Annotated in this window: 104 protein-coding genes and 1 pseudogene (1 of these 105 cut by a window edge); 58 read left to right on the forward strand and 47 right to left on the reverse strand. The window is 71.4% G+C overall.

Annotated features, from left to right (window positions below):
* Positions 1–1221: DUF222 domain-containing protein (locus GJR97_RS00060; RefSeq protein ID WP_195760559.1), on the reverse strand; the 1221-nt coding region annotated here is incomplete at its 3' end.
* 323 nt (positions 1222–1544) lie between these two features.
* The gene (locus GJR97_RS00065) at positions 1545–1916 is read right to left on the reverse strand and encodes a hypothetical protein (RefSeq protein WP_154344534.1); all 372 of its coding nucleotides are present in this window, start codon (positions 1914–1916) and stop codon (positions 1545–1547) included.
* 188 nt (positions 1917–2104) lie between these two features.
* Here GJR97_RS00065 and GJR97_RS17950 point away from each other — a divergent pair, with 188 nt between their 5' ends.
* Together GJR97_RS17950 and GJR97_RS17800 are read left to right on the forward strand one after the other, a co-directional pair.
* Positions 2105–2683, forward strand: a complete 579-nt coding sequence (locus GJR97_RS17950; RefSeq protein ID WP_229275867.1) for a helix-turn-helix domain-containing protein — start codon at positions 2105–2107, stop codon at positions 2681–2683.
* On the forward strand, positions 2680–3255 hold the full coding sequence (locus GJR97_RS17800; protein ID WP_195760560.1) for a hypothetical protein: 576 nt from the start codon (positions 2680–2682) through the stop codon (positions 3253–3255). Before GJR97_RS17950 ends, GJR97_RS17800 begins: the two co-directional genes overlap by 4 nt.
* A gap of 211 nt (positions 3256–3466) precedes the next feature.
* Here the strand turns inward: GJR97_RS17800 and GJR97_RS00080 are convergent, their stop codons facing one another.
* Together GJR97_RS00080 and GJR97_RS00085 are read right to left on the reverse strand one after the other, a co-directional pair.
* Complete coding sequence (locus GJR97_RS00080) at positions 3467–4228, reverse strand: hypothetical protein (RefSeq protein ID WP_154344535.1); 762 nt, start codon at positions 4226–4228, stop codon at positions 3467–3469.
* 159 nt (positions 4229–4387) lie between these two features.
* Entirely contained in the window at positions 4388–6196 is a 1809-nt protein-coding gene (locus GJR97_RS00085) for a hypothetical protein (RefSeq protein ID WP_154344536.1), read from the reverse strand.
* A 300-nt stretch (positions 6197–6496) separates the two neighbouring features.
* Between GJR97_RS00085 and GJR97_RS17955 the strand changes: the two genes are divergently transcribed.
* The 3 genes from GJR97_RS17955 (at position 6497) to GJR97_RS00100 (ending at position 9304) form a co-directional block, all read left to right on the forward strand.
* Positions 6497–7198: a hypothetical protein gene (locus tag GJR97_RS17955; RefSeq protein ID WP_229275868.1), complete on the forward strand. Its 702-nt coding sequence runs from the start codon at positions 6497–6499 to the stop codon at positions 7196–7198.
* 10 nt (positions 7199–7208) lie between these two features.
* Positions 7209–8204, forward strand: a complete 996-nt coding sequence (locus tag GJR97_RS00090; protein ID WP_324612920.1) for a LacI family DNA-binding transcriptional regulator — start codon at positions 7209–7211, stop codon at positions 8202–8204.
* A 311-nt stretch (positions 8205–8515) separates the two neighbouring features.
* The gene (locus GJR97_RS00100; RefSeq protein ID WP_195760561.1) at positions 8516–9304 is read left to right on the forward strand and encodes a DUF4145 domain-containing protein; all 789 of its coding nucleotides are present in this window, start codon (positions 8516–8518) and stop codon (positions 9302–9304) included.
* 99 nt (positions 9305–9403) lie between these two features.
* Here the strand turns inward: GJR97_RS00100 and GJR97_RS00105 are convergent.
* Positions 9404–9514, reverse strand: a pseudogene (locus tag GJR97_RS00105) (PadR family transcriptional regulator); the annotation flags it as partial.
* A 647-nt stretch (positions 9515–10161) separates the two neighbouring features.
* On the opposite strand from GJR97_RS00105, the gene GJR97_RS00110 reads away from it, so the two are divergent.
* From GJR97_RS00110 to GJR97_RS00125, 4 genes are all read left to right on the forward strand, one after another.
* On the forward strand, positions 10162–10506 hold the full coding sequence (locus GJR97_RS00110) for a hypothetical protein (protein WP_154344539.1): 345 nt from the start codon (positions 10162–10164) through the stop codon (positions 10504–10506).
* A 74-nt stretch (positions 10507–10580) separates the two neighbouring features.
* Complete coding sequence (locus GJR97_RS00115) at positions 10581–11819, forward strand: DNA sulfur modification protein DndB (RefSeq protein WP_195760562.1); 1239 nt, start codon at positions 10581–10583, stop codon at positions 11817–11819.
* Positions 11816–12301, forward strand: coding sequence for a hypothetical protein (locus GJR97_RS00120; protein ID WP_154344541.1), 486 nt, complete (start codon positions 11816–11818; stop codon positions 12299–12301). The genes GJR97_RS00115 and GJR97_RS00120 overlap by 4 nt, the downstream gene beginning before the upstream one ends.
* Positions 12302–12594: 293 nt before the next feature.
* On the forward strand, positions 12595–13455 hold the full coding sequence (locus GJR97_RS00125; RefSeq protein WP_154344542.1) for a DUF4062 domain-containing protein: 861 nt from the start codon (positions 12595–12597) through the stop codon (positions 13453–13455).
* Positions 13456–13610: 155 nt separating this feature from the next.
* Here the strand turns inward: GJR97_RS00125 and GJR97_RS00130 are convergent, their stop codons facing one another.
* Positions 13611–14309 (reverse strand): hypothetical protein, encoded by a 699-nt coding sequence (locus tag GJR97_RS00130; RefSeq protein WP_154344543.1) that lies wholly within the window; start codon positions 14307–14309, stop codon positions 13611–13613.
* A 159-nt stretch (positions 14310–14468) separates the two neighbouring features.
* Entirely contained in the window at positions 14469–17123 is a 2655-nt protein-coding gene (locus tag GJR97_RS00135; RefSeq protein WP_154344544.1) for an NB-ARC domain-containing protein, read from the reverse strand.
* Between the two features lie 312 nt (positions 17124–17435).
* On the opposite strand from GJR97_RS00135, the gene GJR97_RS00140 reads away from it, so the two are divergent.
* Together GJR97_RS00140 and GJR97_RS00145 are read left to right on the forward strand one after the other, a co-directional pair.
* Positions 17436–20063 (forward strand): ATP-dependent Clp protease ATP-binding subunit, encoded by a 2628-nt coding sequence (locus GJR97_RS00140; protein WP_324612921.1) that lies wholly within the window; start codon positions 17436–17438, stop codon positions 20061–20063.
* A gap of 262 nt (positions 20064–20325) precedes the next feature.
* Entirely contained in the window at positions 20326–22416 is a 2091-nt protein-coding gene (locus GJR97_RS00145) for a bifunctional lysylphosphatidylglycerol flippase/synthetase MprF (RefSeq protein ID WP_154344545.1), read from the forward strand.
* A gap of 60 nt (positions 22417–22476) precedes the next feature.
* On the opposite strand, the gene GJR97_RS00150 is transcribed toward GJR97_RS00145, so the two are convergent.
* Both GJR97_RS00150 and GJR97_RS00155 read right to left on the reverse strand, forming a co-directional pair.
* A complete protein-coding gene (locus GJR97_RS00150; RefSeq protein WP_154344546.1) occupies positions 22477–23094 on the reverse strand; it encodes a TetR/AcrR family transcriptional regulator in 618 nt (205 codons plus the stop codon).
* A 9-nt stretch (positions 23095–23103) separates the two neighbouring features.
* A complete protein-coding gene (locus GJR97_RS00155; RefSeq protein ID WP_154344547.1) occupies positions 23104–24669 on the reverse strand; it encodes an FAD-dependent monooxygenase in 1566 nt (521 codons plus the stop codon).
* Between the two features lie 274 nt (positions 24670–24943).
* On the opposite strand from GJR97_RS00155, the gene GJR97_RS00160 reads away from it, so the two are divergent.
* The gene (locus tag GJR97_RS00160) at positions 24944–25420 is read left to right on the forward strand and encodes a cupin domain-containing protein (RefSeq protein ID WP_154344548.1); all 477 of its coding nucleotides are present in this window, start codon (positions 24944–24946) and stop codon (positions 25418–25420) included.
* Between the two features lie 22 nt (positions 25421–25442).
* Here the strand turns inward: GJR97_RS00160 and GJR97_RS00165 are convergent, their stop codons facing one another.
* Positions 25443–26117: a class I SAM-dependent methyltransferase gene (locus GJR97_RS00165; protein ID WP_154344549.1), complete on the reverse strand. Its 675-nt coding sequence runs from the start codon at positions 26115–26117 to the stop codon at positions 25443–25445.
* A 312-nt stretch (positions 26118–26429) separates the two neighbouring features.
* On the opposite strand from GJR97_RS00165, the gene GJR97_RS00170 reads away from it, so the two are divergent.
* Positions 26430–28796: an arylsulfatase gene (locus GJR97_RS00170; RefSeq protein ID WP_154344550.1), complete on the forward strand. Its 2367-nt coding sequence runs from the start codon at positions 26430–26432 to the stop codon at positions 28794–28796.
* Between the two features lie 24 nt (positions 28797–28820).
* On the opposite strand, the gene GJR97_RS00175 is transcribed toward GJR97_RS00170, so the two are convergent.
* From GJR97_RS00175 to GJR97_RS00185, 3 genes are all read right to left on the reverse strand, one after another.
* Positions 28821–33434 carry a hypothetical protein gene (locus GJR97_RS00175; protein ID WP_154344551.1) on the reverse strand — a complete coding sequence of 1538 codons (4614 nt, stop codon included), beginning with the start codon at positions 33432–33434 and terminating at the stop codon, positions 28821–28823.
* A 9-nt stretch (positions 33435–33443) separates the two neighbouring features.
* Positions 33444–37397: a hypothetical protein gene (locus GJR97_RS00180; protein ID WP_154344552.1), complete on the reverse strand. Its 3954-nt coding sequence runs from the start codon at positions 37395–37397 to the stop codon at positions 33444–33446.
* 263 nt (positions 37398–37660) lie between these two features.
* Positions 37661–38818: an ROK family transcriptional regulator gene (locus GJR97_RS00185; RefSeq protein ID WP_195760563.1), complete on the reverse strand. Its 1158-nt coding sequence runs from the start codon at positions 38816–38818 to the stop codon at positions 37661–37663.
* Between the two features lie 213 nt (positions 38819–39031).
* Between GJR97_RS00185 and GJR97_RS00190 the strand changes: the two genes are divergently transcribed.
* The 7 genes from GJR97_RS00190 to GJR97_RS00220 all read left to right on the forward strand — a co-directional run bounded on the left by GJR97_RS00190 (position 39032) and on the right by GJR97_RS00220 (position 46200).
* Positions 39032–40165, forward strand: coding sequence for a substrate-binding domain-containing protein (locus GJR97_RS00190; RefSeq protein WP_154344554.1), 1134 nt, complete (start codon positions 39032–39034; stop codon positions 40163–40165).
* 78 nt (positions 40166–40243) lie between these two features.
* Positions 40244–41251 carry a phosphotriesterase family protein gene (locus GJR97_RS00195; protein ID WP_154344555.1) on the forward strand — a complete coding sequence of 336 codons (1008 nt, stop codon included), beginning with the start codon at positions 40244–40246 and terminating at the stop codon, positions 41249–41251.
* Positions 41248–42207 carry an ROK family protein gene (locus tag GJR97_RS00200; RefSeq protein ID WP_154344556.1) on the forward strand — a complete coding sequence of 320 codons (960 nt, stop codon included), beginning with the start codon at positions 41248–41250 and terminating at the stop codon, positions 42205–42207. The genes GJR97_RS00195 and GJR97_RS00200 overlap by 4 nt, the downstream gene beginning before the upstream one ends.
* The gene (locus GJR97_RS00205) at positions 42204–43184 is read left to right on the forward strand and encodes an ABC transporter permease (RefSeq protein WP_154344557.1); all 981 of its coding nucleotides are present in this window, start codon (positions 42204–42206) and stop codon (positions 43182–43184) included. The genes GJR97_RS00200 and GJR97_RS00205 overlap by 4 nt, the downstream gene beginning before the upstream one ends.
* 3 nt (positions 43185–43187) lie before the next feature.
* On the forward strand, positions 43188–44414 hold the full coding sequence (locus GJR97_RS00210) for an alanine racemase (protein ID WP_324612923.1): 1227 nt from the start codon (positions 43188–43190) through the stop codon (positions 44412–44414).
* Positions 44411–45142, forward strand: coding sequence for an ATP-binding cassette domain-containing protein (locus tag GJR97_RS00215; RefSeq protein WP_154344558.1), 732 nt, complete (start codon positions 44411–44413; stop codon positions 45140–45142). Before GJR97_RS00210 ends, GJR97_RS00215 begins: the two co-directional genes overlap by 4 nt.
* Positions 45139–46200: an SIS domain-containing protein gene (locus GJR97_RS00220; protein WP_154344559.1), complete on the forward strand. Its 1062-nt coding sequence runs from the start codon at positions 45139–45141 to the stop codon at positions 46198–46200. Before GJR97_RS00215 ends, GJR97_RS00220 begins: the two co-directional genes overlap by 4 nt.
* Positions 46201–46232: 32 nt before the next feature.
* On the opposite strand, the gene GJR97_RS00225 is transcribed toward GJR97_RS00220, so the two are convergent.
* From GJR97_RS00225 to GJR97_RS00235, 3 genes are all read right to left on the reverse strand, one after another.
* Positions 46233–46628, reverse strand: coding sequence for a YybH family protein (locus tag GJR97_RS00225; RefSeq protein ID WP_154344560.1), 396 nt, complete (start codon positions 46626–46628; stop codon positions 46233–46235).
* A gap of 69 nt (positions 46629–46697) precedes the next feature.
* Positions 46698–47966: a glycosyltransferase gene (locus GJR97_RS00230; protein ID WP_195760564.1), complete on the reverse strand. Its 1269-nt coding sequence runs from the start codon at positions 47964–47966 to the stop codon at positions 46698–46700.
* Positions 47963–48571, reverse strand: coding sequence for a TetR family transcriptional regulator (locus GJR97_RS00235; protein WP_195760565.1), 609 nt, complete (start codon positions 48569–48571; stop codon positions 47963–47965). Before GJR97_RS00235 ends, GJR97_RS00230 begins: the two co-directional genes overlap by 4 nt.
* A 177-nt stretch (positions 48572–48748) precedes the next feature.
* Between GJR97_RS00235 and GJR97_RS00240 the strand changes: the two genes are divergently transcribed.
* The 4 genes from GJR97_RS00240 (at position 48749) to GJR97_RS00255 (ending at position 51513) form a co-directional block, all read left to right on the forward strand.
* The gene (locus tag GJR97_RS00240; RefSeq protein ID WP_154344563.1) at positions 48749–49480 is read left to right on the forward strand and encodes a hypothetical protein; all 732 of its coding nucleotides are present in this window, start codon (positions 48749–48751) and stop codon (positions 49478–49480) included.
* 83 nt (positions 49481–49563) lie between these two features.
* Positions 49564–50451 carry a DNA-formamidopyrimidine glycosylase family protein gene (locus GJR97_RS00245; RefSeq protein ID WP_154344564.1) on the forward strand — a complete coding sequence of 296 codons (888 nt, stop codon included), beginning with the start codon at positions 49564–49566 and terminating at the stop codon, positions 50449–50451.
* Positions 50448–50891, forward strand: a complete 444-nt coding sequence (locus GJR97_RS00250; protein ID WP_229275869.1) for a hypothetical protein — start codon at positions 50448–50450, stop codon at positions 50889–50891. The genes GJR97_RS00245 and GJR97_RS00250 overlap by 4 nt, the downstream gene beginning before the upstream one ends.
* Before the next feature lie 127 nt (positions 50892–51018).
* Positions 51019–51513: a GNAT family N-acetyltransferase gene (locus tag GJR97_RS00255; RefSeq protein WP_324612924.1), complete on the forward strand. Its 495-nt coding sequence runs from the start codon at positions 51019–51021 to the stop codon at positions 51511–51513.
* 9 nt (positions 51514–51522) lie between these two features.
* On the opposite strand, the gene GJR97_RS00260 is transcribed toward GJR97_RS00255, so the two are convergent.
* A complete protein-coding gene (locus tag GJR97_RS00260; protein WP_154344565.1) occupies positions 51523–52407 on the reverse strand; it encodes a LysR family transcriptional regulator in 885 nt (294 codons plus the stop codon).
* Positions 52408–52509: 102 nt separating this feature from the next.
* On the opposite strand from GJR97_RS00260, the gene GJR97_RS00265 reads away from it, so the two are divergent.
* On the forward strand, positions 52510–53445 hold the full coding sequence (locus GJR97_RS00265) for an aldo/keto reductase (protein WP_154344566.1): 936 nt from the start codon (positions 52510–52512) through the stop codon (positions 53443–53445).
* Here the strand turns inward: GJR97_RS00265 and GJR97_RS00270 are convergent.
* From GJR97_RS00270 to GJR97_RS18630, 10 genes are all read right to left on the reverse strand, one after another.
* The gene (locus tag GJR97_RS00270; protein ID WP_154344567.1) at positions 53430–54200 is read right to left on the reverse strand and encodes a DUF2306 domain-containing protein; all 771 of its coding nucleotides are present in this window, start codon (positions 54198–54200) and stop codon (positions 53430–53432) included. The two genes, GJR97_RS00265 and GJR97_RS00270, sit on opposite strands and share 16 nt — an antisense overlap.
* A gap of 146 nt (positions 54201–54346) precedes the next feature.
* Positions 54347–55300 carry an NAD(P)/FAD-dependent oxidoreductase gene (locus GJR97_RS00275; protein ID WP_324612925.1) on the reverse strand — a complete coding sequence of 318 codons (954 nt, stop codon included), beginning with the start codon at positions 55298–55300 and terminating at the stop codon, positions 54347–54349.
* Between the two features lie 4 nt (positions 55301–55304).
* A complete protein-coding gene (locus GJR97_RS00280; RefSeq protein WP_195760566.1) occupies positions 55305–56144 on the reverse strand; it encodes a VOC family protein in 840 nt (279 codons plus the stop codon).
* A 97-nt stretch (positions 56145–56241) separates the two neighbouring features.
* On the reverse strand, positions 56242–57138 hold the full coding sequence (locus GJR97_RS00285) for a 3-methyladenine DNA glycosylase (RefSeq protein WP_324612926.1): 897 nt from the start codon (positions 57136–57138) through the stop codon (positions 56242–56244).
* A 67-nt stretch (positions 57139–57205) separates the two neighbouring features.
* Positions 57206–57523 carry a hypothetical protein gene (locus GJR97_RS00290; RefSeq protein ID WP_154344570.1) on the reverse strand — a complete coding sequence of 106 codons (318 nt, stop codon included), beginning with the start codon at positions 57521–57523 and terminating at the stop codon, positions 57206–57208.
* 52 nt (positions 57524–57575) lie between these two features.
* Positions 57576–57716, reverse strand: a complete 141-nt coding sequence (locus GJR97_RS00295) for a hypothetical protein (protein WP_154344571.1) — start codon at positions 57714–57716, stop codon at positions 57576–57578.
* A complete protein-coding gene (locus GJR97_RS00300; RefSeq protein ID WP_324612927.1) occupies positions 57713–58150 on the reverse strand; it encodes a GNAT family N-acetyltransferase in 438 nt (145 codons plus the stop codon). Before GJR97_RS00300 ends, GJR97_RS00295 begins: the two co-directional genes overlap by 4 nt.
* Positions 58151–58266: 116 nt before the next feature.
* A complete protein-coding gene (locus tag GJR97_RS00305; protein WP_154344573.1) occupies positions 58267–59289 on the reverse strand; it encodes a 1-aminocyclopropane-1-carboxylate deaminase in 1023 nt (340 codons plus the stop codon).
* Positions 59256–60023: a GntR family transcriptional regulator gene (locus tag GJR97_RS00310; RefSeq protein ID WP_229275870.1), complete on the reverse strand. Its 768-nt coding sequence runs from the start codon at positions 60021–60023 to the stop codon at positions 59256–59258. Before GJR97_RS00310 ends, GJR97_RS00305 begins: the two co-directional genes overlap by 34 nt.
* 91 nt (positions 60024–60114) lie before the next feature.
* Positions 60115–60603 (reverse strand): DUF3806 domain-containing protein, encoded by a 489-nt coding sequence (locus tag GJR97_RS18630; RefSeq protein WP_154344574.1) that lies wholly within the window; start codon positions 60601–60603, stop codon positions 60115–60117.
* Positions 60604–60726: 123 nt separating this feature from the next.
* Here GJR97_RS18630 and GJR97_RS00320 point away from each other — a divergent pair, with 123 nt between their 5' ends.
* The 4 genes from GJR97_RS00320 (at position 60727) to GJR97_RS00335 (ending at position 64209) form a co-directional block, all read left to right on the forward strand.
* On the forward strand, positions 60727–61161 hold the full coding sequence (locus tag GJR97_RS00320) for a VOC family protein (RefSeq protein ID WP_154344575.1): 435 nt from the start codon (positions 60727–60729) through the stop codon (positions 61159–61161).
* 98 nt (positions 61162–61259) lie between these two features.
* Positions 61260–62183 carry an intradiol ring-cleavage dioxygenase gene (locus GJR97_RS00325; protein WP_154344576.1) on the forward strand — a complete coding sequence of 308 codons (924 nt, stop codon included), beginning with the start codon at positions 61260–61262 and terminating at the stop codon, positions 62181–62183.
* 44 nt (positions 62184–62227) lie between these two features.
* Positions 62228–63772, forward strand: coding sequence for an ATP-dependent DNA ligase (locus GJR97_RS00330; RefSeq protein WP_324612928.1), 1545 nt, complete (start codon positions 62228–62230; stop codon positions 63770–63772).
* Complete coding sequence (locus GJR97_RS00335) at positions 63769–64209, forward strand: VOC family protein (RefSeq protein ID WP_154344577.1); 441 nt, start codon at positions 63769–63771, stop codon at positions 64207–64209. Before GJR97_RS00330 ends, GJR97_RS00335 begins: the two co-directional genes overlap by 4 nt.
* 16 nt (positions 64210–64225) lie before the next feature.
* Here GJR97_RS00335 and GJR97_RS00340 read toward each other — a convergent pair whose 3' ends face one another.
* On the reverse strand, positions 64226–64843 hold the full coding sequence (locus GJR97_RS00340) for a dihydrofolate reductase family protein (RefSeq protein ID WP_154344578.1): 618 nt from the start codon (positions 64841–64843) through the stop codon (positions 64226–64228).
* 160 nt (positions 64844–65003) lie between these two features.
* Between GJR97_RS00340 and GJR97_RS00345 the strand changes: the two genes are divergently transcribed.
* A complete protein-coding gene (locus tag GJR97_RS00345; protein ID WP_154344579.1) occupies positions 65004–65627 on the forward strand; it encodes a histidine phosphatase family protein in 624 nt (207 codons plus the stop codon).
* A 101-nt stretch (positions 65628–65728) separates the two neighbouring features.
* Entirely contained in the window at positions 65729–66280 is a 552-nt protein-coding gene (locus GJR97_RS00350) for a hypothetical protein (RefSeq protein WP_154344580.1), read from the forward strand.
* Between the two features lie 15 nt (positions 66281–66295).
* Here the strand turns inward: GJR97_RS00350 and GJR97_RS00355 are convergent, their stop codons facing one another.
* Complete coding sequence (locus tag GJR97_RS00355) at positions 66296–67408, reverse strand: phage tail sheath family protein (RefSeq protein WP_154344581.1); 1113 nt, start codon at positions 67406–67408, stop codon at positions 66296–66298.
* 157 nt (positions 67409–67565) lie between these two features.
* Entirely contained in the window at positions 67566–68411 is an 846-nt protein-coding gene (locus GJR97_RS00360) for an alpha/beta hydrolase (protein WP_154344582.1), read from the reverse strand.
* Between the two features lie 141 nt (positions 68412–68552).
* Between GJR97_RS00360 and GJR97_RS00365 the strand changes: the two genes are divergently transcribed.
* Positions 68553–69173, forward strand: a complete 621-nt coding sequence (locus GJR97_RS00365; RefSeq protein WP_154344583.1) for a TetR/AcrR family transcriptional regulator — start codon at positions 68553–68555, stop codon at positions 69171–69173.
* Positions 69174–69231: 58 nt separating this feature from the next.
* Here the strand turns inward: GJR97_RS00365 and GJR97_RS00370 are convergent, their stop codons facing one another.
* The 3 genes from GJR97_RS00370 to GJR97_RS00380 form a co-directional block, all read right to left on the reverse strand.
* The gene (locus GJR97_RS00370) at positions 69232–70503 is read right to left on the reverse strand and encodes an endonuclease/exonuclease/phosphatase family protein (protein ID WP_229275871.1); all 1272 of its coding nucleotides are present in this window, start codon (positions 70501–70503) and stop codon (positions 69232–69234) included.
* Between the two features lie 101 nt (positions 70504–70604).
* On the reverse strand, positions 70605–71345 hold the full coding sequence (locus GJR97_RS00375; RefSeq protein WP_154344584.1) for a maleylpyruvate isomerase N-terminal domain-containing protein: 741 nt from the start codon (positions 71343–71345) through the stop codon (positions 70605–70607).
* 75 nt (positions 71346–71420) lie between these two features.
* Complete coding sequence (locus GJR97_RS00380; RefSeq protein WP_195760567.1) at positions 71421–72665, reverse strand: ROK family protein; 1245 nt, start codon at positions 72663–72665, stop codon at positions 71421–71423.
* 277 nt (positions 72666–72942) lie between these two features.
* Between GJR97_RS00380 and GJR97_RS00385 the strand changes: the two genes are divergently transcribed.
* From GJR97_RS00385 to GJR97_RS00410, 6 genes are all read left to right on the forward strand, one after another.
* Entirely contained in the window at positions 72943–74085 is a 1143-nt protein-coding gene (locus GJR97_RS00385) for an ABC transporter substrate-binding protein (RefSeq protein ID WP_154344586.1), read from the forward strand.
* Between the two features lie 25 nt (positions 74086–74110).
* A complete protein-coding gene (locus tag GJR97_RS00390; RefSeq protein ID WP_154344587.1) occupies positions 74111–75076 on the forward strand; it encodes a carbohydrate ABC transporter permease in 966 nt (321 codons plus the stop codon).
* Positions 75076–75996 carry a carbohydrate ABC transporter permease gene (locus GJR97_RS00395; RefSeq protein ID WP_154344588.1) on the forward strand — a complete coding sequence of 307 codons (921 nt, stop codon included), beginning with the start codon at positions 75076–75078 and terminating at the stop codon, positions 75994–75996. The genes GJR97_RS00390 and GJR97_RS00395 overlap by 1 nt, the downstream gene beginning before the upstream one ends.
* A 143-nt stretch (positions 75997–76139) precedes the next feature.
* Positions 76140–77804, forward strand: a complete 1665-nt coding sequence (locus tag GJR97_RS00400; RefSeq protein ID WP_154344589.1) for a glycoside hydrolase family 13 protein — start codon at positions 76140–76142, stop codon at positions 77802–77804.
* Between the two features lie 53 nt (positions 77805–77857).
* A complete protein-coding gene (locus GJR97_RS00405) occupies positions 77858–78463 on the forward strand; it encodes a class I SAM-dependent methyltransferase (protein ID WP_154344590.1) in 606 nt (201 codons plus the stop codon).
* Positions 78460–79179, forward strand: coding sequence for an NAD-dependent deacylase (locus tag GJR97_RS00410; RefSeq protein ID WP_154344591.1), 720 nt, complete (start codon positions 78460–78462; stop codon positions 79177–79179). Before GJR97_RS00405 ends, GJR97_RS00410 begins: the two co-directional genes overlap by 4 nt.
* A 258-nt stretch (positions 79180–79437) precedes the next feature.
* Here the strand turns inward: GJR97_RS00410 and GJR97_RS00415 are convergent, their stop codons facing one another.
* Positions 79438–80175, reverse strand: coding sequence for an EI24 domain-containing protein (locus GJR97_RS00415; protein WP_229275872.1), 738 nt, complete (start codon positions 80173–80175; stop codon positions 79438–79440).
* A 169-nt stretch (positions 80176–80344) separates the two neighbouring features.
* Between GJR97_RS00415 and GJR97_RS00420 the strand changes: the two genes are divergently transcribed.
* The 4 genes from GJR97_RS00420 to GJR97_RS00435 all read left to right on the forward strand — a co-directional run bounded on the left by GJR97_RS00420 (position 80345) and on the right by GJR97_RS00435 (position 82856).
* Positions 80345–81286: a cytochrome b/b6 domain-containing protein gene (locus tag GJR97_RS00420; protein ID WP_154344592.1), complete on the forward strand. Its 942-nt coding sequence runs from the start codon at positions 80345–80347 to the stop codon at positions 81284–81286.
* A 31-nt stretch (positions 81287–81317) separates the two neighbouring features.
* A complete protein-coding gene (locus tag GJR97_RS00425) occupies positions 81318–81728 on the forward strand; it encodes a DoxX family protein (RefSeq protein WP_154344593.1) in 411 nt (136 codons plus the stop codon).
* A gap of 13 nt (positions 81729–81741) precedes the next feature.
* Positions 81742–81936, forward strand: coding sequence for a hypothetical protein (locus GJR97_RS00430; RefSeq protein WP_129234113.1), 195 nt, complete (start codon positions 81742–81744; stop codon positions 81934–81936).
* Between the two features lie 104 nt (positions 81937–82040).
* Complete coding sequence (locus GJR97_RS00435) at positions 82041–82856, forward strand: alpha/beta fold hydrolase (protein ID WP_324612929.1); 816 nt, start codon at positions 82041–82043, stop codon at positions 82854–82856.
* On the opposite strand, the gene GJR97_RS00440 is transcribed toward GJR97_RS00435, so the two are convergent.
* The 6 genes from GJR97_RS00440 to speB all read right to left on the reverse strand — a co-directional run bounded on the left by GJR97_RS00440 (position 82853) and on the right by speB (position 88085).
* Positions 82853–83923, reverse strand: a complete 1071-nt coding sequence (locus tag GJR97_RS00440) for a PHP domain-containing protein (RefSeq protein WP_154344594.1) — start codon at positions 83921–83923, stop codon at positions 82853–82855. The genes GJR97_RS00435 and GJR97_RS00440 overlap by 4 nt on opposite strands.
* A gap of 242 nt (positions 83924–84165) precedes the next feature.
* Entirely contained in the window at positions 84166–84537 is a 372-nt protein-coding gene (locus GJR97_RS00445) for a VOC family protein (RefSeq protein ID WP_154344595.1), read from the reverse strand.
* Positions 84538–84578: 41 nt separating this feature from the next.
* Positions 84579–85226, reverse strand: a complete 648-nt coding sequence (locus tag GJR97_RS00450; protein ID WP_324612930.1) for a cyclase family protein — start codon at positions 85224–85226, stop codon at positions 84579–84581.
* 5 nt (positions 85227–85231) lie between these two features.
* Complete coding sequence (locus GJR97_RS00455) at positions 85232–86614, reverse strand: purine-cytosine permease family protein (RefSeq protein ID WP_154344596.1); 1383 nt, start codon at positions 86612–86614, stop codon at positions 85232–85234.
* Between the two features lie 26 nt (positions 86615–86640).
* On the reverse strand, positions 86641–87060 hold the full coding sequence (locus GJR97_RS00460) for a YybH family protein (protein ID WP_154344597.1): 420 nt from the start codon (positions 87058–87060) through the stop codon (positions 86641–86643).
* Positions 87061–87128: 68 nt separating this feature from the next.
* Entirely contained in the window at positions 87129–88085 is a 957-nt protein-coding gene (gene speB, locus GJR97_RS00465; RefSeq protein ID WP_154344598.1) for an agmatinase, read from the reverse strand.
* A gap of 115 nt (positions 88086–88200) precedes the next feature.
* On the opposite strand from speB, the gene GJR97_RS00470 reads away from it, so the two are divergent.
* Positions 88201–88785 (forward strand): helix-turn-helix domain-containing protein, encoded by a 585-nt coding sequence (locus tag GJR97_RS00470; RefSeq protein ID WP_324612931.1) that lies wholly within the window; start codon positions 88201–88203, stop codon positions 88783–88785.
* A gap of 89 nt (positions 88786–88874) precedes the next feature.
* Positions 88875–90065 carry an AI-2E family transporter gene (locus GJR97_RS00475; protein ID WP_154344600.1) on the forward strand — a complete coding sequence of 397 codons (1191 nt, stop codon included), beginning with the start codon at positions 88875–88877 and terminating at the stop codon, positions 90063–90065.
* Between the two features lie 39 nt (positions 90066–90104).
* Here GJR97_RS00475 and GJR97_RS00480 read toward each other — a convergent pair whose 3' ends face one another.
* Entirely contained in the window at positions 90105–90566 is a 462-nt protein-coding gene (locus GJR97_RS00480) for an NUDIX domain-containing protein (RefSeq protein ID WP_154344601.1), read from the reverse strand.
* Between the two features lie 285 nt (positions 90567–90851).
* Between GJR97_RS00480 and GJR97_RS00485 the strand changes: the two genes are divergently transcribed.
* A complete protein-coding gene (locus GJR97_RS00485; RefSeq protein WP_154344602.1) occupies positions 90852–91493 on the forward strand; it encodes an SDR family oxidoreductase in 642 nt (213 codons plus the stop codon).
* 73 nt (positions 91494–91566) lie between these two features.
* Here GJR97_RS00485 and GJR97_RS00490 read toward each other — a convergent pair whose 3' ends face one another.
* Positions 91567–92589: a LacI family DNA-binding transcriptional regulator gene (locus tag GJR97_RS00490; RefSeq protein ID WP_154344603.1), complete on the reverse strand. Its 1023-nt coding sequence runs from the start codon at positions 92587–92589 to the stop codon at positions 91567–91569.
* A 180-nt stretch (positions 92590–92769) separates the two neighbouring features.
* Here GJR97_RS00490 and GJR97_RS00495 point away from each other — a divergent pair, with 180 nt between their 5' ends.
* The 8 genes from GJR97_RS00495 (at position 92770) to GJR97_RS00530 (ending at position 102008) form a co-directional block, all read left to right on the forward strand.
* Positions 92770–94800 (forward strand): beta-galactosidase, encoded by a 2031-nt coding sequence (locus GJR97_RS00495; RefSeq protein WP_154344659.1) that lies wholly within the window; start codon positions 92770–92772, stop codon positions 94798–94800.
* The gene (locus GJR97_RS00500; RefSeq protein ID WP_229275873.1) at positions 94797–95747 is read left to right on the forward strand and encodes a carbohydrate ABC transporter permease; all 951 of its coding nucleotides are present in this window, start codon (positions 94797–94799) and stop codon (positions 95745–95747) included. Before GJR97_RS00495 ends, GJR97_RS00500 begins: the two co-directional genes overlap by 4 nt.
* The gene (locus GJR97_RS00505) at positions 95744–96691 is read left to right on the forward strand and encodes a carbohydrate ABC transporter permease (protein WP_407643560.1); all 948 of its coding nucleotides are present in this window, start codon (positions 95744–95746) and stop codon (positions 96689–96691) included. The genes GJR97_RS00500 and GJR97_RS00505 overlap by 4 nt, the downstream gene beginning before the upstream one ends.
* Positions 96692–96743: 52 nt before the next feature.
* Positions 96744–98072 carry an ABC transporter substrate-binding protein gene (locus GJR97_RS00510; protein WP_154344604.1) on the forward strand — a complete coding sequence of 443 codons (1329 nt, stop codon included), beginning with the start codon at positions 96744–96746 and terminating at the stop codon, positions 98070–98072.
* A 9-nt stretch (positions 98073–98081) separates the two neighbouring features.
* Entirely contained in the window at positions 98082–100274 is a 2193-nt protein-coding gene (locus GJR97_RS00515) for an alpha-galactosidase (protein ID WP_324612933.1), read from the forward strand.
* A 7-nt stretch (positions 100275–100281) separates the two neighbouring features.
* Positions 100282–101043 (forward strand): hypothetical protein, encoded by a 762-nt coding sequence (locus tag GJR97_RS00520; protein ID WP_154344605.1) that lies wholly within the window; start codon positions 100282–100284, stop codon positions 101041–101043.
* Between the two features lie 117 nt (positions 101044–101160).
* Entirely contained in the window at positions 101161–101457 is a 297-nt protein-coding gene (locus GJR97_RS00525; RefSeq protein ID WP_154344662.1) for a DUF1540 domain-containing protein, read from the forward strand.
* Positions 101458–101552: 95 nt separating this feature from the next.
* Complete coding sequence (locus GJR97_RS00530) at positions 101553–102008, forward strand: helix-turn-helix domain-containing protein (protein ID WP_154344606.1); 456 nt, start codon at positions 101553–101555, stop codon at positions 102006–102008.
* A gap of 96 nt (positions 102009–102104) precedes the next feature.
* Here the strand turns inward: GJR97_RS00530 and GJR97_RS00535 are convergent, their stop codons facing one another.
* Positions 102105–102713, reverse strand: a complete 609-nt coding sequence (locus GJR97_RS00535; protein WP_154344607.1) for a ClpP family protease — start codon at positions 102711–102713, stop codon at positions 102105–102107.
* Positions 102710–103333 carry a ClpP family protease gene (locus tag GJR97_RS00540; protein WP_154344608.1) on the reverse strand — a complete coding sequence of 208 codons (624 nt, stop codon included), beginning with the start codon at positions 103331–103333 and terminating at the stop codon, positions 102710–102712. The genes GJR97_RS00535 and GJR97_RS00540 overlap by 4 nt, the downstream gene beginning before the upstream one ends.
* 211 nt (positions 103334–103544) lie before the next feature.
* Between GJR97_RS00540 and GJR97_RS00545 the strand changes: the two genes are divergently transcribed.
* Positions 103545–107369: an adenylate/guanylate cyclase domain-containing protein gene (locus tag GJR97_RS00545; RefSeq protein WP_195760568.1), complete on the forward strand. Its 3825-nt coding sequence runs from the start codon at positions 103545–103547 to the stop codon at positions 107367–107369.
* An 18-nt stretch (positions 107370–107387) separates the two neighbouring features.
* On the opposite strand, the gene GJR97_RS00550 is transcribed toward GJR97_RS00545, so the two are convergent.
* Together GJR97_RS00550 and GJR97_RS00555 are read right to left on the reverse strand one after the other, a co-directional pair.
* The gene (locus GJR97_RS00550; RefSeq protein ID WP_154344610.1) at positions 107388–108530 is read right to left on the reverse strand and encodes a hypothetical protein; all 1143 of its coding nucleotides are present in this window, start codon (positions 108528–108530) and stop codon (positions 107388–107390) included.
* A 212-nt stretch (positions 108531–108742) separates the two neighbouring features.
* Positions 108743–109264 carry a MarR family winged helix-turn-helix transcriptional regulator gene (locus GJR97_RS00555; RefSeq protein WP_154344611.1) on the reverse strand — a complete coding sequence of 174 codons (522 nt, stop codon included), beginning with the start codon at positions 109262–109264 and terminating at the stop codon, positions 108743–108745.
* Between the two features lie 99 nt (positions 109265–109363).
* On the opposite strand from GJR97_RS00555, the gene GJR97_RS00560 reads away from it, so the two are divergent.
* The 4 genes from GJR97_RS00560 (at position 109364) to GJR97_RS00575 (ending at position 112871) form a co-directional block, all read left to right on the forward strand.
* Positions 109364–109939, forward strand: coding sequence for an NADPH-dependent F420 reductase (locus GJR97_RS00560; protein ID WP_154344612.1), 576 nt, complete (start codon positions 109364–109366; stop codon positions 109937–109939).
* A 172-nt stretch (positions 109940–110111) separates the two neighbouring features.
* Positions 110112–110405 carry a hypothetical protein gene (locus tag GJR97_RS00565; RefSeq protein WP_154344613.1) on the forward strand — a complete coding sequence of 98 codons (294 nt, stop codon included), beginning with the start codon at positions 110112–110114 and terminating at the stop codon, positions 110403–110405.
* A gap of 49 nt (positions 110406–110454) precedes the next feature.
* Entirely contained in the window at positions 110455–112011 is a 1557-nt protein-coding gene (locus GJR97_RS00570; RefSeq protein ID WP_324612934.1) for a lipase maturation factor family protein, read from the forward strand.
* Between the two features lie 53 nt (positions 112012–112064).
* A complete protein-coding gene (locus GJR97_RS00575; RefSeq protein ID WP_154344614.1) occupies positions 112065–112871 on the forward strand; it encodes a TerC family protein in 807 nt (268 codons plus the stop codon).
* 10 nt (positions 112872–112881) lie between these two features.
* Here the strand turns inward: GJR97_RS00575 and GJR97_RS00580 are convergent, their stop codons facing one another.
* Positions 112882–113218 carry the final stretch of an MBL fold metallo-hydrolase gene (locus GJR97_RS00580; RefSeq protein WP_154344615.1) on the reverse strand. 467 nt of this gene lie beyond the right edge of the window, so only the last 337 of its 804 coding nucleotides appear in the window; its start codon lies off the right edge, out of view — the gene reads right to left on this strand; the stop codon is at positions 112882–112884.

Consider the following 113218-nt stretch of genomic DNA (forward strand, 5'->3'; position numbering starts at 1 on the left):
GTCGATGTGGTGCGCTTCGACGTAGCCGATGTTCTGGCCGCAGGAGGCGCAGCCGCCGTCGCGTTCGCCGAGCGCGAGCCGCTGCGCCTTGGTGAAGAGTCGGGCGGCCCGGCCGAGGTCGAGTGGCAGGCTATCGCCGCCGAGCACGGCTGGGATGAGTTCCGCGTCGGCCGCCATGCGGCGCGCGGTGGCGGGGGAGATGGGCTGTTCGATGCCGTCGATGCGTGCGTGCCCGAGCCCGTCGATGAGGGTGTCGAGGTCGACGCGAACGACGACCGTGGTCTTCGCGAGCGCCGCCGCCGTTTGGCTGCAGCCGAGGGTATGGCGGGCGAGTGCAGCGAGCGCGTCGGCTTGGATCTGCGGAATCGACCGCCGGTCATCGACCACGGGTGCGAGGGCTCCTGGCTCACGCCGGCGCAGCGCTTCGCTGACGAGCGCCTCGATGGCCGCCTTCACCGGTGCGGCGCTCTCGGGGTCGAGGCGGGCATGCAGGTGCACCACACCACGGTTGTCTTCACGCATCGTCAGTGCGCGCTCCGTGCGCACCTCGTCTTCGCGGGGTTCGACGCCGTCGGGATCGAGCCGCGCCTCGGCCTCGCGCACCCCGCGCATCAGCGTCTCGAGCGGCACCCGCGCTGCCAGATCGACCAGTGCCGCCTCGACCACGTCGATCCGGCTCGCCCCAGCCCGAGCCGCCGACCGGTCGAGCATCGACGTGATCACGGACGCCGCCTCGATGCTGATGATCGCCGTCTCGACCGCCGCTGCGACATGCGGATGCCGCGCCGGCATCCGCTCACCACTGAACGCCTGCCGCTCGGCGGTCGCGGCACCGACGGCGATCAGCCGGTGTGCGTCCGACCGCGACGCTCCCGTCGCGGCCGCGATCAGGCGCACCGGATTGTGGAATCCCTGTGCCTTCGCGAGACCGTCGACGCCGAACTCGGGCCCGGACCGTTTCGCCACCTCGGCGGCGACCCTGGCGAAGACCGCATCGACTTCACGACGTGCCTCGGCGATTGCATCGACGACCCGCACCAGCCCGGCATCGCCCATCCGTTCCACATCGACCTGAACCGCCCCACTCGCCGGACCCCACGCCGGCATCGCACCCGCCCACGTCTCCCGCAGCGCTGCCACACCGCGCTCGAGCGCAGCCAGCGCGGGCACCGCCGCGTGCGCCGGGTGCGTCGGCTGCGCGGGGGTCGGGGGCTCTTCCATGCTTCGATCCTGCACCCACCCACCGACATCCATTCGCGCCGGAAATCATCGATGACCAGCCATTCTCCTTGTGGATGAATCGTCGCGAACGTGCCCTGTGGAGGAGGAGTCAGCAGGCCACGCCGAGCTCCGCGATCAGCATGGACGTCACTGGATCGACGACGCCTGCGCTTGGATCGGGTCGACGAGCAGGGATGCTGCCGCCCGCGCCGGCCGCCCGCGCACGCCACCCGCCCCGGACGCCCACGCCGGCCGCCCGCCGGCTCTCGCGCGGGCGACGCGTCACGCCACCCCGAACGCGGCCAGCCGCGTCATCCGCCGTGTCAGCTCAGCGCGACCAGCAGGCTCAGCACCGCCAGCACGGCGACGACCGGCGTCATCGTGACCCGCTCGGGCTTGCTTCGCGAGATGGCATTCGTCACGATGCCGAGCACGAAGTAGCCGAACACGACCCACATGCCCACCGCGGCGACGGCGTCGGGTACGACGTCGATCAGGTCGACGCGGTCGAGGGCGAGCACGGCGATGACGGCGTAGATGACGATCGACACCAGGCTGCCGACGCGCAGCCGTGCCGGAAGCACGCGGTGCGCACCGCCCCACGCGAACCGGCCGAGCGGCGCGCCGAGCGCGAGCGCGAGCTGGAACACCGCCAGCAGGGCGAGGATGACGGTCAGGGTGATCGCGGCGGCCATGGGCCGAGGGTAGCGGTGGCATCCGCTCCCATCCACGCCGGCTTCGGAACGACCCGACGGATCTCCTCCACGAGCCGTGCCGCGTGGAGCCCGGCCGAGGCATGGTGCACCGAATCTCTCGACTGTTCCCATGGAGACGACGAACGCGTAGAATGTTTGCGTATCCGCAAACAGAACGGAGGCCCGGAATGGCTCCCGCCGCCACCCTCCTCCGCGCTGCGCGCAAGACCGCGGGTCTGTCGCAGGCCGAGCTGGTGCGCCGTTCGGGCATCGACAAGTCGACGGTCTCGCTCATCGAGTCGGGCCTGCGCAACCCGTCGATCGAGAAGCTCGACCACCTGCTGCGAGCAACGGGCCGCCGGGTCGGCGTCTATCCCACCTCTCGCAGCGGCTCGATCGAGGCGGGTGACGCCATCGCCGACTGGCTCGCCGACGGTGACCCCGAGGCCGCTCTCCGCGCCTTCCTGCGCTACAGCGACAACCTCGCCGCGACCGAAGGCGTCGATCGCGTCGTCCTGGCCGCGACCGAACCGCCGCCGACAGGTTCGCCGGTCTGGGATGCCGCGCTCGCCGCCGTCACCGAGTACTGGCTCGATCGCGACGCGCTGCCGCAGCCGGCATGGATCGACGACCCCGCGCGCACGCTCCCGGAGGAGACGCCGCTCACCGTGAACCGCTGGACCTCGACGCGCGCCATCCGTGACGTGCCTCCGGCGTTCCGCCGCCGCCGGATCCTCGTCGACGAGTCGACCCTGCAGAGCGCATGACCGACCTCACGCGCGACGACATGATCGACGGGCTCCGCGAGCTCGTGCGCGAGCTGCACGCCAGGGGCGAGCGCGGCGGCGTGAGCATCATCGGCGGCGCGGCCATGCTGCTCCGCTACTACGGCGAGCGCCGCGTCACGCCCGACATCGACGCCAAGCTCCATCCGACGGGTCCGGCCCTCGAGATCGCGGCGGAGATCGCGCGACGACGCGGATGGGACGACGACTGGTTGAACGCCAAGGCGGCCACCTTCATCCCGATCGCGATCGACGTCGGCTGGGAGCCGCTCTACGACGACGATGACGTGTCGGTCTGGGTGATCTCGCCCGAGGCGCTGCTGGCGATGAAGATCCGCGCCAGCAGGCCGACCCGCGACGACGCCGACATCGCCGTGCTGCTCGCGCTCACCGGCATCCGCTCGGTCGACGAGGCAGAGGCGCTGTACGAGCGCTACTACCCGGGTGAACTGCCGAAGGATGCCGCGTACCTCATGATCGAGGACATCCTCGCGGCCGGGCTCCCGGAGCCGCCGCCGGCTCCGCCTCGGCCGGATCTCAGCCCGGGCGCCTAGAGGCCGCGCTGCGGCCGAGCCGATGACGGATGCTGCGATGAGCCGAGCCCCTGGCCGCACGAGCGCGAGGGCGAACTCGCGCTGAGCTGCCCGGTACCTGTCGCGCGCGTTGCTCGGGCTCATCGCGGAACGTCTGTCGGACGACGTCATCGAGCGCCTGACCGGTCAGGACACCCGTCGAACGCCTCCCGTTCGACCGAGTGCGGGCGCCTCACGCTCCGCGCAGTACGAATCCGAGCGAGCCGACCGGCTGCTCATCGTGACGCAACAGGACAGCCTCAGCGACGATCGCCGCGTCGGGAGAGAGCTCGCCCTCGGGTTCGATCGCCAACTCGACCCTCACGCGCTCGTGCGCCGCGAGCGACAGGCCATGGCTCAACTCGCGCATGGGATCCGTGAGCGCACGACCGTCGGGCCCGTGCAGCGTCACGATGGGCGGAATCTCCGACAGCTCTGCGCCGAGTTCGGCAACGACCGGCATGACGGCCGAGAGCTCGGTTCTCCTGACGAGCAGCACGAACTCGCCGTCATCCGCCGTGGGGTTCGCCAGGTCGAACGGGATCATCGCCGGCGCACCCGGTTGCGCGGTCACCGCCGTCAGGTTGCGTTGCGCCCAGTGGCGGTCGCCGACCGGATCGCAGACCGTTCCCGCCCGATCCTGCGGATGGTGCACGGCGGCGAGGAGGCAGATGTGGTCCGGCGCCGACGCCGGGATCGTCCGACGCATCGTCGGCGTCGTCACCGTGAGCGGCGACGTCCTGGCGGGCGGGACGGCGACGGTCGTCGCACCGAAGAACTCCGGCTGGGCGAAGCCCACGGTCGGGTCGGCCCAGTACACGACGACGGTCGCGATGGAGGCGGAGTTGCCGTCGCCGGAGTTGCGGACCTGCACCGCCACCTCGAGCGTCTCACCCGGCTGGTACGGGCCCGCGACGATGGCGGGACTCAACCACGACACCACCTGGGACGGCAAGGGCCGCTGCTCGCCCGTATCCCACTTCCCCCCTGGTTGCAGCGCGGAGGTCCAGTAGGGAAGGCAGAAGAACGGGCGCAGGTCGGGCCTGGCCTGATCGTGATCGTGATCGTGATCGTGATCGTGATCGTGTTCGTCGTGCTGAGACATCCGTTCGCCTCACTGATCGGTGTAGTCGAGTATCCGGACCGGTACGGGGGCGTCGTGCACCGATCCGGCCGCCTCCCACGCCGGGTGACCGTGGCCACGGTCGGCGTCGAGGTCCAGGTTGACATCGCCGTCGGCGCCGTGCGCGATGTCGCTCCAGAGCGACAGCGCGATCGTGCCGGCGTCCAGGGCGGCGCTTCCGTCGGAGACGGCGCGGGGCAGGGCGCCGTGCGGGTACGGCGATGGCGTCGCGGTGGGTTCCTCGGCCTCCGTGGTCGGGTAGCGATGGTAGGTCGACTCGGGGTCCGGCTCCTCGAGATGCGGCCCGAACGGTTCCACGGTGATCCTGACGAACTGTTCGTAGAGCGGCAGCGACTCGGTCGACTCGGGGGCGATGAGGCCGGTGATCACGAGGAAGGTTCGGGCACGCGCCAGGGTATCGAACGTCTGGGTGTGCAGGTCGAACAGCAGCATCACGAGCTGCAGTGCCTGCGGCGAGGTTCCGACGGCGGTCAGGCCCTGCTCGGTCGATTGCGGATCCCAGACCTCGCGCTGCTCGCGTGGGTCGGGCGGGTCCTGCTCGAACAGCTTGCTGAGGAACATGTTCTCCCAGAACGTGCACGTCTCGCCATCCGCCCACTGGACGACGCACCGGATGAACGCCTGCACCACGTCGGCCACGAGGAGGATCAGGGCGATCACGCCGCAGACCTCGCTGGCGGATTTCACGTCGGACTTGCCGGGTGTGCCGGGTCCGGGCTCGCCCGGGCCGACCTGGACGGCGGGGCCGTTGTCGGTGCCGACGACGTCCAGGTCCTGCGGCACGAGGTGCGCCGGCGGGTTTCCGGGATCGCTCCAGGCGAGCTGCATCCATCCTCCGGACGGCGGGGCGGGCACCGCCGGCATCGTGAACGAGTCGAGCAGCCGAAGATGGCGGATGACGCGCTCGACGCCCGTGCGCATCGACGGCGCGTCCACGTCGGCAGGCAGGTCGTACGCCTCTCGCAGGGATGCGGTGAGGAGTGCGTCGAGGTCGGGATCGAGCTCCCCGTTCGGGGCGACGGTGTCGAGCAGGTCTGCGAAGCGGCTCGGAGTGTCGGCCGTCGTCGACAGGTTCGACGACACCCAGCTGCCGATCGAGTACGAACCGAGACGGTCGCGGAAGTGGTGCAGTCGCCGGGGCCCGCCGACGACGTGATTCAGGAATGCCGATCCGGTGGCGTGCGCCGCGTATGCGCTCGTGACGCCAACCGCGGCCGCGAGGCATCTGGGCGTCGACTGCGCGGCGTTCCGGTACACCGCACGAACGAACGCGTCGCCGCGGCGTGCGATGACCCGATCGCCCCAGCCCCATCGGGAGACCTCGAGGTCGTCCTGACGCGGATGCGGCGGCAGGTGCTGCATGGTCGTCGCCTCGGCGCGGATGGCGTCGACATCCGCCCGCAGGGCGATGGCCTCGTTGGCGAGTTCTTGGAGCTGCACCGTCGCCGTGTCGAACGCACCGGTCGCGTTCGGAGCGGCGGGGTTCTCGAGCGCGGATTCCAGCGCGGCCCGGATGGATCCGAGGCGTTCTGCGAGTTCGCGTCCGCGGCTCCACGTCGCCGATGCCCGCTCCAGCAGGTCGAGTTCGCCGCTGCCGTCGTCCGATCGGGCGACGACGTGATGGATGAACGCCCCGAGCAGCCCGACGGCCGGCGCATCGCGCACCGCGTCGACCGCGGCCCGCCGACGCGCTTCGAGCTCGGGTTCGAGGAACGCGGCCTGTTCGAGTGCGTCGAGGAACGACCCGTGGATGGCCCGGAGCCAGCGGTACTCGATCATCGGAACGCCTTCCGCGAAGAATTCGAGACGGGCTCATCTTCGCGGCTGGGGGTGGGGCTCGGCAACAGGGTCAGCACGGAGTCGAGGCGCGGGGCCGGGCGGTCGCGGCTGATCACCCTGGTGGACGGACGTCGCGTGCTGCCCATGCCCGCGATAGGTTTACGCGATGATCGTCGTCGCCCGCTCGGCCACATCCGGGGTCGGCCTCCGGGACCGGGGTTCCCTCGCGACATTCCACTCGTCTGCTCACGCGCCGTTGCCGCACCGCGGGATCACGCTGAAGGCCGGCGGTGCGGCACGATGACGACGGATGCTGCCGCCAAGGGCGGCGACGTCCGTGCGCGCGCGGCGGCGCGGCATCCGTCGTGGGTCTGGCTGGTGTGCTGGGTGGTTGCGCTCGGCGCGACCGCACTGACCATCTGGATGCTCGACCAGTCCATCGCCGCAGTCGACGATTCGGAACTCGACCTCGTCGGCCACCTCGGCGTCGTGTTCGGCGTGACCGTGTTCATGATCGCCGCTTTCGCCTGGATATGGCTCGTGATGGCGATCCAGAACGGTGCGCGCGTCGATGCGGCGCTCGGGCGATCACGTCGCGCCTTCCATCTGCCGGTTGGTTTCGACACGACGGCGGTGCAGCAGGTCGCGCTTCTGTCGAAGGTGCTGACGGGTCGGCCGCGTCATCTGTCCCCACGTGCGCTCGCCACGCTCTCGGCGGATGCCTCGGGGCTCGCGCTCTTCACGCGCGCCGGCCTGGGTGAGCCGTTCGTCATCCCGGCGAGCTCAGTGCAGTCGGTGACGACGGGAGTCCGACACGTGCTGTTCGGCACCCGTCCGACTCTCGAGCTCGGGGTTGAGACGCATGGCGACCGGTTGGTCGTGGCGCTGTACCCGTTCACTTGGGAGCATCCGTTTCGATCGGTGCCGCTGGAATACGTCGAGGCGTGCGCTTCGGAGATCCGGCGCGAACTCGACCTCGCGGCGGATCCGGCCACCCGTTGATACCGCGCCCGTGGCGGTCACGCTGAAGGATGTCGCGCAGGCATCCGGCGTGAGCATCTCGACGGTCAGCCGCATCCTCGACGACCGCACGCCGGCCTCCCGCAGCGAGACGGCGCAGCGCGTGCGCCGCGTCGCGGAGGAGCTCGGATACCGCCGCAACATGTTCGCCGCGAACCTCCGGCGCGGTGCCACGGGCACGATCGGCGTGCTCGTGCCGCGCCTGACCGACACCGTGATGGCGCTCATGTTCCAGGCGATCGAGGAGGCCGCCGGCCGACGCGGCTACTTCGCCGTGGTGGCGACCTGCGGCGACGAACCCGACCACGAGCGCCGCGCCACCGAGACCCTCCTGGACCGCAACGTCGACGGCGTGATCCTCGCGACCGCCCGCCTCGACGACGAGCTCCCGGCGTCACTGCGCGCCCGCGACATCCCGCACGTCCTCGTGCTCCGCACCGACCGCATCAGCCCCTCATCGCTCGGCGACGACGAGACCGGCGGATACCTCGCGACCCGCCACCTGATCGACCTCGGGCACCGCGACATCGGGATGGTGACCGGGCCCTGGTTCACCTCGAGCGCCCGCGACCGCCGTGCCGGCGCGGAGCGCGCCCTCCGCGAGGCCGGGCTCCCGATCGACGACGCCCGCATGCTCTCGGTCGGCTACGGCGTCGACGACGGCATCGAGGCGGGCATGCGCCTGCTCGACCGCCCCGACCGCCCGACGGCGGTGTTCGCCGCGAACGACAACCTCGCGATGGGCGTGCTCACCGCGGCGAGCGGCCTCGGCCTCCGCATCGGATCCGACCTCTCGATCGTCGGCTACAACGACATCCCCCTGGTGTCGCGGCTGCCGGTGGCGCTCTCCTCGGTGCGCACGCCGTTCGAGCAGATCGCGTCGACGGCGCTGCAGCTGCTGCTGTCGCCGGAGGAGGGGGAGCGTGGGATCCGGATGGCGCTGCCGACCCTCATCCCGCGGGCGTCGACGGCACTGCCGCGGCGCTGACGGCGAGGCCGTGGTCGAGGAGTACCGCGCGGCGGGGGATGCACCTGCACGCCGAGCGACACAAGAGTGCGTCCGACGCGTTCGACGTTCCAGCCGATGGTGGAGACTGGCAAGCAGATGGCGGGTGCCGCCGTCGATCTGCAGCGGGAACGCTGTGAAGCTCGTGCACGGCACGCTCGAGACGTCGACCACGCGGGGCGGCAGTTCGCCCTGTGGGAACAGGGTGTCAGCGGATGCCGCCTCGGCGAGCAACGCCACAACAACCGACGCGTAGGATTGAGACTCGCCCGACAGCGAGGAGTGTGGATTCGGTGAGGGTCTCCAGCCAGTACCGCGCTCTACGTCAACTCGGGAAGCCGATCGAGGATGGCGTGGCATGGCCGCGCCCGATGTGCCCGTTCTGTTGGGAAGGGCATGTCGCGTTCTCTGAGCCGTCAACTGATGAGGACAGCGCTTCCAAGCGCGCGCGTGCGAACGAGTATTGGGAACCCGAGTGGATTTCTGGCAGGTTCATTTCGGCGGGCCGTTGCGATAATCCTGAATGCGAGCAGACTGTCAAGTCCTTCGGCGTGTACTCGGTGGGGGAGACAACAAGACACGAAATCCCGCAATATAGCGCGTTCTACCGTGTTGAGTACCTCAGCCCAGCCCTTAAGTTGCTTGCATTACCGGAGGATGTCCCGGGGGACGTGGATGACGCGATTGAGCGCGCCGAACGGGTGCTCTTCTTGGATCCAGGACTGGCCGCAACCGCACTTCGGGCCTCAGTCGAGCGCTTCTTGACGCATGTCGGCATTCCGTCCGAGCGTGATAATGGCGGGTTCATGACCTTGGACGCGCGATTGAAGGAGTGGAAGAGGCAAACCGGTCATGACCGCGCAGCGGCTCTGTTTCTCGCCGTGAAATGGATCGGGAACAGAGGAACGCACGAGGTCAGTGATCTCAGCGTGGATGACGTCATTGACGGAGCCGAGTTCATCGGCGAAGCGTTTCACGCGCTGTTTACGTCGCCCGGCCTGGACGCTCGCGCGCAGTCGGTAAACGAACGCAAGGGCCACCCGCACAAGGTCCTCCCGCATAGGAGAACACGCTCGAGGTGACCGTGGGCACACCCGGGGCCGCCGCAGCGGGCGAACTTCGCGTGGCAAGTATGCAACTTCGATCCGGGTGCCGATGCGTGCGAGGGCGCTCGGTCACTCCTAGGCGAGGATCGAGTAGAGACGGCGGCGCGACTCGTCGAGCACCTCGACCGCCGTCTCGACCTGTTCGGGAGTGCCCGTGCGGCCGACCTGCGCGGCCGTCTGGGCGAGCAGGTCGACGCTGCTCGACGTGCTGACCGGCAAGACCGAGCCGAATGACGGGGCCGTCCGTTGGGCGAAGCGCGTCAGGTTCGTTCCGGACAACCGGGATTAGGCCGAGTTCAGTCTTGATTCCGCACGCCAGCCCTATCGGACAGCACTACTCATCGCGACCCTCAAACCATCGGATCGGGATCGTCGAGAAGCTTGTCACGCGTTGCTCCAACAAGACAGCACGCATGCGGAGGAACTCCGACGGGTCTGCGAGCGCGTTGAGCAACGGCTCGTCGGGCAGCAACTGCGTGCCGAGGGCGGATGGTCGAGCGGCGCGCAAGAATGCCGCGCGGTCGCGCCGCATCTGTCGCGCGGACTGCTCAATTTCGAAGATGGCCAGGCAGCTCGGTGATAGGCAGACTGGTGCGGAAAGAGATGCCCTCATTCATGCCGCCCAGTCGGTCGACGGTGCTGCGCGGCTTTGCTTGGAGGATTCTGATTATGCCCTTGGCGGCATCCGGTTGCTCTTAGAACAGACAGCTCGGCTACGAACCCATCGTCTCAAGCCCAACCGAGCGCAGAAGCTGGAACGGTGGGGCCGAGCTTCGACGAGTCGGTGGCTGACGGAAGCAGGATGGGGGAGGCTCGCTGCACTGTTGAGAGCGGTGAACGAGTTCGCCCATCTCGGACTACGAACTCGACGAAAGGGCGCGCATGAGCTGCTGGTCGAACTGCAAGAGGGGGAGGGCGGGCCAAGAACGGGACGCGGCGCCCCGGTAGACGCAGTCATCTACATGTTTGCCTTCGAGCTTCATGATCGGCTGAGCAACGAGGACGAGATGGCGGCGCTCTTCACCGAAACAGTGACGCTCGTCGACCGGGAGGAGCATCAGGCGAGCCTTGAACGCTACTTAGACCGGGCGCAGACATGGGCGAGCCATAGCTTTGGCGAACCTGATCTGCGAGGCCCAGCGACTGATCCAGGCAACTGGAAGCCGCGATCTCACTGAGCTGCCCGCCATTGTGCGACCGTGAACCGTCCCGGGCTGTCGCCGATGGCGCCGGTCAGACTACCGTGGAGCTCGTGATTAGGGACATCGCAGGCTTCATTGACGAGCCAAAATTCACGCCGACTGGCGCACAATATCGAGGCAGACTTACCTTGCCTGGTGTGCAGTGGACGGGTCGAGGCCGCGAGGCGTTCGCCACCGCCACCGTCACGTTGGAGCAAATCGCGGATGCTGCCGAGAGTCGGATTCTGTGGACTGATCAATCAGTTCAACGTGGTATTAAGCCGACTGCACCGAGTGGATTACCGCGGGAACTGTCACTTTCGGATGGCTATCCAGACGATCGGTACTACGTTTTTGATTCTAGCAATGCGGACGAGCTGACCGATAAACTACTTCGAGGTGAGCGTCTTTTTCTGAACTCGCTCGTTTGGAACCTCAGGCCGGGCCACTTTGAGGCCTACTGGGACGACAATGAGAAAGAAGTGACGCTATATTCGGGCAAGGTTTATCTTCCCGATTCTCACCACAGGCATCAGGCTATTCTCAAGGCTGTTCGTGCATTTCGCGATCGGCCCGCCGCTTACCCGAAGTTCGACCCGAGCAAGGAGTTCAAAGTGGAACTCTATTTCTTGAGTCGGGAGGATGAAGGTAACTACTTCTTCGACAAGAATCAGCGCCCAAAGCCAACGGCGCTTTCGAAAGCATACGACCTGACGACAGAGGACGACTTGTCGACGCTTGCTAAGCGGGTCCTCGACAAGGCTCCTTCGTTCGAGGCAGGGGTAAATCGTGCCACGGATCGACTAAGCAAGAAGGCGCCCCATTTTGTAACCTTATCGACCCTACGCGAAGTGATGCGCACATTCGCTGGCTCCAATGAGGTGGAAGAGGCCGAATTGGACGGTTTGGCCGCTACCGCCGCTGAGTTCCTGGAGATGCTGGCCGAAGTGCGTCCGGAGCTTCGCCCTGGAACGTCTCATCTCGAAAGGGAGCAGAGTCTCGCGTCTGCCGCTGTAATGATGCACGGCTATGCGGCGCTGATGCAGGACTACGGTACTGACCTCGCGAAGCTCGGTTCCGAGCGCGCGAGGTTGACGTGGGGGGAGCGACTAAGCCTGCTTGCGCCGACCAATGAGTACGATCACGACGGTTGGCGTGGGGACTTCTTGAGCAAGGAGAACCCGTTGTGGCAGGAGCTTGGCGTCACGCGCGTCGATCGTGAGTCCGGCAAGATTTTGGTATCGAACAACGGGGGGACCCGCGCGAGAGCAGGCACTGCCCTGAGGCGGCGAGTCGGAAGCGGAACATGAGCGATCGGTCGACAGCTTCCCTGCTCGCGGGACGGTCGTCCGAGGCTTTGGACGACCGGGAGGTGCGTAGGGTCGCTACAACGTTCTTGGGACTCGATGGCACTGTTGTTTTCGAGTACGACGAGTCTGGGTATACACGCTTCGTAGTTGAGCAGGACGAAGATGGTGCGGATTATGGCAAGGTCTATTTTGGCCGGGACATCTATCCGGGCCGGAGCGTAATTGACCCGAACAGCGCTCTTTCGATGCCAGCTGCTGTGGCACACGAGATCAGCCACGTTCACCGTTGGCGCGACCGTACGGAGCTTCCGCTCGGTAGCCATCGACACGTCGATGAAGCGCTCACGAGCATGGACGCTGCCCTAAGGTTCGCCAATCAGCTGTCGCCCCACGACATCCAGCAGCTCATTCGTGACGCAACTCAGCGCCTGCAGATGCATGTTCGAGACCTCGACGACGAATCTTCGGCGGAAGGCGAGTGAAGGAGCGAAACTCGCTCCTTGGGGAGTCCGAAGAGACGCATCCGCCAGGTGGGATTACCCGCTGATGTCCCTCTCGAACTTGAGCGAACCCAACTCAATTTCCATCGGGGGGAACCCTAGGTGCCAGACGGCTTCAACGAGGCCGGCTCGAACTCGTTCTACGAGTTCCTGAGTCGCTACCTCGCGCTGGCTCATCTCATCGCTAGTCCTTCTGCGCGCGACCGATTCCGTGACGAGGAATCTGGGTTGTGGATTCCGTCTCGCCGTCACTGCTGCGTTCTACGCTTGAACGCATGTCGTACTCCGCCAAAGTGCTCCGCGTGATGATCGCTTCGCCATCAGACGTCCCCGAGGCGCGCGACGCTGTGGAGAAAGCAATCTTGGGTTGGAATGATGCGAACGCGCGAGCTAAGGGCGTGATCCTGCAGCCGTGGCGCTGGGAGTCGTCGGCGGTGCCGGTCATGGGTGCTCACCCGCAGAAGTTAATCAATGCCCAAGGTGTCGACGATTCGGACATCGTCTTCGCATTGTTCGGCGGCAGGTTGGGTTCGCCCACCCCGGATGCGGTTTCCGGAACAGTTGAGGAGGTCGATCGTGCACTAGAGCTTGGCCGGCAGGTCCATCTCTATTTCTCGACAGCACCTTTGCCCTACAACGTCGATACCGCGCAGCTCGACGCTCTCCGTGCATTCAAGGAAGACATGCAGGACCGCGGACTGCTGGGAGAGTTCAATAACATCGAGCAGCTCGGTCACGAAGTCTGGAAAGCGATCGAACATGACATCGCGTCTCTGAGCATCGACCCAACACCCGAGTTGAACGCAGGATTGGGCGAGGTGGATTTTGTGGTCCAGCCGCACCAAGAACGTGAGGTGTCCGGCGTTAATTCGAGGGGCGCGCCACGTTATTCGACCAACCACTGGCTCGAGATCACCAACACCGGCGACCTGGATGCTGAGGACGTCACATTCGAGGGAATACTCGAGGACGGGTATATGCGCCTAATTGCCCCTGGGAATCCGACGACGATTCACAAGGGGCAGAGCAGGCGCCTGCCGGTCCTGTACGCGGCTGGCGGCTCAGATGGCGCCCGCCTTCGCATCCGCTGGCGCGAGCACAGCGAACAGAAGGAACGCGAGTTCGACGTCGGTTAGTGTCGTGCCCTCATCGCAGAGCTCGGATTTGCCCCGATGCTGGTGGGGCGTTGACTCGGAAAACTGACGTCGGCTGCTGTTCCTGGGACGGATCAGCCCGGGCGCGAGAGGTCGGGGAACTGCGGCAGCAGGCGCGATGGCTCGGTCCGCCTGGCTCACTGGTCGTGCGACTCTCTTGTGGCCCTAGGACCTCGCTCTCGCGAGGGCCGTTCAGTCTCGGCCTGGACGAGCTGTTCCGGCTCATACGCAACGCGAAGTCGGTCCTCGTCGGCCCACCGCTCGTGAACCTCTTTCCGATGCTGACGAAGAACATCGAGCTCACGTGCGAGGTCTTCGGCCAGTACACGCTCGCCTCGGAGCCAAGCCGACACCACTTCGAGACCGGTCCGCCCGGCGCGCCGGACAGCCTCGCTCTGGCTACGTTCGTACCCCGCCTGCTGCAGAGCGAAGGCCATCCCGATGCACTCGCGCACGACCGTCAGATGACTCCGGAATTGCGCTGAAGGAATCAGTGCAATGTCGCGTTCGAGGAGCGGATCGACGTCCTCCCATGACTCGGGAAACCAATCCTCGAAATCCGGCCGATTCGGATCGGGCGGCTCGTAGGGATTCGGAGGTGAGGCGCTTCGAACTATCGCGATGAAGCGCTCCCGCACGGCATCGGCTGCGGGCCGCGAGATCTCCCAGAGCTCTCTCTCCCGATCCTCCTCGCGATGAGCGCGCGCCTCCGCTCGGGCTATTCGCTCACGTCGAGAGCGCAGGAGCTCGACGGTGACAACGCCGGCGAGGGTCAGCATCGCGCCCAGGAACGCGCCAATGAGCTGCGTATCGATCGCCACTGCCGCCAAGTCCATGCTTCACGGTACCCGAAGGGATCATGAAATCATGGTGCGCTCGCATGTGCGACCCTCGGCCGCCCGAACCACCAACCGATGCCTCAGACAGCCGCGCTATCGCTGCAGCATCTACGACCGGGCCAACTCGCGATCTACTCCGAATCGCGCTCATTACAACTACGCCTCGATATGCACCGTCTCAGCGCGATCACGGCCATCCTGATCTCGCGCGTGCGTGAACGACACCAGTGTGCCAGGAATGAGAAGCGCGGGATCGGGATTGTTTCGGAGAGTCCCGAAATGGAAGAAGACATTGTTGGGGAACTCCGGATGCGCGATGAACCCGTACGTCTCTTTCACTGTGATGATGGAGCCACTGTATTGGATGCCGGGCGAAACTGGCAGTTGCTCACTGCCTGCTTGTCGTATCGCCGGTGAGGGCCAGCCGTTCGGAAGGAGTTGCTTCTGGATCGAGTCCGGGAGTGACGCGACGGCGGCAGTCAGACGCTTCCAGCTCTCGACAACTCGGAATCGCCCCACGTTGTCGAGAATGTAGTCCAATGCCGACTTGAGGCGCCGAATTTGTTGCGGCGTTGCTTCCGCGACGTATCGAAGCGCCTTTGCTGCATCAGTGACGGAACGCCCGACAGCTTCGATTAGCTTGAAGTCATGGCTTCCCGCGTCCAGGAGAGACCTCCCCGCAGTGAAACCAGCCAGGCACTTGTCGACGGCAGCGTCTGGCATCCGGTCCTGAAGCTCGTCCTCGGCCCAGCGTCGCCAACTGTCGACCAGCGCAGTAGTAACGATGCGCTGGAGCTTCTTGCTGTCGCTGTCTAGCGCCTGCTCTAGGAGTTCCTGACCCTCCGCGAATCTCCTAATCCAGACATAGTAGTTTCCAAGAGCCATTGCCGTATCTGCGTTTGCCAGGATCTTATGAGCAAACTCCGCATGAGGGATCGCTGCGTCCATGTCGTGGCCATTTCGAGCGAGGTGGCCCGCTAGGAAATGGCTGACGCGTGCTCGCTCAACATCACTCTCGCAAGCGGATAGGGCGGCGCGATATCGACTTGTAGCACCGGGCACGTTGCCGCGTCGACTCGCGATGAAGGCATCGACGCGATCGATTTCGTAGTATTCCGGATTCAAGCTGCGAGCCCGAGAGATGTGCAGGGTTGCTGCATCGAAATCCTCGCGGGTGCTCAGTCGAAGGGCGAGCCGCAAGAGGTGCGCGGTAGGTTCGTCCTCTGGCGAACGCGCGTGCACCACATTGGGGTCAAGTTCGCGACGGACCTGGGCGAGTCGTGCTTCCTCGCGGTCTTGAAGATACGCCGCTTCCCGGTCAATCACCGCTTGAAGCACGGCGTTCGAGAGATCCACACGTGGAAGATACGCTCTCGCGGTAGGCGACAGTTCCAGCAGGTCTGGCGCACCGAGCTCGGAACTTGGCGTTCGAACAAGAAGGGAGCCCTGCGCCAAGTCCTGCGCGGTCCTGCGTAGCGTGTCAACTTCGAGGGCGGTTACGACTGCCAGTTCGTCGAATGAAATGGGACGATCGAGCGTTCTTAGTACGGCGAGCACAAGCTTTGAGTCCGGCGTCAGTGCCTCATAAACGTTGTCGACGCAGAACTTCAGAAGTTCATCCTGATTGCGAAGCGTGTCCGTGGGGACCTTCCCGCTCTCGACACTGAGGATGAACCAACGTATCGCTAGTGGCGAATGGCGGAGCCGCCGCACAGTGCGTTCAGCGGCTTCCTGTGAAAGCCCAGCTAACCCAGCCTGCCCACGACGTCTGGAGAACTTTCGGAAGAGGAGCACGGCGTCGCTCTCCTTAAGGCCTCCGAGTGGCATCCTTCGCTCGATCTGTCCAATACCTACGCGACTCGTGAATAGGAAAGTGACGCTCTCCGGAAGTTCGTCATAAAGACGAAGAACCTCCGTCCCCTGCACTGATTCAAGATTGTCGATAACAACGAGGGCACTCAATCCACTCAGGTAGTCCGCGAGTTCGTCGACACTGCCACCAAACGACGGCTCAAGTGCTCTGCCGAGTTGATTCGTGGCGCCGGACACGTCTCGCACAGCATCGGCGATGGATCGCACACCGTCGGCGGTGAGCCTCTCATGCTTGAGAGATACCCATAGCACCGCTTCGAAAGGCGGATCCAGCGCATCGACAAGTGAGTACGAGGCCTCGAGGGCCAGTGCGGTTTTCCCGATACCACCCTCTCCTGTGACAGTAATCATCCGGTCTCGACCCTTAACCAGCAAGTCGACCAACTGGCTGACTTCGCTAGTTCTACCTACGAGACCGGTCTCGTCAAAGTCGGCAGCAGGCAAATTGTGGAGGACTCGGTCGTGTGGCGCTGGCGTGGTCGTGTAGGCGGGCTCCCAATCAGCATCGGTGTCCAGTCGCGCTAGGACATCGCGTGTCAAAGCGAAATGCCGCGTCGAGAACCGATTGACGAAGGCGGTTGCGTTATCAAGATCATCTACGCGGAGCGGGCGGCCGTGCATGACGCGGTTGCGCACTCCGACGAACGCGTCAAGAGCTCCGACGTTGCGGGCGAGCTCATCGCCCAGATCCCGCGGCAGAGAGTGTGAGTGCCTGAGCAAAACATCGTAGGCCTGGCGAAGGTACAGGTAATTCGTGATCGAAAGCGTCGGTCCCGCGTCATCTCGAGAGCGCCGCTCTTGCGCGTCCGGGAGATCCGGCCCCAGTACTTCCTCTTCATTAAGGTGATCCAACAGGTAGTTATCGATTGAGTACCGGAGATCCTGTTCGAGACTGTCGATAACGATGAACGCCCGAGCTTTCGAGGTGATTTCGGCCACTACGCCCCCATTCCTGTCGGTCGCCGTAGCTTATCGGGATCCACTGTCTTCGATCGCTCGTGTACTCGATGATGCATACCGGCGGCACGGGTGGCCACGAAGCATCCGCATGTCGGACCTGCTACATGCCCGTGTGCATACGCCGAGCGACGAGGCCACATGACACTACGTGTAGCGCTGTCGCCGTACCTGGAGGCGCATCCCGACCGATCAGTGGCATTCCCTTCACGGCCTTAGGAAGCGGCGGGAATAGCGTCGCGGCCTCCGCGTTGAACTTGAGCGTACCCAACTCAAGTTCCCAGGAGGACCTAGGTGCCAGACGACTTCAACGAGGCCGGCTCGAGCTCGTTCGACGAGTTCCTGAGCCGCTACCTCGCGGGTGAGCAGGCCAGGCAGGCGCGGTCGATCGACCTCAGCCGGTTCCTGACCTCGCGCACCCAGAGCATCCTGCAGCGTGCCGGACGCTTCGCGCTCGAGCGCGGGCAGACCGAGCTCGACGCGCTGCACATCCTGCGCGTCATCGTCGAGGACGAGTCCGTCGCGCAGGCGATCACCCGCGTCGGCGCGTCGCCCGAGCGCATCATCACGGCGACCGAGGCGCGGCTGCCCGCGGCATCCGACACCGCCGACGCGAACGCGGCGACCATCACTCCGTCGGCCAGCCGCGCGCTGTTCCACGCGTACCAGGTCGCACGCTCGAGCGGGTCGACGTACATCGACCCCGAGCACCTCTTCTTCGCGCTCGTGCTCGGGCAGGACGCCCCCGCCGGGCAGGTGCTCGCGCGCGGCGGCGTCACCGCCGAGGCGCTCGCGGCCGGCTTGGGGGAGCACGTGGCATCCGACCCGTCCGCCGGCCCCGACATGGGCGGCATGGGCGAGCAGACGGATGCCGCGGCATCCGCCACGCCCATGCTCGACAAGTTCGGCCTCGACCTCACCGAGCGCGCCATGAACGGTGAGCTCGACCCCGTGATCGGCCGTGCCGACGAGATCGAGCAGACCATCGAGATCCTCAGCCGCCGCACGAAGAACAACCCCGTGCTGATCGGCGAGGCCGGCGTCGGCAAGACCGCGATCGTCGAGGGCCTCGCCCGCGCGATCGTCGAGGAGAACGTGCCCGAGGCGCTGCTCGGCAAGCGCGTCGTCGCCCTCGACCTGCCCGCCATGCTCGCCGGCACCCGCTACCGCGGCGACTTCGAGGAGCGCCTCACCAAGACGATGGAGGAGATCGCCGAGCACAAGGGCGAGCTGATCGTCTTCGTCGACGAGGTGCACTCCGTCGTCGGCGCCGGCGGCGGCGCTGGAGATGCAGGCATGGGCGCTGGTGACATCCTGAAGCCCCGCCTCGCCCGCGGCGAGCTGCACCTCGTGGGCGCGACCACGCTCAAGGAGTACCGCACCATCGAGAAGGACCCCGCGCTCGAGCGCCGGTTCCAGCCGGTGAAGGTCGGCGAGCCCTCGATCGAGGACGCCGTGCTCATCATGCAGGGCCTGCGCCCCGCGTACGAGGAGCACCACGGCGTCACCTATACCGACGACGCGCTGCGCGCCGCCGTCGAGCTCTCCGCGCGGTACCTCACCGACCGCGTGCTGCCCGACAAGGCCATCGACCTCATCGACCAGGCCGGCGCGCGCCTGCGCCTGAAGCTGGGCGTGAAGGTGGATGTCTCCGCCCTCATCGAGCGCCTCGCCGACCTGGAGGCCGACAAGAACGCGGCCGTCCGCGCCGAGCACTACGAGGAGGCGTCGCGCATCCGCGACGAGATCGAGAAGGTGCAGGAGCGGCTGGATGAGGCGACCGAGAAGGCCGCCGCGCAGGGCCGTGCCGTGGCATCCGCTTCATCTTCGGCGGATGGCGCTGCCGCGACCTCGACCGTGATCGACGAGGCGCAGATCGCCGCCGTGATCTCGCGGGCCACCGGCATCCCGGTCAGTCGGGTCACCGAGGGCGAGCGCGAGCGCCTCGCGAACCTCGAGGGCGAGCTGCACGCCCGGGTCATCGGGCAGGATGACGCGGTCACCGCCGTCGCCCGCTCGGTGCGGCGCAACCGCACCGGCATGGGCGACGCGAAGCGGCCGGTCGGCTCGTTCCTGTTCCTCGGACCGACCGGCGTCGGCAAGACCGAGCTGGCGCGGGCGCTGGCGTCGTCGCTGTTCGACGACGAGGGCGCGATCATCCGCTTCGACATGAGCGAGTTCGGCGAGCGGCACACGGTGTCGCGGCTCGTCGGCGCCCCTCCCGGATACGTCGGCTACGACGAGGCCGGCCAGCTCACCGAGCGCGTGCGCCGCAACCCGTACTCGATCGTGCTGTTCGACGAGATCGAGAAGGCGCACCCCGACGTGTTCAACCTGCTGCTGCAGGTGCTCGACGACGGACGCCTGACCGACGGCCAGGGTCGCACGGTCGACTTCCGCAACACGGTGGTCATCATGACCTCGAACCTCGGTTCGGAGTTCCTCGCGTCGCGGTCGGGTGCGCTCGGCTTCGTGGCGTCGGCGGATGCTGCGGCCAACGGCTTCTCGTCGATGGACGACGTGCGCCAGCGCGTGATGGGCAAGGTGCGCGAGGCCATGCGGCCGGAGTTCCTGAACCGCATCGACGAGATCGTGCTGTTCCAGAAGCTGTCGTCGTCGGAGATCGCTGAGATCGTGCGCCTGATGCTGGGTGCGACGTCGGCGCGGCTGGCCGCGCGCGAGATCGGCTTCGAGGTGACGGATGCCGCGGTGGCGCTCCTGGCGGAGCTCGGCTACGAGCCCGAGTACGGTGCTCGCCCGCTGCGTCGCCTGATCCAGCGCGAGATCGACGACCGCATCGCCGACCTCTTCATCACCGGCGCCCTCGGCGACGGCGAGGCGGTGCGTGTGGATGCCGCCGACGGCGAGTTCGTCGTCGCATCCGTGCCCAACGCGACGGTCGACCTGATGCAGGCGGCGTAGGACTCCCACGTCCCCGCCCCACCTCACCGATTGGACGAAACTGGGCGCCCGGCATCCGCCCTGACCGCCACATTTCGTCCAAACGAGCAACGCAGGCCCGGCACCCCATCGGGTGCCGGGCCTTCGTCGTACCCGGACGCCGAGTGCGGCAGCCGTCCGCGTTCCGGCGCGCGGACGCGTCGCGCGAGTCCGTCGGCGTCACCCGGCGCGCGGGGAGCCTCCCGCTAGGGTCGGGGGAGGCGAGCGCGCCCCGGGGGAAGCGATGGCGACGACACAGGCGACCGATGCCGAGACACCACGGCGGTTCGCCGCGATCGTGACGAAGGCGCCCGCGACCCTGGTGACCGTCGCGGTCATCCTCATCGCAGGGCTCGCGACCGGGGCGCTGTGGTCGCCGTTCGTCGACCATCCGCTGTTCGAGAGCGTCGCCTACGGGCTGCCGGCCTTCGCCGAGGGGAAGTTCTGGACCCCGATCACCGGCACGTTCTTCGTCGACCACCCCGTCGTCTACCTGTTCGCGATCGCGAGCTTCGCGGGCATGGCGTTCCTCGAGATCAAGCGCGGTGGGCGCATCGCGCTGGGGTACTTCTGGGTGGGGCAGCTGTTCGCGATCCTCGCGAGCGCGCTGTTCCTCTGGCTCGCCGCCCTGCTGCCGTGGCCGTGGGCCCAACTCGAGGCCACCGTGCTCGATGTCGGGCCGTCGGGCGGCACCGTGGCGTGCATCGCCGCCGCGGTCGGGCTGTTCGTGCAGCCCTGGCGGGTGCGGGCGTGGCTGGTGCTCATCGCGTTCAGCGTCGTCACGCTGCTCTTCTGGGGGAGCCTCGCCGACCTCGAGCACGCCTTCGCCGTGGGCCTCGTGCTGGTCGTCGACCGGTCGCTGAAGGTCCAGCGGACGACCGTGCACGAGCAGCGGATCATCGCCGGCATCGCGAGCCTCGCGCTCGGCGCCATCGTGCTGCTCACGACGCTCGCGCCCACCTTCGGCCCGTTCGGTCGCACCGAGCCAGCGGGCGGCTCGTTCGTCGACCTCGCCCTCGACGTCGCCGTCATCCTCATCGTCACGAACGGCCTGGTCCGTGGTCGACGCTGGGCCTGGGTGCTGACGCTCATCTGGGGTCTGCTCAACGCGCTGGTATCGCTCGCGCTCGTGGTGCTGCTCCTGACGGTGCTCCGCGATGCCGAGGCCGACGCCGTGATCGGCGGCGACGCCGGCGTCGCGATCGCCACCGGCATCCTCTGGCTGCTGATGGCCGTCTACCTGATCGCCGTCCGCCGGGCGTTCGCGGCGAGGCGCCGGCCCGAACTCGGCATCGCCCCGCCGCCGACGCGCGACGACGTCGCGCGGGAACTCCGCACGCACGGCGGCGGCACGCTGTCGTGGATGACCACCTGGCCGCACATGCAGTACGCCCGCACGTCGACCGGCATCGTCGCCTACCAGCGCCGAGCCGGCGTCGCGCTCGTGCTCGCCGACCCGATCGGACCCGAGGCATCCCGCGACGAGTCGGTGTCCGAGTTCATCGACATGGCCGAGCACGCGGGGCTCGTCCCGTGCTTCTTCAGCTCGGGCGAGGCCACCCGAGCGGCCGTTCCCGGCGGATGGCGCAGCCTGGTCGTCGCCGACGACACCATCGTCGACCTCGAGGGGCTCGCGTTCTCGGGCAAGCGGTGGGCTGCGGTGCGCGGCGCGCTGAACCGAGCCGAGCGCGAGGGCATGGAGTTCCGGCTGACACGACTGGCCGACGAGAGCTGGGGCATCCGAGCCCAGCTGCGGGCCATCAGCGAGCAGTGGGTCGGCGACAAGGACCTTCCCGAGATGGGCTTCACCCTCGGCACGCTCGACGAGGCCGCCGACCCCGAGGTGCGGCTCGCGCTCGCGATCTCGCCGAAGGGGGATGTCGACGGGTTCCTGTCGTGGCTGCCGGTCTACGGCGACGCCGGCATCCGCGGATGGACGCTGGACCTCATGCGCCGCCGCGAGAACGGATTCGGGCCCGTGATGGAGTTCCTCATCGGCTCGTCGGCGCAACGCTTCGCCGAGGAGGGGGCGGAGATCATGTCGCTGTCGGGTGCGCCCCTGACCCACGACTACCCGCCGGACGCCGGGAGGATCGCCGAGCTCTCCGAGCTGCTGTCGAGGGTGCTCGAGCCGGTGTACGGCTTCCAGTCCCTCCATCGGTTCAAGGGCAAGTTCAACCCGCGCTTCGAGCAGCTCTACCTGCTCTACCGCGACGAGGCCGACCTCACGCGTATTGGAGCCGCCCTGACCCGCGCGTTCCTGCCCGATGCCAGCGTCCGGCAGTTCGCCGGCGCCGGGCTCGAGCTGGTGCGGAGGCCCGGCGGCGCAGACTGACGACCGGCGCCCGGCTTCGTCTCGAGGTCGGGCGTCGGCGGATGGTTCGGGGCTCTCGTCTCAGGACGACGCGCCGCGCGCGCCCACGAGCACCGCCTGCAGGGCGGGGCCGAGGCGGGCGGCGAGCTCGTCCATGTCGAGCGGTTCGAGCGCGTCGACCCGCAGGATGCGGGTGTGGAAGGCGACGCCGACCATGAGCGCGCTCGCGAGGGCGACGCGGACGGGAGCGTCGTCGTCATCGCCGGCGAGCCCCGCCGCGTGCGTCAAGAGTGCGCGACCGATCGTGTCGCGGAGCAGTCGCGCGGCCGACTCGTCGGCGGACGCCGAGCGGATCAGCGAGATGCCGATGCCCCGGGGATCGCCGATGAAGCGGCGCAGGAACGTGCGGGCGAGGACCTCGCCGCGGTCCTCCGGGGCGGCGGCGAGGGCGTCGCCGACGAGGAAGAGCGGGTCGTCGGGGATCTCGTGCGCGGCGAGGAAGAGCGCCTGCTTCGATCCGAAGTGGTGCGCGATCAGCGCCGGGTCGACCTCGGCGCGCCGCGCCACGGCCCGCACGCTCGTCGCAGTGAAACCGGAGGCCGCGAACTCCGCCCGCGCCGCATCGAGGATGGCGCGCCGTGTCTGCTGCGCGTCGCCGGCGCGTCGGCCTCGCTTCCGCGCCGGAGTCGTGTCATCCATCTCGTCGTCTCACCTCGTCGGCTGGCGCACCGCCCCGAGCCAGTTCTGCAGTTCCCCGTCGAGTGCCCGGATGTCTCTGCCGAGCCATCCGACGTGTCGATCGGGTCGCACCCACGCGACCAGGCCCTCGGCGTTCCGCCCGGCGAAGGGTCGCGCGTCGGCGGCATCGAGGTCGACGATATCCCACCCCCGATCGGCGGCCAGCGCCTCGAGTGCGTTCGAGCCGCCGTGCCCGCCCCGGCCCGTGCGCACGAGCAGGTGACGCCCCGCGTGCGCGTCCACGGCACGATCGAACGCGTCGATGCCGGTCCGGTGCAGCAGGCCACCCGCGCGGAACGCGGTCGTGCGGCCGCCCTCGCTCGACGTCGGCGCGGGATAGCGCACGAAGGCGCCCGACAGCACCCGGAAGGCGAGTCCGCGGCCGGCACGCGTGCGCGTCACCGTTCGCACGATGAGCGGCAGGACGGTGCGCCGCATGAAGGCGAATCGCCGACGCCCGTCGGCCTGCAGCACGAATAACCGGTCGCTGGTGTTGACGACCTGGAGCGCGACGGCCCGCCGTTCCGCCGTGTACGTGTCGAGCAGTCGCTCGGGCGCGCCGTCGAGCACGTCCGCGAGCTTCCAGGCGAGGTTCGCGGCATCCGCGATGCCGGTGTTCATCCCGAGCCCGCCCGCCGGGCTGTGCAGGTGGCCCGCGTCGCCGACGAGGAGCACGCGACCGGAGCGGAACGTTTCCGCCACGCGGTGGTGGCTCCGGTACGTCGAGCTCCATCCGATCGACTCGATCGTGACGGGAAGGGCGTTCGCGGCGATGAGCCGTCGCGCCTCTTCGGCGGTGATGGCGCGTCCGTAGCCGGCCTCCGCCGGCTCGCCGGACTGCTCGAGCAGGTTGCCGATCAGGCGGAAGTGACGATCGCCGGGCAGCGGCAGCACCGCGACCGTGCTGCGCTCGTGGAAGTTCAGGTACGACATGCTCGTGTCGAGGTCGGTCGTCGCGATCGCGTCCACGAGGAAGAACGAGCTGTCGTACGTGCCGCCCTCCAGCCGGACCCCGATCAGCGAGCGCACGGTCGACGATCCGCCGTCGGCCCCGATGACGTACTGCGCGTCCACGGTGCGCGTCGCGCCGTCCTCGGTGACGATGGTCGCCCGGCAGCCCGCATCGTCGCGGGTCAGGTCGGTGAGCCGCGTTCGCCATGCGAAGCGGATGCGCGTCTGCGCGATGAGCGAGAGCAGGAGGGCCTGCGTGCGGGACTGCTCGAGCATCAGGCCGTGCGGGAACGCGCTGATCCCGGTCCCGTCGTAGGGCAGCGTCGCTCGGGCTCGGCCGCTCGTCCGCATCTGGATGGCGGTCACCTCGCGGCCCTCGGCCTGCGCGAGTGGGGCCATCCCGATCGTGTCCCAGATCTCGAGCGTCCGCGAGTGCACCCAGATGGCGCGGGACTGCTCGACGGGTGCCGAATCGCGATCGACGACCGTGACCTCCACGCCCGCCCGATCGAGCAGGAGCGCGAGCGTCAGGCCGACCGGGCCGGCGCCGACGATGAGGACCGAAGTGCTGCTGGGGATCGTCACGGGATCCTCCGTTCTCTTGTGCCGTCAATATATCATCACGTGATGAATTAAGCCCCGGCCCCAGCTTCCCAGGTTTGGACGCGATTCGGCGTCCGGCATCCGCCTTGGCCGCCGCATTCCGTCCAACGAGCAACGAAAGCCCGGCACCGGTGATCTGGTGCCGGGCCTTCGTCGACCATCTCCCCCCGGTGGTGGAACCGCGGAACCCCCGCGGCTAGCCTGAACGGGGGAGGGCGCGCCGGCCGGCGCGCCGTGTCGACGAGGGGGACGACCGATGGAGATCACCGACAACGGGCCGCAGCCGAACGCGTTCGACATCGAGTCCGCGACCGTCGAGAACACCGACTACCGGGTCGTCGCGTGGAGTGGGAAGTACCTGCAGGTCACGCTCATGTCGATCCCGGTGGGGGAGTCGATCGGCCTCGAGGCCCACCCGGAGACCGACCAGTTCCTGCGGCTGGATGCCGGGCGCGGGGTCGTGCGGATGGGGCCGTCGGAGGACGAGCTCACCTACGAGCGCGAGGTCTCCGACGGCTGGAGCATCCAGGTGCCGGCGGGCACGTGGCACGACGTCGTGAACACGGGCGACGAGCCGATGCGGCTCTACGCGGTCTACGCGCCCGTGCACCACGCTCCGGGCATCGTGCAGGCCACCCGCGACGACGCCGACCGGGACGAGGAGTCGGGCGCCGACGAACCGCCGTCGTGGAGCGTCCAGCCGCCGACCACCGAACCCGACGAGCACGCCTGACGGCGATCGGCACCGGCTCCGATCAGCGTGCGCGGCGCGCGAGCAGCGTCGAGTCGTCCATGGCCTTCGCCTCACCGTCGCGGACCATCGTGCGCGGGCGCTGCTCGACGACGAGCACCTCGAAGCCCGACGGCAGGCCGGGCAGCAACTCCTCGGCGAGGAACATGGCGTCGCGGCGGCTCGGCGACGCGTTCGCGAACGCCTCCGACGGCGCGTGCCCGACGACGAGCAGGAGCCCGCCGGGCGCGACCGCGCCGGCCAGGCGGCGCACGACGTCGACCATGCCGTGGTCCGGCGGGTGCAGGAAGTGGGTCGTCACGAGGTCGAACGACCGGCCGCCGGCGTCGAAGGTGCGGGCATCCACCTGCCACCAGTCGGTGCGGTCGGCGACGCCCGCCGCTTCGGCGTGATCCGCGGCGCGCGCGAGGCCGTTCGTCGAGAAGTCGGCGCCGGTCACGCGCCATCCGCGCTGCGCGAGCCAGATCACGTCGCCGCCCTCGCCGCATCCGACATCGAGGGCCGTGCCGGGCTCGAGGGCGGATGCCTCGGCGACGAGCTGCGCGTTCGGGTTGCCGCTCCACCGGGCCTCGTCGCCCGAGTAGGCCTCGTCCCATGCGGGCGGCTCGAAGATCTCGGCGCCGTCGCCGGCATTGCCGTGATCGTGGCCGTGGTCCTGCTCGTGTCGGTGCTCGGTCATGGGAGTCCTCTCGGTCCTCCGCCAGCGTACGTCGGCGTCAGCGGGCGTCCGCGTCCGCTGTCTCCGCGGCCCCGTCGAGTTCGCAGGATGAGCCGCGGCATGGGCGCCGTGCGGGGTGGATGGCGCATGTCATCCTGCGTTCTCGTGATTGCGGCGCGAGGCAGCCGGCACGCGCGCAACGACCGGAGTCGGTCGGGCGCACAGGCCAGGGGTCACGTGGCTCGCACGGGACGGAAGGCCCGCGGGCTCCCGCGAGCCGTTGTTAGGTTCCGACGGGGGCCGCGCGCTGCTGCGCGGTCGGATGGGGGAGACATGTCCGAGGAGCCGACGCTGCGCGAGTACCGACCCGGAACCACGTTCCCGGGGGTGGTCGCGCGCACGTTCGACGAATCGTCGCCGGCCTGGCCGGAGCCGCTGCGGGCCGGGGAGGGCGCCCCGAACGTGCTGTTCATCGTCATCGACGACATGGGCTACGGGCAGCTCGGATGCTACGGCAGCCCGATCCGCACCCCGAACATCGACCGCATCGCGGCGAATGGCGTGCGGTTCGCGAACATGCACACGACCGCGCTGTGCTCGCCGTCGCGGACCTGCATCCTCACTGGACGCAACCACCACTCGAACCACATGGCGGCGATCACCGAGACCTCGACCGGGTTCCCCGGGTACGACGGCAACGTGCCGTTCGAGAACGGGTTCCTCGCCGAGATCCTGAAGGGCGAGGGCTACAACACGTTCGCGGTCGGCAAGTGGCACCTGACGCCCACCGACCAGACGACCGCGGCCGGGCCGTACGACCGGTGGCCGCTCGGGCGCGGCTTCGAGCGGTATTACGGGTTCCTGGGCGGCGACACGCACCAGTACTACCCCGAGCTCACCCACGACAACCACCGCGTCGAACCGCCGAAGACGCCGGAGGAGGGCTACCACCTCACCGAGGACCTCGTCGACCGGGCGATCACGTTCATCGCGGACGCGAAGCAGGTCGCCCCGAACAAGCCGTTCTTCACGTACTTCGCGACGGGCGCGATGCACGCGCCGCACCACGCGCCGAAGGAGTGGACCGACCGCTACGCGGGCATGTTCGACGAGGGCTGGGACGTCTACCGCGAGCGCGTCTTCGCGAAGCAGAAGGAGCTCGGGCTCGTGCCCGCCGACGCGGAGCTGTCGCGGCACGACCCCGATGTGCAGGACTGGGACGCCCTCTCGGCCGACGAGCGCCGGCTCTACGCGCGCATGATGGAGGTCTTCGCGGGCTTCCTCGAGCACACCGACCACCACATCGGGCGCCTCATCTCGTTCCTCGAGGAGCTCGGCGAGCTCGACGACACGCTCATCATGCTCATCTCCGACAACGGCGCGAGCGCCGAGGGCGGCCCCACCGGGTCGATCAACGAGAACAAGTTCTTCAACTTCGTGCCCGACTCGCTCGAGCAGAACCTCGCCGCGATCGACGACCTCGGCGGGCCGAAGTACTTCAACCACTACCCATGGGGTTGGACCTGGGCGGGCAACACCCCGTTCCGGCGCTGGAAGCGCGAGACCTATCGCGGCGGCATCAGCGACCCGTTCATGGTGCAGTGGACGAACGCGATCCCCGCGCGCGGCGAGATCCGCACCCAGTACGCGCACGCCATCGACATGGTGCCGACCGTGCTCGACCTGCTCGGCATCACGCCGCCCGACGCGATCCGCGGGGTCACCCAGTCGCCGATCGAGGGCGTGAGCTTCAAGGACGCGCTGACCGATGCCTCCGCCGCCTCGCTGCACACCACGCAGTACTTCGAGATGATCGGGCACCGGTCGATCTACCACGACGGATGGCGCGCCGTGTGCCCCTGGCCGGGAGCCTCGTTCGCCGAGTCCGGGCGCGCATTCGGCGACCCGATCACGGCCGACGTGCTGCGCGAACTCGACGCCGACGGCTGGGAGCTCTACCACGTCGCCGAGGACTTCGCCGAGAACCACGACCTCGCCGCGCAGTACCCCGACAAGCTGGGCGAGCTCATCTCGCTCTGGTACGTCGAGGCGGGCAAGTACCACGTGCTGCCCATCGACGGCCGCGGCCAGCAGCGCTTCGCCGAGCAGCGCCCGGTGATCGCGAAGGACCGCTCGCGGTACGTGTACTTCCCGCACACCTCGGAGGTGGCGGGCAGCGCCGCACCGCGGCTCGTGAACCGCCCGCACACCATCAACGCGCTGGTCGAGATCCCGGACGGCGGCGCCGAGGGCGTGCTCGTCAGCCAGGGCGGCGTCGACGGCGGCTACAGCCTCTACGTCAAGGACGGCCGGCTCGTCTACACGTACAACTACGTGGCGGCCGAGTACTTCCACGTCACGAGCGACACCGACGTGCCGACGGGCACGCACATCCTCAGCATGGAGTTCGCGCCGACGGGACAGCCGAGCATCCGCGAGGGCAAGGGCACGCCCGCGACCGTCACGCTGTTCGTCGACGGCCAGCCGGTCGGGAGCGGCGACCTGCCGGTCACCATCCCGATCATGCTCGGGCTCGCCTCGGGTGTCTCGGTCGGGCTCGACGCCGGGGCGCCGCTGACCGATGCCTACCCCGCGCCGTTCGCGTTCACCGGCACGATCGACCGCGTGGTGTTCGACGTGTCGGGCGAGCACGTCGTCGACCACGAGGCGGAGCTGCGCGCGGCGCTCGCGCGCCAGTAGGCGGGCTGGGGCGGCGGAGGCGGCTCAGGGCAGCTCGACGGTGTCGGCGTAGACGATCCGGCGGCCTCGGGCCTTGAACGCGAGCGGCGGCCAGACGCCCTTCGGGTCGATCTGGTGGAGCTCGTACTCGGCGATCCGGATGCGAAGCCGCACGCCGCGCTCGCGGTCGGGCACCGCGACCGCGCCGGCCCACTCGACGTCGCCGTGACGCGGCCGCAGGATCCCGAGCCGGGTGAGCAAGTGGCGCACCGGCAGTTCGGTCGGCGCGTCGACGGGCTCCCAGTCGAGGTCGCTCGTCGCGTCCTCCGGCAGGCGCTCGATCCACGCCTCGACCCGACGAGACGCGGCGACCTGGGCCGTGAGGGCCCCGAGGTGCTCGGCGAACTTCGGAACGCCGACGGTGCCCGCGAGCGTGACGGCGATCGCGTCGCCGTCCGGGGAGAGGACGAACGTCGCCTCGCGGCGCGGCACGAGTTGCACGAAGTCGGCCTTGACCACCGCCGAGATCTCCTCGCCGGGGATGGAGTGCCGCTGGTATCGCGCGAGCGCGAGCTGCACGAACGGCGTGTAGGCGCTGCCAGCGTCGACCTGGATGTCGCAGTACCAGAGATCTCGGGACTCGTCGAACGCGGGGCGGTGGCCGACGACCGTCACGGGGTCGCTCGACGGCGAGGCACCGGTCGCCGACTCGACGAGGGTGCCGTGCCCGACGTCGACCCGGAGCGGGAAGTGGTGGATGAAGGGCCCGCCGGGCAGCGGCTCCCCCTCGAACACCGGGTCGGTGCCCCACGACGACGTGAAGCGGCGTCCCTCGTCGGACGTGTGCAGAAGGAGGAGGTCGAGCCAGGACCCGATCAGGGCGGATGCCGCGGCGTCCTCGACGATCGGACCGGCCTCGGCGATCCGGGCCCGGTCGATCGCGCTGGCGGTCCGGTCGAGGAAGTGCTCGGCGTCGTCTCGCGGATGTGGCCGAGCGGGGCTCGGGCCGACCGACACGCGCCGGCCGTTGCCGTCGACGGCGAGGCCGGGCTCGAGGCGAAGGCGACCGCCGTCACCGCCTGTCACACGCAGTCCGTCGAGGATGCCCGACCGGGCGGCACGCGCGTCGCCGCCGTCGACGAGCTCGGCGCTCGCCTCGGCCAACTTCGAGCGCAGGAGCGCCGACGCCGAATCGGCCTTCGCGACCTCGTCGCGGCCGAGCCCGAGCCCGGTGAGGACCGATGTGGCCCACCCCTCGGCGAGCGGCCCGAGGGCGCGCGCGCCCGCGACGCCCGCGTCGAGGTCGGCGAACCAGTCCAGCCAGGGCTGCAGGCGCAGGATCACGCCCAGCAGTTCGTCGTCGCCGCTCGACCACCACGGGCGGCGCAGGTAGACGCGCAGGCCGCCGCCCGAGCGGACGCGGCGCACGCCGAACCGCGAGCCGACGCGCAGCGGCATCTCGTCCCACCGCCAGGTCGGGATGATCGAGTGGACGTCCGGGGGGTCCGGCCGGCGGCTCGACGGCACGTTGACACGCAGTGCGGGACCGGCGTGCGTGACGAGGTCCGGATCGTCGGTGACCTTCGGCGGGAAGTACTCCCTGAACCGGGTCGTCGCGATCGGCGTGTAGTCGACCATCCGGTGCTTCGTGTCGCCGAACTCGTGCCGCACCTCGTGGCGGGGGCCGTACGGGCCGGCCGGCCCGGCGGCGTCGCGACCGATCCGCGCCTGCGACTCGATCGGGGTCACCGGGAAGTCGGCCACGTGGGCGTGGCGCACGGGCGGTGTCGGCGTCCCGGGCGGCGGCGGGTCCGCGGGGTCCGGGACGAACACCGGCGCCGGTTCGAGGGGGTCGTCGACCGGCTCCTGCCACGTCGCCTCCAGGTCCATCCGCCCGGTGCTCGCGGCGTGCGTGCGGACGAATCCCGGGAGCACCGAGAAGGTCTCGCCGTGCGCACGACGCTGCTGCGCGTCCAACGCGATCTCGGGCGGCTCGAGCGGCTTCTCCACGGCGTGCACGAGGGTGAGCTCCGCGTAGGGCGTCACCATCCAGTGCCGGCCCTGCCGCATCAGCTCGCGGGCCTCGGCGATCGCGCTCGCCGGCGCGCCGGCGGTCTGCAGCTCGGCGCGGACGAGCGACCAGATCGACATAAGGTCGATGTCGGGCGCGTCGAGGAACGACGAGATCCGCACCGTGACCAGCGTCGCCTTCGGCAGCGGCACCGTGAGCGTGCGGCTCGGCACGTCGAAGTCCGGCACGCCGTCGCCCTCGACGACGCGCAACCGGAACGGCAACCGGTCGTGCCAGTCGGGGCCGCCCGGCCAGCGTTGCTCGCGCGTGCCGCCGGTCGTGTCGTCGATCTCGTCGCCAGGCAGCGTCGTGAAGGACACGCCCCGGGAGAGCGGATCGGGCAGGTACGGCAGGGCGAGCTGAGGCGTGTCGCGGACGATGTACTCGCCCTGCATGAGGACGTCGTCCTTGGCGAACGTGAATTCCTGGCCCGGGGCTCGGTCGGCGGGGTTCACGAGCCGTCCGTTCGGCATGGTCAGGTACGTCTCCGACTCGCGAGCCGCGATGAGGTCGAACTGCGCCTGCACCTCGGCCGGGCTGCCGCTGAACGCGGCGTCGAAGCGCCCGTGCGTCTCGGCGAGCTGCACGCTCGTGATCGGCGGCGCCAGGTGGCGCTCGTTCTCCTCGCGGTACACGATCCCGATCCGGCCCGACGGCTCGTGCCCGGGCAGGTCGCGGACGCGTTGCAGCGCGATGTAGTCCGAGACGGTCTCCCCGAGCGTGGAGCGGATCACCATCCGCATGAGCGACTCGCCCTCGGTGAACTCCGTGAGCGGGATCACGGCCGGCGACGGGACCGGCTCCCAGCGCAGGTACGGCCCGTCGAGCTCGCGCTCGTGCGCGTCGTCGAGCTGGTCGGCGGGGATGGAGTGCGCCGAGAGGTCGACCGCGCGCACGCGGACGCGGTAGGACCGGCCGAAGCGCAGGCGCGGGAGACTGCCGCCGGGCACGTGGAACCGTGCGGCGAGCGGGAACCCGGTCCCGGCCACGTCGGGCGCTTCGTCCGCCTGCACCGTGTCGGTCTCCGTCTGCTTCAGTCCCGGGCGCGTGACCGCGAGCGACCAGCCGTCCCACCCGGCCAGGGTCTCGTGCAGGTACTGGTCGGCGGTGGTGGCGGCCTCCTCGCTCGAGGTGCTCGCGGCCTTCAGGTAGCCCTCGTCGCGGACGTGGGGCGGGTCGAGCACCAGCGGTTCGGACGGCTGCGCCGGTCGGACCAGCCGGAACTCGCCCTCGCGCTCGTGCAGCGACCGCCACGCGTGCTCGGGCGCGTCGAGGTCGAGCACGTCGACGCGCCATCCGCGCGTCACGTCGGTCGCGTCGAGGGTCGTCGGCGTCGGCGAACCCGTGCGGTCCGCCTCATGGTCCGCCGACTGCTCGAACTGCGCGACGAGGTGCTTGGCCCGGTTGCGGCGCGCGATCACGATCCCGTTCGACCGCAGTGCGGGCAGCGAGGAGGCGTCGTCCGTCATCGAGGGCATCTGCAGCGCCGTCGCCGGCGTCGCGTCGAGGTCGGCGACCGTGCGCGCGATCGTGTCGAGCAGGCTCGCGAACTTCAGCGACATGCCGTCGGGATCGACCTGGTCGACGAGGAATCGCTCCGGGTCGTCGATCACGAGGCTGCCGTCGACGATGTCGGGCTGCTCGCGATCGATCATCGGCGCCCATGCGCGATCCGAATAGTGCACGCGCGTCCACGGACGCGACGGATCCGCGGCGGCCAGATGCGCGATGGGCTCGTCGGACTGCACGTGCACGACGCGGATCCGGGTGCCGCGCTCCGAGACGCCGGGGTCCTCGATCGAGAGGTCGATCGCGAGGCCCAGCCGGCGCAGCAGGTCCTCGTGGTCGGCGCATCGCGCCACGAAGCTGTGGAACTCCGGGGCGACGGGCTCGGGCGCCGGGCGGGTGGCGTTCGCCGGGTCGTTCGGGTTCGCGGCGCGGTCGTAGAAGCCGGTCGCGGCGAGCAGCGCGGTCCGCGGACGGTCCGCGGCGGGCACGGCGTCCAGGTCGAGGTAGCGGGCGCGGGCGGGCGTGCCGGCGCCGCCCGACGCGGGGTCGCTGTCCTCGCGCAGGCGTCGCAGGTACTCGCGCACGGCGATCCGACGGTCGCCGTGGCCGAGTTCCGGGACGATCCAACCTGGGCCGAGCTCGTCGAGCGCGTCCTTGAGCACGCCGTGCGTCACGGGAGGGAAGTCGGTGGCGTGCTTCGTCGCCGCGGTCGCGTACACCTCGCGGATGGCGCGCACGACCTCCTCGACCGGATAGGAGTGCACGATGGACTCCTCGAAGTGCTGGAAGGTCGCCTGCCCGACGGCGGTGTCGCCGAAGAGCCGCATCCAGAGCTCGGAATCGGGCTCGACGTGAGGGTCGACGAACTCGCCCGGGAAGGTGCCCACGCCCTCGAGCTCGAACTCCCAGCCGGCGTCGCGCACGGTCCGCGGCCAGTCGGCGAACGCCTCCGACTCCGCCAGCGGCACCTGCCCCGCCCCAGCCGGCACGGTCAACCGCGGCGTCACGAAGACCGTCACGCGAAGTCGGCCGTCCTCCCGGCCGCCCGGCAGTGCGGTGAAGATCGCCTGCTCGTCCATCGTCGCCTCCTATGCCTGCTCCACCGCGAACGCGGCGCAGTACTCGCTCCACGGTTCGTGCGCGAGCTGCTCGGCGTCCGTGTAGCCGGCCATCATCGCGGCGAACGTCGGGTCGCCCCCCGAACCCGAGAACCGCCGCTCGCACGTGGCGGTCACCGAGAACGAGCAGAAGCAGATCGAGACCTCGATGCTGATCGAGGCCTTGCCGACGGCCTTCGCGGCACCGCCCACCTCGCGGTACGACAGCTCGAGGTAGATCTCGATGCTGGCCGAGATGAGGCCGAGCACGTCGACCTCGCCGCGCGCGCGGAAATAGCCCGAGAGCGTGACCGATTGCGAACCATCGGGGAGCTCCTCGAGTCGGAAGTAGATGCCCGCCATCACCGACACCTCGCCGCTGGCGACGACGAAGCTCAGCTTCACCGCGGCCCCGAACTCGAGGGCGGCCTCGACCATGCGGAGCCCCTTCGGCGTCACGGCCAGGCCGAGGAACCCGCCGCCCGCGAAGAGCGAGACCTGCAACCGGAACGGGTCCTCGCGGGTCGCGAACGCGAAGCGGAACTCGAGCGACTCGCCGATGAAGGGCACAGCCAGCGCCGCCGAGAAGCGGATGTTCGACAACGCGAACACGCCGACCGCGAGGTCGGGGATCGCGAGGTCGAATCCGGCGGTGATGCCGCTCGGCTGGATGTCGAGGTAGGGCGGATCGCTGAACCCGTCGAACGGGATGATGCCCTTCAGGCGCTCGACGAAGGCGAGCGGCCCGACGAACTCGACGCCACCCGGATCGGCGAGCGCGACGTTCACGTCGGGCTTGCGACCAGCACGCACCGAGAACTCCATCACGGCGACGCGGAGGCGCACGACCGCGCTGTCGCCCACGAGCCGGAGCTCGAACGGCGGCATCGAGCACGACACGATCGCCGTGGGACTTCCACCAGGCAGCACCGGCGCGCTGGTCTCGGCGAGCAGCCGGAGGGTGGCGTCGCCGCCGGGGACGAAGACGGACGCGCCGGCCGGCCAGGCGTGGAGTCGGGTCGACCACTCGAGCCGCGCATCGACGGACTCGGGCAGGCGTCCGCCCGAGAAGACCGCGAGCACCGCCTTCGCCGCGTCGGCCGCCTTGCCGTCGAGGTCGGCGAGTCGTCGGAGCACGGCCTCGAGCCGTTCGGCGTCGGCGCGCGCGAGACCGAGTGAGGGCAGCACCGTCTCCCAGCGGTCGACGATCTCGCGGGACGACGACGACAGGTCGGCGAGGGCGGCCGCGACGTCGGGCACGACCGCCTGGGGAGTGGCGAGCGCCAGGAACGCATCGGCCAGGTCGCCGACGGCATCGGCGAGCTTCACGGCCTGCGCCGGTACCGGCGCCGCCTGCGCCGCGAGCACCGCGGCCGGGTCCAGCTGCTGCACCTGCGCGACCGCCGCCCTGAGCGAGCCCACGACGTCGACGGCCTGCGCCACGAATCGCGGCACCACCGCATCCGCGTTCGAGAGCAGGTCGCGCAGGTCGAGCACGCCGAAGAGCTTCGCGACATCCTTCGGGAACATGCCCTGGACGTCGAACGCGCCGGGAATCGCATCCTTGGACGCGAGGTCGCCGCCGACCGGACCGACCCGCCGGGCGAGCGCCTTCACCTGGACGCCGGGGCTCACGAATCCGCCGGATCGATCCGACTGGCTCGCGAAGTCCATCTGGCGGATCGCCGGGCCGGTGCCGTCCGCCGTGGCCACCTCGAGGAACTGGTCCGCGCCGTTGCCGGGCACGCCGTCCTGCCGGGGACCGTTGTCGAGGTACGTCGCCGGGTAGCGCAGCGGAACGGGCTCGGCCTGGCCCGTGAACGCGCTCATCGATGGCACGACGGCGCGCGCCACGGCGAGCACCGGCAGCGCGAAGTGCGGCGCGCCGGCGGGGTCCGAGACCGACCGGAAGCGGAGCGTCGCAGTGGCGAGGGTCGTGTCGTCGGGGTCGGCGTGCGGCGCGTACGCGATCCGCTGCCCGCGCAGGTCGAACGTCGGCGAGGCGGTGTTCGCGGCTGCGAGGGTCAACTCCCGCTTGAGGCTCGCCGGGATCGGGACACCCATGTCGGGGAGGTCCTCCAGCGCAGTCTTCTCGGCGAAGACGAGCGGGCCCTCGAACTCCACGATGCGGTCCTCGACGTCCGTGGCGACCATCCGGAACGTGAACGGCACGTCGCCCGCGACGGGCTGGTCGCCGTTCAGTCCGTCGGAGGTCGGGATCGAGGGGACGAACACCTTGCCCCCGAACGCCCCGGGCAGGGGCGAGGGCTTGGCGAGCGGCGGGGTGCCGGCCGTGAGGATCCGCACCCACCGGAACGGCATGGCACGGTCCGCCTTCGGCACGCCATGTCCGCGGAACTCGCGCTCGGGCTCCTTCACGACCACGAACAACCGCTGCACGAGCCGTGCGACGCCGTGCCGCAGCATCCGCTCGGTGACCTTGACCAGCGCCGCCCGATGGCCGAACGGCAGCAGGACGCCCTGATAGACGACCTTCACGTACTGGTCGCGGGCCATGATGGTTCGCTGCGTCCACTCCTCGATCGACAGCCCGATCGGCACGTCCCCCGGGATCTGCAGGCTTCCGCGCAGCCAGCCGCCGAGCCCGGTGAGCATGAGGTGCTCGACGTGGAACGGACGCGGCTCCCACCTCGGGTCCGGCGAGCGGGGCCATCGGTAGTCGGAGGTGAGGTGCACGAGCTGGCGGCGGTCGCGCGGCGAGAGCGAGCCGCGGAACGGTGCGGGCGCGTCGACGTCGTCGTTCGGGTCGCCCGCCACGGTCGCGCTCGCGGCCTCGTCCTTCGCGTCCGTGTCGCGGTCGAAGTCGCGAGTCCAGACCGCTCGGATGCTGCGCCCCTCCGGTCGCCCCTCGTCGACCGGCGCGGGCGCCGCCGGGTCGATGGCGTTCGCGGTGCCGACGCGATTGCCGAGCCTGGTGTGCCAGAGCTCCACGCGGTCGTCGTGCTCGACCTCGTCCATGGCGTGCGCGAACGCGCCGCCCGAATGCGGGCTGACCTGCAGCCGCCACGGCAGTTCGAGCGCCGTCTCCGTCGCCGATGGCGGACGAGGCGAGGGCGGGAGCCGGTCGGGGCGGCCGATGATCGCCGCAGGGTCGGCGTGGAGCATGCCGGGCGCGTCGGAGACCGCCGCGACGGCACTCGCCACGCCGAACCGGGCCTGGACGAGGTCGGCCGTTCGGGCCAGGCGCGTCGCGGCGATCGCGCGATCGATTCGGGCCGCGGCCGGTTCTCGGGGAAGGCGCGTGCGATCCCATCGGTCTCCGAGGCGTCCACGGAGCGGAACGGGCGGTTCGGCACGGCCCCTGCGCACCACGACGCCGTCGTCGATCGCGAGTGCGGCGAACAGCTCGGCGTACTCCCGCCAGTCGATCCGACGCGCCTGGCCAGACGCGTGGGGCACGACGCTGAGCGGCAGCGCACGCATCGCCGCGAGGAGCCCGGCTCCGGTGAACGGGATGCGCTCGTCGCCGACCGAGAACACCAGGCGACTCGTGCGCGCGAGCAGGGCCCGCGATCGCACTCCCGCCCCGGGCACGCCGTGCTGTTCCGGGACGCCCGCAGCCTTCTTCGCGTCGTCGTCGGAGAGGAAGCCGTCGACCGGACCGCCGGCCTCGAAGAACGCCTCCTCGTAGAGGTGCTGCGGACCGAACTCCGCGACGAGGTAACCCCGGTCGGCCGTGCGGAACAGCGCGCGGCCGTCTCCGTCGCGTTCCAGGCCGAGCCCGGCGAACCGGAACCTCAGGTCGACGAGGTCGCGCGTGCGGAGCAGGCGCACGGACGGCATCGACTCCTGCAGCGGGTCCTCGTCGCCGAACCACCCGATCGGGTCGAAGGGGAGCAGGTGGCCGATGGGGACGCCGGCCACCGGCGCAGGCATGAACATCCTGTCGATCGCCGCCGAGAATCGCGGCTCGAGTGCTGGCATGGTCGTCTCCCCCGCCCCCGGGTGCGCACCGTGGGTCGACGACCGTCGAGCCGCCGCCGCGGGCCCGTACGCCTCAGATGGTACGCCCGATGCGAGCGGGCGGCGAGGGACCTGCGGCCCTCTCCTCCCGAAGCGGGTCCGACGGCGCGGCGGCGGATGAGCACGATGCCGAGGACGTGCTGCCGGAGACGCGCGCGGCGCTCGGCATGCGGGAGGACCATCCGCGCGGGTGCCGGGTGGCCGTCACCCGAGGCGGAGCGTCGTCACCGAGCTTCCGCCTCCGCCGCGACCGGCAGGTCGCCGAAGGCGCGCTCGTCGATGCCGATGCCGCGGTAGACCTCGTGCAGCGCGGCGACGATCGCGCCCGTCGCGCCGGCGAAGTCGCCGAGCTCCGACGCGGTGAGGCGCGGCGCCGCGCCGAGGTGGTGCTCGAGCACGGTCTCGTAGCGGCCGAGGTCGCGGGCGAGGGACTTCGCGATGCCGCCGCCGAGCACGATGACCTCGGGTTCGCACGAGACGGTCGCGGCGGTGAGCACGATGAGCATGGCCTGGTCGAAGTGGGCGCGGAGCGCGCGCACGGGCTCGGCGGCGTCGGTCGCGAAGAGGTCGGCCGGCGAGTCGAGTCGCACGCCCGCCTCGGCTGCGAGGCGCAGGATTCCCGGGCCGGTCACCATGAGCTCGAGCCGGGTGCCGAGCGGGCCCGCCGGCAGTTGCCCGAACTCGCCGATGACGCCGTGTGCGCCGCGGAGGATCCGGCCGTCGATCGCGATGCCGGCACCGAGGCCGGTGCCGATCGTGACCATCACCGCCGTCGGCGCGTTGCGCGCGGCGCCGAAGTGCTGTTCGCCGAGCAGGGCGAGGTTCGCGTCGTTGTCCGCCCGCACCGGCCGATCCGCGTGCGCGCGGACGAGGTCGTGGAAGCCAGGCTCCTCCACCTGCGGCAGGTTCGGAGCGTTGGAGATCGTCGACCCGTCGCGTCCGACCGCGCCCGGGAGGCCCAGGTACAAGCCCGCGACGTGGTCCCAGCGATCGCCCGCGATGTCGCGTGCCGCCGAGGCGAGCCACGCGGCGAGCCCCGCGGCATCCGCCTCGACCGGGGTCGCCAGCTCGCGGCGCTCGATCGGCGTGCCCACGAGGTCGGCGAGCAGGATGCGCGTGTTCGACGCGCCGACGTCGATGCCCACGACGAACGCGCGATCCGCGACGAGGTCGAGGAGCACCGCGCGGCGGCCGCGCTGCTCCGACACCAGCTCGGATGCCTCGACCACGACGCCCTCGGCGATGAGCTGCTCGACCGCGCGCGTGACCGTCGCGGCGGAGATGCCGGATGCCGCAGCGAGCTGCTTCCGGCTCGCCGGCCGGATGCGCATCAGCTCGGTCAGCACCGCCGTCCTGTTCAGTCGGCGCATGTCGTTGACCATCGGACCTCCTGATTTCCGCTCAGTCTGAGCGTAAAGCATTGCCCGAGCGCGGTCGATCCGACGCTCCGATGCGATTCTCTCGTTGGAATTCGAGAGAAGTCTTGACTTTGGTTGCGTACTGAAATCAAAATGGCAACGCACGCTCGCCGACGACATGCACGAGGCCGGCCGGTCGTCGCACCCAGGTACGTCCGCACAGGAAGGTCACACACCATGGCACGATCACCGCTCACCCCGACTCGAGTCCTGAGGGTCTCGCTCGTCGGCGCCGTCGCATCCGCCCTGATGCTGAGCGGCTGCGCCGCGCAGGGCACCGCGGCCGCACCGGCCGAGCCGGGCGCACCGGCCGCCGAGCCGAGCCTCGAGTTCGAGGGCCCCAACGGCGAGCAGCCCGGAGCGCTCGGCGAACTCGAGCTCACCGACGACGAACTCGCCGAGGTGCAGGAGGGCGACCTCACGGCCGCGTTCGTGTGGCACACCTCCGGCGATTTCGTCGCGGCCGTCGAGGAAGGCGCCCGCGCCGAGTTCGAGGAGCTCGGCATCGAGGTCGTCGCGAGCACGCAGGCGAACTTCGACGCCGGCACCCAGGCCAACAACGTCCAGACCGTCATGGCGCTCGACCCCGACATCGTCGTCGCGATCGCGGTCGACCCCACCTCGGCGGCGAAGTCGTTCCAGCCGATCCTCGACGCGGGCGCGAAGCTCGTCATCATGACCACGCCGCCCGAGGGCTACGCCGCCGGCGACGAGTTCGTCTCGATCGTCACCGAGGACCTCGCCAAGGCCGGACGCGCGAACGCCGAGATCCTGGGCGACGCTCTGGGCGGCGAGGGCGAGGTCGGCGTCCTCACGTTCAACGCGAACTTCTGGTTCACCAACCAGCGCGACCGGTCGTTCACGGACTGGCTCGCCTACGAGTACCCCGACATCGAGGTCGTCGAGGAGCAGGGCTTCGCCGACGAGACCGCGACGCAGGCCGCCGCCGCGGCGATGATCGCCAAGAACCCGAACCTGAAGGGCATCTACGTCTCGTGGGCGACGGCAGCGCAGGGCGTGCTCGCCGCCATCCGCGCCGCCGGTCGCACCGACATCCAGGTCGTCACCAACGACCTCGACACGACGGTCGCCGCCGCGATGGTCACCGGCACGAACGTCGCCGGAATGGTCGGCAACGGCTCGCTCGACATCGGCGCCGGGCTCGCCCGGGCGGGAGCGTACGGCGTGCTCGGCAAGGACGCGCCCGAGCTCGTGGCATCCGACCCGACCAAGGTCACGAAGGACAACCTCGTCGAGGGCTGGGAGGCGGACTACGGCGTGGAGCCGCCCTCGAGCGTCACCGGCGGTTGACCATCCGGAGGAGGGGCCCGGCCGGCTCGCGGCCCCTCCCACCCCGGCGATCCGCCGGAACGAACGAAAGGATGTCGGATGGCCGACGTCATGACCGTGCGCGGCCCGGTGCCGCCCTCCGAGCTCGGCCGGGTCATGCCCCACGAGCACCTGCTGTCGCTCACCCCGGGGCCGTGGCTCACCGCCGGCACCCGCGACGACCGGATCGACCTCGCGGTCGGTGCGCTCGCCGGGCTCGAGGCGCGTGGCTTCGGCACCGTCGTCGACCTCTCGCCGTACGGCGTGGTCGGGCGCGAGCCGGATGGCGCGGAGATCGCGATGCTCGCGGAGATCTCCGAGCGCAGCGGGCTGCACATCGTCAGCGGGACCGCGCTCTACCTCGAGGCGTACGCCCCGGCGTGGGCGAGGGAGGCCACGCTCGACGAGCTCACCGCCCGGTTCGTCGCCGACGCCGTCGACGGCATCGGCGGCAGCGGCATCCGCGCCGGCATCTTCGGCGAGCAGGCCACGAGCCTCGGCGAGATCACGCCGTTCGAGGATCGCGTGCTGCGCGCCGTCGCACGCGCCCACCGCGAGACCGGGCTGGCGATCATGACGCACACCACGCACGGCACCATGGCGCACGAGCAGGTCGACCTGCTCGCCTCGGAGGGCGTCGACCTCGACCGCGTGGTGATCGGCCACCTCGACACGCAGCTCAGCGTCGACCTGGCACGCAGCATCCTCGACCGCGGCGCGCTCATCGCCGTCGACACGATCGGCAAGGAGGTGTGGGACTTCTTCCTCGAGCCGGCGGCCGACCGGACCGACGGCGAGTTCCCGAAGCGGTCCTTCGCGCGCTCCGACCGCGGTCGGGTCGAGTTCGTCGCCGAACTCGTCGCCGACGGGTACGCCGACCGGATCGTGCTCGCACAGGACCTCACCGGCGCCGAGGTCTGGATGAACCCCGGCACGCACGGGCAGCTGGGCTACGCCCACCTCGCCGATCGGTTCCTGCCGGCGCTCGCCGCGCACGGGGTGCCCGAGGACGCGATCGAGCGGATGACGGCGCGCACGCCCGCCCGGCTGCTGGAGGTGGGCGCATGAGCCTCGTGGACGCCCGCGACGCGGACGGGTACGTCGTCGGCATCGACCTCGGCGGCACCAAGGTGCGCGCGGGCATCGCCGCCCTCGACGCGAGCGACGGGCCGCGGGCGCGCGCCGCGCTGGTCGAGGCCGAGGAGGCGACCGAAGCCGGAGGCGGGCGAGCGCTCGTCGGCCAGATCGCCGGACTCGTGGAGGGACTCTCCGCCGCCGTGTCGTCGCCGGTCGACGCGGTGCGGGCGATCGGCGTGGGGGGTGCAGGGGTCCCCGCCCACCCGCACGGCGGGTTCGAGCTCGCACCCAACCTCGGCGATCTCGCCTCGTTCAGCCTCGCGGACGAACTGCGACTCGCACTCGGCTGCGCCGTCGTGCTCGAGAACGACGCCAACGTGGCAGCGCTCGGCGAACTCGCCGCGGGCGTCGGCGTCCACCACGACGACTTCGCGTTCATCTCCATCGGCACGGGCATCGGGATGGGCCTCGTGCTCGACCGCGCCCTCGTGCCCGGCGCCGGCAACGCGGCGGGCGAGATCGGATACCTCCCGTTCGGCGCCGACCCGCTCGACCCGGCCGCGCATCGGCGCGGACCGCTCGAGGAGGTCGTCGCGGGCGACGCGCTCGCCGCCCGACTCGGCGCCGGAGCCTCCGCCCGCGACGTGTTCGACCTCGCCGAGCGCGGCGACGCAAGGGCCGTCGCCGCCATCGACGAGGAGGCGAGGTGGGTCGCCCACGCGATCGCCGCCGTCGCGGCGGTCGTCGATCCCGGCCGGTTCGTCCTCGGTGGCGGGATCGGGTCCCGCCCGGAGCTCCTCGCTCCCGTCCGAACCTGGCTCGCCCGGCTCGGCCGCGGCGACCTCCCCGTCACGATCAGCGAGCTGGGCGGCGCGGCGCCCGTGCTCGGAGCACTGCACCTCGCCCGAGCGGCCGCCGGCCGCACCCACGAAGGAGTCGCCGCATGACCATCGCCCCGACCCAGGCGCCCGCCGAGAAGGGGGTGCAGCTCGTCGTCCGTTCGTGGCGCAACTACGTGGTCTACGTCGGATTCGTCGTCGTGTTCCTCTACTTCGCGGCCACGCAGGGCGCCAGCTTCCTGAACGGCACCACGCTCGTCAACATCGTCACCCAGGCGACGCCGATCACGATCATGGCCGTCGGCACGGTGTTCGTGCTCAGCCTCGGCGAGATCGACCTCTCGATCGGCTCGACGGTCGCGCTCGCGGCGCTCACCGCAGCCGCGACCCTGCAGGTCTCCGGCGCCTGGTGGATCGCGGCGCTCGCCGGGCTCGCCGTCGGCGCCGCAGTGGGCCTCGTCAACGGGCTCTTCGTGACGGTGATGCGGCTGCCGTCGTTCCTCGTCACGCTCGCGACCATGGGGCTCGTGGCTGGGCTCGCGCAGCAGGTCACGAACCTCCAGTCGGTCCCCGTGACGGATGCCGCGTTCGGCTGGCTCCTCGGCGGCGGCACCCTGCTCGGCATCCCGATCCTCATCTGGTGGTCGGCCGTCGCCGCGGTCATCGGATGGCACGTCCTCCGGCAGCGCCGGTTCGGCGCGCATGTGCTCGCCGTCGGGAACAACGCCTCGGCGGCCCGCGTCTCCGGGATCAAGGTGACCCGGGTGCGCATCGCCGTGTTCATGCTGAGCGGCACGACCGCCGCGCTCGCCGGCCTGCTCTACGCGGGCCGCCTCGCCGGCGCGACCTACACGCTCGGCACCACCGACCTCATGAGCGTGCTGGCCGCGGTCATCGTCGGCGGCACCGCGCTCACCGGCGGCAAGGCGTCGATGATCGGCGCCGTGGTCGGCAGCCTGTTCATGAGCATGATCAACTACGGCCTGCTCCTGGCCGGCCTCACCGTCGCGCAGCAGGAGATCGTGCGCGGCGTCATCATCCTGATCGCCGTCTCGTTGTCGCTCCGCGGCAAGAAGGGGAGCTGAGCCGTGTTCCTGTCCCTGCTGCGCCGCCGCAACCCGCGGCTCATCGACGCCGCCGTCGCCCTCCACCGCTCCGGCGACTTGCCGCCGAACACGTACGTCATCGACCTCGACGCCGTCGAACGCAACACCGCGGTCGTCGCCGCCGAGGCCGCCCGGCTCGGGCTCACGGCCTTCGCGATGACGAAGCAGATCGGCCGCAACCCCGACGCCTCGCGCGCCATCCGGGCCGGCGGCATCACGCACTCGGTGGGCGTCGACCTCGAGTGCGCCGTCGCGGCCGCCGCCGGCGGGCTCGCATCCGGCCACCTCGGGCACCTCGTGCAGATCCCACGTCATCGCGCGACCGAGGCCGCGACCCTGCGGCCCCGGTACTGGACGGTGTTCTCCGAGCAGAAGGCCCGCGAGGCGGGAGCCGCGGCATCCGGCGCCGGGTACGTGCAGGACGTGCTGCTCCGGATCGTCGGCGATGGCGACCGGTTCTACACCGGGCACGAGGGAGGCGTCGCTGCCGCCGACGTGGTCGAGGCGGCCAGGCGCGTCGACGGGATCCCGGGCGTGCGGTTCGCGGGGGTCACGAGCTTCCCCGCCACGCTGTTCGACCGGGCGACGGGCGACGTGGCGTCGACCCCGAACCTCGCGACGCTGACCCGCGCGAAGCGCGACCTCGAGGCGGCCGGGTTCCGCGACGTCGAGGTGAACGCGCCCGGCACGACCTCGGCCTCGGCCCTCGAGCGACTCGCCCTCGCGGGGGCGACCCAGGTCGAGCCGGGCCACGGCCTCACCGGGACGACGCCGCTGCACGCGGTGCGCGACCTCGAGGAGGAGCCGGCGATCGCGTACGTCTCCGAGGTGTCGCACCTGTGGAACGACCGCGCCTACGTCTTCGGCGGCGGCCTCTACGTCGATCCGGTGCTGGGCGCGGCCGAGACCGACGCGCTCGTCGTCGGACCCGACGACGACGCGGCTTCCGCCACCGCCCGCCGCGTCGAGATGCCCGCGTCCGAGGCGATCGACTACTACGCGACGATCCCGGTGTCCGACGGCGGGGCGCGGCCGGGCGACACGGTCGTGTTCGGCTTCCGGCCGCAGGTGTTCGTGACGCGCGCGCTCACGGCCGGCATCCGCGGCCTCGATTCGGGCGAACCGCGGCTCGAGGGACTGTGGTCGGCCGACGGATCGAGGCCGCTCGGCCTCGCCGAGGCGCACGAGGGAACGGAGACCGCACGATGAACCCGCTCAGCCTGTCGGGCATCAGCAAGCACTTCGGCGGCATCGTCGCGATCGAGCGCTTCGACCTCGAGGTCGAGGCGGGCGAGGTCGTCGCGCTCGTCGGCGACAACGGCGCCGGCAAGTCCACGCTCGTGAGGATCATCTCGGGCGTGCACCAGCCCACCGACGGCGAGATCCGGCTCGCGGGCGAGCGCGTGGCGTTCCGGGATGCCTCGGACGCGCGCGCGAACGGCGTCGAGGTGGTCTACCAGGACCTCGCGCTCGTCGACCTGCAGCCCGTCTACATGAACCTGTTCCTCGGGCGCGAGCTGCGGCGGAAGCCCTTCGGGCTGCTCGACCGCGCCGAGATGGCACGGCAGACGCAGCAGCTCGTCGACGACCTCGACGTGCGCATCCCGACGGCGAAGGCGGCGCTCGGCGACCTCTCCGGCGGCCAGCGTCAGGCGATCGCGATCGCGCGCGCGACGCACTGGGCGAGCCGGCTCGTACTGATGGACGAGCCGACCGCGGCGCTCGGCGTCGCCGAGACCGCGAAGGTGGAGGAGCTCATCCTGAAGCTCAAGGCGCGCGGCGCCGCGGTGCTCGTCGTGAGCCACAACATGGAGCAGGTGTTCCGGATCGCCGACCGCGTGACCGTGCTCCGTCGCGGACGGCAGGTGGGCACGAAGCGGGTCGCCGAGACCAGCCACAACGAGCTCGTCTCGATGATCACGGGGTTGAGCTCGTGAGCGCGGCCGTGATGGCGCCGGGCGCGCTCATGCGGGCCGAGATCGCGGAGCAGCCCGCACGGTGGCGGGACCTGATCCCGACGCAGCGCACGGCCTGGGAGGCGGCGATCGACGCGTTCCGCGCCGCGACGCCCGAGCTCGTCGCGTTCGTCGCCCGCGGCTCGAGCGACCATGCGGCAATCTACGGGCAGTACCTCGTGCAGCGGGTGCTGGGGCTCCCCGCGCTCCTGACGACGCCGAGCCTGCACAGCGTGCTCGGCGTGACGCCCGCGTACCCCTCCGGCGTCCAGGTCGCGATCTCACAGTCGGGACGGTCGCCCGACCTCGCCGCCACCGCGGTGGCGCTCCGCGCCGCGGGGCTCCCGCTCCTGTCGATCACGAACGATGCCGCGAGCGGCCTGGCTGGGCTCGCCGACGTGCACCTGGATCTCGCCGCCGGACCCGAGCTCTCGGTCGCCGCGACCAAGAGCTACACGGCCGAGCTGCTCGCGGTGCACACGCTCGCGCGGGGCGTGGCTGGAGAGGAGCTCCCACGGCTCGAGGACGAGGTCGACGCGCTCGCGACCCGCGCGGACGGGCTCCTCGACCGGCTGGAGGTCGAGGTCGGGCCGATCGCCTCGAAGCTCGCGGACGTCGAGCGCATGATGCTCGTGGGGCGCGCCTTCTCGATGGCCACGGCGAAGGAGGGCGCGCTCAAGCTGATGGAGACGTCCGGCATCGCGGCGTCGGGGTGGAGCGCAGCGGATGCCACGCACGGCCCCCTCGGGCAGGTCGACGAGCACACGCTCGTGATCGCGCTGACCGGGGCCTCCGCGGGGCGGGAGTCGGTGGTCGACTTCGCGGCGGCCGCGCGGGCCCGGGGGGTGCGGATCCTCGAGATCGGCCCGGCCGTCATCCCCGGGTCGACGTCGATCGACGCCGCAGCCGGAGTGCCGGACGAGCTCGTGCCCGTGCTCGAGATCCTCCCCCTCCAGGTGCTCGCCGCCGAGCTCGCCATCCTCCGCGGATCGGATCCCGACCGGCCGGAGGGCCTGCGGAAGGTGACGCTGACCCGCTGACGCGCCCTCCGCGCCCGGTGCCCGGCACGCCGTCACGCCATCGTGTCGGCGTGCCGGTGCAGCACCCTCCACTCGCCGTGCTCGCGGCGGTACACCTGCGTCGAGCGCACGGTGAAGGTGCTCGGCACGCCGTCCTTCATCGCGGAGATGCGCTCGTAGCCCACGGTGTACGCCATGTCGCCCGAGACGTCGAACGAGATCAGCTCGAACGCGTAGTCGGTGCAGGCGGAGAAGCTCGCGGCGACGCCGTCGAACGCATCGAGCAGCTCGGCACGCCCGACCGCGTTGCGCCAGGCGCCGAGCACGCTCACGTCGTCGGTGTCGGACCACGTCGACCGCCTGGGACCGGCGTCGCCGTTGAACAGGGCTCGCTCGGCCCGGACGAGCGAGTTGTTGATCCAGATCAGGAATTCCTCGCGGTCGTTCATGGGTTCAGGATCCTCCCGTGCGGCCGTGGGCACAATCGCCATCGTCGACCCGACCTCGGCGGGATCGGGTCACGGATGCCGCAGCGCGTCGTTCCTCGGGCGTGCCGCGACGCGCTCGAGCACGCCGAGCGCCTCGGCCGCACCGTCCTCGTCGGCCATGGCCCGGGCCGCGGCATCCACCGCCGACTGGAACGCCGGAGCGGCAGCCAGCGCCTCGGCGAGGCGATCGGCGGTCAGCCGCCGGCGGGGGATCGGGGCGGGCGCGAGCCCGCGGCGGTGGAGCGTCGCACCCCAGAACGGCTGGTCGGCGATGAACGGCACCACGATCGACACGGTGCCCGCAGCGGTCGCGGCCTGCACCGTGCCGATGCCGCCGTGGTGCACGGCCGCCACCGCGCGGGGGAGGACCACCCGGTGATCGACCGAGCGCGTCACGAACACGTCGTCGCCGCGAGCGTCGTCGGGCACCGCGATGCCGCCGAGGCCGGTCGCCACGAGCAGGCGGATGCCGCGCGCCCGCGCTGCCGCGACGAGCGCGCGTCCGCGGACCGCCGGGTCGCCCGCCGCCATCGAGCCGAAGCCGGCGTAGGCGAAGGGGCCGCCGGCGAGGAAGTCGGCGAGGACGGGATCGGGCGTCGGCGCGGCGTCATCCGCCGTCGTGGCGGTCGACGGGGCATCCGTCGTCGCCTCGGGCGCGCGCCATGCGCCGGTGAGCGCGACCGATTCCGGCCAGTCCGCCGGGCGCGGCAGGATCGCCGGGCTGATCGGCAGCAGGGTCGCCGCCGGCGGCGACGACCGGCGTGCGCGGGGTGTGCCCATCACCTCGGCCGCCTCCTCGACCTCGCGCCGGAACATGCCGCCTGCGGCCGCGGCCGCGCGGTAGGTGAGCGGGTTCAGCGGTCCGAGGTCGCGCGCCACCGTGCCTGCAGCGGGGAACTCGCGGGTCGCCGTCATCGCCGGCACGAGCTCGACGAGCACGTGCGGGATGCCGAGCGCGTCGGCGACGAGCGGCGACGAGAGCACCTTGGGATGCCATGCGATGACGTCGGGCCGCAACTCGAGCGCCGCGTGCGCCGCATTGACGATGACGGAGCGCATCACGGGGCGCACCACGTCGCGGAGGTTGCGCATCGCGGCCAGCGGCGAGACGCCCTGCGACTCGATCATCGCCGAGAAGTCGGCCTCCAGGCTGCGCGTCTCGATCCCGGTCGTGTCGACGCCGGAGCGGTCGGGCAGTGCGAGGCGGACCTCGTGACCGGATGCCGCGGCGCGCCGGGCGAGCGCGGCGAACGGTTCCACGTCTCCGCGGGAGCCCGCGGTGACCAACAGCAGCTTCATCGTGCCTCCTCGGTGACGAGACCGGTCGCGGCGAGCAGCCGGTCGTCGGTGACGAGCCCGTCGGAGTACAGCTCGGCGAGCGGGATCGCCAGGCGCGCCAGGGCGGCCTCGGCGTCGCCGCCCGCCCAGGCGGCGAGTCGATCGAGCAGCAGGAACGGCGCGACGCCGAGGAGGACCAGGGCGACGGCCTGGGCGTCCGGGTCGCGGGAAGGGCGGAGCCATCCGCTCGCCGCACCGTCGTGGATCGCCGTGCGCGCGATGTCGAGAAGTCGACCGAAGAGCAGGTCGGATGCCGCGCCGCCGTCGCCGAGCATGCGCGCGAGGTAGGGCCCGTAGGTGCCGAGCACCTCGCCGAGCACGTCGGACGGCGCTGCGGCGTGCTGCTTGGCGGCGATGAACGCGGCGACGCGCGCGTCGCACTCCTCTCGGAGGGCCTGCTTGGTGCCGAAGTGGTGGGTGACGAGGGCGGTGCTGACGCCCGCGTGGGCCGCGATGTCGCGCATGGTGGCGGCGTCGTAGCCGTGCGCGGCGAAGCGGTCGAGCGCTGCGGCGACGATGCGCGCGCGAGCGGTGAGGTCGCCGTCGGCGGCCGAGGCTGTACGCATGTACAGCATTCTGTCTCTTCGTACAGCGGTCCGCAAGAGGCTGTGGAAACACCCCATGAACAGGTGTTCGATGGCATCACCATGCGGGGGTGTGGTATCCAAGTTGGCGTGTCGCGCGCCCGCTGGACGGGCCACGGCGTCGACCCTGACGCCGCGACCGGAGAGCGAGGTTCCCCCATGCGAGCACGTGCACGCACCACCGCCCTGGCCGCCTTGGCCGCCGCCGCCGGACTTGCGCTGGCCGTCACGACGGCCGTCGCACCCGCATCAGCTGCGAAGCCCGTGAGGGGCGGAACGACCACGACCAGCGTCGCGAGCGGATGCGGCGACCTGAACGGCCTCAAGGTGACCGCGAAGACGGTCAGCCGGACCATCGCACTGAACGCCGGCGACGTCATCGGCGTGACGGTCTCGCCCGCGCGTTCCGGCGACATGATCATCCTCAGCGGGTCGGCCGGCCTGTCGATCATCTTCGAAGAGGCGTCGGCGACCACGGGCATGAAGTACACCGCCCCGTACAGCACGACGTACGGGCTCGGCTGGTCGCTCGAGACGTCCGGCACGATTCCGAGCGACCTGACCTGGACCTTCACCTGCTCCGGCTCCGGCGGGTCGAGCGGCGGCGGCGCCACCATCTCCGACGCCGACCGCGACGGCGTCGCGGACAGCGCCGACTCGTGCCCCTCGACCTCGCTGCCCGACAGCGTCTCGCGACCCACGGCGGGCAAGTACTTCGCGAACTCGTCGGGGAAGTTCGTCGACGGCACCGGAGCATCCGCCGGCGTCACCGTCGTCGATGCCGGAGGCTGCTCGGCGACGCAGATCGCGAAGGCGCTCCGGCTGAGCAAGAAGGACTCGCGCTCCGGGATCAGCCTGACCACGCTGAAGAACTGGGCGGCGACCCACTAGGCGAGGGCACGTCCGCGGTCGCTCCGCATCGCGAGTGACCGAAGACCGTTGGCACGGCCCGCGCGCCGTGCGAGGCTGGCGTCATGCCGGAATCCCCCGAGGTCCAGGCCCTCGTCGACGAACTCGAGTCGACGCTGCGCGGGCGCACCGTCGCGGCCGTCGACGTCGTCGAGTTCCGGGTCTCGAAGACGCGCAGTCGCCCCCTGACCACGCTCGTCGGCGAACGGGTCCTCGGCGTCACCCGGCACGGCAAGCTGCTCGCGATCGACTTCGACGGCTCGGAGATGCTCGTCGTCTCGCTCGGACGCCACGGGTGGGCGCGCTGGGGCGCCGGCGAGGCGGATGCCGCGTCCGGCGCGGATTCCGTTCGTGCCGACGCCGAGCCGCCGCCGCCCACCCTCGTCTCCCTCGAGTTCGACGACGACACGGTGCTCGAACTCACCGACGCCGGCGGGTGGGTGTCGCTCGGATGCTGGGTGGTCGACGAGGTGAACGAGGTCGCCGCGATCGCCAAGCACGGCCCCGACCCCGCCGACCCGGCATTCGGTCGCGAGGACTTCGATCGGGTCGCGGCCGGTCGTCGCAAGCAGCTGAAGGCGATCCTCCAGGAGCAGGAGTCGCTCGCGGGCATCGGCAACGCCTACTCCGACGAGATCCTCTTCGCCGCACGGCTCTCGCCCGTCGTGCACGCGGCGGCCCTCGACGACGACGAGCTCGCCCGCCTGTTCGAGGCGACGACGCGCACGATCCGCGACGCGATCGCCGCGCGCCGCGGCGTCCCGATCGACCGCCTGAAGGAGGCGAAGGTCGCGGCCATGCAGGTGCACGGCCGCACGAGGGAGCCCTGCCCGGGCGGATGCGGCGGCGAGATCCGGGACTTCACGTTCGCGAGCACGACCGCGCAGTACTGCCCCGAGTGCCAGACGGGCGGCGAGGTCCTGCCGCTGAAGGCGGAGGAGCCCGGAGGTTGAGCGAGGCGCCGGGCGGCGGCCCGGATTCATCCGCCCCGCCGGTCGTCGTCATCGTCGACGTCGCCAACGTGATGGGATCGCGCCCCGACGGCTGGTGGCGGGATCGAGCGGCAGCCGCGACGCGACTGCTCGGCCGGATGCCGGGGCTCGTCGGCCGCACGGCCGGCGCGCCCGACGGTGCGAGCGGCCCGACGGTGACGATCGGCCGGGTCGTGGCCGTGCTCGAGGGCATCGCCAAGGCGGCAGCCGGTCCTGCGGGCATCGAGGTCGTCCGTGCGGCCGCCGACGGCGACGGCGCGATCGTGGACGAGGCGACCCGGCTCGTCGAGGCCGGTGAACGCGTGCTCGTGGTCACCGCCGACCGCGGGCTCCGCGCCCGCCTCGCCGACGACGTCGCCGTGGTCGGCCCGCACTGGTTCAACGACCTGGTCGGGCGCTGACCTGTCGCGGTCCGATCCGGCTCGCCCGACCGCGTCCCGTCCGGACGGTCGACGCGGGTGCGGCGGGTTCCGCACCCGCAACGACGGTCGTCACGAGCGGGAAACACGCGCACCGGAGAATGGACCGGTGAGCACCGCCCCCGCCCTCGACATCCGCACGGCCGATCTCGCGGACCCCCGGGTCATCCGCCTGCTCGAGGACCACCTCGCCGACATGTACGCGACCTCGCCCGCCGAGAGCGTGCACGCCCTCGACGTCTCCGGGCTCTCGGTTCCCGAGGTGACGTTCTGGACCATCGGCGAGGGCGACCAACTGCTCGGCTGCGTCGCGCTGAAGGAGCTCGATCCGGCTCATGGCGAGCTGAAGTCGATGCGAACGGATGCCGCGGCCCGCGGCCGTGGGCTGGGAGCGCGCCTGCTCGAGCACGTCCTCGCCGAGGCGGCGCGCCGCGGCTACGAGCGCGTCAGCCTCGAAACGGGAGCCGAGGAGTTCTTCCGCCCGGCGCGCGCGCTCTACGCGAAGTACGGGTTCCGCGAGTGCGCGCCGTTCGCCGGCTACGCCCTCGATCCGAACAGCGTGTTCATGACCCTCGCGCTGGCGACGGCTCCTCCCGCCGTGTAGCCGCGTCGGTCAGGCGCTCAGCGCCAGGTCGGCGTCGAGGAGTTCGAGGACGAGCGACGACGACGCGGCCGACTGGTCGCCCGCGATGAGCGACACCACCCACGGGGGCGTGGAGGCCGGGAGTGCGAGTGACACGAGTCCGGCGGCCTGCGGCTTCGCCGCGATGTGCTGCGGCACGAGCGCGACGCCGAGGTCGCGCTGCACGAGGTCGAGCAGGGTGTGCACGTCGTCGACCGTGCAGCGGATGCGGCGGGCGACCCCGTGCGCTGCGCCGGCCGAGTCGTTCAGCGCGCGCACTGCCCAGGACTCGTGGAAGTCGACGAAGTCGACGTCGCGCAGGTCGCTCCAGTCGACGGCGACGGCGCCGGCGAGCGGATGGCTCGGGGGGACCAGGAGCACGAGCGGCCGCCGGCCGAGTTCGGTCCGGGACATCCGCGCCGGCACGTCCGTGCCGGCCACGAAGGCGAGGTCGACGCCGCCGTCGCGCACCCGTGCCACGAGGTCGCGCGAGCCCGCCTGCGTGAAGTCGAGGTCGACGCGCGGGTACCTGCGCCGGATGCGCTCGAGCAGCGAGCCGACGTCGACGAAGCCGAGGCACTGCTCGGCGCCGATGCGGAGGCTGCCGGAGAGCTCGTGCGCTGCGCGCAGCACCGCGTCGCGGGCGGCGCCCGCCTGGGCGAGCATCATGCGGGCGTGGGGCAGGAGCGCGCGACCGGCGTCGGTGGGTTCCACCCGACGGGTCGTGCGGTCGAACAGGGTCGTGCCGAGTTCGTCCTCGAGGCTCCGGATCGCGGCCGAGAGGCCCGACTGCGACACCCCGCAGGCCGCAGCGGCCCTGGTGAACTGCTGCTCGTCGGCGAGGGTCACGAGGTATTCCATCTGCCGAAGGTCCATATATCCACCATACTTCTGAATGGCATGATCGAAAGTTGTTGGACTTCTGAATCGGGACTGCCTATCGTGAATCCGCACCCCACCACGACAGGAGTCGAATCGATGAAGACCATCCAGCTCGGCGGCGGCGACCTCGCCGTCCCGAACGTCGTGCTCGGCCTGATGCGCATCGAGCAGATGAGCGACGACGCCGTCCGCGAACTCGTCCGAACCGCCCGTGACGCCGGCATCGACTTCGTCGACCACGCCGACATCTACGGCGACGAGCTCCACGGCTGCGAGCGCCGATTCGCCGAGGCCATGCAGCTCACGCCGTCGCAGCGCGATGAGCTCACCATCCAGACCAAGGCCGGCATCGTGAAGGACGGCCCGTACTTCGACTTCTCCTACGAGCACATCATGGAGTCGGTCGACGGGTCGCTCCAGGCCCTCGGGACCGACCGCATCGACGTCCTCCTGCTGCACCGCCCCGACGCCCTCGTCGAGCCCGACGAGGTCGCGCGCGCCTTCGACGAGCTCGAGGCCGCGGGCAAGGTGCTCCGCTTCGGCGTCTCGAACCACACGCCCGCGCAGATCGACCTGCTGAAGCGATCGGTGGACCAGCCGCTCGTCGCGAACCAGCTGCAGCTCTCGATCACCCACTCGCCGATCGTGGCGCAGGGCCTCGCGGCCAACATGCAGGGCGTCGAGCAGTCGATGAACCTCGACGGCGGCGGCATCGTCGACTACTGCCGGCTCCACGACATCACGATCCAGGCGTGGTCGCCGTTCCAGGCCGGGTTCTTCACGGGCGTCTTCCTCGGCTCGCCCGACTACCCGGAGCTGAACGCCGTGATCGACCGCCTCGCGGCGGCCTACGACGTGCCCCCGATCGCGATCGCGACGGCGTGGATCACCCGGCACCCCGCCGACATGCAGGTCGTCCTGGGCACGACGACGCCCGAGCGCGTCGCGGGGGCCGCACAGGGCTCCGACGTGCCGTTGACGCGCGCCGAATGGTACGAGCTGGTCCGCGCCGGGGGCTACCGCGTGCCCTGACCCGCGACCAGTCGGTACGACGGCAGGCCGCGCCGCCTGATCAGCCACTCCGCCACGATGAGGTTCGGCAGCCAGCAGAGGAACGGCACCGCGGCGTACGCGTTCGCGAACGCGGCATCCGCGTCGAACCCGCCCGCACCGGCGAAGGGCACCTGCGCGAACATCAGCAGCGGCAGCCACAGCCGCAGGGTCACGGCGGCGTACGTGAGCGCGAAGGTCCGCATCATCCAGGCACGGTGCGACGCCACGTCGCCGCGACGGATGGCACGGTACCCGCGCCATCCGGAGAGCACCCACAGCACGGCGAGCGTTCCGAACCCGAACGTGCCGACGAGTCCCGCGGCGCTGAACGGCGCGAGCGCGAGGCCCGCGAGACCCGCGATCGCGATGGCGGCGAGCGAGACCCGACCCGTCCACCGGTGCACGCCGGGTGCGCGGTCGCGGAGCCCCCGCCAGAACTGGAACGGGCTCGCGACGAGCGCGATGCCGCCCGCGACGACGTGGACGTAGAACGCCACGAGCACGGCCTGCGGCTGCGCCGTGTAGTGCTCGGCGAGTCCGCCCGATCCGGACTCGGCGAGGGCTTCGAGGGACGTGGTCAGGTACGGTGCCACCGCGAACGCCGCGATCGCCATCGACGAGAGCAGGATCCAGGCCAGGCCGATGCGGCCCGCAGCACGACGGGGTGGCGAGGCGAGCGACGGGCTGCCTCCGGCAGCGGGATCGGCGGCGACGGGGGTCTCGGTCGTGGTCATGCCGCGACGGTATCCGGCGTCGCCGTCGGCGGGCATCCGGCGAACCCCCGGATGCCGCGGGGGCTGCCCGTACGCACGACCGACCCGGCATCGGAGCTCGCACGAACTCCGACGCGCGACGGGCTCGGAGCGACGATTCCCCGCGTTCAGCCGCGCGCGTCGACCGCGTTCCGGATGTCCTCGTCGACGAGGTCGGCGTTGATCGCGGCGCCCGTCAGGCTCCCCGACGACATCGCCCACGGCACCGACGAACGCGAGCCGACGACGTTGCCCGCCGCGTAGAGCCCGCGCACGCTCGTGCGGCCGTCCTCGTCGACGAGCACGTGGTCGACGCCGCCCTGCCGCATCGACCGGGCACGCAGTCGCCGCAGGAGGTCGTCGTGCGGCACCGCCTTCGGTGCGACGAAGACCGCGTCGGCCTCCCACTCGCCGCCGTCCTCCAGGCGGATGCCCCTGAGCCGGCCGCCGTCGTCGGCGAACACCTCGACCACGCGCCGGTCCTCGACCACGATGCCGCGCGCGTCGAGCCCGGAGCGTGCGGCCGGGGTGAGCACGGCGCCCTGCGAGCAGAACACCACGTCGGCCGAGAGCTGGCGCAGCAGCTGCGCCTGGTGGGCGTTCGCGGCACTCGAGGCGATCACCGCGATCCGCCGGTCGCGGAACTCCCATCCCTCGCAGTACGGGCAGAGCGCGACGCCGCGACCCCACTGGTCGGCGAGGCCCGCGATGTCGGGCAACTCGTCGCGCAGCCCCGTCGCCACGAGCAGCCGGCGCGCCAGGTGACGTTCGCCGGAGTCGAGCACGACCTCGAAGGCGGGGCCGGCCGGCCCGGAGGCATCCGCCTCGACCCCGGCGACGTCGGCGACCTCGCCCGACTCGACCGCGACGTCGTACCGCGTCAGCTCGGCCCGACCCGCCGCCAGCAGATCGAGCGGCGACGTGTGGTCGCGGCCGAGCACGCCGTGCATGTGCCGGGCGGGTGCGTTCCGCGGCCGCCCGCCGTCGACGACGAGCACGCTCCGGCGCGAACGGCCGAGCATGAGCGCGGCGGAGAGGCCGGCGCTGCCGCCGCCGACGATCACGACGTCCCAGGTCGCCACGGCGCTACCCGGTCGCCTCGGGCGCGGACGTCGTCTCCGCCTCGGCATCCGACGTCACGGACGTCGGCGGCGCCACGGTCGTCGGCGACGCCACGACGAAGTACGCGCCGCTGGGATCGGTGAGGCCCGCGCGCCGCCCGTCGGGAACGTCCCACGGCGGCACCACGAGCGTGCCGCCCGCAGCGACCGCACGCGCGACGGTCGCCTCCACGTCGTCGACCTGGAAGCCGACGTTCCAGGTGGGCGGCAGCTCGGCGCCGAGCAGCTCCGCGGCGTCGAGGATCCGCGCGAACGTCCGGCCGGCGTGCCGGTAGACCGCGTAGCGCGGGCCGCCCTCGCCGTGCTCGACGTCCCAGTGGAAGGCGTGCGCGTAGAACCGCTCCGCCGCGTCGAAGTCGCTCGCCGCGAGCTCGAACCGGGTCGCCGAGCCCGTCTCGTCGTACACGCCGAAGCCGGGCAGGCCGCCCGGCTGCCAGTAGCCGACGACGGCGCCGGTCGCGTCGATCGCGAGGCCCATGACGCCCATGTCGGGGATGTCGATCGGCTCGAAGAGCACCGTCCCGCCGGCCTCGGCGATCCGCTCGCTCGTCGCCGCCGCGTTCCAGGTCAGGAGGTAGACCGTCCAGTGCGGCGGCGCCGGGTCGTCCTCCGAGCGGCGTCCGGCGCCGGCCACCCGCTGGCCGTCGAGCAGGAACGTCGTGTACCCGCCGTACCGCTCGTCGTCGCTCCGGTCCGCCGTCCAGCCGAACACGCTCGCGTAGAAGTCGACCGCGCCGTCGAGGTCGGTCGTGGTCAGGTCGACCCAGGCCGGGGCTCCGGCGACGAGGTCATCCGGTCCGGGCATGCTGGCCTCCATCGGGGCGTCTCACGTGCGAACGCCACTGCGGAAAGCGGCGCTCCCGGATGCTAACACCGGGAGCCGTCGCTCCGACAGGCGACGCTCACCACGCGGGCAGGGCCGCGAGGAGGTCGCCGCGCAGCGCGTTCGCACGCTCGGCGAACCCGCGCTGCCGCCGCACGTACTCCGCCTTGCCGTCGGCCGTCTCGATGCGCACCGGCTCGCCGCCCCAGGGCGCCATGTCGTACGGCGACGCCTGCATGTCGAGGTACCGGATGTCGCGTGCGAGTTCGAACGCGTCGAGCAGCAGGCCGCCCGGCACGAGCGGGCCGAGCTTGACCGCCCACTTGTAGACGTCCATGTTCGCGTGCAGGCACCCCGGCTGCTCGAGTTCGGGCTGGGATTCGCGGGTCGGCGTGAAGCGGTTGCGGGGCGTCGCGTCAGGGGTGAAGAACCGGTAGGCGTCGATGTGCGTGCAGCGGAGCTCGTGCGCCTCGACGACCTCGTCGGTCGCGGCCTGTCCGAGGCGCAGGGCCACCGGGTGCCGGTGCTCGCCCTGCCGGTAGACCATCGCCCACTCGTGCAGGCCGAAGCAGCCGAACTGCCCGGGCCGCGCGGCGGTGCGTCGGAGCATTCGCTCGACCAGGCCCAGCATCGCGCCCTTCGCTGCGCGCATCGCCGCCGCATCGACGACGAGCCCGCGCTCGGTCGCGCCCGCTGCGTACCAGCGCCAGTCGGCGCGCGCGGTGCCCGCGGCATCCGCCAGCTCGACGCCGGCACCGGGATGCCACCGGCGCAGCAGCGACGGCGAGTACGAGTAGTAGGTGAAGAGGAAGTCCTCGATCGGATGCCGCGCGCCGCGCGCCCTGCGCGACCGGTGGCCGGCCGTCAGGGCGTCGGCCCGTTCCGCATGCGCCTGCTCGCGAGCGCGCCAGTCGGCGCGGTCGAGCACGACGGCGTCGCGCGCGACGCCGTCGCGGGTCGGGGCGGTGGAGGTCACCCGTCGAGGATAGGCGCGGAGGCTGAGGACCGCTCTCCGACCGGTGCCCGCGCAGGCCGGACCCGGGTCAGGGGCTGATCTCGTCGACGAAGTCGAGCGCCTCACCCGTGATCGCGGCCCACTCGCCGTCGCGCGCGAACGGCACGATCGCCCACTCGCGCATCGGTCGGCCGCGCATGACCATCGGGGCGAGCGCGAGTTCGGCGATGCGCGCCTCGGGGAGCTTCACGACGAGGTCGCCGTCGGCGGCGACGAAGGCGAAGAGCTTGCCGCGAACCGAGTACCCCTCCGAGCCGAACATGCGCCCGACCGACACGTCGGCCCGGTCGATCAGGTCGGCCGCGGCGTCGGCGAGGCGCTCGCGCCCGCGGGTGCGTGCATCCATGGGCCCGACCCTAGCGCCGGCCCGCGACATCCGCTGCGCCTCGGATCGCGGCTCAGCCGTGCTCGTCGTGGTGACCCTCGTGCAGGTGTGCCGACGCCGCGTCGAAGTGGATGCCGCAGCGGCGGCAGTACTCGGCCTTCAACTGCTCGTAGCGGTCGTGCGAGACGTGGTGCGCGTCCTCGTGTCCGGTCATGTCGCCCCCTCGACGGTGTCGCGTCCGCGGATCATCCACTGCTCGGGCCGCTCGAGCGGCTCGAACCCGAATCGTTCGTACAGGGTATGCGCATCCCCGGTCGCGAGCACGATCCGCTTCAGGCCCAGAGGTTCGAGTTGCGCGACGACGTAGCCGACCAGCCCGACGCCCACGCCGCGCCCGCGGGCCGACGGCGCGATGATCACGTCGCAGAGCCAGGCGAACGTGACGCCGTCGGTGACGATGCGCGCGTATCCGAGCTGCTCGCCGGTGCGGGCGTCGTACGCGCCGTAGTTCCACGACGCGTCGATCGCGGCATCCTGCACCTCGCGCGGCCGGCCGAGCGCCCAGTACGCGTGCTCCGAGATCCACTCGTGCACGCGTGCCCGATCGAGGTCGCCCGTGTCCGCCGAGTACCGTATGCCGCCGCTCACCAGCTCATCCTCGCAGCCACGGCCCGCCCGACGGCCAGCGAGATGACGCGAATTGCGCGTCGTCGACGCGCGAGCGGCGATTCGCGTCATCTCGCTGCGCGGCGACCGCTGGTCGGTCAGTGGTAGCGGCCCGAGTAGGCGTTGATCGCGGGCTGGCCGCCGAGGTGGGCGTAGAGGACGTTCGAGTCCTTCGGGATGTCGCCCGACGAGACGAGGTCGATGAGGCCCGCCATCGACTTGCCCTCGTAGACGGGGTCGAGGATGACGCCCTCGAGGCGTCCGGTGAGCCGCATCGCCTCGTCGGTCGACTCGACCGGGATGCCGTAGAGGTCGCCGGCCCAGCCCTCGAGCACCGTGATCTCGTCGTCGCGCAGCCCGCGACCGAGGCCGATGGTCGACGCCGTGTTCCGCGCGATGCGCGCGACCTGGTCGCGGGTCTCGTCGATCTTCGCGGACGCGTCGATGCCGATCACCCGGCGCGGGCGTCCGCCGAAGTTCTGCTCGAGGTCGGCGAAGCCGGCGATCATGCCGGCGTGCGTCGAACCCGTGACCGAGCACACCACGATCGTGTCGAAGACGACGCCGAGCTCGGCCTCCTGCGCGGCCACCTCGTGCGCCCAGTTCGCGAAGCCGAGGCCGCCGAGCGGGTGGTCGGACGCGCCGGCCGGGATCGGGTACGGCGTGCCGCCTCCGGCCTCGACGTCCGCGATCGCCTGCTTCCACGAATCGCGGAAGCCGATACTGAACCCCGCGGGGGAGAGCCGCACGTCGGCGCCCATGAGCCGGGAGAGCAGGATGTTGCCGACCCGGTCGTTGACCGAGTCCGGCCAGTCGACCCAGTGCTCCTGCACGAGCACGGCCTTCATGCCGAGGTGCGCCGCGACCGCCGCGACCTGGCGGGTGTGGTTCGACTGCACGCCGCCGATCGAGACGAGCGTGTCGGCGCCCTTCGCGAGCGCGTCGGGCACGAGGTACTCGAGCTTGCGGGTCTTGTTGCCGCCGAAGGCGAGGCCGCTGTTCACGTCCTCGCGCTTCATCCAGACGCGGGCTCCGCCGAGGTGGGCGCTCAGGCGGTCGACCGGATGGATCGGGCTCGGCCCGAACGTCAGCTGGTGGCGGGGGAAGTCGGCGAGGGCCATGGTGCTCCTTCTTCGGTGGTGGGGGAGTGGGCCTCGTCGTCGTCGTCGAGGTCGAGCAACCGGCCGAGGGTCGACCAGTTGTCGTGGGTGGCGGCGGCGGCCTCGTCGGCGAGGCCGGCCGCGCAGAATTCGATGATGCGATCGTGGTCGGCGACCGAGCCGCGGCCGGCGAGCGAGCCGAATCGCGCCCGTTCGAGCCGACGGAGGAGCGGGGTGACCTGCTCGAGCAGGCCCGGCAGGAGGGGATTGGCGCTCGCCGTCACCGCGACGCCGTGGAAGGCGTCGTCGGCGGTGATCGCCGCGTCGACGTCGTCGGCGTGCAGGGCCTCCGCGAACGCGGCGTTCGCATCGCCCATGGCCTCGAGGTCGGCCGTGGTCAGCTGCGGCACCGCTTCCCGGACGGCGAGCGCGTGCAGCGTGGCCGCGATGCGCTGCGCGGCGAGCGCGGTGCGCGTGTCGAGCGGCGCGACGACGGTCTGCTTCGCCCGCCGGGTCTGCACCAGCCCGGCGACCTCGAGCCGGGCGATCGCCTCGCGGATGGGCGTGCGGCTGACGCCCAGCCACGCTTCGAGCTCTGGGTCGCGCAGTCGCTCGCCCGGTGCGAGCTCGCCCGAGACGATCGCGTCGCGCAGGTGGGTGTAGGCGTGGTCGCGCATCGACTTCGGGCGCTCGGCTGGAGCACGGGCGGGCAGCGGCATGCAATATATTGCAGCGGATGCCAAGGCTCGCGTCAAGCCCGCCTGCGGCCGTGGGCCGCCCGAGATGACGCGAATCGCTCCTCGAAGATGCGCGAGCAGCGATTCGCGTCATCTCGCGGCTCGGGAGTCAGCGGCGCCGGGTGGTGCCGCGCTCGCCGAGTGCGAGGCGCCGCACGTGGGTGAGCCGCTCGGCGGTCTCGACGAGGAAGGCGCCCGACCCCTCTTCGGTGCGCCAGTGCTCGTCGACGATGCCGATGGGGTGCAGGAGCACCTGCCCGCGCGGCTGGTACAACGCCAGCTCGAGTCCGTGGGCGTGCTCGGCGAGACGCCATGAGAGGCCGGTGCGGCGGGCGACGTAGTCGCCGAACGCCGTGCCGAGGGCGTTCACCATGATCGCCGGGTCGTCGCGTTCCGGTGGGTTGATGCGGCGCCATCCTGCCGACCAGCGCTCGTAGAGTGCGCGCACCTGCTCGAGGTCGTCGGGGTCGGCGCCCGCATCGGCGACGAGCGCGACGTGCGAGTCGATCCAGTCGCGCTCGGGTTCGCCGATCTCGACGAGGCGCGGCATCGGCGGCGCATCGTCGATGGGCGCCGTCCGGCGCGAGAAGAGGGGCACCCGTCGATTCTGCCCCGAACCGGCGACGCCGGCGCTCGAGGGTGACGGGTGTCGTCCGTCCGGCGTAGCGTGTCGCGCATCCGCGCAGGCATCCGCCCGGCGCGCCGCATCCGAGGGGGAACGATGGCCAACCTGGTCGTGCACTTCGAGATCCACGCGACCGAGCCGCAACGGCTCGTCGAGTTCTACGGCGACCTGCTGGGCTGGCGGTTCACGCAGTTCGGCGACATGCCGTACTGGATGATCGACACCGGCGAGGGGGCCATCGGCAACGTCGACGGGCAGCCGGGCCTGGGCATCAACGGCGGGCTCACCCAGCGCGACGGGCCGGCGCCCGAGATCGGCGCGCCCGTGAACGGCTGCAACCTCGTCATCGGCGTCGACGGCGGCATCGACGAGGTCATGCGTCGAGCCGTCGAGCTCGGCGCGACCGAGATGATGCCCGCGGAGGACATGCAGGGCGTCGGCCGGGTCGGCTACCTCATCGACCCGGACGGCAACGGGTTCGGGCTCATCTCGCCGACCCTCTCCGACGGCACGAGCGCGATGACGGGCTGAGGCGGGTCATCGCCGGTTCATCGGGCCCGCATGGCGGGCGCACAGGCGCACCCGCCAGCGTGGTCGCGAACATCCCGCCACGAGACGAGGAGACCGCGATGGCGAACGAGGCGGACCCGACGACCGACCCGACGCGCGAGCTCGCCGTCGAACAGCGATGGGTCGACGAGCACGGCGAGGTCATCGACGAGGACCACCGCGGACTCACGTACGACATCCGGACGCTCATCGATCGCCGCCGCGCGCTCGGCATCTTCGGCGGTGTCGGGCTCACCTCGCTCCTCGCGGCGTGCGGCATGAGCGAGACCGATGCGGCCGGCGCGTCCGCCGGTTCGACGGGGTCCTCGTCGTCGAGCGCGTCCGCCTCGCCGAGCGCGACGGCCGCGGCATCCGGCCCGGTCGACGAGGTTCCGGACGAGACCGCCGGACCGTACCCGGGCGACGGCTCGAACGGCGTGAACGTGCTCGACGATTCGGGCATCGTGCGCAGCGACATCCGCTCGTCGTTCGGATCCTCGACGGCCGTCGCCGACGGGGTGCCCCTCACGATCCGGCTCACCGTGCGCGACGCCGCGACGGGCGGCCCGATCGTCGGAGCGGGGGTCTACCTCTGGCACTGCGACCGCGACGGCGGGTACTCGCTGTACAGTCCGGGGCTCCAGGACGTGAACTACCTGCGCGGCGTGCAGGCGACCGACGACAGCGGCACGGTGCAGTTCACCTCGATCTATCCGGCCTGCTACTCGGGCCGGTGGCCCCACATCCACTTCGAGGTGTACTCCGACGTCGCGAACGCCATCGCGTCGGGCCCGATCGTGAAGACCTCGCAGATCGCGCTCCCGGAGGAGGTGAACGCCGTCGTCTACGCCACCGCCGGCTACGAGCAGAGCGTGCAGAACGCCGCACGGGTGAGCCTGTCGAGCGACAACGTGTTCGGCGACGACGGCGGCATCCACCAGATCGCCTCGATGTCGGGCTCGGTGTCGTCGGGCTACACGGCGGCGCTCACGATCGGGGTCTGACCCGCAGCGCGGGCCATGTCGGCGGGCGGTGCGAGGATGATCGCGTGCTGCTCGACGAGGTCGTGACGACGGTCGAGCGGGTCGCATCCACGCGGTCGCGGCTCGCGAAGGTCGACGCGCTCGCGGGCCTGCTCGCGGGGCTCGCTCCCGACGAGATCGTCCCCGCGGTCGGATTCCTCACCGCCAAGCCGCGGCAGGGCAGGGTCGGGGTCGGCTGGCGCACGCTCCGGGGCGGGCTCGGCGACCCGGCGGGTGACGCGTCCCTGACGATCCACGACGTCGACGACGCGCTCGAGCGCCTCGCGGGCGCCGCGGGCTCCGGCTCCGCCGCCGAGCGCGCCGCGGTGCTCGCGGACCTCGGTGCGCGCGCGACCGCCCGCGAGCAGGACTTCGTGTCGCGGGTGATCCTCGGAGAGCTCCGCACCGGGGCGCTCGAGGGGGTCCTGACGGACGCGATCGCGCGCGCCGCCGAGCGGCCGGGCGACGTCGTGCGCCGCGCGGCGATGCTCTCGGGCGACCTCGGCGAGACGGCGCGCATCGCGCTCACGGGTGCGCCGGGCGACCTCGAGGCCGTCGGGCTGATGGTCGGCCGGCCGGTGCTCCCGATGCTCGCCGGGACCGCGCCGAGCGCCGCGGCCGCGCTGGAGCAGGCCGGTGAGGCATCCGTCGAGTTCAAGCTCGACGGGGCGCGCATCCAGGTGCACCGGGCCGGCGACGACGTCCGCGTCTTCACCAGGAACCTCGCCGACATCACGCACCGGGTGCCCGAGGTCGTCGACGTGGTCCGGGGCTTCCCTGCCCGCGAACTCATCCTCGACGGTGAGACGCTCGCGCTCGACGAGGGCGGCGCGCCGCGCCCCTTCCAGGAGACGATGTCCCGGTTCGGCGCCGAGGCCGCACGCGAGGTGCAGCTGCACCCGTGGTTCTTCGACGTGCTCCACGTCGACGGGCGCGACCTCATCGACGAGCCGCTCACCGCGCGACTCGCCGAGCTCGAGCGCGTCGCCGGGGAGCACCGCATCCCCGGCGAGGTGACCGACGATCCCGAGGTCGCCGAGCGCGTGGCGCGCGAGGCGCTCGCCGCCGGGCACGAGGGCGTGGTGGTGAAGGGCGTCGGCGCGCCCTACGCGGCGGGCCGCCGAGGCGCGAGCTGGATCAAGGTCAAGCCGGTGCTCACCTACGACCTCGTCGTGCTCGCTGCCGAGTGGGGCTCCGGCCGGCGGACCGGATGGCTGTCGAACCTCCACCTCGGCGCACGCGACCCGGCGGGTGAGTTCGGCGACCCCGATGGGTTCGTCATGGTCGGCAAGACGTTCAAGGGGCTCACCGACGAGCTCCTCAGGTTCCAGACGGAGCGATTCCCCGAGATCGAGACGCGCCGCACCGCGAGCACGGTGTTCGTCGAGCCGGTCACGGTGGTCGAGGTCGCGATCGACGGCGTGCAGCGCTCCAGCCGGTACCCGGGCGGCATCGCGCTGCGCTTCGCGCGCGTGAAGGGGTACCGTCCCGACAAGAGTTCGGGCGAGGCCGACACGATCCAGGCGCTGCGCGAGCTGCTGCGCGGCGGAGACGAAGGGGGAACGACATGACGGACGGCGCGGGCGCGGCGGGCGCGGCGGGCCCGGCCGGCGGCGGGCGGGTACGCCAGCTCCGACTCGTCGTCGAGGCCGAGGACTTCGACGCGGCGCTGACGTTCTTCCGCGATGTGCTCGGCATGCCCGAGCAGGAGTCCTACAGCGGTGATGACGGCGCCGAGGTCCGCATCCTCGACGCCGGACGGGCGACGCTCGAGCTGTCGAACCCGGCTCAGGTCCGGTACATCGACCGCGTCGAGACCGACGGCGGCCGCAGCGACCGCATCAGGGTGGCGCTCGAGGTGGACGACACGTCGACCGTGACCGGCGAGCTCGTCGACGCGGGCGCCGAGCTCGAGGCATCCGCCCGCGAGACCCCCTGGCGCTCGGTGAACGCCCGGGTCCGGGCGCCGGCCGGCCTGCAGCTCACGATCTTCCAGGAGCTCGACTGACCAGGGCCGGGCGCGGCTACCGGCCCTCTGGGTCCATGTCGATGCCCGTGACCGGGACCCCTGCGCGCTCGTAGACCAGTGAGATCGCGCCCTTCGGGAAGGCGACGGGCGGCTGGGCGAGCGTGAACGCCGCGGGGACGGTGCCCGTGTCGAACAGGCGCTTGCCGCTGCCGAACGCGATCGGGTACAGGTACAGGTTCAGTCGATCCACGAGGTCGGCGGCGAGCAGCGACCGGGCGAGGGCGCCGCTCCCGATCACGTGGATCTCGTCGAAGCGATCCGTGATCGCCGGGACCTCTGCCGCGACATCCGTCACGACGGTGGTGCCCGACCAGGTCGGATCGGTCAGTGTGCGCGACGCGACGAACTTCGGGACCGCATCGAACTTCGCGCCGATCGGGGTGTCGGCGTGCCGGGGCCAGTAGTCGGCGAAGATGTCGTACGTCCGGCGGCCGAGCATCAGGGCGTCGAGCCGGTCGATGCCGGCGCCGATCACCTCGCCCGACGTCTCGTCGATGTAGGGCGCCTGCCATCCGCCGAACTCGAAGTCCCCGGAAGGGTCCTCCTCCGGGCTGCCCGGGGCCTGGTAGACCCCGTCGAGCGTGATGAACAGGTCGACCGCGAGGATGCCCATGGTCGTGCTCCTTCCCGCTGGACACGGTAGCCCTCGCGGTGGCGCCGGGTCGAGTGGGTGCGACGCCGGGCTCGTCCCCGAACTCGACCGGGTCGGCGGGTCGCCCCGCGGCGAGGCGCACGCGGCATCCGCCCAGACGTCCCCGCCTAGGGTGGAACCCATGCACCTCGCCCTCGTCCGCCACGGACAGACCGACTGGAACCTGCGCGGGCTCATGCAGGGCCGCACCGACATCCCGCTGAACGCCACCGGGCGGGCGCAGGCGGCGCAGGCCGCGCGCACGCTCGACCCGGCCGACTGGGACGTCGTCGTGAGCTCGACGCTCGGCCGCGCGCGCGAGACCGCCGCCATCCTCGCCGACGGGCTCGGCCTGCCGCTGGCGGGAGCGTACGAGGACCTCGTCGAGCAGGACTTCGGCGATGCCGAGGGCACGCTCGTCGCGCAGATCGACGAGCGGTGGCCCGGCAGGGAGTTCCCGGGCAAGGAGCCCGACGACGAGGTCGGCCCGCGCGGCGCGCGAGCGCTCGCGCGCATCTCCGTCGACCAGGACGGCGCGCGCGTGCTCGCCGTCGCGCACGGCACGCTGATCCGCCACGCGCTGGGCGAGCTCAGCGGCCACGAGGCGCACAGCTACCCCAAGCTCGACAACCTGTCGGTCTCCCGGCTCGAACGAGCGGATGCCGCGTGGCGCGTGCTGACCGTCGGGGGCACGTCGTTCGACGAGGTGCTCCCGTGGCTGCGCCGGGCCGGTGCGGGCGACGAGGAGCTGGTCCGCACCGCCTGAGCGCCGGTCGCCGTGCGGCCGTGTTGCGATCTCGGAACGATCGTGCGACGGGCCGATGACGCCCCTCCCGGAGCCGGCCGCGCCGGACGTATGATCCGGAAATGGAGGCACCGGGCAGCACCACCCTGGTCGTCGTGGGCGAGGAGTCGACCGCCGCGATCGGATCCCTCGCGGGGCTCGCGAACGTCGAGAGTGCCACCTTCGCGGAGATGACGGATGCCACCGACGCCGAGGTCGTCACCTGGTCGAGCACCTCGCACGCGCCGTTCGTCGTGCACGACCGCGATCCGCTCGGCCACGTGGCATCCGCCTGGGTCGAGTTCTACGACGAGCGATCGACGCTCGGCGTCCTGCAGCTCGAGATCGAGCAGGTGATCGATGCGGTCGCCCGGCACGAGCTCCGGGTGCCCGACTACTACGTCGTCCTCGAGCCCGAGGCGCTGCGCGGGACCTGGATGCACTGGTGGCTCGGCGTCGTCGCCGCGGCGTCCCCGAACCGCGTGCTGCCGTGGGAACCGGGTGATGCGCCCCTCGCCGGACTCATCCGTCGGCTGCCGACGGCTCGGGCGTGGCCCGAGGTGCACCGGTGGCTGCCGGGAGTGGTGCGGGCCGTGCCCGACCGCGTCGGGCCCGGCCTCCCCGGCGCAGCCTGAGTTCCGCGCGGCGGCTCAGTCGTGCGCGGGCAGTGCGTGCGCCCTGATGTGCAGGACCACGAACTCCGTAGGGCGGATCGGTGCGAACCCCACGAAGACCGGCAGGTCGCCCGCATCGAGGTCGCGCTGCGAGACCGTGTCTCGGTCGCACTTGACGAAGTACGCGCGATCGGGGGAGTTCCCCCGGAACGCGCCGACCCGGTACCGCTCGTGCAGGAACGCCCCGACCGATTCGCGCACCTCCTCCCAGAGCGCCTCGCCGTTCGGCTCGAACCGGGTCCACTGCAGGCCCCGATCCAGGCTCTCCTCGAGGAAGAGCGCCGTGCGGCGCACCGGCACGTACTTCCAGACGCTCGCCGTCGCGTCAGCGCCCGCGAGGGTGCGCGCGCCCCAGACGACCGGCCCTCGCCCCGCGAACGTGCGCAACGTGCTGATGCCCGACGTGTTGAGCGAGTCGGCATCGCGGTTCCCGAGGTCGAACTCGAGGCCGTCGGCGCCGCGGACGTCCGCGTCGGTTCCCGCCGGTGCCGACCAGACGCCGTGCGACGCGTCGGTGCGCGCGAAGACGCCGGCCACCGCCGCCGAGGCGGCGAACGTCTCCACGGACCCGGCGCGCGACGGGTCCGGGCGACGCAGGCGCGGCGCGTACAGGGCGGCGTTGGCACTCGAGGTGCCGACCGCGGCCTCGGCGCCCGCAGAGATCGCGGCGCGGATCGCCTCGAGGCTGGTCCACGACGCGGGCGGGTCGACGAGCAGCATCGCCCGTCGGCGTTCGCAGAATGCGACCGCCTCCGCGACGACCTCGCGGGCGTCGGCGTGCGCCGCCGACTCGGCTGGGAGCACCAGCAGGTTGACGAGGTCGACCTGGTCGAGGGCTTCGAGGCCGAGCCGGACACCATCGATGCCGGCGTCGGCGACGCGCACCGCCACTGCCGAGACGCCGCCGTTGTCGAAGAACGAGCGCAGCGCGCGTCGCAACGGCGAGACGTGCAGGTCGCCCCAGATCGCATCCTCGTCGGCGGCCCGTCCGTCGACGTCGATGTCGACGGGCTCGTCGAACGGACCGTCCTCGGCGAGGCCGAAGAATGCCGTGTCGGCCGTTGCGACGCCCTCGATGGGTCGCGTCATCGGCCCCACCTCCCGTGCCCGGTTGCATCGAGCGGATGCCTCGTGGCCGAGCCTCCTCCGGTCGGTCGCGGGTGTCAAGGACGCCGATCGCGACCGGTGTGCGGGGCGACGGCGTGCACTCGGAACGCCGCGCCATCCGGCGGGTCCGAGGTGGCGCTCAGGCCGCGGGACGCCCGGGTGCAGGCTGGGCCTCGGCGTGCTCGAGGGCCCACTCCAGTGCGAAGTCGGCGACCTCCTCCCATCCGTCCTGGCTGACGATGCGGTGCGTGCGCCCGGCGAACTCCCGGTGGTCGACGACGGCCGGGCTGCCCGTCCTGCGGTACTTCCGGACGATGGCGCGGCCGATGGCCGGCGGCACGACGTGGTCGATCTCGCCGCTGATGACGAGCAGCGGCGCACGGTCGGTGCGGCCGTAGTCGACGTGGGTGACGCCGCCCTTCTCGTTGATCGTGGAGGCCACGCCCTCGAAGAGGACCCGGTTGTACGAGTTGACGGCGTACTCCTCCCAGATGCGGTCGGACGCCTCGCGGCTGAGGTCGTTGCCGAACGTGAAGTGGAAGTGGCCCTTGGAGATCGGCTTGGCGCCGTTGCGGTCGAACGGATTGGAGAGGATCGGGAAGCCGGTGCGGAGCGTCGCGGGCGGCAGGGTCGTGATGCCCGCCGTCTGGCCGGGCGTGACGCCGACGTAGGCGATGCCGAGCCCGCGGTCGGCGAGCATCTGGGTGATGACGCCGCCGAACGAGTGGCCCATGATGATGGGCTTCCGCGGCAGCGCGCGGATGATCCGCTCGTAGTGGTCGGCGATCTGCTTCAGCCCGATGCCCTTCAGCGGTCCGGGGTTCGAGCGGATGTCGGCGACGGAGCGATCGTCGATGCCCGGCCAGCCGGGGACGATGACGTCGTGGCCGAGTGAGCGGAACCGCTCGGCCCACGTGTCCCAGCTCTTCGGGGTCATCCAGAGACCGTGGATGAGGACGATCGGGGGCTTCGCGGCGGTGGTCATGGTTCCTGCTCCTCCTGGCGGTGGTGTCGTGCGTTCCTGAGAGGTAGAACGATCGTTCTATCTTGTTCTATTCCCAGAAGGTACGCCGTCGGTCGATCCGATGTCAAGCGAAAGGAGAAAGATCGTTCTATCATTTCGTTCATGGCAGCACGAACGACCCCGGCCGGCACTTCGGTCGCGCGCGAGCGGCTCCTCGCGACCGCGAGCGCGCTCTTCTACCGCGAGGGCATCCACTCGGTCGGCGTCGACCGCATCGTCGGCGAGGCGGGCGTGACCCGTGCGACGTTCTACCGGCACTTCCCGAGCAAGGAGGACCTCGTCGAGGCCTATCTCGGGGTCGAGGACGCGAACATCCGCGCGGCGTTCGATGCCGCCGAGGCGACGGGGGCGCCGCCGAGGGAACTCGTCGGACTCGTGATCGACGGACTCGCCGAAGACGTCGCGCGCCATCACACGCGTGGCTGCCCGTTCATCAACGCGGCGGCCGAGTACCCGGACGCCGACAGCGGCGTCCGCAGGGCCGTCGCGGCTCACCGGGAATGGTTCCGGTCCGAGCTCGAGCACGTCCTCGACGCGGCGGATGCGCCCGACCCGCGCCTCGCCGCCGCGGAGCTCGTGCTCGTCCGCGACGCCGCGATGGTCGGCGGATACCTCGACGGGTGGGAGCGCGTGAGGCCGGCGTTCGTGGCATCCGCCCACCGGGCGACCGGGCTGCCGCTGCCCCTGGCGTCTGCCGACGCCGTGTCGAGCCGCGACGGCTGAGGCGGCGAGCACGGCGAACGGCCCGCCTCGCGGGAGGCGGGCCGTTCGCGGTCCGGGATCAGCCGCGCACGTGCACGTCGACCCACACGAGTCGGTGGTCGCTCGACGGGAACGGGAATGTGCCCGTGAGCGCCGACAGCGGGTCGGACGAGAGCGGCCAGAACACGCCCGCGTCGGCGACGCGGAGGTCCTTCGACGGCAGCACGTAGTCGGCCCGCAGGTTGCCGGGCGCCGGGTTGTCGTTGAAGTCTGCGGTGTCGAGCGACGGGTCGCCCTCGTGCGCCAGGTTCGCGCCGCCCTGCAGCTCGGCCGCCTCGGCCGCGCCCGCCGACATCGGCATCGGGTCGGTGATGCGCGGGTGGCCGAGGAGCTGGTGGATCGCGTCATCCGTCGAGTCCCCGTCGAGCGGGTCGGCGTTCTGGTCGCCGAGGATCACGAACGACGAGCCGGGCTTCAGCCCGCCGGACACCCCGGTGTCGTCGTAGATGTACGACGAGGCGGCACCCGGGCTCACGTAGTCGGCCCAGAAGCGGATCTCGTCGTGGTTGCGCGTGCCGTTGCGGTCCTCTGCGCCGTCGAACGTCGGCGGCGTCGGGTGCGACGCCAGCACGTGCACCGTGCGGTGGCCGATCTCGACCGGGACGTCCCAGTGCGACTTGCTCGAGAGGCGGAAGACGTCGAGCTCCTCGGGCGAGTACCAGTCGGCCGGCGCCTCGGTGCTCGGGTCGTCCGGCAGCAGTGCCCCCGGCATGTCCTTCCAGAGGAAGTGCTGGAAGGTCCGCACCGCCGACTCGTCGATCGGGTACTTCGAGAGCACGGCCATGCCGTACTGGCCGGGGAAGAAGCCGAAGCCGAACGCGTCGTCTCCGCCGCCGATCACGCCGTTGTTGTTGAGGTCGAATCCGCTCGGGACGCCCGTGTTCGACGGGGCCACGAACGCGTACGGGTACTCGACCGGGTCGGCGCCGCCCTGCGAGACCTCCAGGTAGTTGTCGCGGAACAGGTCGACCGCCACGCCGTCGGGCACGTAGTCGAACTCGTTGAGGAGCACGATGTCGGGGTTCGTGCGCTGGATGATCTCGGCGACGGTCTTCGCCTGCGCGTTCGCGCCCGTCGAGAGGTCGGCGACGAGCTGCCCCTCGAAGTTCCGGTTCAGCGAGAGGTTGTAGGTGGCGACGCGGACGGTGTCGGCGCGACCGGGTTCGCCGCCGGGGGCGGCGTGCGCCGGCGCGGCGACGACGGAGGCGCCCAGGGCGATCGCCGCGACCGATGCGGCGACGAGCGGGGTGCGGCGTGCGGTGCTGGGGCGATCGGGTCGACTCATGGACATGCGAGCTCCTCTGCTGGCGTTCGGATCCGCGCTCAGGCTAGGCCGCTCCGGTGACGTCCGGAAGAACCCTGCGCGAACGAGCAGCACGACCTCGGGTCTGCTCAGAGGTGCACCGGGGTCTCGACGAACGCGCGCATCACCGAGTCGTCGCCGCGCAGGTCGAATCGTCCCGCCCTCGCGTACGGGTCCGCGCGTTCCCACACGAGCAGCACGAGATCGCCGAGCGACGCGCGGACCGTCGCCGCGGGAGCGTGCCCGACGACCGGCCCGCGCTCGAGGACCCAGTCCGGCGACAGCCGCCATTCCGCGGGCGCGTCGGCTGCTGCGAGCACGAGGTCGCCGGGAAGTCCGCGGATGCCGCGCCTGCGGGCCTGCGGCATGAACACGTCCCCGAACTCGTCGATCACGTCGGCCGTTCCGCCGCCGCTCACCTCGGGCGGGAACGGCGGGTCCTCGTCGCGCGCCGTGCGGAGGTCCCACAGGTGCTTCGCCGCCTCGTGCGACATGCGGCGTCGCCAGAAGCCGGCTCGCCCGAGCTCGCCGAAGAGCACGGCGCACGGGCGGTCGGGGTCCGTGCGCTCGATCGCCTCGATCAGACCGGCCGCCCCGGCGGTGAACCACGGGATCCGTTCCGCGTCGGCGGGTCGCCGGAACGCGGCGCGGTCGGCGGGAGCGCCGGTGCGCAGCACCTCGGCGGCCCAGCGCTGGATGTTCCCGAGATGGTCGATGATCCTGCCCGCGGTGGGCCAGGTCTCGGAACGGACGGGCGCCTCGGGATCGGTCTCGGCAGCCGTCGCCGTGAACGCCTCCACGGCGGCTCGGAGATCCGCGAGCGAGCCCATGCCTCCATCATGCCCCGCCGAACGTCCGGTCCGCACTGACGGGTTCGGCGGCGCCGCCCGGAACCGGGCGACGGGTCAGGCCGCGCCGCGGGCCGTCGGCCCGAGGTCGAGCGCGCGCGCCCGGACCGCGGCGAGCGCGTGCGCGATCGCCCCGGTCGTCACGCAGCCCTCGCCGAGGGTCGAGATCCGGAGTTCGGGCGCGCTCGGATCGCCGCTCCCGTCGATCAGTCGGGCAGCGCCCTCGATGACCATCGGGAGGGACCGGCTGGCGCCGCCGCTGACGATGATGCGGTCGACGTCGAGGAGATCGCCGAGCACGAGGCACATGCGGGCGAGTCGCGACGCGAGCCGGTCGACGATCTCGGCGGCGACGGGGTCTCCGGCCAGCGCGGCCGCGCCGACCTGCGCCTCGTCGATCGTCCGCGGGTCGAGCCGACCGAGCGCGCTGTCGGGCCCGACGCCGGAGCTCACGGCCTCCGAGGCCCATCGCCTGGCGAGCAGGGCGAGCCCGTCGGCCGAGCCCACGCCCTCGACGTGGTCGAGGAATCGGAGCTCGCCGGCTCCGCCGCGCCGGCCTCGGACGAGCCGGCCGTCGATCATGAGCCCGGCGCCGAGGCCCTCGCCGACGATGAGGGCGATGAAGGAGTCGACGTCGCGCCCGCCGCCGCCCGGGGCCGAACGCTCGGCGATGGCCGCGAGGTTCGCGTCGTTCTCGACGATGACGATCTCGGCGTCGTCTGCGAAGAGCCCGGCGTAGCCGGGATTGGTCAGGTTCCAGAACCAGTGCTCGGGCGGCGAGACGCCGCCGCCGTCGACCGGGGCAGGCACGGCGACCGCGATCGCGACGACGTCCTCGGCGGCGGATCCGGCGGCTCGCCGTGCCTCGTCCACGGTCGCCCGCGCGAGCGCGCGCCGCCCCTCGGCGTCGGCGAGCCGCTCCGTCCGGCCGGGACCGGCGGCGGGGATCGATGCGGTGCGCCGGGCGAGCGGAGTGCCGCGCAGGTCGGCCACGGTCGCGGCGATGTGGTCGTATCCGGCGTCGACGCCGACGACGACCGCGGCGCGTTCCCGCAGCGAGTAGCGGCGGGCCGGCCGGCCCTTCGTGTAGGTCCCGAACGTGCGGGCGTCCTCGAGCTCGGTCAGCCAGCCCATGCGCACGAGTTCGTCGCAGAGCCCGATCACGGTCGACCGGGTGAGGCCGGTCTCGGTCATCACGTCGGCGGCCGTGAAGGCGCCGGTCTGCCACGCGTGCTCCAGGACCCGGCGCGCGTTGACGCGCCGCAGCACCTGGGGTGACGTCGCGACGTCGTTCTCGCCCATGCCCTTGACCTTTCCCGATCCCTGAGCCATTATTTACGACACAGAGTAAATCTACACCCTAGATTTACTCCCGTCAGAGTCGACGCACCATCGCGTGCCGGCCACGAGATCCAAGGGGAGACGACACGTGCCTCGTAACGCGACCACCAGACCCGCATCGGCCGGAGGCCGCTCGCGTGGCCGGGCGACGCGGGCCGCCGCCGCGGCCGTCGCCACGGCGTTCGCACTGGCCGGATGCAGTACCGCCGGCGGCGGAACCTCCGACATCACGTTCCACATGTCGAAGCCGGAGGCGATCCCCTACTTCCAGGGCCTCGTCGATGACTTCAACGCCTCGCAGGACGAGGTCCGCGTCACCCTCGACACGGCCTCCAACCTCTCCGCAGGCTTCCTCCGCGGCAATCCGCCCGACGTCGGGCTGCTCAACTACAACTACGAGATGGCCCGGTTCATGGAGCGCGGCGCGCTCTCCGACCTCTCCGACATGCCCGAGGCCGACCGGATCCGCCCCGAGGTGCAGGACCTGGTCGACCAGTACGCGACCTATCCCGGTCGGACGAGCGTGCTGCCCTACTCGGTCGCGGCCGCGTCGGTGATCTACAACGTGGAGATCTTCGAGGAGCACGGCATCGAGGTCCCGACGACGTGGGACGAGCTGATCGCGGTCTGCGACGAGCTCGAGGCCGCCGGCGTGACGCCGATCTACAGCACGTTCAAGGACCCGTGGACCCTCGGCCAGGGGCTCTTCGACTACTCCGTCGGCGGCTCGGTCGACGTCCCCGGGTTCCTCGAGCAGATGGACGAGATCGGCACCGAGGTCGGACCCGACTCGGCCGTCTCGTTCCAGAAGACCATCCTCGAGCCGAGCGAGCAGATGCGCCGGCTCGCGGAGTACTCGAACGACGACGCGGCGAGCCGCGGCTACGGCGACGGCAACGTCGCCTTCGCCAACGGCGAGGCCGCCATGTACATGCAGGGCCCGTGGGCATTCGGCGAGATCGCGAAGACCGCGCCCGACCTCGAGCTCGCGACGTTCCCGCTGCCCTCGAGCGACGACCCCGACGACCTCAAGGTCCGGGTCAACCTCGACCTCGCCCTCTGGATCCCCGAGGCGAGCACCGAGCAGGAGGCCGCGCGGCAGTTCGTCTCGTACCTCATGCAGAAGGACGTCATGGACGAGTACAACGCCGCATTCCTCGGCTTCGGCACGACGACGGATGCCGCGCCGGTCACCGACGAGCGCATCGTCCCGATGCAGGAGTACTACGACGCGGGTGCGTTCTACCAGGGCCTCTCCCGGTCGATCCCGCTCACCATCCCGATCGACAACTACATCCAGACGATGGCGACCGGCGGCGACATCCCGGCGACGCTCGCGACCATCGACGCCGACTGGGCGCGACTCGCGCTGCGCGGCTGACGGCGATTCGAAAGGACACCCCGACATGAGCACACCCGTCACCACGGCCGCGGCATCCGCCGGCGCGCTCGTCGACGAGGCCGAGCACGGCAAGGTCGACCACCTCGCGGGCACCCGTCACGATCGGCGCGGTCGAACGCGCGTCGACCCGATCTACTACTGGTTCCTGGTCCCCACGCTCGTGATCTTCACGCTGGCGATCACGGTGCCGGCGGTGCTCGGCATCTTCTACTCGTTCACGAACTTCATCGGGTTCGGCGACTGGGAGTTCATCGGCTTCACGAACTACGTGGCCGCGTTCTCCGACCCCGCGATCCTCGCGAGCTACGGCTTCACGTTCGGCTTCGCGATCGTGACCGTGCTGCTGGTGAACGTCATCGCGTTCCTGCTCGCCGTCGGCCTCACGGCGAAGATCAGGCTCAAGGCCGGGCTGCGCGCCGTGTTCGTGATCCCCATGGTGATCTCGGGCATCGTCATCGCCTACGTCTTCAACTTCCTCTTCTCCAACTCGGTGCCGGCGCTCGGCTCGTCGCTCGGGATCCCGTGGCTGTCCGAGTCGATCCTCGCCAACCCCGACCTCGCGTGGCTCTCGATCGTCATCGTCACCGCCTGGCAGACGATCCCGGCGACCCTGCTCATCTACATCGCGGGACTGCTCTCGATCCCCGGCGAGGTGTACGAGGCCGCCGACATCGACGGGGCGGGTGCGATGCGACGGCTGTGGTCGGTCACCCTTCCGCTCGTCTCCGGGTACGTCGTGATCAACATGATCCTGGGGTTCAAGAACTACCTCAACGTGTACGACGTCATCATCGGCCTCACCAACGGCGGTCCGGGAACCTCCACCCGCAGCATCGCGATGACGATCTTCACCGGCTTCACGGGCGGCGACTACGCCTACCAGATGGCGAACGCGACGATGTTCTTCATCATCGCCGTCGCGATCTCGGTGCTCCAACTCCGAATCACCCGCGGAAAGGCGGCGATCTGATGACCCAGACAGCAGCGAAGCGGACCGCCGCTTCCGTCCGCCAGGCCACCGCCCGCAACGGCGCGCCGACCCCCGCGCGTCGGCGCGGGAAGGTCGGACAGGAGAAGACGAGCTGGACGACCATGGTCATCCTGTTCCTCTGTGCCATCACCGTGATCCTGCCGCTCTACGTGACCATCTCGATGTCGCTGAAGTCGACCTCGCAGGCCGTCGACGGCAACGCCTTCTCACTGCCGGCGCCGATCGACTTCTCGGGGTTCGCCCAGGCGTGGGAGCTCACGAACTTCCCGGTCGCCTTCACGATCTCCCTGCTCGTGACCGCGGGCACGGTGGTGGGCACGGTCATCCTCGCGTCGCTCGCCTCGTACGCGATCGTGCGCAACTGGGACCGCCGGTTCTTCCGCTGGTCGTTCTTCTACCTGCTCGCGGCGATGTTCCTGCCGTTCCCGGTCGTCGCACTCCCGCAGATCCAGCTCACCGGCCTCACGGGGCTCGCGAACCCGGCCGGCGTCACGATCCTGCACATCATGTTCCAGCTCTCCTTCAGCATCCTGCTGTTCACGGCGTTCCTGCGCTCGATCCCGCTCGAACTCGAGGAGAGCGCCCGCATCGACGGCGCGACCACCTGGCAGACCTTCCGGCAGCTGATCTTCCCGCTGCTCGCGCCGATGAGCGCCACCGTGGCGATCTTCGCCTTCCTGGCGTCGTGGAACGACTTCATGATGCCGTCGCTGATCATCGCCGACTCCGCGCAGCAGACACTGCCGGTCGTGCAGTCGATCTTCCAGACGCAGTTCAGCAACAACTACAACGTGTCGTTCGCGTCGTACCTGATGGCCATGGCGCCCGCGATCGTCGTCTACCTGTTCACGCAGCGATGGGTCATGGAGGGCGTCACCCAGGGCGCCGTGAAGGGCTGACCGCACGCGGTCGACCCGGGCCGCGGGCGTGGGCGCGAGCCCCGCCCGCTGCCCACGCGTGCGCCCGACGCCGCCATCACCGGCTCCACGACCTCGACCACCTCCACCCTCCATCCTCACTCCGGAAAGGACCTCCGCACCTCATGAGCGACGTGCTCGCACGCCCCGACCTCCACCCGCTCCGCGACGACGCCGACTGGTGGCGCCAGGCCGCGGTCTACCAGATCTACCCGCGCAGCTTCGCGGACTCCGACGGCGACGGGATCGGCGACCTCAGGGGCATCCGCGCCCGCGTGCCGTACCTGCAGGGCCTCGGCATCGACGCCGTCTGGATGAGCCCGTTCTACCCGTCGGCGCTCGCCGACGGAGGGTACGACGTCGACGACTACCGCGACGTCGACCCCAGGCTCGGCACGCTCGCCGACTTCGACGACCTCGTCGCGGCGCTGCACGAGGCCGGCATCCGGGTGATCATCGACATCGTGCCGAACCACACGTCCGACCGGCACGAGTGGTTCCGCGAGGCCCTCGCCTCGCCGCGAGGCTCGGCCGCCCGAGCCCGCTACGTCTTCCGAGACGGGCTGGGGCCCGACGGATCACTGCCGCCGGCCGACTGGACGAGCGCGTTCGGCGGGCCCGCGTGGGAGGCCGTCGGCGACGGCCAGTGGTACCTGCACTACTTCGCAACCGAGCAGCCCGACCTCAACTGGGACAACCGGGAGGTGCGCGACGACTTCCTGCGCACACTGCGGTTCTGGTCGGATCGCGGCGTCGACGGGTTCCGCATCGACGTCGCGCACGGCCTCGCGAAGCGACTCGACGACGACCTGCCCGACCAGGCCACGCTCGATTCGCTGCCGCGCGACGGCGCCCACCCGCTGTGGGACCGCGACGAGGTGCACGAGATCTACGCCGAATGGCGTCGCGTGTTCGACGAGTACACGCCGCCGCGCACCGGGGTCGCGGAGGCGTGGGTCGAGTCGCACCGCCGGCCGCGGTACGCGAGCGTCGACGGGCTCGGGCAGGCGTTCAACTTCGACCTGCTCGAGGCGTCGTTCGACGCCGCCGAGTTCCGCCGCATCGTCGACGCCAACCTCGCGCTCGCAGCGGCATCGGGCTCGTCCACGACGTGGGTGCTCTCGAACCACGACGTGGTCCGGCATGCGACGCGCTACGGGCTCCCCGAGCCGTCGGCGCCCGGTGAGAAGCACGGCGCGGCGTGGCTGCTCTCGGGCGGGGCGACGCCTCCGCTCGACCGCGAGCGCGGCCTCCGCCGCGCCCGTGCGGCGACGCTCCTCGTGCTCGGCCTGCCCGGCTCCGCCTACCTGTACCAGGGCGAAGAGCTCGGGCTCCCCGAGGTGGCGGAGATCCCCGCGGCGGAGCGGCAGGATCCCGCGTACTTCCGCAATCCGGGTGTCGACATCGGCCGCGACGGATGCCGCGTGCCGCTGCCGTGGACGGCGGAGGGCGACTCCTTCGGCTTCGGCCCCGACGGTGCGCACCTGCCGCAGCCGGACTGGTTCGGCGAGTACGCGGCCGACGGGCAGGTCGACGACCCGACGTCGACCCTGTCGATGTACCGGCGCGCACTCGCGCTCCGCCACGACCTCCAGGGGGCGGAGGAGCTCGAGTGGGTGCCGACCCCCGACCCGGACGTCGTGCACTTCCGCCGACCCGACGGCTGGGAGGTCGTGGCCAACTTCGGGACCGAGCCGGCGCCGCTGCCCGAGGGATCGGTGCTCGTCGCGAGCGGCGACCTCGTCGGCGACCGGCTGCCCGGCGAGACGACGGCCTGGCTGCGCCGCTGAGCGCCGGGCCCGCCGCTTGACGATCGGGGCGCCGCGTGGTCGCATGACCTGTGATGGATGCCGCGCGGCCCCCGCTCATCACCGACGACGACCTCGACGACCTCGAGCGCGAGGCCATCGGGCGCGTGCGCGGCCGCGTCCTCGAGATCGGTGCGGGCGAGGGCGAGAACTTCGGGGCGTTCGACACCCAGGTCGACTGGGTCGGCCTCGAACCCGATGCCGAGCGCCGCGTCGAGCTCGCGCAGCGGGCACGCGCCTGGCAGCACCGCGGCGAGCCGCTCGACGCCGTCGCCGAGCACATCCCACTGCCGGACGCATCGGTCGACGCGGTCGTCGGCACCTACGTGCTGTGCTCGGTGACCGACCAGGCGCGCGCGCTCGCCGAGGTGCGGCGCGTGCTGCGTCCCGGTGGCACGGTCGTGTTCGTCGACCACGTCGTCGCACCGCCGGGCACGCTGAAGCGCGGCATCCAGCGTGCGGTCACGCCGTTCTCGCGACGGTTCTGCCACGGATGCCACTGGGATCGCGACACCGGCGGTGCACTCGCCGCCGCGGGGTTCGAGGTCGACGAGGCTCGCCTCGTGCGGGTGCCCTCGTTCCCGTTCGGACCGACCCGCGTGCTCGTGTTCCGCGGACGCGCCCCGGGGGCGACCGGATGACACCCGGACTCGCCGGCGCTCCGCGCATCGTCGTGCTGACCGGCGCCGGGATCTCCGCCGAGAGCGGCGTGCCGACGTTCCGCGACGCGGGCGGACTCTGGGAGGGGCACCGCGTCGAGGACGTCGCGACCCCCGAGGCCTTCGAGCTCGACCCGGACACCGTGCAGCGCTTCTACGACGCCAGGCGCCACGCCGTGGCATCCGTCGCCCCGAACCCCGCGCACGCGGGGCTCGCCGCGCTCGAGCGCGAGCTCGGCGACGACCTGCTCGTCGTGACGCAGAACATCGACGACCTGCACGAGCGCGCCGGATCCGCTCGCGTGCTCCACATGCACGGCGAGCTCGGCCGGGTGCGCTGCGTCGCCTGCGAGGCGCGGAGCGATGCGCCGGGCGACCTGCTGCCGGGGCCGCCGTGCCCGGCATGCGGCGAGCGGATGCTCCGCCCCGACGTCGTCTGGTTCGGCGAGATGCCCTACGGTCTCGACGAGATCGACGTCGCGCTCGCCGCATGCGACGCGTTCGTCGCCATCGGCACGTCGGGCGCGGTGCATCCGGCGGCGGGATTCGTGCTCACCGCGTCGGCGTTCGGCGCGACGACGCTCGAGCTGAACCTCGCGGAGAGCGAGATCACGCCGTTCTTCGCCGAGTCGCGGCTCGGGCCCGCGAGCGTGCTGGTTCCCGAATGGGTCGGGGAGGTGCTCCGCGACGGGCACTGAGGCGAACGACGACGGATGCCGCGGTGCGTGGGCAGCCGCCGCGACATCCGCCGCCGGGTCCTCCATCCCCGGCCGAGCGGTCGTGTCCCCCTCCGAGCGTTCGGCCGGATCCCGGCGGGGCCTCGCGCCGCGCCGTTGCCGCGAGCGACGTGACGCGACGCGAGGGTGACCCGCCATCACCTACTTCCGGCGGAGGCGGCGGAACGGATGCACCTGCAGGGAGAAATCCCGTGCACCGTCACCGTGCCGGCTCGTCCGTCACCGTGCCGGCTCGTCCGTCGCCGACCGCGCGAGCAGGGTCGCGCCCGCGACCGCGGCCGGCATCGTCGCCACCGCGCCGAACGGAACGAGGAAGCAGAGCTGCGTCGCGACGCCGAAGCCGAGGAACCGCCAGCGGTTGGCGCGGAGGAGTTCGCGTCGCTGCTCGAGCGGGATGCCGCGCGCGTCGAGCGCGCGAGCGGTGAGCTCGCGGGCCAGCAGTCGACCGGTGAGCACGGCTCCGAGGACGGCGGCCGCGAGGGCGCCGATCACGGGCAGGATGCCGACCAGTCCGACGAGGATCGCCGAGAGCAGGCCCTGCAGGACGAGCACGAGCGACCCGCGCACCCCGCTCCAGAACCCCGGGCCCTCGCCGGGCGGCAGCCCGCCGGCGTCGGTCTCGACGGCCGCCCAGATGCGCTCGTAGAACGGGTCGCCGACGATGAGCGTGAGCGCGGTGAACGTCACGAACGCGAGCACCGCCGCCCCCGCGAACACCACGACCGCGACGACCGTGCGGAACGCCGTGCGCCAGAATTCCGCCCACACGTCGGCGAACGGCGTGGCGAGGTCGACGAGCCCCGGCAGGCCGATGCCGAGGGCGACGAGCCCCCAGACGAGCGCCGCGAACACGATCGCCGCGGGGACGAGTCCGAGGAGCATCGCCCCCGGGTCGCGCCGCCAGAAGCCGAAGCCGCGGAGCAGCATCCGGGCGCCGTCGACGAGATCCTGCAGCATCGGGCCAGCATAGGTCGGGCGGACCGGTGCGACGCGGTGTTGCGCCGGCGTCACGCGCTCCCAGCCGACGGCGATATCGTCGGAGGCATCCGTTTCACGCCCGACGCGCGACCGCGCCGCCCGGCAGCCGGCCGCCGCCGGCATCCGTTGGAGAAGGACCCGACGCCCCATGACCACGACCCCCACGACGTCCGCCCGCGCCGCCGAGTGGTGGAGGGCGCAGCGCACGCGCGTGCTGTGGGGGACCCTGATCGCGGTCGTCGCCTTCGTCGTCATCGTCGTGGTCGCCCGCCTCCTCCGCGGCATCCCCGCCGTCGAGGCGTTCATCGACACGTACCCGGGCGTCGTCCCGCCGCCCGAGGGCACCCCGGTGGGCATCCCGTGGTGGCTCGGATGGCAGCACTTCCTCAACGCGTTCTTCCTCGTGCTGCTCGTGAAGACCGGGCTCGAGCTGCGCGGCAGGCGCCGGCCGCCCGGGTTCTGGACGCGCGACAACACGCGCTGGCCGCGCACGAGGCGGGCGCCCCGCCGGCTCGGCATCTGGCTCTGGTTCCACCTCTGGCTCGACGCGCTCTGGGTGCTCGTCGGCATCACGTACGTCGTGCTGCTGTTCGCGACCGGCCAGTGGCTCCGGATCGTGCCGACCGACTGGGCCGTGGTCCCCAACGCGGTCTCGGCCGCCCTGCAGTACGCGTCGCTCGAGTGGCCGACCGAGGACTCGTGGATCGTCTACAACGCCCTCCAGCAGCTCGCCTACTTCTCGGTCGTCTTCATCGCGGCCCCGCTCGCCCTCGTCACCGGACTGAGGCTGTCGTCGATCTGGCCCGCCGAGGGCCGGTGGGCGTCGGCGAGGACCGAGCGGATGGCGCGTGCCGTGCACTACCCGGTGATGCTCTTCTTCCTCGCCTTCACCTTCGTGCACGTCGTGCTCGTGCTCTCGACCGGGGCGCTGCGGAAGCTGAACCAGATGTACGCGGCGCGCGACGCCGACGACTGGATCGGCTTCGCGATCTTCGCGCTGTCGGTCGTGGTGATGGTCGTCGCCTGGGTCGTCGCGACGCCGCCGCTGCTGAAGCGCATCGCGGCGAAGTCGGGGCGCGTGCAGGGCTGACGTCGTCGCACCCGCTCCGTAGGCTCGAGCCATGACCCGGTCTGCTCCCGTGCCCCCCTCCACGCCCGCGCGGACCGCCGGGCGGTGGACCCTCGCGGCGTTCCTCGTCTTCGCCGGCGTCAGCCACCTGTTGTGGGCGCGGCGCGAGTTCCGGGCCCAGGTCCCGCCGTGGGTGCCCATGGACGCCGATGCGGTCGTCGTCGGCTCGGGCGTCGTCGAGGTCGGACTCGGCGCCGCGCTCGTCGCGCTCCCGAGGGAGCGGTCGCGCATCGGATGGATCGTCGCCGCGTTCTTCGCCGCGGTGTTCCCCGGCAACATCGCGCAGTGGCGCGAACGGCGCGACGCGTTCGGGCTCACGACCGATCGCGCGCGGTTCGTCCGGCTGTGGTTCCAGCCGCTGCTCATCGCGCTCGCGCTCTGGTCGACCCGGGCGCGAGGCTGACTAGGCTCGAAGGATGAGCCGCACCGTCTGGACCGTCCTCGGCGTCATCGCCGCCGTCGTGATCGCGTGGATCCTCGTCGACGTCGTCTTCAGCGTCCTGTGGTTCGTCGTGAAGCTCGCGATCGTCGCGGTCGTCGCCGTCGTGGTCTTCTTCTGGCTCAGGTGGCTCGTGACGCGTCGAGACGACCGCAAGGCGGTCGAGCGATAGCGGCCGTCGGCGCGACCGGTGCCGCTCCGGTCGACGTGCCGTCTCCGCACGGCGGCGTCGTGCGCGCGTTCGACACCGGAGCGACACGCCCGGGGGCGCCGGTCGTGGTCTGGCATGCGGGGTCGCCGCACACCGGCGAGCCGCTCGAGCCGCTCGCCCGGGCGGCACGGGCCCGCGGCATCCGGCTCATCACGTTCGCACGCCCGGGCTACGGAGGCTCGACGTCGCGACCCGCCCGGGACGTGGCATCCGTCGCAGATGACGTCGCCGCGATCGCCGACGCGCTCGACGTCGATCGCTTCGCCGTCGTCGGGTACTCGGGTGGAGGGCCGCACGCGCTCGCGTGCGCCGCGCTCCTGCCCGATCGCGTGACGGCGGCCGCGGTGCTGGCGAGCCCGGCGCCGTACGGGGGCGACGACGACTGGTTCGCCGGCATGCACGGGCCCGGCGCGCTGCGTGCTGCGGCCGCCTCGCGCGACGAGCGGATGCGGTTCGCCGAGACCGACGAATTCGACCCGGCGCAGTTCATCGACAGCGACTTCGCCGCGCTCGGCGGGGAATGGGGCGCGGTCGGCCGCGACGCCGGGCGCGCCGAGTCGGCGGGCCCGGGCGGACTGGTCGACGACGACGTGGCGTTCACGCGCGCGTGGGGCTTCGACCTCGCCGGGGTGCGCGTGCCCGTGCTGCTCGTGCAGGGCGAGCTCGACCGCGTGATCCCGCGGGCGCACGCCGTGCGCCTCGTCGCCGGCCTGCCGGACGCCCGGCTGTGGATGCGCCTCGACGACGGGCACGTCGCGGTGCTCGAGGTGGTGCCCGAGGTGCTGGACTGGCTGGTGGAGCGCTGGGGCTCGAATCCCGGGCCGCGCTCGTCGCCGGCCGAGCCGGGCGATGCCTCGGACGCCGACGCCACCGACGACTAGGGGGCGATCCGCTTCTTCGATCCCGCCCAGTCGACGAGGCGCTCGGCGTCCCAGGTCGTGACGATCCGTTCCGGCGGGATGCCGGCCGCCTCGGCGCGAGCGGCCCCGAGCGCGAGGAACCCGAAGTGGCCGGGCGCGTGCCCGTCGGTGTCGATCGAGAACCGGCAGCCGGCCCCGATCGCGATCGCGATGAGGTCGTCGGGCGGGTCCTGTCGCTCGGGCCGGGAGTTGATCTCGACCGCGACGTCGTGCTCGGCGCATGCGGCGAACACGGCCTCGGCGTCGAACTCCGACTGCGGGCGGGTCCCGCGCGAGCCCTGCACGAGCCGGCCCGTGCAGTGCCCGAGCACGTTCATGCGCGGGTCGCGGATGGCACGGAGCATCCGCTTCGTCATCGCGTCGCGCGGCGCGCGCAGCTTCGAGTGCACGCTCGCGACCACCACGTCGAGGCGGTCGAGGAGGTCGGGACGCTGGTCGAGGACGCCGTCCTCGAGGATGTCGACCTCGATACCCGTGAGGATCCGCACGCCGAGGTCGCCGCGATCGCGCGCGTCATGCGCGTCGTCGCGGTCGGGCTCAGGGAGACCCGCATTCAGCGCCCCGACGATCTCGAGCTGCGACTCGAGGCGTTCCGGGGAGAGGCCGTTCGCGACGCGCAGCGTCGGGGAGTGATCCGTGAGCGCGAAGTAGTCGAGGCCGGCGGATGCCGCGGCGCGCGCCATGGCCGCGATGCTCGTCGTGCCGTCCGACCAGTCCGAGTGCGCGTGCAGGTCGCCGCGGAGGAGCGCCCGCAGGCCCGTCCTCGCCTCGACGCCCGCCTTCTCGCGGAGGTCGGCGAGGTACCCGGGCACCTTCCCGTCGAGCGCCTCGACGATCACGCCGAGGCTCGAGTCGCCGATGCCGGGCGTCCGCTTCAACCTGCCGTCGGCGGCACGGGCGCGGAGCTCGTCGTCGGGCAGGGGGCCGATCACGCCCGCCGCGCGGCGGAACGCCTTGGCCTTGAACGGCGAGGCGAGCTGCACCTCGAGCAGTGACGCGATCTCCTCCAACGCCTGTACCGGGTCCATCGCTCCAGTCTGCCGCGTACGTGGCGCGACGTCGCGGCCCTCCCGCCGACGTTCGGGAGGACATTCCCGGCGACACGCCGTGCGCCGGGGTGGTCTCGGCGGCGCGGCGGTCGGAACTTCCTCCCGAACGCGCCGCCGAGCGGGCGCTCGGGCGCTCGCGCGAGCGAACGAGCGGACGCGCGGGCGCTCGGGCGCTCGCGCGCCCGCGCGAGGTGCGGACCGCGGAGGAGCGCCGCCCCCCGTCAGCGGTGCTGGTCGACGAGCACGGGGTTGCCGTCGGGATCGACCACGATGAAGCTCCCGGGCCCCGAACCGCCCTCGTCGACCTCCGACACGAACTCGACACCGGCATCGCGGAGGGACCGCTGCAGTTCGCGCACGTCGGTGAACGGGTCGACCTCGGCCGCAGCCTGGTCCCAGCCCGGGTTGAAGGTCAGCAGGTTGCGTTCGAACATGCCCTGGAACAGTCCGATCACGTGCGAGCCGTTCCGGAGCATGAGCCAGCCCTGGTCGGGATCGCCGCCGAACGCCTCGAACCTGAGTCGCTCGTAGAACTCCCTCGAGGCGGCGAGGTCGCTGACGGCGAGGCTGACGGAGAACGCACCGAGGTCCATCGCCCCAGTCTGCTCGCGTTCGCGCTGCCGCGGTACCTTCGTCAGCCGTCGAAGGCGACCGCGCGCACGGGCGCGCCGTCGACGCCGAGCCGCAGCGGGAAGAACCCGACGCGCACCCGGTGCGGCAGGCCCTCGACGCCGGCGACGTTCTCGACGATCAGGTGGTCGGCCCCGAGGAGCACGTCGTGCACGGGGAAGGACGTCGTGCCCGCGGCATCCGTCGGGTCGGGGCTGAGCGTGTCGACCGCGAGCACGTGCACGCCCCGCGCGACGAGCTCGGCCGCGGCGGCCGGGTCGAGCGACGGATGCCGCAGCGCGCGCTCCTCGCCGAACCAGCGCCACCAGCCCGTGTCGACGACGACGATCGGCGGCAGCGCGTCGGGCAGCACGCCTTCCGGGAGCGCTGCCGCGAGCTCGTCGAGCCCGTACGTCGCGTGGTCGGCGAGGCCCTCGAGGTGGAACACGAGGGCCTCGCCGACGAGTTCGTCGAGCGCGACCTCGGCCATGGTCCGGCCGCCGCCGACGGTGTGCGCCGGCGCGTCGACGTGCGTCCCCGTGTGCGACCCGAGCTCGAGGGCGGTGACGGCGGCGCCGTCGCGGTCGAGCTCGAGCGCGGGGGAGAGGTGCACCGACGGGTCGCCGGGGTAGACCGTCATGCCGTCGGCGATCGGGTGGCTGAGGTCGCGCACGGCGGTCAGGCGTCCGTCGTGACGGTCTCGCGCGAGAGGTGCTCGCTCGGCTGCGCTCCGTGCGCGGACCGCTCCCGCAGCGAGAGGAGCAGGTACAGGACGAACGTCAGCGCGAAGCCGGGGATCGTCGCGCCGATCGGCGTCGGCCAGATCCACGTCCAGAGGTACACCGCGACCGCGCCGACGACCCAGGCGAGGACGGCGAGCCAGTTCACGCCCCCTCGGTACCAGTAGCGCCCGCCGCGGGCGTTCAGGATCTCGCGGGTGTACGAGCCGCGCTTGACGAGGTAGTAGTCGACGATCATGATCGCGAACACGGGGGCGAACAGCGCGCCGATCGTCACGAGGAACGTCGTGAACTGCTCCAGCAGTCCGAAGAAGGTCGAGCCGACGATCGAGACCAGGCCGAGGATGAGGGCCGTGGGCAGGAACTTCACCTTCGCGCCGGGCACGGCGTTCACGACCGACGTGACCATGCCGTAGACGACCATCGTGTTCGTCGCCATGACCGAGGTGAAGATCACGACCGCGAGCGGCCAGCCGAAGGGCTCGACGATCGTCACCGGGTCGAAGGGGATCGCCTCGCCCCCCGAGAGCACGACGTACGAGATCGCGGTCGCGCCGAGCGACATCGCGATGATGGTCGAGAGGCTGTAGCCGACGCCCGAGCCGATGATGCCGGCGCGGCTGGTCTTCGCGAAGCGGTTGAAGTCGGCCGAGAGCACCGTCCACGAGATCGCGGTCGCGATGACCACGTCGAGCACGAGGATCGGGGTGTAGCCGATCGACTCGTCGACGGGGATCGCCTGGAACTCGGCGGGCGTGAACGTCGTGAACGCGGCGATGAAGATGAACGCCATGATGGCGAGCATGATGCCCGCGAGCCACGGCTCGATGCGCGCGATGCCCTCGTGGCCGAAGATGGCGAGGATCACGACGATCGTCTGGCAGACGACCGCCCAGATGACGGGGTTGGAGAATCCGGTCACCGATGCCACGAGGAAGTCGAGCGCGATGCCCGCGAGCATCGCCTGCACCCAGCTCCAGCCCATGAGGATCACGACGTTCGCGGAGACGGGCAGCAGGCTGCCGCGCGTGCCGAACGGGCCGCGCGTGAGCGCCATGGTCGGCAGGCCCGTGCGGGTGCCGATGTTGCCGACCGTCACGAGCACGACCGCGCCGGCGAGCGTGCCGACGATGATCAGCAGGATGGCGAGGCCGTAGTCGATGCCGGGCACGAACAGGGTGCCGGTGAGCAGGGTGGTCACGACGAGGTTCGCCGCGAGCCAGATCATGCCGATGCGCAGCAGCGAGAGGCTGCCGCGCACGGGGCCGGCGTCGTCGGAATTGCGTTCGAGGCGCTGCTCGAGGCGGGTGTGGAGCGACATCACTGGTTCTCCTCGGGTGGGTGGGGTCAGGCGGCGGGGTCGCCGTCGGGCATGGGGGAGAGGTGCTCGTGCACGGCGATGAGGCCGCTGGCGGGATCGGTGCGGAACGCGATGGTCTCGCGCTCCCGATACGACTCGCGGCCGTCGGGCGTCTCGACGGTCGTCGCGACCGAGTGCGAGAGGATCGCGCCGCCCGGGAAGGCCTGGACGGCCCGGTCGGTCGAATCGCACGAGACGACGCGCCATCCGCCGCCGACCCACTCGTCCCAGAGCCGTTCGTAGGCGGCCCGGTCGTCGAGCCGCGCGGGCTCGGTGTGGAACACGAAGGTCGCATCCGGTGCGAACGTCGCGAAGTAGCGGTCGCGGTCGGTTGCGGCGAAGGCGTCGACGATGGCGGATGCCGCGGCCTCGACCTCCTCGGTGGTTGGGGTGTGGACGTCGGTCATCCTGGGGCTCCTTCGCCGTGCGGGGACGTGGTGGGTGGTGGTGGGTGGTGCGGTGCCGGCTCGGCCGGTCAGTCGCGGGGCGCCATGGCGCTGATGAGCTCGTACGCGACGTGGCTCGCCGCGACGGCCGTGAGCTGGGCGTGGTCGTAGGCCGGCGCGACCTCGACGACGTCGGCGCCGACGATGTTCCGGTCGGCGAGGGCGCGCAGCATCCGCAGCAGTTCGCGGCTGGTGAGGCCGCCGGCCTCCGGCGTCCCGGTGCCGGGCGCGTGCGCGGGGTCGAGCACGTCGATGTCGATCGAGATGTAGAGCGGGGCGTCGCCGATGCGGGCGCGCATGCGCTCGATCGCACTCGCGACGCCGTGCTCCTCGAGGTGCTCGCTCGTGACGATCGAGAAGCCGAGGCGTGCGTCGTCCTCGAGGTCGCCCTTGGCGTAGAGCGGGCCGCGGATGCCGACGTGCATGCTCGCGGTGAGGTCGATGAGGCCCTCCTCGCTCGCTCGGCGGAACGGCGTGCCGTGCGTGGTGGGCGCGCCGAAGTACGTGTCCCAGGTGTCGAGGTGCGCGTCGAAGTGCAGCACCGCGACGGGGCCGTGCTGGGCGTGGATCGCGCGCAGCAGCGGGAGGGCGATCGTGTGATCGCCGCCGATCGCGACGAGCTTCGTCGCGCGCTCCTGGAGCTGGCGCGCGCCGGCTTCGACCTGGCGGACGGCCTCGGCGATGTCGAACGGGTTCACGGCGAGGTCGCCCGCGTCGGCGACCTGCTGCGCACCGAACGGGAACACGTCCTGTGCCGGGTTGTACGGGCGGAGCAGGCGCGATGCCTCGCGGACGTGCGCGGGGCCGAAGCGGGCGCCCGGGCGGTAGCTCACGCCCGAGTCGAACGGGATCCCGACGACCGCGACATCCGCTCGTTCGACCTCGTCGAGTCGGGGCAGCCGGGCGAACGTGGCGATGCCGGCGAAGCGGGGGACGACGCTGGCGTCGACCGGGCCGATCGGCGCGGATTCGGTGGGGTGTTGCATAATAGACAACTTCCGGTACTGTTGAGGAAACTTGCGGGACACGCTACGCCGACCGGCCCACTCGCGTCAAGGGCGACGGATGCCGCGCTCGCGCCACGAGACGAGAGGAGCCGACGTGCGCCCCCTCCACCCCTCCGCCGACGTCGGCGGCACGCCCATCGGCGCGAAGCTCCGCAGTACGCGCATCGCGCAGGGCCTCACGCTCGCGCAGGTCGCCGAGGCGACGGGCCTCAGCAAGGGCTTCCTCAGCCGACTCGAGCGCGACGAGACCTCGCCGAGCGTCGCCACCCTCGTGCAGCTCTGCCAGGTGCTCTCGCTCCCGGTCGGCGCGCTCTTCGCCGAGCCCGAGATCCAGCACGTCCGCCGCGGGGATGCGCCCCGCATCAACCTCGGCGGCGTGCACGTCGAGGAGCACCTCATGTCGCCGCGCGGCGAGGAGCGCGTGCAGCTGCTCCGATCGTCCCTCGAACCCGGCGCCCACGGCGGCACCGACCTCTACACCGTCAACTGCGACGTCGAGGTCATGCACGTGATCTCCGGAACCGTCACCGTCCGCTTCGCCGACCGCACCGTGCGGCTCGAATCCGGCGACGCGCTCACCTTCCCCGGGCGGGAGCCGCACACGTGGACCGCGGACGACGACGCGCCGGCCGAGGTGGCCTGGGTCCTCGTGCCGGCGCCGTGGAGCGGCTCCGCCTGACGTACGACGGATGCCGCGGCATCCGTCGGCTCTCGGACGCACCGGGTCAAGGCCTGTGCCCCCGCGCGTGCCGCGCCTAGGGTCGAGCCATGGTCCTCCGACGCCGACCCGCACGCGATCCCGACCCCGGTCCGCCCACGGACCCCGAACGGGCGCGCGGCGGCGCGGGCGGGCCGATCTGGAACGACCGGCTCGGCCGGTGGTCGATCCGCAGCCTCCAGGTGCTCATCGTCATCGCGCTCGGGGCGCTCGCGGTCTGGGCGCTCACCCGGGTCACCCTCATCGTGATCCCCGTCCTCATCGCGCTCATCCTCGCGGCGGCGGCGAGCCCGCTGATCGCGTGGCTCCGCCGCGGGATGCCGCCCATCCTCGCCGCGTGGACGGCGCTCCTCGGCGGCATCCTCGTGCTCGGCGGGATCGTCACGGCCATCGTGTTCGCCGTGCGCTCGCAGTGGGACGACCTCGCGGACTCGGCGGTCGCGGGCTTCGAGGACCTCGTCGACTGGGTCCAGACCCTGCCCATCCCGGTCGACCAGGCGCAGCTCGACGAGTGGCGCGACGGCATCCTCGACTTCGTCACGAGCGCGGAGTTCGGCCAGAGCGCATTGACCGGCGTGTCGCAGGCGACGGAGTTCGTCACCGGCCTCGTGCTGATGCTCGTCGTGCTGTTCTTCTTCCTCAAGGACGGCGATCGGATCTGGGCGTTCTTCATGCGGCCGTTCACGGGCGAGCGCCTCGAGCGCGGACGCCGCGTCGGCGAGACGTCGGTCAAGGTCCTGGGCGGCTACATCCGCGGCACCGCCATCGTCGCCTTCGTCGATGCGGTCGCGATCGGGATCGGGCTCGCGATCCTGCAGGTGCCGCTCGCGCTGCCGCTCGCGGTCATCGTGTTCCTCACGGCGTTCATCCCGCTCGTCGGGGCGACGGTCGCCGGCATCCTCGCCGCCCTCGTCGCACTCGTGGCGAACGGCCCGATCGTCGCCCTCATCGTCGTCGCGATCGTGATCGCCGTGAACCAGCTCGAGGGCGACCTGCTCCAGCCCGTGGTCATGGCCCAGTCGCTCAAGCTGCACCCGCTCGTCGTCCTCATCGCCCTCACCGCGGGCACGATCCTCGGCGGCATCGCCGGGGCCGTGCTCGCCGTGCCGCTCACGGCGGTCGGCTGGGCGATCGTGAAGGTGTGGGATGCGCCCGATCCATCCCTCGACGAGCGCAAGCACCTGCACCTCCGGCGCCGGAGGCCGGCCGCCGGCGAGTCGAGCCCGGCGCCGACGGCGTGAGCCGCGGCATCCGCGCGGTGCGCCGTCCGGACGGCCGCGCTACGCCTCGCCCTCGAGCCGATCGAGCGCCGCGACCTGCCCCTTGACCAGGAGCGCGCGCGCCTCGTCGACCGGGACCCAGCGGGCGTCGTCGATCTCGGGGAACGTCTCGGTCCGTCCCGATCGCAGCGGCCACTCCAGCTCGAAGGTGCCGGGGCGGAGCTCGTCGAGCTCGAAGCCCGGCGCCTCGCCCGCGAAGACGTGCAGCACCTTCTTGGCCGACGCCCGGACGGTGCCGAGGTCGACGTAGTCGACGTCGGGCGCGGGCACTCCGACCTCCTCGGCGAACTCGCGGAACGCCGCGTCCCGCGGGTCCTCGCCGGGGTCGATGATGCCCTTGGGCATCGACCAGGCGCGCTCGTGCCGACCGGCCCAGAACGGCCCGCCCATGTGCGCGATGAAGACCTCGAGTCCGGGCGTGCGGCGGTGGAGCAGCACCCCGGCGCTCCGCAGCGTCGTCATCGGCGCGTCGGCGCCCCGGGGACGGCGTCGTGGGGCGTCACTGCTTCGGTGCGCGCGCGAACACCCACAGGCAGGCCGCGAGGCCGACCCCGCCGACCGCCATGATCCCGAAGATGGCCCCCCAGAGCACCGTTTCGACCGACATGCGCACCTCCGTGTGTCCGTTCCCTCATTCTGGCCCGCGGACGGACGTGCGCGCCAGCATCCGCCCGACCGGGATCCGACGGTGGTCCGCCGAGGGATCCCTCGGTAGCGTTGAGGTGTCGAACGGCGAGGAGGCTGGTCATGGCGAAGGTGCTGGTCATCGGTGGTCACGGACGGGTCGCGTTGCAGCTCGCACGGATCCTCGCGGACCGCGGCGACGAGGTCGACTCGGTCATCCGCAATCCCGAGCACGCCGAGGAGGTCGGCGCGACCGGAGCGAACCCGGTCGTGGCGGACGTCGAGTCCCTCGACGTCGCGGGGCTCGCCGAGCTGATCGCAGGGCACGACGCGGTCGTCTGGTCGGCGGGCGCAGGCGGCGGCGACCCGGCGCGCACGCGCGCGGTCGACCACGACGCGGCGGTCCGCTCGATGGACGCCGCGGCGCAGGCGGGCGTCAGCCGATACGTGATGGTGTCGTACTTCGGGTCGCGCGTCGACCACCGGGTGCCAGCCGACAGCGCGTTCCGCCACTACGCCGACGCGAAGGCCGATGCCGACGAGCACCTCCGCGCGTCGGGGCTCGACTACACCATCCTCGGGCCGTCCACGCTCGCCGACGGACCCGGCACGGGGAGCATCGACGCGACCGCCGAACAGAGCTCCGACGTGGATCGGGCCGACGTCGCGGCGACCGTCGCCGCGACGCTCGTCGAACCGGCGACGGTCGGCCGCACCATCCGGTTCAACCGCGGAGCGACGCCGATCGCCGACGCGCTGCGCTGACGCGCTGCGCTGACGCGCTGCGCTGACGCGCTCGTGCGTCGCTCGCGCACGCGCGGGTTCCGGATGCGCGGGCTCAGGCGGAGCCGCGCCAGACGATGTCGCAGTCGAGTCGCACCTCGGTCGCCGGCTCGTCGCCGCGGAGGCGCGCGAGCACGAGGCGGGCCGCCTCGGCGCCGAGTCCGGCGGCGGGCTGACGCACCGTCGAGAGCGCGGGCGTCGTGCGCTGCGCCCAGGCGCTGTCGTCGAACCCGACCACGCCGATGTCGTCGGGCACGCTGCGCCCCGACTCCTTGATCGCCTCGATCGCGCCCGCTGCGACCGCGTCGGATGCCGCGAAGACGCCGTCGAGGTCGGGGGCGCGATCGAGCAGCCGCCGCATGCCGTCGCGACCGGCGGAGTACGAGTAGAGCGGCACGGGTTCGACGAGGGCTTCGTCGAACGCGTCGCCGAGCGCCTCCCGGAAGCCCGAGAGCCGGTCGGCGCCGGAGTCGCGGTCGAGCGCCGCGGCGATCATCCCGATGCGGCGGCGCCCCGTCTCCATCAGCCTGCGGGTGATGGACGCGGCGGCGCCGACGTTGTCGATGACGACGAACGAGGCGGAGCCCGCGGCTCCCGGCGGGTGGCCGACGTACGCGGCGGGGAGTCGGAGTCGGTCGACCACTCGGGTGACCGGATCGTCGGCGCGCGCCGAGACGATGATCACGCCGTCGACGAGCCCGCCGGAGAGGTATCGCGCGACCCGATCCGTGTCGCGCTCGGTGTCGACGATCAGCACGGCCATCTGGTGGTCGGCCTCCGACAGCCGGGTGTTGGCGCCGAGCAGGATCTCGCCGATGTTCGGGTCCTCGACGAACAGGGAGTGGGGCTCGTGGACGATGAAGCCGACGGCCTGGGTGCGCTGCATGACGAGGTTGCGCGCCGCCGTGTTCGGCACGTACCCGACCTTCGCGATCGCCGCCTCGATCGCCTCGCGCGCGGCCGCGGAGACGTAGCGCTCGCCGTTGACGTACCGGCTCACGGTGCCGCGCGAGACGCCTGCCTCGAGGGCGACGTCGTGCACGGTGGCCCGCTTGGAGCGCGTCGGCTTCGTCGTCATGCGACTCACTGTAGCGCTGAGGGGTGTTGACATCGGGGAGGCGGCGAGCCACTCTGTGTACGTTCACAGAAATCGCCTCGATGACTCGCTCGGCCAGATCTGTGCACGTTCACAGAATCAACGACGATCACCGGGAGCACCGTGGACCACCCCGCGACGACGCTGGCGCCGATCCCGCCGCTGCAGGCCGAGCCTGCACCCGCCGCCGCCCGCCCCCGCTTCCAGCACCAGGGCATCGCGTTCGGATGCGACTACAACCCCGAGCAGTGGGAACCGGCCGTCTGGCGCGAGGACGTCGCGCTGATGCGCGATGCGGGGGTCGACCTCGTCGCGATCAACGTCTTCGGCTGGGCCGCCCTCCAGGGCCCCGACGGTGCCTTGGACTTCGCCGCGCTCGACGAGGTGATCGAGCTGCTCCACGCCGCAGGCATCCGGGTCAACCTCGGCACCGGCACCTCGTCGCCGCCGCCGTGGCTCACCGCGCGCCACCCCGAGATCCTCCCCGTCGTGGAGGACGGCACCACCCGGTACCCCGGCGGGCGACAGGCATGGTGCCCGAGCTCCCCGGTCTTCCGCCGGTACGCGCTCGCGCTCGTCGAGGCGGTCGCCGAGCGCTACGGCGAGCACCCGGCCGTCGAGCTCTGGCACGTGTCCAACGAGCTCGGATGCCACAACGCCCTGTGCCACTGCGACGAGAGCACTCTGGCGTTCCGGCGCTGGCTGCGCGCTCGATACGGCACCATCGACGAGCTCAACCGGGCGTGGGGCACGAGCTTCTGGAGCCAGCGCTACACCGACTGGGACGAGATCCTCACGCCGAGGCTCACGATCTCCAGCCGCAACCCCGGGCAGGTGCTCGACTTCCACCGATTCGGCTCCGACGAACTGCTGGACCACTACCGCGCCGAGGCCGACGCGATCCGCCGGCACAGCGCCCTGCCGATCACGACGAACTTCATGGTCACCGCGCACATCCGCGACCTCGACTACTGGTCGTGGGCGCCCGAGATGGACGTGATCGCGAACGACCACTACCTCGACCACCGCCTGAGCGAGCCCCGGGGCGAACTCGCCTTCGCGGCCGACCTCACCCGCGGCCTCGCGGGCGGCGAGCCGTGGCTGCTCATGGAGCACTCGACGGGCTCGGTCAACTGGCAGCCCGTGAACCTCGCGAAGGAGCCGGGCCAACTGCTCCGCAACTCGCTGTCGCACGTCGCACGCGGCGCCGACGCGGTGTGCTTCTTCCAGTGGCGCGCCTCGCTGCAGGGCTCCGAGAAGTTCCACTCGGCGCTCGTCCCGCACGCCGGCACCGACACCGACCTGTGGCGCGAGGTCGTCGAGCTCGGGCGGATCGTCGGCGCACTCGACGAGGTGGCCGGCACGCGCGTGCACGCCGACGTGGCGCTGCTGTTCTCGTGGGAGTCCTGGTGGGCCTCCGACGCCGAGAACCGCCCCACGCACGCCATCGAGTACCTCGACCAGGTGCACGCCCTCCACGGAGCGCTCCACGACCTCGGCGTCACCGTCGACGTCGTCCGCCCGGGCGCCGACCTCGCGGGCTACCGGCTCGTCGTGGCCCCGGGCCTCTACCTCGTCTCCGATGCGGATGCCGCAGCGCTCGACGAGGCCGTGGCATCCGGCACCCACGCCCTCGTGACCTTCTACAGCGGCATCGTCGACGAGCACGACCGCGTGCGCCCCGGCGGCTACCCCGGCGCGTGGCGCGACCTGCTCGGCGTGCGCGTCGAGGAGTTCGCGCCGGTGCTGCCCGGCACGCCGATCGCCCTCGAGTCCGGCGCCGCCGCGACGCTGTGGGCCGAGCGGCTCGAGGCGACGGATGCCGCGGTGCTCGACCGGTTCGCCGACGGGCCCGCCGCCGGTCGACCCGCCGTGACCCGCCGTGCGGGCGCCGACGGCGCCGGCGACGCGTGGTACGTCGGGACGATGCTCGGGCGCGACGACCTGCGATCCCTCGTCGGGCGAGCGCTCGAGGGCGCGGGGGTGGCACCCGTGCCCGGCGCATCCGCCGAGGTCGAGGTGACCCGCCGATCCGCCGACGGACGGGCGTACCTGTTCGTCGTCAACCACGGAGCCGACGACGCCGACGTCGACGTTCACGGCACCGAGCTCGTGACCGGATCCGTCGTCGACGGGCGCCTCTCGGTGCCCGGCGGCACGGTCCGCGTGATCAGAGAGGAGGGAGCGGCATGACCGCACCCATGACCACCCCGACCGGCGTGCGCACCGCAGCGCGCGGCGGTGCCGGGACGACCCGGACGGCCAGGCGCCGCCGGGTGCAGCATCCCTGGGCGATCGTCGCGTTCGTCGCGCCGTTCGCGGCGATGTTCGCGCTGTTCTACCTCGTGCCGATCGGCGTGGCGATCTGGCAGTCGATGCTCGTCGTCGAGCGCGAGGGCACCTACGGCGCCGCGACGGAGGTCTTCGGAGGCTTCCAGCAGTACGCGCTCGTGTTCCAGAACGAGGCGTTCTGGTCCTCGGTCGGCCGGGTCCTGCTCTTCGGCGTCGTCCAGGTGCCGGTCATGCTCGGGCTCGCGCTGCTGTTCGCGCTCCTGCTCGACTCTCCGCTGGTCCGCGGCAAGAAGTTCTTCCGGCTCGCCTTCTTCGCCCCGTACGCGGTGCCGGGCGTCATCGCGGCGATCATGTGGGGCTTCCTCTACTCGCCGAACCTCTCGCCGTTCGAGGCGCTCACGAGCCGCGTCGACCTGCTCTCCGCCGACTTCGTCCTCTGGGCCATCGCGAACGTCGTGACGTGGGTGTTCGTCGGCTACAACATGCTGATCATCTACTCGACCCTGCTGGCCATCCCGCAGGAGGTCTACGAGGCCGCCCGCATCGACGGCGCGGGCCAGGCCCGCATCGCCTGGTCGATCAAGATCCCGCTCGTGCGCCCGGCGCTCGTGCTCACCGCGGTGCTGTCGATCATCGGCACGCTCCAGCTGCTCGCCGAGCCGCAGACCTTCCGGTCGTTCAGCTCGGCCGTCACGAGCACCTACACGCCGAACATGACGATCTACGCGACGAGCGCGGTTCCGAACGTGTCGCTCGCCGCGGCGTTCTCGGTCGTGCTCGCACTGGCGACGTTCATCCTCTCGTTCGCATTCCTGCGATTCGCCCGACGGAAGGGGGTGGACGCATGAGCACCGCCATCGAACCCGAGGCCACCTCGGCCTCGCCCGCGGTGAACCCCCGCGGAATCGGGCGGCGCGGCGACGCCCACCCCGGTGCCACCCGCGGACGCGGTCCCCGCGAGAGCCTGTTCTCGCGCACGGGCGCCATGATCGTGATGGCCGTCTTCACGTTCTACTTCCTGGTGCCAATCTGGTGGCTGCTCGTGGCCTCGACGAAGGACCGCGGTCAGCTCTTCAGCACCAACCCCCTCTGGTTCGCCGACTTCCAGCTGTTCGAGAACATCGGCGCGCTGTTCGACTACCGGAACGGCGTCTACCTGCGGTGGATCCTCAACAGCCTGCTCTACGCCGGGCTCGGAGCGGTCGTCGCGACGGTGCTCGCGGCCATGTGCGGGTACGCCCTCGCGAAGTACCGCTTCCCGGGTCGCGAGACGATCTTCAACGTGGTGCTCGGCGGCGTGCTCGTGCCGGCCACCGCGCTCGCACTGCCGCTGTTCCTGCTGTTCAGCCGCGTGCAGCTCACCGACACGTTCTGGGCGGTGTTCCTGCCGAGCGTCGTGAGCCCGTTCGGCGTCTACCTCTCGCGGGTGTTCGCCGAGGCATCCGTGCCCGACGAACTGCTCGAGGCGAGCCGGCTGGATGGCGCTGGGGAGCTCCGCACGTTCTTCACCGTGTCGATCCGGCTCATGTTCCCCGCGCTCGTGACCGTGTTCCTGTTCCAGTTCGTCACCATCTGGAACAACTTCTTCCTGCCGCTCATCATGCTGCGCAGCGAGGAGCTGTTCCCGGTCACCTACGGCCTCTACGCGTGGAACTCGACCATCAACCAGTTCCCCGAGCTGCGCACGTACGTGCTCGTCGGCTCGCTGCTCTCGATCATCCCGTTGATCATCACGTTCCTGCTGCTTCAGCGCTACTGGCGCACGGGCCTCGGCTCCGGCTCCCTGAAGTAGGCACCCCGCCCGGAGGCATCCGGGTGCACACCCCCACCGAGAAGAGGAAACCATGCGACACACGAAACGAGCGGTCACCGCAGCCCTGCTCACCTCCGCCGCACTCGCGCTGACCGGATGCGCCGCAGGCGACGCGTCGTCGAGCGGCGACGCCGCCTCGTGCGAGCCCGCCGGCGAGGACGTCACGCTCGAGTTCACCAGCTGGATCCCGGGCATCGAGGACGCCGTCGCGGCCTGGAACGACGAGAACCCCGACATCCAGGTCGAGGTGCAGACCGGTCCGAACGGCAACTCGGGCACCTACCAGAACTTCTTCAACCAGCTCGAGGCCGGCAATGCGCCCGACCTCGGCCAGATCGAGTACGACGCCCTGCCGAACTTCCGCGTGCAGGACGGCCTCGAGAACCTCGCCGTGTGCGAGGACGTCGTGGCTGCGCAGGACCAGTTCCTCGACTGGACGTGGGGCCAGGTCTCGCTCGGCACCGATGACGAGGCCTACGGGATCCCGCAGGACCAGGGCCCGATGGCGCTGTTCTACCGCAGCGACCTTTTCGAGCAGAACGGCATCGACGTGCCGACCACGTGGGACGAGTACCGCACGGCCGCGGAGGCGATCCGCGAGCAGGGCGGCTACATCACGAACTTCTCGCAGACCGACATCAACCAGTTCGCCGGCTTCGTCTGGCAGGCCGGCGGCGAGTGGTTCGCCAACGACGGCGACGCGTGGGACGTCGAGCTGACGAGCGACGCCTCGGTCCAGGTCGCCGAGTACTGGCAGGACCTCATCGAGAACGACCTCGTCTCGACCTACCCCGCGTGGACCGACGAGTGGAACAACGCCTACAACTCGGGCGAGGTCTGGACCTGGAACTCCGCCGTCTGGGGCGCCAACTCGATCGCATCGGGTGCGCCCGACACCGCCGGGAACTGGTCGGTCGCGCTCGCCCCGCAGTGGGCGTCGGGCGACGCCGCCGCCGGCAACTGGGGCGGCTCGTCGATCGCGGTCTTCAAGGGCACCGACCACCTCTACGAGGCGGCGAAGTTCGCGCTCTGGCTGAACACCTCGGATGAGGCGCTCACCATCCTCAACGAGCAGGCCGCGATCTACCCGGCCACGAAGGCCGGCCTCGAGCTGCCCACCCTCACCGCGGGCGTCGAGTTCTACGGCGGCCAGGCGATCTACGACGTGTTCGCCGAGGCGTCGACGCAGGTCGACCCCGACTTCGTGTGGGGCCCGACGATGACGCAGGTGTACGCCGACGTCTCCGACGGGTTCAAGGGCGCCGCCTCCGGCAGCAGCACGCTCGTGGAAGCGCTCGAGAAGGGGCAGGCGTCGACCATCGATGCGCTCGAGGCCCAGTCCATCCCGGTCGCGGAGTAACCTCACGCCGTGATCCATCACCTCCGTGCCGCGGGCGTCAGCCTCATCGTCGACGCCCGCGGCGCGGCCGTGCCCGCGGTGCTGCACTGGGGGAGCGACCTCGGAGCGCTCGCGCCGGATGCGCTCGGCGCGCTCGCCGCAGCGTCCGTGCCGGCCGTTCCGCCGTCGTCGATCGACACCCCGCTTCGGCTCAGCCTCGTCCCCACCATCGGCGAGGGCTGGTCCGGGCGACCGGGCGTGCAGTTCGCCCGCGACCCTGCCGCGGCGGACGGCCCGCTCGGGGCGGACGCGCTCCGCGCGCCCCGGTTCCGGCTTGACGCCGACTCGGTCGCGGCGCATTCGTCGACCGATGCCGCGGGCGGCACGATCACCTTCGAGGTCGTCGACGACGACGCCCGCGTGGCCGTCTCGTCGCGGCTCGAGCTCACGCCCGAGGGCGTGCTGCGGATCCGGCATCGCGTGGCCAACCGCGGCGAAGGCCCGCTCGCCGTCGCACGGCTCGCGACGATCCTCCCCGTGCCCGCCAGGGCGAGCGAGCTGCTCGACTTCAGCGGGCTCTGGGCGCGGGAGCGGCGCCCGATCCGCCGATCGCTCGACCACGGGGTGCACGCCCGCGAGTCCCGACACGGTCGCGGCGGGCACGACGACGCGTTCCTGCTCGTCGTCGGCACGCCCGGCTTCGGGTTCGGGCACGGCGAGGCGTGGGCGACGCACGTCGCATGGTCGGGCGACACCGAGGCCTGGGCGGAGCGCAGCGCGCTCGGCGCGGCGACGCTCGGCGGTGGCGAACTGCTCGCCCCGGGCGAGGTGGTCCTCGGGCCCGGCGAGGCGACGACCTCGCCGTGGGTCGTCGCCGTGCACTCGACGACGGGCCTCGACGGCCTCTCCGATCGCCTGCACCCGTGGATCCGCTCCTGGTCGACGATCGCGGGGCGCCCGCGCCCGGTCACCCTCAACACCTGGGAGGCGGTCTACTTCGACCAGTCGCTCGAGCGGCTGGAACCGCTCATCGACGCCGCCCGGCGGGTCGGCGTCGAGCGGTTCGTGCTCGACGACGGATGGTTCCTCGGGCGGCGCGACGATCGCCGCGCGCTCGGCGACTGGACGGTCGACCCGTCGGTCTGGCCCGACGGGCTCGGGCCGCTCATCGAGCGGGTCGCGTCGGCGGGCATGGAGTTCGGCCTGTGGGTCGAGCCCGAGATGGTCAGCGCCGACTCGGAGGTCGCCCGCGCGCATCCGGACTGGGTGCTCGGCCGACCGGGCGACCCCGAATGGCGCTGGCAGCGCGTGCTCGACCTGACCGCCCCCGGCGCGGCCGACCACGTGTTCGCGGCGCTCGACGCGCTGCTCGCGGCGCACGACATCCGCTACCTGAAGTGGGACCACAACCGCGACCTGCTCGGCGGTTCGGCGCACGCGCAGACCACCGCCCTCTACGCGCTCATCGACCGGCTGCGGGCGGCGCACCCCGGCGTCGAGATCGAGTCGTGCGCATCCGGCGGGGCGCGCATCGACCTCGGCATCCTGGAGCGCACGGACCGGGTCTGGACGAGCGACACGAACGATCCGCTGGAGCGCCAGCCGATCCAGCGGTACACGGGGGTGCTGGTGCCGCCCGAGTACCTTGGATCCCACCTCGGCGCCGAACGCGCGCATACGACGGGGCGCGCGTCCGACCTCTCCTTCCGGCTCGCGACGGCGCTGTTCGGCAGCGCGGGCATCGAGTGGAACCTCGCGACGGCGACCGATGCGGAGCTCGACGCGGTGGCCGCGTGGACCGCGACCCATCGCCGGCTCCGCAGCCTGCTGCACGGCGGCCGCGTGGTCCGCGCGGATGCCGCCGATCCCGCCCAGGTCGTGCACGGCGTCGTCGCGCCCGACCGCCGCCACGCCGTCGTGTCGATCGCCGTCGTCGGCACGCCAGTCGCCGCGCTGCCGCCGGCCGTGCGGATGCCGGGGCTCGACCCCGACGCCGAGTACCTCGTGCGGCGCGTCGACCTCGGGCCCGTCCGGACGATACAGGACACCGACCCGCCGTGGTTCGCGGACGGCGCGGTCCGCCTGCCCGGACGCGTGCTCGCCGAGGTCGGGCTGCCGATGCCGCTGCTCGCCCCGGAGCAGGCGCTCGTGCTCGAGCTCGTGGCCGACCGAGTCGATCGGTCCGCCCGCGGGGCTGACGGCGACGCCCCCGCTGCGGGATGATCGGGGCATGACCCTCCCCGTCCCCGGAGTTCCCGGCGAGTCCGACCAGCCCGGCGGCGACACGTATGCCGCGCTGCTCGTGCCGGCCTCGGCGGCATCGCGCGACGCCGTGCAGGCGGCGCTCCAGGAGTTCGCGTTCACGGGGTGGCTCGCACCCCCGTCGGTCGGCTGGGTCGTCGCGATCGCGGTGCCCGGCGATCGCGCGGTCGCGGCGGGCCGCCGCGGCGTGCTCGACGCGGGCGCCGCGATCGCCGAGTCACTGCAGGCTCCCGCGTTCGCGCTGCGCGTCCTCGTGGACCGCCAGCTCGTGCTCGCCGCGTGGGACGGCCGCGACGAGCTCGGTCGCTACTCGAGCGATCCGTCGCGCGAGCCCGGCGCTGACGAGGAGGTGCTCGACCAGCCCTTCGGCGCCGAGCACGCCGCGGCGTTCGCGGCCGCGGCCGGCGAGCCGGACGCGGCGGAGGAGCTGGAGGCGGTGCTCGCGGAGACGCTCGACCCCGACAGCGTGTTCGAGTCGGAGCGCCTCGCGCGCGTGCTGGGCATCCTCGGGATGCCCGGGTGGATCGTCGCGTCGGCCTCGCTGCCGAAGGACGTCCCCACCGGTCCCGCCGCCCGAGAGTTCGTCCGTCTCGGCGCGGGTGCGGCCGGGGCGTCGGGCATCGTGCGCGGGTGGATGACCGCGCGGGTGCGGAGCCGCACGACGCCGCCACCCGCGCTCGCCGACCCCCCTCGGGCGGACGATCCCGGCATCGACCCCTGGCTGCTCTGAGACGCCGATCCCGCCCGGCCGGTCGGACACGCACGACGGGGCTGGCCGTCCGGGCAGCGCGGGAGTAGCATCGCCCGCACCTGCCGGTCGGAACCGCCTGAGGAGGTCGCCGTGAGCATGACCCTCGACGAACTGCCCGCCGTCACCGAGTGCTCGGTGTCCGGGTGTTCCTACAACGACCACTCCCATTGCCATGCCGCCGCGGTCACGATCGCGGGCAGCGTCGGCGACGCCGAGTGCGCGACGTTCATCCCGCTCGGCACCAAGGGCGGCCTCGACAAGGTCGTGACGCACGTCGGCGCGTGCCAGCGGTCCGAGTGCGTGCACAACGAGGCGCTCGAGTGCACCGCGACGGCGGTGCGCGTCGGGCCGGGGGCGGTCGACGCCGACTGCCTCACGTACGAGACGGCGTAGGCGCCTCACCCCTCGCTGCGCGACGCGCGGCGACGCTGTTCTGCTGAGAGCGGATCGCCCTGTCGTGCGCGCGGCCGCGTGCGTAGCCTCGGCTCATGGGCGAGACGATCGAGTTCCCTGGTGCCGCTGCCGGTCGGGCGCGAGGGACGAGGCCGCTGTGGCGCGATGTGCTCGGCGACGTGCTCCGGGACGAGCGCCGCGAGCAGGAGCGCATCCTGACCGAGGTCGCCCGAACGGCGGGCGTGTCGCCGCAGTACCTGTCCGAGGTCGAGCGGGGCCGGAAGGAGGCCTCGTCCGAGGTGCTCGGCGCGGTCGCCGACGCGCTCGGCCTGGAGCTCGTCGACGTCGTGGGCCGGGTCGCCGGCCGACTCGCGGTGCGCGGGCCCGTGCGGGGCGAGCACCGGCACAGCGCTCCCGCCGGGACGGCCCTCCCCGTCGCGCCGGTCGCACCGGTCGCACCGGTCGCACCCGACCCCCGGGCCGCACATGCCACCCTCGCCGCCCTCGTCACCCCGATCGCCCCCGTCGACGCCTACCTCCTCGTCGCCTGACGCCTCGCCCCCGTCACCCGGTCCGCCGAGATGACGCGAATCGCGCTCGCCGGGCGCCGGAAGCGCCGTTCGCGTCATCTCGACGCCCCGGGTGGGTCAGGCCGGGGCAGGGACCGCGACGTGCGCGGCGAGCACGTGGTCGGCGAGGCCGTAGTCGACCGCCGCCTGCGCCGGGAGGATCAGGTCGCGGTCGGTGTCCACGCGGATGGCCTGCGGCGAACGCCCGGTGTCGGCGGCGAGCGCCGCCTCGAGTTCCGCGCGGACGCGGAGCACCTCGTCGGCGTGCAGGATCAGGTCGGGCACGGTGCCGCGGCCCTGGGTGGACGGCTGGTGCAGCGTCACGGTGCTGTGCGGGAGCATCGAGCGCCGGCCGGGTGCGCCGCCCGCGAGCAGCACCGCGGCCGGACCGCCGGCGCGTCCCACGCACGTCGTCGCGACATCCGGCCTGATGTGCCGCATCGTGTCGTACACCGCGAGTGCCGCGCTCGGCGAGCCGCCGGGCGAGTTCACGTAGAGGCTGATCGGCGACTCGCTCGAGTCGGAGGCCAGGTGGAGGAGCTGCGCGATCAGGACGTTCGCGACGCCGTCGTCGATCTCGGTGCCGAGGTAGACGATGCGCTCGGAGAGCAGCCGACTGTACACGTCGAGCGAGCGCTCGACGCCGCCGCGCTTCTCGACCACGTAGGGGATCGTGTAGGAGGTCATGCCGACACCCCCAGGCCCGCGACGGCGCGCGGCTCGAGCGGGAACAGCTCGTCGAGCCGCTCGGTCACGTGGTCGATGAACCCGTAGTCGACGGCGGCGTCGGCGGTGTACCAGCGGTCGCGGAGCGAGTCCTCGCGGACGCGCTCGACGGGTCGGCCGGTGTAGCGCGCGATCAGGCCGAGGACGGTGTCGCGCGTGTGCCGGAGGTCGTCGGCCTGGAGCTCGACGTCGACCGCCGTGCCGCCGATCCCCGCGGAGCCCTGGTGCAGCAGGATCCGCGAGTGGGGGAGCGCCGCGCGCTTGCCGGGCGTGCCGGCGGTGAGCAGGAACTGCCCGGCGCTCGCGGCCATGCCGATCGCGATCGTGGCGACGTCGTTCGGGATCGCGCGCATCACGTCGTGGATCGCGAGCATCGCGGGAACCGACCCGCCTGGCGAGTTCACCCAGAAGCGGATGTCGCGACGCGGGTCGTCGGCGGCGAGCGCGACGAGCTGCGCGCAGATGCGGTTGCCGCCGGCCTGGTCGAGCTCGTCGCCGAGCACGATGATGCGCTCGTGGAAGAGCCGCCTGGCCAGTTCGGCGTCGATGGGCTGGACGGGTGGGGTCTCTCGATCGGTCATGCGCCCAGCCTGCGCCGCGCGGCGCGGCGGTGGGGCGGATGCGGCTCACGGCAGCGCTGCTCACGGCAGCGTGCGGGGTCGTGGCCTAGATTGAGTTCACGGGAGGCATCCCCCGATGCGAAGGAGGCATCGTGTTCCTCGACATCCACGCGGTGCGATGCTCCGTGCGCGTGGATGCGTCCGCCGCCGAGCACGGTCCGGTGACGCGGCGATGAATCCCTCCGCCGCCGATGCATCGGACACCGACACGACCGGTGTGCTCCAGCCCTACGTGCCGCGCCTCGTGCGCTACTGGGACGAGGAGACGCCGGGGCGATTGCACCAGGCGGTCGAGGGCACCATGGTGCTCGTCGACATCTCGGGCTTCACGCGCATGTCCGAGCGCCTCGCCCGGCACGGCAACGTCGGTGCCGAGGAGGTCACGGAGGTGATCGACGGCACCTTCGATCGACTCCTCCCGGCCGCCTACGCGTTCGGCGCCAACCTGCTGAAGTTCGGCGGCGACGCGCAGCTGCTGCTCTTCACCGGCGAGGACCACCACCTGCGTGCGGCGGCCGCGGCCCACGACATGCGCGCCGAGCTGCGCCGGATCGACGGGTTCGCGACGAGCGCGGGCACGGTGTCGCTGCGGATGTCGGTGGGGATCCACAGCGGTACGTTCGACTTCTTCCTCGTCGGCGGGTCGCACCGCGAGTTCATCGTCGCGGGCCCGGCCGCGACGCGCACCGTGCAGATGGAGGGCGCCGCCTCGGCCTCCCAGATCATGCTCAGCCCGGAGACCGCGGGACTGCTGCCCCGTGCGTGCGTCGGCGCCGCCCGGGGGCCCGGCCGGCTGCTGAGGCGGGCCCCGCACGTCGAGCAGTCGGGGTTCCTCGCAGCCCGGACCCCGACGGTCGACCTCGAGCAGTTCATCCCCGTCGGACTCCGGCAGACGCTGCTGAGCGGCACCATCGATCCGGAGCACCGGCCGGCCGCCATCGCATTCCTGCACTACGTCGACTTCGACCGATTGGTCGCCGACGACCCGGACCACGCCGCCTCGGTCCTCGACGAGCTGGTCACCGAAGTCCAGCAGCACGCCGACGCGCACGGCGTGACGTTCCTCGCCACCGACATCGCCCCAGACGGCGGCAAGATCATCCTCACGGCCGGCGTGCCCGACACCGCCGGCAACAACGAGGAGCAGATGCTCCTCGCCGCCCGGGACATCCGCGTCGGCGCACCCGCCGAGTTGCCGGTGCAGATCGGCATCAGCTGGGGACACGTCTTCGCGGGAGCGGTCGGGCCCGCCTACCGGCGCACGTACACGATCATGGGCGACGCGGTGAACCTCGCCGCCCGCATCATGGACAAGGCGCCCCTCGGCGAGGTGTACGCCACGCGAGACGTGGTGGACGGGTCGCGGACGACCTTCGAGGTCCGCGCGCCCGAGCCGTTCACGGTCAAGGGCAAGCAGAAGCCGATCCAGGCACTTTCGGTCGGCGACCCCGAGGGCAGCCGCATCGCGGGGCGGGCCGCGAGCACGCCCCTGGTCGGCCGCGATGCGGAACTCGCGCTCCTCACCGGTGCGTGGGCCGACGCGCGAGCGGGCCGCGGCGGGGTCGTGGACGTCACCGCCGACGTCGGGATGGGCAAGTCCCGGCTCCTGCACGAACTGCTCGAGACGACGCAACCGGATCGCGTGATCACCGCCGAGTGCCGGCTCTACCAGACCGCGACGCCGTACTTCCCGTTCCGCACCCTGCTCCGATCGGCCTGGGGGCTCGAGGGCCTCGATCCCGAGGCGACCGCGGACGCCCTCGCCGAACTCGTGCGGACACGCGCCCCCGACCTCCTGCCGTGGCTGGCCCTGATCGCCACGCCGCTCGGGCTCACGCTGCCCGAGTCGCCCGAGGTCGCCCAGCTGGACGACCAGTTCCGTCCGCAGCGCACGCGCTCCGCGGTGTCGACGCTCCTCCGCGCCACCAACGATCGGCCCACCCTCTTCCTCATCGAGGAGGGGCAGTGGATGGACGAGGCATCCGGGGAACTGCTCACGGCGCTCATCTCGGGGATCGAGCCCATGCCCTGGCTGATCATCGTCAGTCGCCAGCCCGGCGGCCAGGGCTACGTCCCGGTCGACAGCGCGGTGGTCACGCACGTCGAACTCCAGCCGCTCGACATCGCCCATGCGAGGGAGCTCATCCAGCGTGCCACCGCCGGCACCCCGCTGCTGCCCAGCCAGGTGGACACGCTCGCCGCGCGGGCCGAGGGCAGCCCGCTGTTCCTGCTCGAACTGCTCCAGGTCCTGCGTGCGGATGCCGCGGTCGACTACCTCCCGCAATCCGTCGAGGGCCTCATCGGCGCTCGCATCGACCGACTCCCGCCCGCCGACCGGAACCTCCTCAGACGTCTCGCGGTGCTGGGCACCGGCTTCCGGCAGGAGCACATCCCGGCCGTCCTCGGCAGCGCCGCGGCGGAGCCGAGCCGCCAGGTGAAGACGCTGCGGCGCCTCGGCGGCTTCCTCTCCGTCGACGCGAGCGGGTGGGTGCAGTTCCAGCACAGCCTGATCCGGGACGTCGCGTACGCCGGCCTGCCGTTCAAGACCCGCCGGGAACTGCACGCGCACGTGGGCGACGCCATCGCCGGGTCGTCCGCTGATCATCCCTCGGGCCAGGTGGAGCTCCTGTCGATCCACTACTCCGAGGCGCATCGGTGGCCGGAGGCGTGGGCGTCCTCGCGCGAGGCGGGGGAACGCGCCAAGGAGATCTACGCGAACCTCGAAGCCGCGACCTTCTACCGGCGCGCCCTGAACGCCTCGCGGTACGTGCCGGATCTCGCGCCGGCGCAGGTCGCCGACGTCTCGGAGGCCCTCGGCGACGTGCTCGAGCTGGCCGGCCTCTTCGAGCAGTCCGTCGAGGCGTACCGGCAGGCGTCCCGCCTCGTCCGGGAGGATCCCATCCGCTCCGCCGACGTCCTGCTCAAGCGAGCCCGCGCGCGGGCGCGCACGGGGTCCTACGTCACCGCCTATCGAGACCTCACGATCGGTCGCCACCTCGTCGCGGAGATCGGGAGCGCCGAGGCGCTCCGTGCGACCGCCCGGCTGAACGCCCTGAACGCCCAGATCCGGCAGCTGCAGGAGCACATGCCCGCCGCGGTGCGCCTCGCCGAGCAGGCGATGGTGGAGGCCGAGGCGTCGGGCGAGCGGGAGGCCCTGGCACGTTCGTACCAGGTGCTCGACGCGGCGTACGTGATGCTGGGGCAGTCCTCGAAGGCGGTCTACGGCGAGCGCGCCCTCGCGATCTACGAGGAACTCGGCGACCTGCCCGGCACGGCGGTCGTGACGAACAACCTCGGGGGACAGGCGTACTGGCAGGGGAAGTGGGAGGACGCCGTGGGGTTCTACGCCCGCGCCCGGGACGCGTTCCTCCGTGCCGGGAACGAGGCGGAGGCGGCGACCTGCGGTGCGAACATCGGCGAGGTGCTCGTCAGCCAGGCGAGGTTCGACGAGGCCGAGGACGTGCTCGTCCCCTCGGTTCGCGTGCTGCGCGCGCACGGCCTGGTGGATGCCGCGATCTTCGCCGAGATCCAGCTGGCGCGGTTGCAGCTGCTCCGGGGCGACGACGGGGCGATGGAGCGCATGGTCGTCATTCGCGCCGAGGCGGTGCGGACCGGGCAGGTCCAGTCGGCGATCGAGGCCGGGATCCTCGTCGCACATGGGCTCGTGCTCGCCGGGAGGCCGGAGGACGCGCTCGACACGCTGGCCGAGACCGAGCACGGGGCCGGCGGCGAGGCCGAGCTCTACGGCAGCACCATCGCGCGGACGCGGGCACTGGCACTGGCCGCGCTCGGTCGCACTGCGGAGGCCCGCGAGGCGGTCTCAGGCGGGCTGGCCCAGGCACGCGAGCAGGGTCTGGCCTTCGAGGTGGCCCAGCTCCAGCTCATCGAGGCCGACCTCATCGAGGACCCGGCGGCGGCGGAGCCGATCCGCGCCGAGGCGGAGCGACTCCTCGGTGAGCTCGGCGTGGTGAGCACCACGCCGAACCTCCGGGGGTGACCCGTCCGGCCGGACCGGTCAGCGCATCTTCGGGTCGCCGATTCCGACGACGTCCCATGCGGTGCGCGTCTGCGTCGCTGAGTAGATCGTGGTGCCCTCCGAGACGATGCACCAGGTGTGACCGGTCGGGATCACCGAGGTGTCGATCGAGCCGGGCGAATCCGGTGTCGCGAACGGGTCGCCGGTGCACCAGGGCATGTAGACGAAGTCCAGCGGGCCGTCGTCGTCCTGGTCGTACTCCAGGTGGCTCGTGAACGGGTTGGACGAGTTCTGCGGAGCGAACTTCACCGTGCCCCGGTACGCGGCGGGCTGCGGGGGATCGACGTCGACCGGCACGAAGCTGAGCGTGCCCGCCCCGACATCGGCGGTGAGCGTGTAGGGCTTGAGCACGCAGTCGGATCCGTCGGTGTTCTCGAGTCGCGTGAACGTGCCGTAGACGGTGCCCTGATCGATCGTCGCGGTGCTGTTCTCCGCGGTGCACCCGAGCTCGCCGGTGAACCCCTCGAGCGTGAAGATCGTGTCGAACGCCGGGTCGTTGCCGAAGTCGGAGCTGCCCTCGAGCGACATCTCGCCGCTCAGCGGGGCGAAGGTCACGGCATCGAACGACCCCGACGGCTCGATCGTCAGGTAGCAGTTGTCGAGCGGGCCGGCATCCGGACCCGCGTCGGAGGCGTTGCGGCAATTGGCGATCGGCTGTGCGGCGGTCGCGGTCGCGGTGAACGGCGCGGTCGTGCTGCCGTCGACGCCCTCCCCTGGCACGATGCCGCCACCGGCGCGGACCTGGAAGGTGTCGACCTCGGTGCCTGCCTTCGACACGATGACGTCGACCTGGACGGAGCCCTTGAACTCGAGGTCGAGCGAGGCGAACACGGCATCGGGTACGCCCTCGAGGCTCACCGTCAGGTCCTCGGTGGCATCGACGCGAGAGCACGGCACTCCCGTGGAGCCGCCCGACTTGATGCCGATCGACCCGTCCTTCATGCCGGGACCCTGGTCGCTGCCGCCGATGGCGGCGAGCGGGCCGTTCACCGTGATCCGGCAGTTCTTCTGGGCCGTGATGGTCTGGGTGATCGGATCGCCGTCGTTGCTGTACACGAATCGGGTGCCGTCGCTGCCGAGATGCAGCCGGAGCGTCTCGTCGCCGGTGCCGGCAGCGCTCAACGCCGTCGCCCCGATTCCGAGCATGAGTGCCGCGGAAACCGCCGCAACCGTACCAAGTGATCGAACCACGTTCATCGGGGCCTCCCGAGCACAGGTGATCCGGGGGGCCGTGGGCCGTCCCTCGGGTCAGGATGCTGCTCATGCTAGCGACGCGCGTTCCTGGCCACGACCCTCGTACGGGGGCGCTCCGCCGAGCCCGGCGACGGCGCTGCTCAGCCGGCGCGTGCGATCGCGGGGCCCTCGCTGAACTGGCAGGCGGTGGCGGTGAGCCGCTCGTCGGGATCGAGGCGACCGAGCACCGCGCCGGCGATCTCGTAGAGCTGCCTCAGCTGCTCGGGCGAGAGCGCGTCCAGCACGTACTGGCGCACGGTCTCGACGTGGCCGGGTGCCGCGTCGTCGATGAGCTCGAGCCCGGCGTCGGTGATCGTGGCGTTGGTCGCGCGGCGATCGGTCGGGCAGGGGAACCGACGGATCAGCCCGCGTTCCTCGAGTCGACGTGCGACGTGGGAGAGCCGAGGGAGCGTGGCGTTCGTGCGCGCGGCGAGCGCCGTCATCCGCATCGTCCGCTCCGGGGCGGCGGCGAGCGCCATCAGCGCGGCGTACTCGAAGTGGGTGAGCTGCACGTCCTGCAGGAGCTGCTGGTCGAGCACGCCGGGGAGGAGTTCGGTGAGCGCGACGAGACGCACCCAGGCGGCCGATTCCTCGGTGTCGAGCCAGCGCGTGTCATCCGTCATGACTCCATTGTCGCACATTGGTTGACACGACAACTGATTTGCCCTATCGTGTTGGTTGTCGCAACAAGTAAACGCGTCGGATGGCGCGGGAAGGACATCATGACGACCGTCAGCATCATCGGGAACGGCAACATGGGCACCGCCATCGGCGGCATCGTGGCGGCCGGGGGCAACACCGTCGAGTACGTGGGTCGCGACGCGGCCGAGCCGGTCTCGGGCGACATCGTCGTCCTCGCCGTCCCCTACCCCGCCGTCGCCGAGATCATCGAGGCGCGGCGCGAGCAGCTCGCCGGCAAGGTCGTGGTCGACATCACGAACCCCCTGAACTTCGAGACCTTCGACTCCCTCGTGGTCCCGGCAGACGGGTCGGCCGCCGCGGTGATCGCCGCGGCGCTGCCCGAGTCGCGCGTGCTCAAGGCCTTCAACACGAACTTCGCCGCCACGCTCGCCGCGAAGACCGTCGGGGGCGCCCAGCCCACGACCGTCCTGGTCGCCGGCGACGACGAGCTGGCCAAGCGGGCACTCCTCGACGTCGTCCGCGCCGGAGGAGTGAACGCGGTCGACGCGGGCGCGCTGTCGCGCGCACGCGAGCTCGAGTCGGTCGGGTTCCTGCAGCTCACGCTCGCCGTCCAGGAGAAGGTCGGCTGGAACGCGGGCGTCGCCCTCGTCGCCTGACCCGCACCGCCCGTGCAGCGCCCCGGAGCCTCGGCCCCGGGGCGCTGCTGCGCGCCGTCCCACCACGCCGCCGCAACCCGTTGACTCGCCCCGGCTCCGGGAGGAACGTTGAGGTGACGGACCGCGATGCGCGACCGCGATCCGGCGCAGCACCAGCCGGGAGGAGAACGACATGAACGGCGACCCGCTGAACCCGTGGGAGGCGAAGGACCGACTCGGACCCGCCGGGGACCTCAACCCCGACAGCCCCGACCTCACCGGCACGATCAACACGGTCGGCCTCGGGGCCGCGTTCCCCGGCGACCGCGCGGCGGAGCGCGAGGCCGAGGACGCCGAGCAGACGGCCGCCGGCGGTGTCGGCGACACCGGCCCGGAGCCCGCCCCGGATGCCGACGACCTCGAGGCCGACAACGAGGTCGAGGAGGAGATGATCGAGACCGTCGACCCCGCGAATCCCCCCGACTGAGGGGCCGTTCGGCCCGGGTCGCCGCGCCCGTGCGGGCTAGCGTGACGACGTGGACTGGTCCGCCTGGTTCGCCTGGTTCGACGCCCGCGATGCCGACCTCGCGCGCGAGGTCCTCCAGCGCGGCATCGCCGCGCTCTTCCTGGTCGCCTTCCTCTCGACGCTGAACCAGTTCCGCCCGTTGCTCGGGGAGCACGGCCTCCTACCGGTTCCGAGCCTGTTGCGTGCGGTCGACGACGCGGAGCGGCGCGTCCGCGAGCGCGCCGAGCGCGCCGGCGAGCCGGTCGGGCGGCTGACGCGCACCCGCCGACGCGGGTTCCTCGGTCCGACGATCTTCCGACGGTGGGCCTACAGCGACTCCCGGCTGGTCGCCGTCTGCGCCGTCGGCATGGTGCTCGCGGCATCCGTCGTCGTCGGCCTGCCGCAGCTCGGCCCGCCCTGGGTGCCGATGCTCGCCTTCCTCGCGATGTGGTCGCTCTACCTCTCGATCGTGAGCGTCGGCCAGACGTTCTACGGCTTCGGGTGGGAGATGCTGCTCTGCGAGGCCGGGTTCCTCGTCGCGTTCCTCGGGTCTCGGGAGGTGCCCCCGCCGCTCCCGACCATCGTGCTCGTCTGGTGGCTCGTGTTCCGGCTCGAGTTCGGCGCGGGCATGATCAAGATCCGCGGCGATCGGGCGTGGCGCGACCTCACCGCCCTCTACTACCACCACGAGACGCAGCCGATGCCCGGGCCGCTCAGCCGGCAGGCGCACCTCCTGCCGAGGTGGTTCCACCGGCTCGAGGTGGTGGGGAACCACACGGCCCAGCTGGTCGTGCCCTTCCTGCTGTTCGCACCGCAGCCCGTGCGCACGATCGCGGCCGCGATCGTCATCGGCACGCAGCTGTGGCTCGTGATCACCGGGAACTTCGCATGGCTGAACTGGATCACGATCGTGCTCGCCTTCGGGGCGGTCGGCGACGGAGCCGTGCAATGGGTCCTGCCCTGGCTCCCGCTCGACGCGATCGAGGCGCCGGCGGATGCCGCGAGCCCGCCGTGGTGGATCGCGATCGTGCTGCTCGTCACCGCGTTCGTCCTCTGGCTCAGCCGCCATCCGCTCAGGAACCTGTTCTCGAAGCGGCAGCTGATGAACGCGAGCTTCGACCGGTACATGCTGGTCAACGCATACGGCGCCTTCGGGTCGGTGACCAGGCAGCGGGTCGAGGTCGTGGTCGAGGGCACGAGGGACGACCCGCGGGACCCGGCCGCGGAGTGGTCGGAATACGGCTTCAAGGGCAAGCCCGGCGATGCGAGGCGGATCCCGCGCCAGTTCGCGCCGTACCACCTGCGGCTCGACTGGCTCATGTGGTTCCTCCCGCTCGGCCGCCTCGAGGAGCCGTGGTTCCTCAGGTTCCTCGAGCGGCTGCTCGAGGCGGATGCCGCCACGCTGCGCCTGCTCGCGCACGACCCCTTCGGCGGCGAGCGACCGCGGTCGGTCCGGGCCCGCACCGAGCTCTACCGCTTCAGCACACGAGACGAGCATCGCCGCACCCGGCAGGTCTGGATGCGCCACCCGCTCGGGACCGCGATCCCGCCGCTCTCGCTCGACGGCGAGGTGCGCGATCTCGACTGACTCCCATGCGCCACCCGGCATAGACTCGGCCGCGGTTCGGCGAGAATGGGCGCATGGACTTCTCCCTCGAGTTCACGCCCGACCTGTTGGCCGTGTTCCTGACCCTGTTCGTGCTCGAAGTCGTGCTCGGCGTCGACAACGTGATCTTCATCTCGATCCTCGCCGCGAAGCTGCCGGTCGAGCAGCAGGCGCGGGCGCGGAACCTCGGGCTCACGCTCGCCATGCTCATGCGCGTGGGCCTCGTCTTCGCGGCCGGCTGGATCATCACGCTGAAGGAGGACCTCTTCACCCTCTGGGGGATGGGCTTCTCCGGCCGCGACCTGATCCTCATCGCGGGCGGCGTCTTCCTGGTCTACAAGGCCGTCTCGGAGATCCACCACAAGCTCGAGGGCGACGAGGAGCACACGACCGGAGCCGGCACGGCGACCTTCGGTGCCGTGATCGCCCAGATCCTCGCGCTCGACGTCGTGTTCTCCCTGGACTCCGTGATCACGGCGGTCGGCATGACCGAGAACATGATCGTCATCATCACGGTCGTGGTGCTCTCGTTCGGCATCATGCTGTTCGCGGCGCGCTACATCTTCGCGTTCGTCAACCGGCACCCCACGGTGAAGATGCTCGCCCTGTCGTTCCTCCTGCTCATCGGCGTGTTCCTCGTCGCGGACGGCTTCGGCGTCAAGATCGACAAGGCCCTGATCTACGTGCCGATGGCCTTCGCCATCTTCGTCGAGGCGCTGAACCTCGCCGCCGCGGCGCGCAGGCGCACGCGCGCGGGCGAGAAGCCGGCGGAGCCGGTGCACCTGCACCAGCAGTACGTCGACGACACCGGCACGGCCCTGGAGCCGGCCTCCCGGGACTGAGCCGCGCGCGTCAGGCGCCGCGAAGGTAGTCGAGCTGCGCCCTGACGGATGCCTCGGCGGCGCCGCGCACGGCGGGGTCGACATCGGCGTACACCGCGTCGGTGACGGCTTCGGCGCTCGCGGCGTCACCGAGACGCGCGAGTGCGGCGCGCACCTGGTCGAGTCGTTCGGCGCGGTGCGCGAGGTAGGCGTCGCAGATCGCGGCGAGGTCGGGGAGCGCCGGCCCGTGACCGGGCAGCACCACGACGGGACCCGACGTGGTGGCGGCGGCGATGCCGATCGTCAGCAGCCGGTCGAGCGCGTCGAGGTACGGGCCCAGCGCGCCGTCGGGATGGGCGATGATCGTG

The organism is Agromyces kandeliae (assembly GCF_009674665.1).
Classification (GTDB): Bacteria; Actinomycetota; Actinomycetes; order Actinomycetales; family Microbacteriaceae; genus Agromyces; species Agromyces kandeliae.

Coding starts and splice junctions, on each gene's coding strand:
- GJR97_RS00065 (WP_154344534.1), bottom strand. CDS start 1,916: ATGGCCGCCGCGATCACCCTGACCGTCATCCTCGCCCTGCTGGCGGTG.
- GJR97_RS17950 (WP_229275867.1), top strand. CDS start 2,105: ATGGCTCCCGCCGCCACCCTCCTCCGCGCTGCGCGCAAGACCGCGGGT.
- GJR97_RS17800 (WP_195760560.1), top strand. CDS start 2,680: ATGACCGACCTCACGCGCGACGACATGATCGACGGGCTCCGCGAGCTC.
- GJR97_RS00085 (WP_154344536.1), bottom strand. CDS start 6,196: ATGATCGAGTACCGCTGGCTCCGGGCCATCCACGGGTCGTTCCTCGAC.
- GJR97_RS17955 (WP_229275868.1), top strand. CDS start 6,497: ATGACGACGGATGCTGCCGCCAAGGGCGGCGACGTCCGTGCGCGCGCG.
- GJR97_RS00120 (WP_154344541.1), top strand. CDS start 11,816: ATGAGCGATCGGTCGACAGCTTCCCTGCTCGCGGGACGGTCGTCCGAG.
- GJR97_RS00125 (WP_154344542.1), top strand. CDS start 12,595: ATGTCGTACTCCGCCAAAGTGCTCCGCGTGATGATCGCTTCGCCATCA.
- GJR97_RS00130 (WP_154344543.1), bottom strand. CDS start 14,309: ATGGACTTGGCGGCAGTGGCGATCGATACGCAGCTCATTGGCGCGTTC.
- GJR97_RS00145 (WP_154344545.1), top strand. CDS start 20,326: ATGGCGACGACACAGGCGACCGATGCCGAGACACCACGGCGGTTCGCC.
- GJR97_RS00150 (WP_154344546.1), bottom strand. CDS start 23,094: ATGGATGACACGACTCCGGCGCGGAAGCGAGGCCGACGCGCCGGCGAC.
- GJR97_RS00160 (WP_154344548.1), top strand. CDS start 24,944: ATGGAGATCACCGACAACGGGCCGCAGCCGAACGCGTTCGACATCGAG.
- GJR97_RS00165 (WP_154344549.1), bottom strand. CDS start 26,117: ATGACCGAGCACCGACACGAGCAGGACCACGGCCACGATCACGGCAAT.
- GJR97_RS00170 (WP_154344550.1), top strand. CDS start 26,430: ATGTCCGAGGAGCCGACGCTGCGCGAGTACCGACCCGGAACCACGTTC.
- GJR97_RS00175 (WP_154344551.1), bottom strand. CDS start 33,434: ATGGACGAGCAGGCGATCTTCACCGCACTGCCGGGCGGCCGGGAGGAC.
- GJR97_RS00180 (WP_154344552.1), bottom strand. CDS start 37,397: ATGCCAGCACTCGAGCCGCGATTCTCGGCGGCGATCGACAGGATGTTC.
- GJR97_RS00185 (WP_195760563.1), bottom strand. CDS start 38,818: ATGGTCAACGACATGCGCCGACTGAACAGGACGGCGGTGCTGACCGAG.
- GJR97_RS00190 (WP_154344554.1), top strand. CDS start 39,032: ATGGCACGATCACCGCTCACCCCGACTCGAGTCCTGAGGGTCTCGCTC.
- GJR97_RS00195 (WP_154344555.1), top strand. CDS start 40,244: ATGGCCGACGTCATGACCGTGCGCGGCCCGGTGCCGCCCTCCGAGCTC.
- GJR97_RS00200 (WP_154344556.1), top strand. CDS start 41,248: ATGAGCCTCGTGGACGCCCGCGACGCGGACGGGTACGTCGTCGGCATC.
- GJR97_RS00205 (WP_154344557.1), top strand. CDS start 42,204: ATGACCATCGCCCCGACCCAGGCGCCCGCCGAGAAGGGGGTGCAGCTC.
- GJR97_RS00215 (WP_154344558.1), top strand. CDS start 44,411: ATGAACCCGCTCAGCCTGTCGGGCATCAGCAAGCACTTCGGCGGCATC.
- GJR97_RS00225 (WP_154344560.1), bottom strand. CDS start 46,628: ATGAACGACCGCGAGGAATTCCTGATCTGGATCAACAACTCGCTCGTC.
- GJR97_RS00230 (WP_195760564.1), bottom strand. CDS start 47,966: ATGAAGCTGCTGTTGGTCACCGCGGGCTCCCGCGGAGACGTGGAACCG.
- GJR97_RS00235 (WP_195760565.1), bottom strand. CDS start 48,571: ATGCGTACAGCCTCGGCCGCCGACGGCGACCTCACCGCTCGCGCGCGC.
- GJR97_RS00240 (WP_154344563.1), top strand. CDS start 48,749: ATGCGAGCACGTGCACGCACCACCGCCCTGGCCGCCTTGGCCGCCGCC.
- GJR97_RS00245 (WP_154344564.1), top strand. CDS start 49,564: ATGCCGGAATCCCCCGAGGTCCAGGCCCTCGTCGACGAACTCGAGTCG.
- GJR97_RS00260 (WP_154344565.1), bottom strand. CDS start 52,407: ATGGACCTTCGGCAGATGGAATACCTCGTGACCCTCGCCGACGAGCAG.
- GJR97_RS00265 (WP_154344566.1), top strand. CDS start 52,510: ATGAAGACCATCCAGCTCGGCGGCGGCGACCTCGCCGTCCCGAACGTC.
- GJR97_RS00270 (WP_154344567.1), bottom strand. CDS start 54,200: ATGACCACGACCGAGACCCCCGTCGCCGCCGATCCCGCTGCCGGAGGC.
- GJR97_RS00280 (WP_195760566.1), bottom strand. CDS start 56,144: ATGCCCGGACCGGATGACCTCGTCGCCGGAGCCCCGGCCTGGGTCGAC.
- GJR97_RS00290 (WP_154344570.1), bottom strand. CDS start 57,523: ATGGATGCACGCACCCGCGGGCGCGAGCGCCTCGCCGACGCCGCGGCC.
- GJR97_RS00295 (WP_154344571.1), bottom strand. CDS start 57,716: ATGACCGGACACGAGGACGCGCACCACGTCTCGCACGACCGCTACGAG.
- GJR97_RS00305 (WP_154344573.1), bottom strand. CDS start 59,289: ATGGCCCTCGCCGACTTCCCCCGCCACCAGCTGACGTTCGGGCCGAGC.
- GJR97_RS00320 (WP_154344575.1), top strand. CDS start 60,727: ATGGCCAACCTGGTCGTGCACTTCGAGATCCACGCGACCGAGCCGCAA.
- GJR97_RS00325 (WP_154344576.1), top strand. CDS start 61,260: ATGGCGAACGAGGCGGACCCGACGACCGACCCGACGCGCGAGCTCGCC.
- GJR97_RS00335 (WP_154344577.1), top strand. CDS start 63,769: ATGACGGACGGCGCGGGCGCGGCGGGCGCGGCGGGCCCGGCCGGCGGC.
- GJR97_RS00340 (WP_154344578.1), bottom strand. CDS start 64,843: ATGGGCATCCTCGCGGTCGACCTGTTCATCACGCTCGACGGGGTCTAC.
- GJR97_RS00345 (WP_154344579.1), top strand. CDS start 65,004: ATGCACCTCGCCCTCGTCCGCCACGGACAGACCGACTGGAACCTGCGC.
- GJR97_RS00350 (WP_154344580.1), top strand. CDS start 65,729: ATGGAGGCACCGGGCAGCACCACCCTGGTCGTCGTGGGCGAGGAGTCG.
- GJR97_RS00355 (WP_154344581.1), bottom strand. CDS start 67,408: ATGACGCGACCCATCGAGGGCGTCGCAACGGCCGACACGGCATTCTTC.
- GJR97_RS00360 (WP_154344582.1), bottom strand. CDS start 68,411: ATGACCACCGCCGCGAAGCCCCCGATCGTCCTCATCCACGGTCTCTGG.
- GJR97_RS00365 (WP_154344583.1), top strand. CDS start 68,553: ATGGCAGCACGAACGACCCCGGCCGGCACTTCGGTCGCGCGCGAGCGG.
- GJR97_RS00370 (WP_229275871.1), bottom strand. CDS start 70,503: ATGTCCATGAGTCGACCCGATCGCCCCAGCACCGCACGCCGCACCCCG.
- GJR97_RS00375 (WP_154344584.1), bottom strand. CDS start 71,345: ATGGGCTCGCTCGCGGATCTCCGAGCCGCCGTGGAGGCGTTCACGGCG.
- GJR97_RS00380 (WP_195760567.1), bottom strand. CDS start 72,665: ATGGGCGAGAACGACGTCGCGACGTCACCCCAGGTGCTGCGGCGCGTC.
- GJR97_RS00385 (WP_154344586.1), top strand. CDS start 72,943: ATGTCGAAGCCGGAGGCGATCCCCTACTTCCAGGGCCTCGTCGATGAC.
- GJR97_RS00390 (WP_154344587.1), top strand. CDS start 74,111: ATGAGCACACCCGTCACCACGGCCGCGGCATCCGCCGGCGCGCTCGTC.
- GJR97_RS00395 (WP_154344588.1), top strand. CDS start 75,076: ATGACCCAGACAGCAGCGAAGCGGACCGCCGCTTCCGTCCGCCAGGCC.
- GJR97_RS00400 (WP_154344589.1), top strand. CDS start 76,140: ATGAGCGACGTGCTCGCACGCCCCGACCTCCACCCGCTCCGCGACGAC.
- GJR97_RS00405 (WP_154344590.1), top strand. CDS start 77,858: ATGGATGCCGCGCGGCCCCCGCTCATCACCGACGACGACCTCGACGAC.
- GJR97_RS00410 (WP_154344591.1), top strand. CDS start 78,460: ATGACACCCGGACTCGCCGGCGCTCCGCGCATCGTCGTGCTGACCGGC.
- GJR97_RS00415 (WP_229275872.1), bottom strand. CDS start 80,175: ATGCTGCAGGATCTCGTCGACGGCGCCCGGATGCTGCTCCGCGGCTTC.
- GJR97_RS00420 (WP_154344592.1), top strand. CDS start 80,345: ATGACCACGACCCCCACGACGTCCGCCCGCGCCGCCGAGTGGTGGAGG.
- GJR97_RS00425 (WP_154344593.1), top strand. CDS start 81,318: ATGACCCGGTCTGCTCCCGTGCCCCCCTCCACGCCCGCGCGGACCGCC.
- GJR97_RS00430 (WP_129234113.1), top strand. CDS start 81,742: ATGAGCCGCACCGTCTGGACCGTCCTCGGCGTCATCGCCGCCGTCGTG.
- GJR97_RS00440 (WP_154344594.1), bottom strand. CDS start 83,923: ATGGACCCGGTACAGGCGTTGGAGGAGATCGCGTCACTGCTCGAGGTG.
- GJR97_RS00445 (WP_154344595.1), bottom strand. CDS start 84,537: ATGGACCTCGGTGCGTTCTCCGTCAGCCTCGCCGTCAGCGACCTCGCC.
- GJR97_RS00455 (WP_154344596.1), bottom strand. CDS start 86,614: ATGTCGCTCCACACCCGCCTCGAGCAGCGCCTCGAACGCAATTCCGAC.
- GJR97_RS00460 (WP_154344597.1), bottom strand. CDS start 87,060: ATGACCGACGTCCACACCCCAACCACCGAGGAGGTCGAGGCCGCGGCA.
- speB (WP_154344598.1), bottom strand. CDS start 88,085: ATGCAACACCCCACCGAATCCGCGCCGATCGGCCCGGTCGACGCCAGC.
- GJR97_RS00475 (WP_154344600.1), top strand. CDS start 88,875: ATGGTCCTCCGACGCCGACCCGCACGCGATCCCGACCCCGGTCCGCCC.
- GJR97_RS00480 (WP_154344601.1), bottom strand. CDS start 90,566: ATGACGACGCTGCGGAGCGCCGGGGTGCTGCTCCACCGCCGCACGCCC.
- GJR97_RS00485 (WP_154344602.1), top strand. CDS start 90,852: ATGGCGAAGGTGCTGGTCATCGGTGGTCACGGACGGGTCGCGTTGCAG.
- GJR97_RS00490 (WP_154344603.1), bottom strand. CDS start 92,589: ATGACGACGAAGCCGACGCGCTCCAAGCGGGCCACCGTGCACGACGTC.
- GJR97_RS00500 (WP_229275873.1), top strand. CDS start 94,797: ATGACCGCACCCATGACCACCCCGACCGGCGTGCGCACCGCAGCGCGC.
- GJR97_RS00505 (WP_407643560.1), top strand. CDS start 95,744: ATGAGCACCGCCATCGAACCCGAGGCCACCTCGGCCTCGCCCGCGGTG.
- GJR97_RS00510 (WP_154344604.1), top strand. CDS start 96,744: ATGCGACACACGAAACGAGCGGTCACCGCAGCCCTGCTCACCTCCGCC.
- GJR97_RS00520 (WP_154344605.1), top strand. CDS start 100,282: ATGACCCTCCCCGTCCCCGGAGTTCCCGGCGAGTCCGACCAGCCCGGC.
- GJR97_RS00525 (WP_154344662.1), top strand. CDS start 101,161: ATGACCCTCGACGAACTGCCCGCCGTCACCGAGTGCTCGGTGTCCGGG.
- GJR97_RS00530 (WP_154344606.1), top strand. CDS start 101,553: ATGGGCGAGACGATCGAGTTCCCTGGTGCCGCTGCCGGTCGGGCGCGA.
- GJR97_RS00535 (WP_154344607.1), bottom strand. CDS start 102,713: ATGACCTCCTACACGATCCCCTACGTGGTCGAGAAGCGCGGCGGCGTC.
- GJR97_RS00540 (WP_154344608.1), bottom strand. CDS start 103,333: ATGACCGATCGAGAGACCCCACCCGTCCAGCCCATCGACGCCGAACTG.
- GJR97_RS00545 (WP_195760568.1), top strand. CDS start 103,545: ATGAATCCCTCCGCCGCCGATGCATCGGACACCGACACGACCGGTGTG.
- GJR97_RS00555 (WP_154344611.1), bottom strand. CDS start 109,264: ATGACGGATGACACGCGCTGGCTCGACACCGAGGAATCGGCCGCCTGG.
- GJR97_RS00560 (WP_154344612.1), top strand. CDS start 109,364: ATGACGACCGTCAGCATCATCGGGAACGGCAACATGGGCACCGCCATC.
- GJR97_RS00565 (WP_154344613.1), top strand. CDS start 110,112: ATGAACGGCGACCCGCTGAACCCGTGGGAGGCGAAGGACCGACTCGGA.
- GJR97_RS00575 (WP_154344614.1), top strand. CDS start 112,065: ATGGACTTCTCCCTCGAGTTCACGCCCGACCTGTTGGCCGTGTTCCTG.